Source organism: Rhodococcus sp. NPDC006774 (assembly GCF_040636045.1).
Classification (GTDB): Bacteria; Actinomycetota; Actinomycetes; order Mycobacteriales; family Mycobacteriaceae; genus Rhodococcoides.
The window spans coordinates 1-115,343 of the sequence record NZ_JBEYIW010000011.1 but is presented as its reverse complement, the minus strand read 5'-3'; the positions used below and the strand labels follow the sequence as shown (position 1 = coordinate 115,343).

89 protein-coding genes, 1 pseudogene and 1 riboswitch (1 of these 91 running past the window's edge) are annotated in these 115,343 nt (G+C 65.4%); of the genes and pseudogenes, 43 read left to right on the top strand and 47 right to left on the bottom strand.

Features of this window, described 5'->3' with window-relative positions; all coding sequences use genetic code 11:
- The 7 genes in view from ABZ677_RS17840 to ABZ677_RS17810 are tightly spaced (at most 50 nt apart) and all read right to left on the bottom strand, a layout consistent with a single transcriptional unit that may run on beyond the window.
- Positions 1 to 231 carry the start of a YoaK family protein gene (locus ABZ677_RS17840; protein ID WP_052047998.1) on the bottom strand. 495 nt of this gene lie to the left of the window's left edge, so the window shows 231 of its 726 coding nt (coding positions 1-231); the start codon lies at positions 229 to 231; the stop codon falls past the left edge of the window.
- Positions 232 to 281: 50 nt separating this feature from the next.
- The gene (locus ABZ677_RS17835; RefSeq protein WP_094632953.1) at positions 282 to 1,034 is read right to left on the bottom strand and encodes a TauD/TfdA family dioxygenase; all 753 of its coding nucleotides are present in this window, start codon (positions 1,032 to 1,034) and stop codon (positions 282 to 284) included.
- Positions 1,031 to 2,053 carry a D-alanine--D-alanine ligase gene (locus ABZ677_RS17830; protein ID WP_358371658.1) on the bottom strand — a complete coding sequence of 341 codons (1,023 nt, stop codon included), beginning with the start codon at positions 2,051 to 2,053 and terminating at the stop codon, positions 1,031 to 1,033. Before ABZ677_RS17830 ends, ABZ677_RS17835 begins: the two co-directional genes overlap by 4 nt.
- Positions 2,053 to 3,336: an ATP-grasp enzyme gene (locus tag ABZ677_RS17825; protein WP_358371655.1), complete on the bottom strand. Its 1,284-nt coding sequence runs from the start codon at positions 3,334 to 3,336 to the stop codon at positions 2,053 to 2,055. The genes ABZ677_RS17830 and ABZ677_RS17825 overlap by 1 nt, the downstream gene beginning before the upstream one ends.
- Complete coding sequence (locus tag ABZ677_RS17820; RefSeq protein WP_358371652.1) at positions 3,333 to 4,112, bottom strand: class I SAM-dependent methyltransferase; 780 nt, start codon at positions 4,110 to 4,112, stop codon at positions 3,333 to 3,335. The genes ABZ677_RS17825 and ABZ677_RS17820 overlap by 4 nt, the downstream gene beginning before the upstream one ends.
- A 17-nt stretch (positions 4,113 to 4,129) precedes the next feature.
- A complete protein-coding gene (locus ABZ677_RS17815; RefSeq protein WP_358371650.1) occupies positions 4,130 to 5,341 on the bottom strand; it encodes a sedoheptulose 7-phosphate cyclase in 1,212 nt (403 codons plus the stop codon).
- Positions 5,342 to 5,366: 25 nt separating this feature from the next.
- Positions 5,367 to 6,032, bottom strand: a complete 666-nt coding sequence (locus ABZ677_RS17810) for an HAD-IA family hydrolase (protein WP_037194457.1) — start codon at positions 6,030 to 6,032, stop codon at positions 5,367 to 5,369.
- Positions 6,033 to 6,419: 387 nt separating this feature from the next.
- Between ABZ677_RS17810 and ABZ677_RS17805 the strand changes: the two genes are divergently transcribed.
- The 4 genes from ABZ677_RS17805 (at position 6,420) to ABZ677_RS17790 (ending at position 11,523) form a co-directional block, all read left to right on the top strand.
- Positions 6,420 to 7,325 (top strand): diiron oxygenase, encoded by a 906-nt coding sequence (locus tag ABZ677_RS17805; protein ID WP_358371647.1) that lies wholly within the window; start codon positions 6,420 to 6,422, stop codon positions 7,323 to 7,325.
- A 37-nt stretch (positions 7,326 to 7,362) separates the two neighbouring features.
- Positions 7,363 to 8,859 carry an FAD-dependent oxidoreductase gene (locus tag ABZ677_RS17800; protein WP_037194459.1) on the top strand — a complete coding sequence of 499 codons (1,497 nt, stop codon included), beginning with the start codon at positions 7,363 to 7,365 and terminating at the stop codon, positions 8,857 to 8,859.
- A 99-nt stretch (positions 8,860 to 8,958) separates the two neighbouring features.
- A complete protein-coding gene (locus tag ABZ677_RS17795) occupies positions 8,959 to 10,056 on the top strand; it encodes a ferredoxin reductase (RefSeq protein ID WP_170945740.1) in 1,098 nt (365 codons plus the stop codon).
- A 24-nt stretch (positions 10,057 to 10,080) separates the two neighbouring features.
- Positions 10,081 to 11,523, top strand: a complete 1,443-nt coding sequence (locus tag ABZ677_RS17790; RefSeq protein ID WP_037194461.1) for an acyl-CoA desaturase — start codon at positions 10,081 to 10,083, stop codon at positions 11,521 to 11,523.
- A 90-nt stretch (positions 11,524 to 11,613) separates the two neighbouring features.
- Here the strand turns inward: ABZ677_RS17790 and ABZ677_RS17785 are convergent, their stop codons facing one another.
- Positions 11,614 to 12,966: an MFS transporter gene (locus ABZ677_RS17785; protein WP_094632957.1), complete on the bottom strand. Its 1,353-nt coding sequence runs from the start codon at positions 12,964 to 12,966 to the stop codon at positions 11,614 to 11,616.
- Positions 12,967 to 13,169: 203 nt separating this feature from the next.
- Between ABZ677_RS17785 and ABZ677_RS17780 the strand changes: the two genes are divergently transcribed.
- On the top strand, positions 13,170 to 13,991 hold the full coding sequence (locus tag ABZ677_RS17780; RefSeq protein ID WP_094633185.1) for a class I SAM-dependent methyltransferase: 822 nt from the start codon (positions 13,170 to 13,172) through the stop codon (positions 13,989 to 13,991).
- A gap of 4 nt (positions 13,992 to 13,995) precedes the next feature.
- On the opposite strand, the gene ABZ677_RS17775 is transcribed toward ABZ677_RS17780, so the two are convergent.
- Together ABZ677_RS17775 and ABZ677_RS17770 are read right to left on the bottom strand one after the other, a co-directional pair.
- Positions 13,996 to 14,436: an SRPBCC family protein gene (locus ABZ677_RS17775; RefSeq protein WP_094739892.1), complete on the bottom strand. Its 441-nt coding sequence runs from the start codon at positions 14,434 to 14,436 to the stop codon at positions 13,996 to 13,998.
- Positions 14,437 to 14,461: 25 nt separating this feature from the next.
- Positions 14,462 to 14,929, bottom strand: coding sequence for a polyketide cyclase (locus ABZ677_RS17770; RefSeq protein ID WP_358371642.1), 468 nt, complete (start codon positions 14,927 to 14,929; stop codon positions 14,462 to 14,464).
- 191 nt (positions 14,930 to 15,120) lie between these two features.
- Here ABZ677_RS17770 and ABZ677_RS17765 point away from each other — a divergent pair, with 191 nt between their 5' ends.
- Both ABZ677_RS17765 and ABZ677_RS17760 read left to right on the top strand, forming a co-directional pair.
- Positions 15,121 to 17,301, top strand: a complete 2,181-nt coding sequence (locus ABZ677_RS17765) for a glutamine synthetase III (protein ID WP_037194465.1) — start codon at positions 15,121 to 15,123, stop codon at positions 17,299 to 17,301.
- A 164-nt stretch (positions 17,302 to 17,465) separates the two neighbouring features.
- A pseudogene (locus tag ABZ677_RS17760) lies at positions 17,466 to 18,540 on the top strand (alkene reductase).
- Between the two features lie 68 nt (positions 18,541 to 18,608).
- Here the strand turns inward: ABZ677_RS17760 and ABZ677_RS17755 are convergent.
- From ABZ677_RS17755 to ABZ677_RS17745, 3 genes are read right to left on the bottom strand one after another with little or no spacing between them, the layout of a single operon-like run.
- The gene (locus tag ABZ677_RS17755; RefSeq protein ID WP_358371639.1) at positions 18,609 to 20,114 is read right to left on the bottom strand and encodes a tripartite tricarboxylate transporter permease; all 1,506 of its coding nucleotides are present in this window, start codon (positions 20,112 to 20,114) and stop codon (positions 18,609 to 18,611) included.
- A 16-nt stretch (positions 20,115 to 20,130) separates the two neighbouring features.
- Complete coding sequence (locus tag ABZ677_RS17750; RefSeq protein ID WP_358371636.1) at positions 20,131 to 20,667, bottom strand: tripartite tricarboxylate transporter TctB family protein; 537 nt, start codon at positions 20,665 to 20,667, stop codon at positions 20,131 to 20,133.
- Positions 20,664 to 21,653, bottom strand: a complete 990-nt coding sequence (locus ABZ677_RS17745) for a tripartite tricarboxylate transporter substrate-binding protein (protein ID WP_037194470.1) — start codon at positions 21,651 to 21,653, stop codon at positions 20,664 to 20,666. The genes ABZ677_RS17750 and ABZ677_RS17745 overlap by 4 nt, the downstream gene beginning before the upstream one ends.
- Positions 21,654 to 21,733: 80 nt before the next feature.
- Between ABZ677_RS17745 and ABZ677_RS17740 the strand changes: the two genes are divergently transcribed.
- The 3 genes from ABZ677_RS17740 to ABZ677_RS17730 all read left to right on the top strand — a co-directional run bounded on the left by ABZ677_RS17740 (position 21,734) and on the right by ABZ677_RS17730 (position 24,708).
- The gene (locus ABZ677_RS17740) at positions 21,734 to 22,168 is read left to right on the top strand and encodes a universal stress protein (RefSeq protein ID WP_230596414.1); all 435 of its coding nucleotides are present in this window, start codon (positions 21,734 to 21,736) and stop codon (positions 22,166 to 22,168) included.
- A gap of 120 nt (positions 22,169 to 22,288) precedes the next feature.
- Complete coding sequence (locus tag ABZ677_RS17735) at positions 22,289 to 23,692, top strand: hemolysin family protein (protein ID WP_358371633.1); 1,404 nt, start codon at positions 22,289 to 22,291, stop codon at positions 23,690 to 23,692.
- Entirely contained in the window at positions 23,689 to 24,708 is a 1,020-nt protein-coding gene (locus tag ABZ677_RS17730; RefSeq protein WP_037194473.1) for a hemolysin family protein, read from the top strand. The genes ABZ677_RS17735 and ABZ677_RS17730 overlap by 4 nt, the downstream gene beginning before the upstream one ends.
- A gap of 341 nt (positions 24,709 to 25,049) precedes the next feature.
- Here the strand turns inward: ABZ677_RS17730 and ABZ677_RS17725 are convergent, their stop codons facing one another.
- Positions 25,050 to 25,529 carry a DUF6764 family protein gene (locus ABZ677_RS17725; protein ID WP_037194474.1) on the bottom strand — a complete coding sequence of 160 codons (480 nt, stop codon included), beginning with the start codon at positions 25,527 to 25,529 and terminating at the stop codon, positions 25,050 to 25,052.
- Positions 25,530 to 25,738: 209 nt separating this feature from the next.
- Here ABZ677_RS17725 and ABZ677_RS17720 point away from each other — a divergent pair, with 209 nt between their 5' ends.
- Complete coding sequence (locus tag ABZ677_RS17720) at positions 25,739 to 26,089, top strand: VOC family protein (RefSeq protein WP_358371629.1); 351 nt, start codon at positions 25,739 to 25,741, stop codon at positions 26,087 to 26,089.
- A 10-nt stretch (positions 26,090 to 26,099) separates the two neighbouring features.
- On the opposite strand, the gene ABZ677_RS17715 is transcribed toward ABZ677_RS17720, so the two are convergent.
- Positions 26,100 to 26,474 (bottom strand): helix-turn-helix domain-containing protein, encoded by a 375-nt coding sequence (locus ABZ677_RS17715; protein ID WP_358371626.1) that lies wholly within the window; start codon positions 26,472 to 26,474, stop codon positions 26,100 to 26,102.
- 113 nt (positions 26,475 to 26,587) lie between these two features.
- Between ABZ677_RS17715 and ABZ677_RS17710 the strand changes: the two genes are divergently transcribed.
- A complete protein-coding gene (locus ABZ677_RS17710; protein WP_037194477.1) occupies positions 26,588 to 27,442 on the top strand; it encodes an SDR family oxidoreductase in 855 nt (284 codons plus the stop codon).
- A 26-nt stretch (positions 27,443 to 27,468) separates the two neighbouring features.
- Positions 27,469 to 28,086 carry an FKBP-type peptidyl-prolyl cis-trans isomerase gene (locus ABZ677_RS17705; protein ID WP_358371623.1) on the top strand — a complete coding sequence of 206 codons (618 nt, stop codon included), beginning with the start codon at positions 27,469 to 27,471 and terminating at the stop codon, positions 28,084 to 28,086.
- Positions 28,087 to 28,158: 72 nt separating this feature from the next.
- Here ABZ677_RS17705 and ABZ677_RS17700 read toward each other — a convergent pair whose 3' ends face one another.
- Both ABZ677_RS17700 and ABZ677_RS17695 read right to left on the bottom strand, forming a co-directional pair.
- A complete protein-coding gene (locus ABZ677_RS17700; RefSeq protein ID WP_358371620.1) occupies positions 28,159 to 28,788 on the bottom strand; it encodes a lipocalin family protein in 630 nt (209 codons plus the stop codon).
- Positions 28,785 to 30,785, bottom strand: coding sequence for an MMPL family transporter (locus tag ABZ677_RS17695; protein ID WP_358371868.1), 2,001 nt, complete (start codon positions 30,783 to 30,785; stop codon positions 28,785 to 28,787). Before ABZ677_RS17695 ends, ABZ677_RS17700 begins: the two co-directional genes overlap by 4 nt.
- A 207-nt stretch (positions 30,786 to 30,992) precedes the next feature.
- Here ABZ677_RS17695 and ABZ677_RS17690 point away from each other — a divergent pair, with 207 nt between their 5' ends.
- Positions 30,993 to 31,472 carry a MarR family winged helix-turn-helix transcriptional regulator gene (locus ABZ677_RS17690; RefSeq protein WP_037194479.1) on the top strand — a complete coding sequence of 160 codons (480 nt, stop codon included), beginning with the start codon at positions 30,993 to 30,995 and terminating at the stop codon, positions 31,470 to 31,472.
- Between the two features lie 279 nt (positions 31,473 to 31,751).
- Positions 31,752 to 32,090, top strand: a complete 339-nt coding sequence (locus ABZ677_RS17685; RefSeq protein WP_230596416.1) for an STAS domain-containing protein — start codon at positions 31,752 to 31,754, stop codon at positions 32,088 to 32,090.
- A 152-nt stretch (positions 32,091 to 32,242) separates the two neighbouring features.
- Here ABZ677_RS17685 and ABZ677_RS17680 read toward each other — a convergent pair whose 3' ends face one another.
- From ABZ677_RS17680 to pruA, 3 genes are all read right to left on the bottom strand, one after another.
- Positions 32,243 to 32,431, bottom strand: coding sequence for a hypothetical protein (locus ABZ677_RS17680; RefSeq protein ID WP_037194480.1), 189 nt, complete (start codon positions 32,429 to 32,431; stop codon positions 32,243 to 32,245).
- 105 nt (positions 32,432 to 32,536) lie between these two features.
- The gene (locus ABZ677_RS17675; protein WP_358371615.1) at positions 32,537 to 33,481 is read right to left on the bottom strand and encodes a proline dehydrogenase family protein; all 945 of its coding nucleotides are present in this window, start codon (positions 33,479 to 33,481) and stop codon (positions 32,537 to 32,539) included.
- A complete protein-coding gene (gene pruA / locus ABZ677_RS17670) occupies positions 33,478 to 35,127 on the bottom strand; it encodes an L-glutamate gamma-semialdehyde dehydrogenase (protein ID WP_358371612.1) in 1,650 nt (549 codons plus the stop codon). The genes ABZ677_RS17675 and pruA overlap by 4 nt, the downstream gene beginning before the upstream one ends.
- 99 nt (positions 35,128 to 35,226) lie before the next feature.
- Between pruA and ABZ677_RS17665 the strand changes: the two genes are divergently transcribed.
- Positions 35,227 to 36,798 (top strand): helix-turn-helix domain-containing protein, encoded by a 1,572-nt coding sequence (locus tag ABZ677_RS17665; protein ID WP_037194484.1) that lies wholly within the window; start codon positions 35,227 to 35,229, stop codon positions 36,796 to 36,798.
- Here ABZ677_RS17665 and ABZ677_RS17660 read toward each other — a convergent pair.
- The 8 genes from ABZ677_RS17660 to ABZ677_RS17625 all read right to left on the bottom strand — a co-directional run bounded on the left by ABZ677_RS17660 (position 36,783) and on the right by ABZ677_RS17625 (position 45,050).
- Positions 36,783 to 37,799 (bottom strand): LacI family DNA-binding transcriptional regulator, encoded by a 1,017-nt coding sequence (locus tag ABZ677_RS17660; protein WP_358371608.1) that lies wholly within the window; start codon positions 37,797 to 37,799, stop codon positions 36,783 to 36,785. The two genes, ABZ677_RS17665 and ABZ677_RS17660, sit on opposite strands and share 16 nt — an antisense overlap.
- A gap of 74 nt (positions 37,800 to 37,873) precedes the next feature.
- Entirely contained in the window at positions 37,874 to 39,205 is a 1,332-nt protein-coding gene (gene mmsB / locus ABZ677_RS17655) for a multiple monosaccharide ABC transporter permease (protein WP_094632972.1), read from the bottom strand.
- On the bottom strand, positions 39,202 to 40,740 hold the full coding sequence (mmsA, locus tag ABZ677_RS17650; RefSeq protein WP_358371604.1) for a multiple monosaccharide ABC transporter ATP-binding protein: 1,539 nt from the start codon (positions 40,738 to 40,740) through the stop codon (positions 39,202 to 39,204). The genes mmsB and mmsA overlap by 4 nt, the downstream gene beginning before the upstream one ends.
- A gap of 8 nt (positions 40,741 to 40,748) precedes the next feature.
- A complete protein-coding gene (chvE, locus tag ABZ677_RS17645; RefSeq protein ID WP_037194490.1) occupies positions 40,749 to 41,885 on the bottom strand; it encodes a multiple monosaccharide ABC transporter substrate-binding protein in 1,137 nt (378 codons plus the stop codon).
- A 209-nt stretch (positions 41,886 to 42,094) separates the two neighbouring features.
- Positions 42,095 to 42,898 carry an ABC transporter gene (locus ABZ677_RS17640; protein WP_094615630.1) on the bottom strand — a complete coding sequence of 268 codons (804 nt, stop codon included), beginning with the start codon at positions 42,896 to 42,898 and terminating at the stop codon, positions 42,095 to 42,097.
- 32 nt (positions 42,899 to 42,930) lie between these two features.
- The gene (locus ABZ677_RS17635) at positions 42,931 to 43,245 is read right to left on the bottom strand and encodes a multidrug efflux SMR transporter (protein WP_037194494.1); all 315 of its coding nucleotides are present in this window, start codon (positions 43,243 to 43,245) and stop codon (positions 42,931 to 42,933) included.
- A gap of 12 nt (positions 43,246 to 43,257) precedes the next feature.
- A riboswitch (guanidine-III (ykkC-III) riboswitch) is annotated at positions 43,258 to 43,320 on the bottom strand.
- 45 nt (positions 43,321 to 43,365) lie between these two features.
- Complete coding sequence (locus tag ABZ677_RS17630) at positions 43,366 to 44,103, bottom strand: TIGR03943 family protein (protein ID WP_358371599.1); 738 nt, start codon at positions 44,101 to 44,103, stop codon at positions 43,366 to 43,368.
- The gene (locus ABZ677_RS17625) at positions 44,100 to 45,050 is read right to left on the bottom strand and encodes a permease (RefSeq protein ID WP_358371597.1); all 951 of its coding nucleotides are present in this window, start codon (positions 45,048 to 45,050) and stop codon (positions 44,100 to 44,102) included. The genes ABZ677_RS17630 and ABZ677_RS17625 overlap by 4 nt, the downstream gene beginning before the upstream one ends.
- Positions 45,051 to 45,186: 136 nt before the next feature.
- Here ABZ677_RS17625 and ABZ677_RS17620 point away from each other — a divergent pair, with 136 nt between their 5' ends.
- Both ABZ677_RS17620 and ABZ677_RS17615 read left to right on the top strand, forming a co-directional pair.
- A complete protein-coding gene (locus ABZ677_RS17620; protein WP_037194723.1) occupies positions 45,187 to 45,894 on the top strand; it encodes a response regulator transcription factor in 708 nt (235 codons plus the stop codon).
- Between the two features lie 26 nt (positions 45,895 to 45,920).
- Positions 45,921 to 47,303, top strand: a complete 1,383-nt coding sequence (locus ABZ677_RS17615; RefSeq protein WP_094633188.1) for a HAMP domain-containing sensor histidine kinase — start codon at positions 45,921 to 45,923, stop codon at positions 47,301 to 47,303.
- On the opposite strand, the gene ABZ677_RS17610 is transcribed toward ABZ677_RS17615, so the two are convergent.
- Genes ABZ677_RS17610 through ABZ677_RS17600 form a run of 3 tightly spaced genes read right to left on the bottom strand, consistent with a single transcriptional unit; the run spans position 47,283 to position 50,230 of the window.
- Positions 47,283 to 48,404: an AbrB family transcriptional regulator gene (locus ABZ677_RS17610; protein ID WP_358371595.1), complete on the bottom strand. Its 1,122-nt coding sequence runs from the start codon at positions 48,402 to 48,404 to the stop codon at positions 47,283 to 47,285. The genes ABZ677_RS17615 and ABZ677_RS17610 overlap by 21 nt on opposite strands.
- Complete coding sequence (locus ABZ677_RS17605; RefSeq protein ID WP_037194499.1) at positions 48,401 to 48,811, bottom strand: universal stress protein; 411 nt, start codon at positions 48,809 to 48,811, stop codon at positions 48,401 to 48,403. The genes ABZ677_RS17610 and ABZ677_RS17605 overlap by 4 nt, the downstream gene beginning before the upstream one ends.
- 33 nt (positions 48,812 to 48,844) lie before the next feature.
- Positions 48,845 to 50,230, bottom strand: coding sequence for a CitMHS family transporter (locus ABZ677_RS17600; RefSeq protein ID WP_037194501.1), 1,386 nt, complete (start codon positions 50,228 to 50,230; stop codon positions 48,845 to 48,847).
- A gap of 168 nt (positions 50,231 to 50,398) precedes the next feature.
- Here ABZ677_RS17600 and ABZ677_RS17595 point away from each other — a divergent pair, with 168 nt between their 5' ends.
- A complete protein-coding gene (locus ABZ677_RS17595; RefSeq protein WP_094739877.1) occupies positions 50,399 to 52,063 on the top strand; it encodes a sensor histidine kinase in 1,665 nt (554 codons plus the stop codon).
- Entirely contained in the window at positions 52,060 to 52,716 is a 657-nt protein-coding gene (locus ABZ677_RS17590; protein WP_358371591.1) for a response regulator, read from the top strand. The genes ABZ677_RS17595 and ABZ677_RS17590 overlap by 4 nt, the downstream gene beginning before the upstream one ends.
- On the opposite strand, the gene ABZ677_RS17585 is transcribed toward ABZ677_RS17590, so the two are convergent.
- Positions 52,699 to 54,081 (bottom strand): MFS transporter, encoded by a 1,383-nt coding sequence (locus ABZ677_RS17585; RefSeq protein ID WP_358371588.1) that lies wholly within the window; start codon positions 54,079 to 54,081, stop codon positions 52,699 to 52,701. The genes ABZ677_RS17590 and ABZ677_RS17585 overlap by 18 nt on opposite strands.
- Positions 54,082 to 54,155: 74 nt before the next feature.
- On the opposite strand from ABZ677_RS17585, the gene ABZ677_RS17580 reads away from it, so the two are divergent.
- Positions 54,156 to 54,677 carry a helix-turn-helix domain-containing protein gene (locus tag ABZ677_RS17580; protein WP_037194510.1) on the top strand — a complete coding sequence of 174 codons (522 nt, stop codon included), beginning with the start codon at positions 54,156 to 54,158 and terminating at the stop codon, positions 54,675 to 54,677.
- Between the two features lie 10 nt (positions 54,678 to 54,687).
- Here ABZ677_RS17580 and ABZ677_RS17575 read toward each other — a convergent pair whose 3' ends face one another.
- Positions 54,688 to 55,113, bottom strand: coding sequence for an HIT family protein (locus tag ABZ677_RS17575; protein WP_094739873.1), 426 nt, complete (start codon positions 55,111 to 55,113; stop codon positions 54,688 to 54,690).
- 114 nt (positions 55,114 to 55,227) lie between these two features.
- On the opposite strand from ABZ677_RS17575, the gene ABZ677_RS17570 reads away from it, so the two are divergent.
- From ABZ677_RS17570 to ABZ677_RS17555, 4 genes are all read left to right on the top strand, one after another.
- Positions 55,228 to 56,484: a bifunctional glycosyltransferase family 2/GtrA family protein gene (locus ABZ677_RS17570; protein WP_094739872.1), complete on the top strand. Its 1,257-nt coding sequence runs from the start codon at positions 55,228 to 55,230 to the stop codon at positions 56,482 to 56,484.
- The gene (locus tag ABZ677_RS17565) at positions 56,481 to 58,532 is read left to right on the top strand and encodes a glycosyltransferase family 39 protein (protein ID WP_358371583.1); all 2,052 of its coding nucleotides are present in this window, start codon (positions 56,481 to 56,483) and stop codon (positions 58,530 to 58,532) included. Before ABZ677_RS17570 ends, ABZ677_RS17565 begins: the two co-directional genes overlap by 4 nt.
- Before the next feature lie 78 nt (positions 58,533 to 58,610).
- Positions 58,611 to 59,861: a phosphoribosylamine--glycine ligase gene (gene purD, locus ABZ677_RS17560; RefSeq protein ID WP_358371580.1), complete on the top strand. Its 1,251-nt coding sequence runs from the start codon at positions 58,611 to 58,613 to the stop codon at positions 59,859 to 59,861.
- Positions 59,862 to 60,039: 178 nt separating this feature from the next.
- Complete coding sequence (locus tag ABZ677_RS17555) at positions 60,040 to 61,188, top strand: pyridoxal phosphate-dependent aminotransferase (RefSeq protein ID WP_358371577.1); 1,149 nt, start codon at positions 60,040 to 60,042, stop codon at positions 61,186 to 61,188.
- Between the two features lie 51 nt (positions 61,189 to 61,239).
- Here ABZ677_RS17555 and ABZ677_RS17550 read toward each other — a convergent pair whose 3' ends face one another.
- On the bottom strand, positions 61,240 to 62,271 hold the full coding sequence (locus ABZ677_RS17550; RefSeq protein ID WP_358371574.1) for a GntG family PLP-dependent aldolase: 1,032 nt from the start codon (positions 62,269 to 62,271) through the stop codon (positions 61,240 to 61,242).
- Positions 62,272 to 62,320: 49 nt separating this feature from the next.
- Between ABZ677_RS17550 and ABZ677_RS17545 the strand changes: the two genes are divergently transcribed.
- On the top strand, positions 62,321 to 62,959 hold the full coding sequence (locus ABZ677_RS17545; protein ID WP_052048002.1) for a TetR family transcriptional regulator C-terminal domain-containing protein: 639 nt from the start codon (positions 62,321 to 62,323) through the stop codon (positions 62,957 to 62,959).
- A gap of 108 nt (positions 62,960 to 63,067) precedes the next feature.
- Here ABZ677_RS17545 and ABZ677_RS17540 read toward each other — a convergent pair whose 3' ends face one another.
- Positions 63,068 to 63,718 (bottom strand): DsbA family oxidoreductase, encoded by a 651-nt coding sequence (locus tag ABZ677_RS17540; RefSeq protein WP_037194731.1) that lies wholly within the window; start codon positions 63,716 to 63,718, stop codon positions 63,068 to 63,070.
- Positions 63,719 to 63,856: 138 nt separating this feature from the next.
- Here ABZ677_RS17540 and purB point away from each other — a divergent pair, with 138 nt between their 5' ends.
- The gene (purB, locus tag ABZ677_RS17535; RefSeq protein WP_037194525.1) at positions 63,857 to 65,275 is read left to right on the top strand and encodes an adenylosuccinate lyase; all 1,419 of its coding nucleotides are present in this window, start codon (positions 63,857 to 63,859) and stop codon (positions 65,273 to 65,275) included.
- On the opposite strand, the gene ABZ677_RS17530 is transcribed toward purB, so the two are convergent.
- On the bottom strand, positions 65,272 to 66,066 hold the full coding sequence (locus ABZ677_RS17530) for an HAD-IIA family hydrolase (RefSeq protein ID WP_358371570.1): 795 nt from the start codon (positions 66,064 to 66,066) through the stop codon (positions 65,272 to 65,274). The two genes, purB and ABZ677_RS17530, sit on opposite strands and share 4 nt — an antisense overlap.
- A gap of 68 nt (positions 66,067 to 66,134) precedes the next feature.
- Between ABZ677_RS17530 and ABZ677_RS17525 the strand changes: the two genes are divergently transcribed.
- Positions 66,135 to 66,551: an HIT domain-containing protein gene (locus ABZ677_RS17525; RefSeq protein ID WP_358371568.1), complete on the top strand. Its 417-nt coding sequence runs from the start codon at positions 66,135 to 66,137 to the stop codon at positions 66,549 to 66,551.
- A 72-nt stretch (positions 66,552 to 66,623) separates the two neighbouring features.
- Here the strand turns inward: ABZ677_RS17525 and ABZ677_RS17520 are convergent, their stop codons facing one another.
- From ABZ677_RS17520 to ABZ677_RS17495, 6 genes are read right to left on the bottom strand one after another with little or no spacing between them, the layout of a single operon-like run.
- On the bottom strand, positions 66,624 to 67,745 hold the full coding sequence (locus ABZ677_RS17520; protein WP_037194532.1) for an ABC transporter substrate-binding protein: 1,122 nt from the start codon (positions 67,743 to 67,745) through the stop codon (positions 66,624 to 66,626).
- 49 nt (positions 67,746 to 67,794) lie between these two features.
- Positions 67,795 to 77,253 carry an amino acid adenylation domain-containing protein gene (locus tag ABZ677_RS17515; RefSeq protein ID WP_358371565.1) on the bottom strand — a complete coding sequence of 3,153 codons (9,459 nt, stop codon included), beginning with the start codon at positions 77,251 to 77,253 and terminating at the stop codon, positions 67,795 to 67,797.
- Positions 77,246 to 86,839: an amino acid adenylation domain-containing protein gene (locus ABZ677_RS17510; protein ID WP_358371563.1), complete on the bottom strand. Its 9,594-nt coding sequence runs from the start codon at positions 86,837 to 86,839 to the stop codon at positions 77,246 to 77,248. Before ABZ677_RS17510 ends, ABZ677_RS17515 begins: the two co-directional genes overlap by 8 nt.
- 54 nt (positions 86,840 to 86,893) lie before the next feature.
- The gene (locus tag ABZ677_RS17505) at positions 86,894 to 88,681 is read right to left on the bottom strand and encodes an ABC transporter ATP-binding protein (protein WP_358371560.1); all 1,788 of its coding nucleotides are present in this window, start codon (positions 88,679 to 88,681) and stop codon (positions 86,894 to 86,896) included.
- Positions 88,678 to 90,408, bottom strand: a complete 1,731-nt coding sequence (locus ABZ677_RS17500) for an ABC transporter ATP-binding protein (protein WP_358371558.1) — start codon at positions 90,406 to 90,408, stop codon at positions 88,678 to 88,680. Before ABZ677_RS17500 ends, ABZ677_RS17505 begins: the two co-directional genes overlap by 4 nt.
- The gene (locus ABZ677_RS17495) at positions 90,405 to 91,349 is read right to left on the bottom strand and encodes a methionyl-tRNA formyltransferase (RefSeq protein WP_358371556.1); all 945 of its coding nucleotides are present in this window, start codon (positions 91,347 to 91,349) and stop codon (positions 90,405 to 90,407) included. Before ABZ677_RS17495 ends, ABZ677_RS17500 begins: the two co-directional genes overlap by 4 nt.
- 242 nt (positions 91,350 to 91,591) lie before the next feature.
- On the opposite strand from ABZ677_RS17495, the gene ABZ677_RS17490 reads away from it, so the two are divergent.
- The 7 genes from ABZ677_RS17490 to ABZ677_RS17460 all read left to right on the top strand — a co-directional run bounded on the left by ABZ677_RS17490 (position 91,592) and on the right by ABZ677_RS17460 (position 99,960).
- On the top strand, positions 91,592 to 92,665 hold the full coding sequence (locus tag ABZ677_RS17490) for an ABC transporter substrate-binding protein (RefSeq protein WP_358371553.1): 1,074 nt from the start codon (positions 91,592 to 91,594) through the stop codon (positions 92,663 to 92,665).
- 70 nt (positions 92,666 to 92,735) lie between these two features.
- A complete protein-coding gene (locus tag ABZ677_RS17485; protein ID WP_358371551.1) occupies positions 92,736 to 94,607 on the top strand; it encodes a siderophore-interacting protein in 1,872 nt (623 codons plus the stop codon).
- A 135-nt stretch (positions 94,608 to 94,742) separates the two neighbouring features.
- The gene (locus tag ABZ677_RS17480) at positions 94,743 to 96,047 is read left to right on the top strand and encodes a SidA/IucD/PvdA family monooxygenase (protein ID WP_358371548.1); all 1,305 of its coding nucleotides are present in this window, start codon (positions 94,743 to 94,745) and stop codon (positions 96,045 to 96,047) included.
- 5 nt (positions 96,048 to 96,052) lie between these two features.
- Positions 96,053 to 97,117 carry an iron chelate uptake ABC transporter family permease subunit gene (locus tag ABZ677_RS17475; protein WP_358371546.1) on the top strand — a complete coding sequence of 355 codons (1,065 nt, stop codon included), beginning with the start codon at positions 96,053 to 96,055 and terminating at the stop codon, positions 97,115 to 97,117.
- Positions 97,118 to 97,173: 56 nt separating this feature from the next.
- A complete protein-coding gene (locus ABZ677_RS17470) occupies positions 97,174 to 98,181 on the top strand; it encodes an iron chelate uptake ABC transporter family permease subunit (protein ID WP_358371865.1) in 1,008 nt (335 codons plus the stop codon).
- Entirely contained in the window at positions 98,178 to 98,984 is an 807-nt protein-coding gene (locus ABZ677_RS17465; protein WP_037194544.1) for an ABC transporter ATP-binding protein, read from the top strand. The genes ABZ677_RS17470 and ABZ677_RS17465 overlap by 4 nt, the downstream gene beginning before the upstream one ends.
- An 82-nt stretch (positions 98,985 to 99,066) precedes the next feature.
- Positions 99,067 to 99,960 carry a siderophore-interacting protein gene (locus tag ABZ677_RS17460; RefSeq protein WP_358371543.1) on the top strand — a complete coding sequence of 298 codons (894 nt, stop codon included), beginning with the start codon at positions 99,067 to 99,069 and terminating at the stop codon, positions 99,958 to 99,960.
- Here the strand turns inward: ABZ677_RS17460 and ABZ677_RS17455 are convergent.
- A complete protein-coding gene (locus ABZ677_RS17455; RefSeq protein WP_358371540.1) occupies positions 99,957 to 101,156 on the bottom strand; it encodes an FAD-dependent monooxygenase in 1,200 nt (399 codons plus the stop codon). The two genes, ABZ677_RS17460 and ABZ677_RS17455, sit on opposite strands and share 4 nt — an antisense overlap.
- Positions 101,157 to 101,273: 117 nt before the next feature.
- Between ABZ677_RS17455 and ABZ677_RS17450 the strand changes: the two genes are divergently transcribed.
- The 3 genes from ABZ677_RS17450 to ABZ677_RS17440 are packed head-to-tail and all read left to right on the top strand — an operon-like array spanning position 101,274 to position 104,941.
- A complete protein-coding gene (locus tag ABZ677_RS17450; protein ID WP_094739857.1) occupies positions 101,274 to 102,317 on the top strand; it encodes an iron ABC transporter substrate-binding protein in 1,044 nt (347 codons plus the stop codon).
- A gap of 9 nt (positions 102,318 to 102,326) precedes the next feature.
- Positions 102,327 to 103,889: an ABC transporter permease subunit gene (locus tag ABZ677_RS17445; protein ID WP_230596428.1), complete on the top strand. Its 1,563-nt coding sequence runs from the start codon at positions 102,327 to 102,329 to the stop codon at positions 103,887 to 103,889.
- Positions 103,886 to 104,941, top strand: a complete 1,056-nt coding sequence (locus ABZ677_RS17440) for an ABC transporter ATP-binding protein (RefSeq protein ID WP_358371537.1) — start codon at positions 103,886 to 103,888, stop codon at positions 104,939 to 104,941. Before ABZ677_RS17445 ends, ABZ677_RS17440 begins: the two co-directional genes overlap by 4 nt.
- On the opposite strand, the gene ABZ677_RS17435 is transcribed toward ABZ677_RS17440, so the two are convergent.
- Positions 104,938 to 105,504: a hypothetical protein gene (locus ABZ677_RS17435; RefSeq protein ID WP_358371535.1), complete on the bottom strand. Its 567-nt coding sequence runs from the start codon at positions 105,502 to 105,504 to the stop codon at positions 104,938 to 104,940. The two genes, ABZ677_RS17440 and ABZ677_RS17435, sit on opposite strands and share 4 nt — an antisense overlap.
- Before the next feature lie 24 nt (positions 105,505 to 105,528).
- Positions 105,529 to 106,941 (bottom strand): MDR family MFS transporter, encoded by a 1,413-nt coding sequence (locus tag ABZ677_RS17430; RefSeq protein WP_358371532.1) that lies wholly within the window; start codon positions 106,939 to 106,941, stop codon positions 105,529 to 105,531.
- Positions 106,942 to 107,003: 62 nt separating this feature from the next.
- Between ABZ677_RS17430 and ABZ677_RS17425 the strand changes: the two genes are divergently transcribed.
- Both ABZ677_RS17425 and ABZ677_RS17420 read left to right on the top strand, forming a co-directional pair.
- Positions 107,004 to 107,888: a phosphoribosylaminoimidazolesuccinocarboxamide synthase gene (locus tag ABZ677_RS17425; protein ID WP_358371529.1), complete on the top strand. Its 885-nt coding sequence runs from the start codon at positions 107,004 to 107,006 to the stop codon at positions 107,886 to 107,888.
- Positions 107,885 to 110,017, top strand: coding sequence for a S9 family peptidase (locus ABZ677_RS17420; RefSeq protein ID WP_358371527.1), 2,133 nt, complete (start codon positions 107,885 to 107,887; stop codon positions 110,015 to 110,017). Before ABZ677_RS17425 ends, ABZ677_RS17420 begins: the two co-directional genes overlap by 4 nt.
- On the opposite strand, the gene ABZ677_RS17415 is transcribed toward ABZ677_RS17420, so the two are convergent.
- On the bottom strand, positions 110,014 to 110,688 hold the full coding sequence (locus ABZ677_RS17415) for a response regulator (protein ID WP_358371525.1): 675 nt from the start codon (positions 110,686 to 110,688) through the stop codon (positions 110,014 to 110,016). The genes ABZ677_RS17420 and ABZ677_RS17415 overlap by 4 nt on opposite strands.
- A complete protein-coding gene (locus ABZ677_RS17410) occupies positions 110,685 to 112,178 on the bottom strand; it encodes a sensor histidine kinase (protein WP_230596436.1) in 1,494 nt (497 codons plus the stop codon). Before ABZ677_RS17410 ends, ABZ677_RS17415 begins: the two co-directional genes overlap by 4 nt.
- A gap of 234 nt (positions 112,179 to 112,412) precedes the next feature.
- On the opposite strand from ABZ677_RS17410, the gene ABZ677_RS17405 reads away from it, so the two are divergent.
- From ABZ677_RS17405 to ABZ677_RS17395, 3 genes are all read left to right on the top strand, one after another.
- Positions 112,413 to 113,810, top strand: coding sequence for a cation:dicarboxylase symporter family transporter (locus ABZ677_RS17405; protein ID WP_358371522.1), 1,398 nt, complete (start codon positions 112,413 to 112,415; stop codon positions 113,808 to 113,810).
- A 132-nt stretch (positions 113,811 to 113,942) separates the two neighbouring features.
- Positions 113,943 to 114,449 carry a glutathione peroxidase gene (locus ABZ677_RS17400; RefSeq protein WP_032405761.1) on the top strand — a complete coding sequence of 169 codons (507 nt, stop codon included), beginning with the start codon at positions 113,943 to 113,945 and terminating at the stop codon, positions 114,447 to 114,449.
- A gap of 55 nt (positions 114,450 to 114,504) precedes the next feature.
- Positions 114,505 to 115,206 carry a DUF2334 domain-containing protein gene (locus ABZ677_RS17395; RefSeq protein WP_358371519.1) on the top strand — a complete coding sequence of 234 codons (702 nt, stop codon included), beginning with the start codon at positions 114,505 to 114,507 and terminating at the stop codon, positions 115,204 to 115,206.
- Positions 115,207 to 115,343: the final 137 nt, after the last annotated feature.

The window sequence follows — 115,343 nt, the reverse complement described above, 5'->3', positions numbered from 1 at the left end:
CGAGAGAGCCGCGATCGGTGAGGCCCCCGGGGTGACCTCCTTGCCCTCGGGGTGCCCGAAGTGCCCGACCACAGCACGTTCGGTGTTGCCGGTCATGAAGGTCACGAAGTAGCCGGCGGAATGCAGGAAGGCGACTGCACCCACCATCCCCGCGAGTCCGGACAGAATCCAGGACAGACGAGCTTCGGCACCGACGGCTGTCTCCCGGCTGATCGTCAATGGGGAAGTCATGACTCGATTCTCCTGACATGAAGCGAACCGGCAAGACTTTGAGTTGTCGGTCACACAACCGACGCAGGTTCCCCATTCGCGACCATTCCACGGTGCATCACCCTGTTTCCCGACACTGCGCTGTGATCGGCTCGATGCATCACACATCGGTTGTCCCACATCACCACATCGTCCGGTGCCCACGAGTGCGTCAGCAGGTTCGTCTCGCGAGTGGAGTGCTCGAACAGGTATCGCACGGTCTCGTGCGCCTGCTCGGTGGACATTCCGCTGATCGCCACGCACCGGGCGGGTGCCGACAACGCCAATGCGGTGCGCCCGGACACGGGATGTACTGCGAACAAGGGATGTTCGGCACAGGAATCGGTGTCCGACGCCACCCCGGTGACTCGGTGCGTCACCGTTCTTCCGGCCAGGTCCGCTTTGCGGTCGGCAGGCAAGGTGTCGTACGCCGCGTACTGGTCGCTGAACAACGTGCTGCCACCCGACTCCGGTACTTCGACCGCGCGTAATGCGGTGTAGGCAGGCGGATTCGCCACGTACGTGGTGTCCACGTGGAAGGTCGATTTCGGCGGTGTGGTTCGGCCGACGTTACTGATGACGTTCAGATCGGGAAAGCCCGGCACGGGCGTCTCGCCCTCGGTGAACATCATGTCGCCGAACCGTCGGAGGAACGCCAGGAAGCGTGCGTCGTCCAGGGGCTGCTTCCGCAGAATCAGCACGCCGTGTTCGGCCAACAACGTTCGCAGTTCTTCGATCGCGGTGGAGCTCAGGTCCACTTCGTCGATCTCGATTCCCAGCGTCACGAGGACATCTCCTTCACCGACAGTTCGTCGAGCGATCGTGCGAACAGTTCGTCCACGGCGATGCCTGCCGCCGAGGCCATCACCGCCAGCACGCTCGACGGTGAGTACGAGCAGTACAGGCCGGCCTCGAGAAACCACGGTCTACCGTCGGGGTCGATCCGGAAGTCGAAGAGACCGTAGTGTCGGCAGCCGAGGGATCGATAGCACGATCGTGCTGCCGCCCAGACCTTCTCGGTGATCGGATCGGAGACGTCGACCATCCACGCCTTGGTCTGTTCCTTCGCGACGAGATACAGATCCCCGTCCGACGTGCGATTCAACTTGTCGGCGCTGGTACGAATCGACTCGACGGCATACTCCTCGAGCGGTAGGCAGATCAGCTCACCGCCGCGTTCGACAATGCCGCAGCGGACTTCGCGGCCCAACGGGACGTACGACTCCACCAGTGCCGCAGACGAGTACGTCAACGCCTCGCTCACTGCGGTTGCCAGACGGTCGGATTCGCGAACGAGCGTGACGCCCATCGAATTGTCCGAGTCCACGGGCTTGACGACCACCGGCAGATCGACGTCGATGTCGTCGCCGCAGCGCACCACGACACCGGCGGGAACGGCGACCCCGGCCGCCGCGACGACGGCTCGGGCACGGGCCTTGTCGGCCGTCATCGCCATCACGTCCGGACCGTTGCCCACGTACGGCACACCCAACAGATCGAACAGGCTGCGGTATGTCGTCATACCGGGTAGGCAGAACATCTGCGGCACCATGACGTCGAAATGCCACGACGAGATGACCTCCACCGCCTGCGCCAACGGCATCTGGTGCGCCGCAGCCACACTGGCGGTATCGATGCCACCGGGGAAGCTCCAGAGCCCACCGGGGGAGACGAACGCCACCTCGAACCGGTAGGCGGGATCACCACCGAGCGCCTCGAGGAATCCGCCCGCGTACACCCGGGACAGATCGCAATGGAACTCGTCCACCGACGATCCGACCAAAACCAGGACCGACAGGGCCATCAGTCGCCTCCGTTCTCCACGAGCTTGCCGATGTTGAAGTCGATGCGAGACCATCCGCGTCGTGCCAGCAGATTCCGCACGAGCAGCGACGGAATCTGGAGGTGGTGCACCAGCAGGTACGGCACTGGATCCCATCCCGTCAGAATGGCGTCCTTGCCGCGGAAGATGCTGCCCAGGCGCGCCTTTCGGTTGCCCTCGGTGAGCAGTCGCCACACCTCGTGGTAGATCCAGTAGGTTGGGCGGGCCGAGGAGAGCGGCACGATCTCGGGGTGTCCGTCCTCGAGGTACGCCGCAGCGACGTCGGGGTGGTCGTAGAACATGGTGATCGCCGAATGGGTGCGCGGATTGCACTCGATCGCATGGACGGCACCGTCCGCATCCTCGATGAAGTCGAACGACAGCTGGCCGGTGACTCCGAGGTCGGCGACGAACGTCTCGACCCAGGTACGTATCTCGGGCTTGTCGACCATCTCGTAGTTCACCTGGAACGCCGACGATTCGCAGCAGCCGTACACCTGCAACCGTCCTCCGCGGACGGTGCCGTGGGTGCAGTACTCCTGGCCGGCGATGAATTCCTGCAGAATCCACGGATCGTCCTCGGAGATCCCGAGACCGCGTGCGAACCGTACGTTGTCGGCAGGCGTGTCGCGGGTCAACCGCGTCAGGTCCATTCGGCCGACCGGGTTGTAGGAGATGCGTTTGAGGATGTACTCGCGGCCCGGTGGGAAGTCGAACTCCTCGATCTGTTTCACATCGGTGATGCGCCGCCAATCGGGAACGCGCAGGCCGAGCGCTGCAGCGCGTTCGGAGAATCGGGACTTGTCGTCGAGCATGCGAACCGTGTCGCCGTCACCGTGAACCACCTCGCAGTGTGGATCGAGGAGTGCCCGTGCGTCGGCATCGTGACTGCTTGCAGCGGGACTTGCTACGGGGACGAAGACGTCGACGCCCTCGCGGAGCACCACATCCAGAAGTGCTCGGGCGTAACCGGGTTCGGTCGGCTCGGGTACGCAGTGAAATCGGTCGACCGCCCGGGAGAACCGATGCCCGGTGAAGCGGTACTTGGCCGATTCCACCAGGACGACGCGATGCCCGGCGAGGTGGAAAGACCGCGCGAGCTGCAGGGCCTTGGTCATCTTCCCGCCGCTGATCAGGACAGTCTTGGGTGAATCGGATCGGCGCGTGGCGGGCCGTTCGCCGCGAACGACAGCCACCCCGGCCGCCGCGAGATCGGCGGGAAGGGTGACTGCGAGGCCGAACAGCGCGGCAACCGTACGAATCATGTTCGACGGATCAGCGTCACGCCGTCGCGCAGAGGAAGCAGTACCTGCTCCACGCGGGGGTCGTTCGCCACGTAATCGTTGAATTCGGCGACGGCTCGGCCGTTCTCGGTGGGCTGTTCGCTGTACGGCTCGCCCTGCAGCAGGGTGTTGTCGACGGCGATCACGGCGTTCTCGGCCAGCAACTCGCTGCCGAGCAAGTGCTCCACGTACGCGCGGTATCCGGTCTTGTCGGCGTCGACGAAGACCAGATCGAACGTTCCGTCCAACCGGCGCAGGGTGTCCAGTGCCGGCCCCACCTCCACCGTGATGGACGAGCCCGCAGGTGATTCCGCGAAGCAGGACTGCGCGAACTCGGCCACGTACGGATCCACCTCGCACGCGACCACCTCGCCGCCCGCGGGCAGGGCCTCGGCCATCGCCAGAGCCGAGTAGCCGGTGAACATACCGATCTCGAGCACTCGCTTCGCTCGGGTCATGTGCACGAGAAACGCAAGGAAGCGTCCCTCCACGTGGCCGGAGAGCATTTCCATCTCCAGGGGCCCCGAGCCGGAGACGACGTCACGTGATCTCCAGTCCTCGGTGCGGGTCCGCGACGCCAGCGTCGCCAGTGCTGCGGATTGGGAGGTGGTGCAGGTGTCGAGGTACGGGTCGAGTCCCGCTGCGAGATCGCGGGCTCGATGAACACGGGTGGTGAGCTCGTGGGTGACCCCGACGCCGGCGGCGAGCAGATCGGCTATCTCGCTCAGCTCACGCGCCAGAATGGTCGTCGGGGTCACCGGTCGCGGGGCCTTCGTCACGGCGTCGGCGCGGTGAACATGTCGAGGCCTTCGCCTGCCCTCGGAAAGTCAAGGCAGATCTTCTTGTGCAGCGTCAGGACATCGGCCAGCTCGGCTGCGTCGAGGTCGTTGAGGAAGCGGCACGTACCGATCGGATCCGGCACCGCAGCCCGCAGAATACCGTCGCGAGTCTTGAGGATGGATGCCGTTGCCTCGGAGAGCAATTCGGGTGTCAGGTAGGGGCTGTCCAGTGCCAGGCCGATACTCGCCATCACGCCGAGTACGCGGTCGCGGTCGGCCGTGGACAGGTGCCCGCGCTGCTCGGCGACGGTCGTCGAGAGCGCCATGTCGATGTTGATCGCGTGGCCGTGGAAGAACGGTGCAGGCGGGGTCAGCTCGAGAGTCGGGCTCCAGGTGTGGCCGAAGGCGATGACACGATCGAGGTCGATCTCGTGGAGATTGGGGGCTTCGAGTTCGAGCATCGTCGCGATCGCCGAGTAGGTCAGTCTGTCTGCGACCGAACGCAATTCCGCTGTTCCGTCCAGATGACCGAATCGGGTTCGCAGCAATTCGGGACCGTACTGTTCGAGCATCTCGAAGATCTCCAGATTGCCGACGACGGAGATCTTGATCAGCTCGGCCATGCCGTTGCGCACCTGATCCTCGGGCAGCGTGCCGAGGAACGAGAAGTCCAAGAGCACCTTTTGCGACGCGTGGTAGGCGCCGAGGCGGTTCTTGTGCTTTCCGTAATTGACGGCCACCTTGATGGACACACTCGCGTCGATCAGGCCGATCAGCGTGGTGGGAATGCGAATGTACGGGGTGTTGCGACGGTAGCTGGCGCACGCGAAACCTGCTACGTCCGTGGTCAATCCGCCACCGACCACAAGCACCGGCTCGGTGCGGACCAGACCGAACGCATCGAACTCTCCCACGATGCGCTCGAACGTCTCCAGCGACTTCGCGGTCTCCGCGATGTGAACCGGAACCACCGTCAGGTCGATGTCGTAGTGGTCGAAGTACGCGCTGATCCGGTCACCGTAGATTTCGTGCACAGACTCGTCGACGACCATCAGCGCGCGACCGTACGGTCGGTAGCTGTCGGCCAGTTCGGTGTTCTCGATTGCGAACACGCCGTCGACGTAGATCAGGTCGTACTCGATGCGCTCGTATCCCTCGACGCGAAACGACCTGTCCCCGGCAACGACCTGGGCCTGAAGATTGCTCACAATTACTCCTGGGGTGGATGAAGGGTCAGGCTGCGATCAGAGCGCGTACGCGCTCGGGATCGAGTGCATCGACGGTGTCGGTGGCCGAGCCGAACTCGGTGCCTGCGGTGTTCTCGTTCGGGAATGCGACGCACGTGATGCCCGCGGCCGATGCCGCCGCAACGCCGCCGGCGTTGTCCTCGATGGCCACGCTGTCGGATGCGTTCTCGCCCAACGTCTTCAAAGCGAACTCGTAGGATGCGGGGTCGGGCTTGCCTGCGTCCACCGAGGATGCGTCGACGATGACGTCGAACGAATCGGCGGTGAGCTCGGGAGACAGGGCAGCAAGCAGTGCGTCGATGTTGTCCCGCGAGGTGGTCGTCACGAAGCCGACCTTCAGGCCGTTCGCCTTCGCGGAGTCGATCGTGTCGGCCACGCCCGGTCGCGTCTTCACGTCGGATTCGCCTATCAGACGCTGGAAGATCTCGGACTTCGTTGCATGCACGGCGGCGGCGTCCACCTCGGTGCCGGTATCGGACGCGTACTCGCTGATGCGGTCGGCACCACCGTTCGAGCCGAGCATCGCCCGGTAGTCGTCACGGGACCAGTTCCAGTTCAGATCGTGCGCTGCGAAGGCCTCGTTGAACGATCGGCGTTGCAGTTCGGACGTGTCGACGAGTGTGCTGATCGAGCCGAAAAGAATTGCGGGCATGGTTGCCTTTCGGAGCGAGAGACGTTGTACCAGTCAACGTCTCGCGCATGCGCGATGGGGTGAGTTGGTTCGGGGGGTATGCCCCATCGGCACCGAACGGGAAACCTTCGAATTTTTCGCCCGAGGTTCGGACGTCGGCGGGGACCCTCTCGCCCGTCTTTCAGAGCGAGTGCTCGCCCGGAGCGCCGAAGATCATCACTTCGGTCTTGCCCTCGAACTCGTTCACGACACCGCCGCCACGCTCTCCGTGTCCTGCACGCTCGAACTGTAGGGACGAGCGAAAAGAATCTGGAACTTTCTGCCGGAGTGACTACCTGTGTCGCTGAGTACCTGGTAATCTCCGTAACAGCTACCTACAGCTTTTCGACGATGGAAGGAACCACGGCGATGACCAGCACACTCTCCAGGAACGACGTTCTCGAGCCCGAGGACGTTTCCGCTCGTTTGCTCGATTCCGCCGCCCAGCTGTCGTACGACCCGTCCGAGGAGGTCGATTGGGAAGCCGATCTCGATCCCTCCCTCTACGGACTCAACCCGGAGTGGAGCACGCTCTACGGCACGAAGCTGTGGGACGAGATGACCGAGGAGCAGCGCATCACGCTCACTCGTCACGAGGTCTGCTCGATCATGAGCACCGGAATCTGGTTCGAGATGATCCTGCAGCAGATGGTTCTGCGTGATCAGTACTGCAAGGACTCGTCGAACTCGGACTTCCAGTTCGCTCTCACCGAGATCGCCGACGAGTGCCGTCACTCGATCATGTTCGCCCGCGCCTGCCAGAAGATGGGTATCAAGGCATACCTGCCGCGTCGATCGAGCATCGAACTCGGCCGTGGCTTCAAGGCTATCGCGTCCGCCGAGGTCGCCTACGGAGGCATCCTCGTCGCCGAAGAGGTGCTCGACGTCATGCAGCGCGACTGGATGCGCGGCGAGAACGTGCTGCCACTCGTGCGCACCACCAGCAAGATCCACGTCGTCGAAGAGTCGCGGCACATGACGTTCGCGCGCGCTCAGATGCGTGAGGAGATCGCCGAGAAGAGCCCGGCTCGCCGTAAGGCCAGCGCGCTCGTCGTCGCGATCGCCGCCCGCATGATCGTGTCCAACATGGTCAACAAGGAGGTCTACGCGGCAGCGGGCCTCGACGTCGACCGCGCAGTGAAGGAAGCGAAGAACAACGCCCATCACCACACGATGATGCGCACCTCGAGCGAGCACTTGATGGCATTTCTTCTCGACTGCGGTTTGGTCACCAAGCCGGCCGAGATGATCTACCGTCGTCTGCACATGCTCTGACCACTCTTTTCGAGGCCGTGAAGGACATCCGAGAACAATGCCGTTCGCGATCACGCAGAACTGTTGCAACGACGCATCCTGCCTGTCGGTGTGCCCCGTCAACTGCATACATCCGACGCCGGACGAGCCGGATTTCGGCAAGACCGAGTTGCTCTACATCGATCCGCGCTCGTGCATCGACTGCGGTGCCTGTGCCGACGCCTGTCCGGTGGACGCGATCACTCGCGTCTCGAGATTGACGCCCGATCAGCAGATCTACGCCGACATCAACGCCGACTACTACAAGGACAAGCCCGCCGTGGCGGAGTGGGGCGCGCCTCGGTTCCCGGTGGCGACGGTCAACGACCTACCGCCGATCGACATCGCCATCGTCGGCACCGGACCGGCTGCCTGCTACACCGCCCAGGCGCTGCTGCGCGTGCCCGGCACCAACGTGACGTTCTACGACCGGCTGCCCACCGCGGGCGGTCTCGCCCGCTACGGCGTCGCTCCCGATCACCTCGGTACCCGACGCATCAGCGAGCACTTCCGTGGGATCTTCGTGCATCCACGAGTGACGATGAAGCTCGGCGTCGAGGTCGGTAAGGACGTCGACCACGTCGAACTGGCCCGAAAGTTCGATTCGGTCGTCTATGCAGTCGGTGCCGACAAGGACCGAGCCCTCGAGATTCCCGGCATCGACCTCGATGGATCCGTCAGCGCGCGCACCCTGGTGGGCTGGTACACCGGCCACCCCGACGTTCCAGCCGATGCCATCGATCTCACCGGCGTCGACCGCGTCACCATCATCGGAAACGGCAACGTCGCACTCGACGCGGCTCGTATCCTCACGGCCGACCCGGACCGGCTCGTCGGGACCGAGATCGCACCGCATGCGCTGGCCGAGCTGCGTCGCCACCGCGTCACCGAGGTCGTCGTTCTCGCGCGCCGCGGCCCCGAGTTCGCGGCGTTCACCCGTTCCGAGTGCAAAGCCCTCGTCGACCGCCCGGATGTCGACGTCGTGGTGGCAGGACCGGACGGAATCGTCGACGCCATCGATCGCCTGCCGTTGTCCGCTCCCGCATCGGCTCTGGCCGGGGCGGCGCGAGTCGAACTGGGGTCGCAGGCACAAGACCGCCGCATCGTCTTCGCGTTCGGCCGAGCTCCGTCCGCTCTCCACGGCAGCGGCTCGGTGCAGTCCATCGAGGTCGGCGTCGGTGAGCATGCGGTCGAGTTACCCACGGAGTTGGTGCTGCTCGCCATCGGCTACCGCGGAACCCCGTCACCGGGAATTCCGTTCGACGACATCAGTGGCACCATTCGCAACGACGGTGGCCGCATCACCGCTGCCGACGGCACTCCGGTTCCGGGGTGTTACGTCGTCGGATGGGCCAAGCGAGGTGCCACGGGTGGCATCGGCGACAACAAGATCGACGCCGAGGAAACGGCCGAGGCGTTGCTCGCGGACGTGCCGACACGCGGGCCCGCGCGTCCGCTCGGGTGGTACGGAAAAGTCAGTGCCGCCCTGGGGGACCGCGTTTCCAGAGCGCGCTGACCGGCCGATATCGGCCGGTTCTGTTCACCTTGTGTAGCAGTCTCATTCGAGTCTGAGCGATTCGGATGTGTAGCACGGCGTACAGGGTTACCGTTGAGTATGGCTGAACGGGGGGCCAAGCCCCAGGTTTCTTTTGTGCGACGGACGATGCTGCGTGCAGTCCGATCGTTGTTCAATCCACTCCGGCCCGACGACTATCTGTCGATGATCAATCCGCTGTGGACCACGCGCGAACTTCGGGGGAAGGTCGAGCGGGTTGCTCCGGAGGGTTCGGAAGCCGTGTCGGTGTACATCCGTCCCGGTTTCGAGTGGCAGGGCCACACGCCCGGGCAGTACGTCCGGCTCGGAGTACTCATCGACGGTCGTTACCACTGGCGAGCGTATTCGCTGACGTCCGATCCCGATCCTGCCGACGGTCTCGTCAGCGTCAGCCCCAAGCTGGTGCCGTCGGGCACTGTCTCTCCGTATCTGGTGGGCAGCATCAGAACCGGCGACATCGTCCGCCTCAGCGAGGTGGAGGGTGAATTCACTCTGCCGAGCCCGATTCCGGACAAGATGGTGTTCATCAGCGCGGGCAGCGGAATCACGCCCATCATCAGCATGCTGCGGTCCCTCGATCATCACGATCAGGTTCGCGACGTCGTCGTGGTGCACTCGGTGCACAACCGTGAGCAGTTGATGTTCGCCGACACTCTCGACCAACTCGAAAGCAAGCACGACGGACTGACGGTGAAGCTCCGGATCACCAGCGACGAAGGTCGGATGAAGGCATCCGAACTGGACGAACTGGTCCCGGATTGGCGTGACCGAGAAGCATTCTGCTCCGGTCCTGGCGAACATCTGGACGATCTGCGCTCGTACTGGAAAGACCAGGGCGACTACGACAAATTTCATCACGAAAGTTTCCAGCCGGTCATCGGCGGTGGTGACGACGCAGGCGAGGGCGGCACCGTCACGTTCCTCAACAGCAAGAAGGACGTCGAATGCGACGGCGGCACAACGATTCTGGCTGCGGGTGAGGATGCCGGTCTGGATTTGACGTTCGGTTGTCGCATCGGCATCTGTCACACCTGTGTAGGTACCCTGAAGAAGGGGCGTTTACGTGACCTACGTAACGGGGATGTCTCAGAACCTACGGGGCAAGCGGTTCGGATCTGTGTCAATACTGCTGAGGGCGACATCGAAATCGAACTCTGATCTTCCATTCGAACAGGGGAATGTATGTCTATCGACGAAACCACGAGGCGCGTCACCGACACCGATGAGCCGGTGAACCCGCTGGCGCACCTGAGTGACGAGACGATCGCCGAACTCGCCAAGGAATTCGACGCCATCCACGACGAGGTGTACGCCAGCCTCGGTGACAAGGACCGCAAGTACATCACCTCGGTGATCGCTGCGCAGCGTCAGCTGCTGGTCGCTGGACGCGTGCTGTTGCTCGGTTCCACCAGCAAGCCCGCGTGGCTGGCCGGCACCGCATGCCTCGGGATCGCGAAGATCCTCGAGAACATGGAGATCGGGCACAACGTCATGCACGGCCAGTGGGACTGGATGAACGATCCGGAGATCCACTCGTCGGTGTGGGACTGGGACACCGCGTCCACCGCCAACTCGTGGAAGCACTCGCACAACTACGTGCACCACACGTACACGAACATCCGTGGCAAGGACAAAGACCTCGGCTACGAGATCATGCGCATCGACCCACGTCAGAAGTGGAGCCCGGTCTACCTGGCCCAGCCGTTCTACAACGTGCTGTTGATGGCGTTCTTCGAGTGGGGCGTGGCCCTGCACGATCTCGACATCGAGGCGATCCGCCGTGGCGAGAAGCCTGTGAAGGATCTGGTCGAGGATCTCAAGGGCATCGGAGTCAAGGCACGCAAGCAGTTCGTCAAGGACTACGTGGGCTGGCCGCTGATCAGTGCCGGAGCGTTCGCGTTGGCACAGCTGGCGTCGGGCGGTCGTGTGCCGGAGAGCAAAAGGTCTCGGCTTGCGTCCAAGCTGCGCGGGTCGGCTCGCTTCGGCAAGAATCGTAAGACGGCGGCGCTGCTGGACAGTCGGTTCAGTGGTGTCGAGAGCACGTTCCTGTCGACGGTGGCCGCGAACTTCACCGCCAACATCATTCGTAACGTCTGGTCGAACGCCATCATCTTCTGCGGTCACTTTCCGGACCAGGCCTACACCTTCAGTCAGGAAGAGGTGGAGAACGAGACCCGCGGCGGATGGTACGTCCGTCAGTTGGTCGGAGCCGCGAACATCGATGGCGGTCCATTGTTCCACCTGATGAGTGGCAACTTGAGCTACCAGGTGGAACACCACCTGTACCCGGATATGCCCAGCACTCGGTACTCGGACGTCGCGCCGAAGATCAAGGACATCTGCGAGCGCTACGAATTGCCGTACAACACCGGGCCGTTCTTTCAGCAGTGGGGCATGGTCCAGCGGACCATCGCGCGATTGGCCTTCCCGGGCGGCAAGGTTCGGCCGAAGCCGGGCCCCTACCGTCCCGAGGAGAGCTGGCGTCGCAAGTTCGCCGAGGGTGCGACCAAGGACAGCGAGGCCGCGAAGACGCGTGGCCGCGTACCTGCGAGTCATCCCGCGGCCGGACCGGAACACAACTCGGGCGGCGTAGATGTCGAACCGCCGCCCCGCGGCGACGACTAGAGATCGTTCGCTCCCAACCGACGAGCAACCGCGGCCACCCGATCATCGGGTGGCCGCGGTTCGTCGTTGTTGCGGTTCTTTCGCGGTGGATCAGGTCATGTCGACGTCCTTGGTCTCGATCAACCGCTTGGTACACACCAGACTGAGTACCGACAGCAGGGCCAGCATGACGCCGATGGAGATGCTGCCGAATGCAGCCGTGAGCGGCGCGGCGAGCATGGGCGGAATCGCTCCACCGAGAACTCCGGCGAGGTTGTAACCCAAACCTGCTCCGGTGTAACGGAATCGAGTCTGGAACAGCTCGGGAAGCAGGGCTCCGGTCGGTCCGTAGGCAACTCCGAAGATGGCGAGCGTGACGCACATGCCGATCACGAATGCTGCGGGTGATCCGGTGTCGAGGACGGGGAACAGTGCGATCGACCACGGTACCGCGATGATGCACGCCCCCATGATCACTCGGCGTCGGCCGACACGATCGGAGTAGGTTGCCGAGACTGCGATGGCGACGCCGAAGATGACTGCGGCACCGATTCCGGTGATCAACACGAAGGGGCGGTCGAACCCGAGTGTCTTGGTGCCATAGCTCGTCAGATACGCGGTACCCATGTAGAAGAAGGCGAACAGCGATGCCAATGCGCCTGCAGCAGTGATGATTTCGCGCTTCTGGATGCGCCAGGCGTCGAAGATCGGCAGTTTCGTCGGTGCCGCGTTCGCCGGTGCCTGCTCCTCGGCGAGCTTGTTGGCCCGAAAGACCGGGGTCTCCTCGATGGCCAACCGCATGTAGAGGCCGATGAGCACCAGGACGGCGCTGAGCAGGAACGGGATTCGCCAACCGTAGTTGAGGAACGTCTCGTTGGTATCGCCGAGCAGCAGACCGGTCGCGAGGAATGTCGCGCTGGAGAAGATGAAGGCAGCCGACGGTCCCAGCTGGGGGAACATCGCGTAGAAGCCGCGTTTGCCGGGCGGTGCGTATTCGGCCGTGAGCAGGGTTGCGCCCGCCCATTCGCCACCGACCGCGAACCCTTGACCGAACCTGAGCAGTACCAGGATGATCGGCGCGGCCACGCCGATCGTCTCCGCGCCGGGCAGCAGACCGATGGCGAACGTGGACACCCCCATCAGCAGCAGCGTCGAGATCAGGGTCTTCTTGCGACCGATGCGGTCACCGAAGTGTCCGAACAGGACTGCACCGACGGGCCTGGCGATGAACGCGACCGCGAACGTCGCGAACGAGGCCACAGTGCCCGCGGTGGAGCCGAGGGCCGGAAAGAAAATCGTCGGGAAGACCAGCGCGGCTGCGGTGCCGTAGATGAAGAAGTCGTAGAACTCGATCGTCGTGCCGATGCCACTGGCGACAGCGACCCGTCGAACACTGGTCTTGGTCTGCACCGCAGGTGGCGTCGGTGCGGACACACCCGGGTCGTCGGGTGAGACAGTGGTCATGGTTCCTCCGTTTTGTCGGGTATCGGGCGAATGTGCGATACCGAATGCGAGGAACGGTAGTGATCCGAGTCACCCCCCGAATACCCCCGGATGGGGGTGTGGTGGACGCACGGGACCTCAGGCGCACCTCAGGGTTCGCCGGTACCGTCTGGGCACAGGGGCGGGACGCTTGTGTCAGCGGTGTGGGAAGCGGAGGTGATCGCGTGTCCATAGACCACAATCGAGACGTGTTCGACAGCGCACGGGTGACCGCTGCGTATGTGGAGTATGCAGGTCCGACCGATGGGTTTCTCGACCGTGGGGAGGCGGCCGCCCTGGTCGCGGCTGCGTCGGTTGCTCGCGGAACGCCGGTACTGGACGTGGGGGTCGGCAGTGGCCGAACCACGGCGTTACTACGGCTGATCAGCGACCGCTACGTTGCCATCGACTACGCACCCACCATGGTCGACGCCTTTCGTCGGAATTTCCCCGACCTGCAGGCGCACGTGGCCGACGCGCGTGATCTGGCGGACTTCTCCGACGGCGAATTCGGTCTGATCGTGTTCAGCAACAACGGAATCGACACCGTGACCCACGACGAACGAGTTCGGGTACTGAAAGAGTTTCGCCGAGTTCTCGGTGAGTCCGGAATCCTGGTGTTCTCCACTCTCAACCGCAACGGACCGTCGTTCGGGGAGACGCCGTTTCAGTTGAGCAGACCGACCCAACGATTCACGTTCTCACCCCGACGCGTCGTGACGGCCATCGGTAGGCGACTGCTCGATCCCACCGGAGTCGTTCGCAGCGTTGCCAATTGGTGGTCTGCGCGTTCTCGAGTAGTCGATCGCGGAACGTGGGCGGTCGCTCCGCTCGCCGCGCACGACTTCGCTCCGTTCATGCACTTCACCACTGTGGCGGACGTGCGACGACTGGTGACCGATGCCGGGTTCACCATCTCCGAGATCTTCGCCGACGACGGTTCGATCGTGGCACCCGACGTCCAGGCGAGCTCGGCGGACAACTTCACCGTCGTCGCACGTACGTAGGGCGTCAGCTCAGTCGCTCGAGCGCCTCGGTCATCTTCTCCACGGTGTCCGGCGCGACTTTCGCCTCGAAGCCCGCCTTCAGGAACGGGCCGGCCACCTTGGCAGCTCCGTTGAATTCGATCTGCGCGTGGTAGTCGATCCGCGTCGATCGGTCACCTTCCGCCGTCAGCGTGATGTCGTCGACGCTGGTGGCCGTTTTGTTCTCGCCTTCGAACACGATGTGATCAGGCTCGTCCGTGACCAACGTGTAGGTCAACTCAGTGGTGATACCGAACAGCTTCGAGACGTTGTGCCACTGCGTTCCGACGGCGACCGGTCCGTCCGAAATCTGGGTGCAGCTCTGGGTTCCGGGATCCCACGACGGCGCATTGGAGAAGTCGCGAAGAAACGCGGCCGCCTTCTCCAGCGGAACAGCGGCGGTGAAGGTGCGGGTGACGTCGACCATGAGAGTTCTTTCCTGCCGTTGAGGTTCAGTCTTCGAGTGGAACGCCGAGATGGTCGGCGAGCCGGCGCATGGTGCCGACGATCTGGTCCTCGGTGACCCGCGGAAACCCGGCCATCTTGCGGAACTCCGGGTCGGTGACGCGCGACCAGTCGTACACCTGCGTGAGCGCTGTCCGGTCGTCGGCGACCTCTTCGAGCTCCCAGGACCACCGAGTGCCACGAGGTTCCATGCCCTGGCGATTGGGAATCCAACCGATGCGTCGGTCCTGCTCGAACACGAACAAGGTGTTCTCCATGACGTACTCGCCGATTTCCGGCTGGTACATATCCATCGCGAAGGTATCGCCCACCGCGCGCAACGGCGTCGGGTCGATCGCGCCACGCAGCATTTCCGAGCCGTCGACTGCCGCCTGGACCTCGGGATTGGCGAGGGCGGTGAACACGGAGGCGGGGGGAGCGTCGATCACGCGCCGAACGGTCAACTCGTCGGTCATGGAACACGCCTTTCAGTTGTTTATGCTGGCTATGGAGTTACCCCCGTCTGCGGGGAAAGAAACTCCGATTGCCGTTTTTGCCTCGCAGTGGACACAACGACGAAACACGACCGCCACGTCGCGTTCGTACAGTCGCCGGGTCGGACTCCGCAAAATCCAGCTGTGGAGCAGCACCTTGTCAAGGGGTAGCCATGAGTGGAAATACCGTACGCCTGCAGGCGATCAAAGACGTCGAGGCGTATGTGCCGCCTGCGGTCAGCTTCGTCGGAGACGAGAAGCCGGGCGAGATCTTCGGTGAGAACGTCTTCAGCAAGGTCGTCATGCAGAAGCGTCTGCCCAAATCGGTCTTCAAGTCCGTGATGGCGACGATCGACAAGGGCAAGAAGCTCGATCCCATGGTCGCCGACGCGGTCGCGTCCGCGATGAAGGACTGGGCTCTCGAGAAGGGTGCGACGCACTACGCGCACGTCTTCTACCCGCTCACCGGACTGACGGCCGAGAAGCACGACAGCTTCTTCGACCCCGTCGGTGACGGCAGCGCACTCGCCGAATTCGCAGGCAAGACGTTGATCCAGGGCGAGCCCGACGCCTCGAGCTTCCCCAACGGCGGCCTGCGCAACACGTTCGAGGCGCGCGGATACACCGGTTGGGACGTCACCAGCCCGGCGTACGTGCTCGAGAACCCGAACGGCAACACCCTGTGCATCCCGACGGTGTTCGTCTCGATGACCGGTGAGGCCCTCGACCACAAGACGCCGTTGTTGCGTTCGCAGCAGGCGATGGGCGGACATGCCGAGCGCATCCTGAAGTTGTTCGGGCACGAGAACATCGAGAACATCGTCTCGTTCTGTGGTCCGGAGCAGGAGTACTTCCTCGTCGACCGACACTTCTTCCTGGCCCGTCCCGACCTGCTCAACGCCGGTCGCACCCTGTTCGGCTCGAAGCCGCCCAAGGGTCAGGAATTCGACGACCACTACTTCGGAGCCATCCCCGAGCGTGTCCTCGGCTTCATGATGGACACCGAACGCGAGCTGTTCAAGCTCGGCATCCCGGCCAAGACCCGGCACAACGAGGTCGCACCAGGACAGTTCGAGATCGCCCCGATGTTCGAGCGCGGAAACATCGCAGCCGATCACCAGCAACTGTTGATGACGACGTTCAAGACCATCGCCAAGAAGCACGGCATGGAGTGCCTGTTCCACGAGAAGCCCTTCGAGGGTGTCAACGGCTCCGGCAAGCACGTCAACTTCTCCCTCGGTAACTCCGACCTGGGATCGCTGCTGGTTCCCGGCGACAACCCACACGACAACGCGCAGTTCCTCGTCTTCTGTGCCGCCGTCATCCGCGCGGTGCACAAGTACGGCGGTCTGCTGCGCGCCTCGGTGGCGTCGGCGACCAACGATCACCGCCTCGGTGCCAACGAAGCTCCGCCCGCGATCATCTCGATCTTCCTCGGCGATCAGCTCGCCGACGTGTTCGACCAGATCGCCAAGGGTGCGGCCACGTCGTCGAAGGGCAAGGGCACCATGATGATCGGCGCCGACACCCTGCCCGTGCTGCCGACCGACCCCGGCGACCGCAACCGAACCAGCCCGTTCGCCTTCACCGGCAACAGGTTCGAGTTCCGCGCCCCCGGTTCGATGCAGACGGTCAACGGCCCGATGGTCACGATCAACACGATCATGGCCGAGGCTCTCGACTACATGGCGACCAACCTCGAAGCGGCCGTCGCCGAGGGCACCGATTTCGACACGGCCGTGCAGAACCTGCTGACGGAGATCATCACCGAACACGGCGCGGTGGTGTTCAACGGCGACGGCTACTCCGACAACTGGCAGATCGAGGCCGAGGCACGCGGCCTACCGAACCTGCGTACGACGCTCGACGCATTGCCCGAGCTGATCTCGGATTCGGCTATGGAACTGTTCGAGAAGTACAAGGTCTTCAACCACCGAGAGATGCACTCGCGCTACGAGATCGGGCTCGAGCAGTACGCGCTGACCGTGTTCGTCGAGGCGCGTCTGACGCTGGAGATGGGTCAGACGTCCATCCTGCCCGCTGCGGTGCGCTACCAGACCGAGTTGGCGCAGAACGTCAGTGCGCTCAAGGGCGCAGGCGTCGACGACGTGGACATGACTGCGCTGCAGGCGGTGTCGGCTCCACTGTCGGAGCTGCGCGCAGCGTTGGCGACGTTGAAGGCCGCTCTCGAAGCCGACCCCGGCGGCGAGGCCCTCGCGGAGGCCACCCACGCCAAGGACGAGCTGCTGCCTGCGATGGCCGCCGTTCGTTCCGCAGCGGACACCCTGGAAGCAATGGTGGCGGACGATCTCTGGCCGCTGCCGACGTATCAGGAGATGCTCTACATCCTCTGAGTGCCTTCGGCAGTGGTGTGGTTGAGTGCCGACTGTGGCACTCAACCACACCACTGTTGTTTTCGGCGTGAGCAATATCTCGAGGCGGAATAGCTCGGTGGATCTTTCGGGTTCGGAGTGGACAGTGGCAAAGACTGTGCACGCACTCGTGAGGAGAGAGATCCATGAAGTTGTTTTCCCCGTTGGAGCTCGGTGACCTGAAGCTCGACAACCGTTTGGTGATGGCCCCGCTCACGCGGGTTCGGTCCGGTCAGGACGGCGTGCCGGGCCCACTGGTGGTCGAGCACTACAAGCAGCGCGCGTCCCTCGGCCTGATCGTCAGCGAGGGCACCTACCCGAGCCATGCAGGCCAGGGCTTCCCCGGTCAGCCCGGTCTGGTCACGGACGAGCAGATCGAGGGTTGGCGCAACGTCGCCGACGCGGTGCATGCCGACGGCGGACTGATCGTCGCGCAGGTCATGCACGCGGGTCGGGTCACGCACGAGGCGACGACGGGTGGCCGTGAGGTCGTCGGACCCAGTGCGATTGCCATCGACGGCGAGACCCACACGTACGAGGGCAAGAAGGCGTACCCCACCCCGCGCGCGTTGCGTGAGGACGAGTTGCCGTCGGTGATCGAGGACTTCGTGCAGGCGTCGAAGAACGCGATCGCGGCCGGCATGGACGGCGTCGAGATTCACGGTGCCAACGGATACCTGTTGCACGAGTTCCTCTCGCCGGCATCGAACCAGCGAGACGACAAGTACGGCGGCTCGCCCGAGAATCGTGCGCGCTTCGTCGCCGAGGTCGTCGAGGCAGTGGTCGCAGCCCTGGGCGCAGGCAAGGTGGGGCATTCGAATCTCACCGGCGCACAACATTCAGGATGCGCTCGAGACGGATTCCGACGACGTGCGTGCCACCTACCGCGCGTTGGTCGACCGAATCGCACCGTTGGGGCTGGCGTATCTGAGCGTGTTGCACAAGGATCCGGCCGGCGAGCTGGTTCAGGATCTGCGGCAGGCCTTCGGTGGTGCCGTACTGGTCAACAGTGGCTTCGGTGAGATCACCAACCGCGACGAGGCGCTGTCGCTGCTCGACAACGGCATCGGTGACGCAGTCGTCGTCGGCCGTCCGGCGATCGCCAACCCCGATCTTGCCTACCGCTGGCGCGAGGATCTGCCCCTGAACGAGCCGGATCCGAGCACTTTCTACACCGATGGTGCCAAGGGCTACACGGATTACCCGGCTCTGCAGCACTGAGAGTGCTTCACAGTGGTGTGGTCAAGTGCCCTCCGGGGTACTTGACCACACCACTGCGCGGAGCGCACTCAGAAGTCGGCGGTCTTGCGGGCGCGGACCTTGCTGACGATCGAGAACACCACGGCGATGATCATCAGTGCGTACAGCACGATGGTGATGCCGCTGCTGACGAGGATCGACGGGTCGCCCTCGCTGACGGCCAGTGCGCGTCGCAGTGACTCCTCGGCCAGCGGGCCGAGGATCACTGCGATCAACACCGGTGCCAACGGAATGTCGTAGCGGCGCATCATGAATCCGACGATGCCGAGCCCGAGCATGAAGATCAGATCCACGATCGAGGCGCTCGACGCGTACACGCCGAGGGCGGCGAACACCGAGATGCCGGCGTAGAGGTAGTTCTTCGGGATCTTCAGCAGCTGCGCCCACAACGGTGCGAACGGCAGGTTGAGGATCAGCAGCACGAGCATCGCGACGAACAGACTGGCCAGCAGGGCCCAGACGATGTCGCCGCTGCGCTCGAACAACAGTGGTCCGGGCTGCATGCCGTATTGCTGGAAGGCGGCCAACATGATGGCCGCTGTCGCCGACGTCGGCAGACCCAGAGCCAGTAGCGCTCCCATTGCCGTTCCGGCCGTTGAGTTTCCGGCGGCCTCGGGACCCGCGACGCCTCGAATGGCACCCTTGCCGAACATCGGCTTCTCGCGCTTGCGATCGAGCCTGCGCTCGGTGCCGTAAGCGAGGAAGCTGGGTACCTCGGCGCCGCCCGCAGGGATCACACCGAACGGCACACCGAATGCCGTGCCGCGCAACCAGGCCGGCATGGCATCGCGGAACTCGGCCTTGCTCAGCCAGGGTCGTCCCTGTGACTTGATCAGACTGCGATCCTCGGGCCGACCGATCTTCGATGCGATGTGGATGACCTCACCGAGCGCGAGCATCGCCACGGTGATGACGACGATGTGAATGCCGTCGAACAGGGCCGGCACCTCGAAGGTGAATCGTGAAGCGCCCGAGGGGCCGTCGATGCCGATCACGGCCAGGGTGAGGCCGATGAGCAGTGCGGTCAGGCCCTTGAGCGCCGAGTCCGAGACCACGGCCGAGGTGGCGATGAACGCGAACACCGCGAGGGCGAGATACTCGGCGGGACCGAAGTTGGTCGCCAACGCCGCCAGCGTGGGAGCGAAGAACACCACCAGCGTCGTGGCGACGATGCCGCCGATGAACGCTCCGATGGCCGAGGTGGCCAAAGCCTGTGGGGCCCGGCCGTTCTTGGCCATCCGGTGACCCTCGAACGTCCCGGCGATCGCGGTGCTGTTGCCGGGGGTGTTCATCAGGATGCCGGAGATCGAATCGCCGAACAGGCCACCGAAATACACTCCGGCGAACATGATCAGCGCCGCGGTGGGGTCGAGGGTGAAGGTGACGGGCAGCAGCAGGGCCACCGCCATGGCAGAGCCGAGACCGGGCAGGACGCCGACGGCAGTACCGAGCAGCGCGCCGACGAACACCCAGACCAGGTTCATCGGTGTCAGCGCGGTGCCGAACCCGTCGATCAGATTGCTCAATGAATCCATCGTGAAGTCAGCTCCGTCAGAAGATCTGGGCGAGAACGCCGCCGGGCAGGGTCAGGCCGAGGCCCGCGGAGAATGCAATCTGAACCGCGCTCGAGACCAGCAGCGCGACGGCTGCGTCGAACACGTAACGGCGGCCGCCCAATCCGACCGAGACACCCCAGAACAGCAGCGCTCCGGCGAGTACCCAGCCGAGCGGGTCGAGGAGCGCGATGAACAGGGCCACCGATCCGACGGTGATCGACAGTGTCCGCCAGTTGCTGACGGTGCCGGTGTGCGGCACGCCGTCGGCGTCGACACCGCGGTCGACGGCGTCGGGCTTGATCAACAGTTGAATGGTGACCAGTAGGGCGACGATGAAGCAGCCGCCTGCAACGATGGCCGGAAAGACCTGCGGGCCAGGTGATGTGGCGGTGGGTGGAACCTGCATCGTGACGGTTCCGTAGACCAGGAAGGCTCCGAGTGCGACGAGCAGCGCCGGAACGATCAATCCGCTACGGCCCGTCCAGAACGATCGGGACGTACCGGTGTCCGTGTCGGTGGTCGTTGTTGTCATACCAGCCCCAACTCCTCGAGAATTCCGGTGATGCGTGTCTGCTCGACGTCGAGGAATTCTCCGAATTCGTCTCCGGTCAGAACCGATTCCTTCCAGCGGTTGCGCTCGACGGCCGTCGCCCATTGCTCGGTCTCGACCATCTCGGTGACGATGTCGACGAGCGTCTGTCGGTCCTCGTCCGAGATCCCCGGGGGCGCAACGATTCCGCGCCAGTTGACGAGGTCGACGTTGTAACCCTGTTCGATGAACGTGTCCACGTCGAATCCCTCGAGCGGCTCGGGCGCGGCCACTGCGAGTGCACGCACGTTGCCCGCCTCGATCTGGTCGCGGAAGTCGTTGAACCCACTGACCGCGACGCCGACGGTGTTCGACAGCAGCGACGTCAGTACCTCGCCGCCGCCGGAGTAGGCGATGTAATTGATTGCGGCCGGGTCGATGTCGGCTTCCTGTGCCAACTGGCCGGCCACGATGTGGTCGATGCCGCCGAGTGAACCGCCGCCGATCGGGAGGCCTCCGGGGTTGGCGCGCCAGGCCTCGATCATGTCCTCGAGGTTCTGGATCGGCGAGTCCTTCGGGACGACGAACACTTCGAAGTCCTCGGCGAGTTTGGCGATCGGGACGGTGTCGGCAAGGGTGGTCTCGGAGTTGTTGATCGCGATACCGCCGAGCATGACGGTGCCGGTGATCATGACGGTGGTGGGCTGCCCGCTGAGGTTCTCGAGTTGGCTCAGGCCGATGGTGCCGCCTGCACCGGGAACGTTGACGACCTGGGCGTTGTTGACGATGCCGTCGCTGCGCAGCGCCTGCTGCGATTCACGGGCGACGAGATCCCAGCCGCCGCCCGCAGCAGCAGGTGCGATCAGTGTCAGTTTGGCTCGGGCGTCGGAGCCGCTGGCACTGCGAGCGGCATCGATTCCGGCGACGGTGACTGCTCCCACCACCACCAGGGCTCCGGCCGTTCGTAGCAGTGTGGGCGATATCGCCATCAGAGACCTTTCGTGTGGTGTGTCACAGCGTCAGGTTAGATACAGTTTGTCCGATTAGTCCAGTTCACAACTCTCCGAGGGTGATCCTCGGTGGATACGAGCAACGAGCAACGGGAGAGAACGTGTCGGTAGCGAGCGCAGTGGCAGTAGCGATGAGCAACACACCGGAGGGTCAGGAAGCGTTGCGCCGCGGTGCCGCCGAGGCCGAGCTGCGTCAGGCTCCGTTGATCGTGTTGTCCGTGGTGGACCGAGATTCGGTGTCCGCGGACGATCGCAATTCGGCGCAGGCAGAGGTCGAGCGAACACTGCCGGGGATCGCGACCACCGTGCGCGTCGAACCCGACGGCGGCGACCCGGCGGGCGCGTTGGTGGATCTCGTCGCAGACGTCGGTGCGGGAATGGTCGTCATCGGGTCCAAGCGTCGATCCGCAGTGGGCAAGTTCCTGATGGGCAGCACCGTGCAGCGAGTGCTGCTCGACTGCCCGGTCCCCGTCCTGGTCGTCAAAGCACCGTGACCCGGTAGTATCGGACAAAGTTCACATCACACAACTCAGAGGAATCATGGACAGCGATAAACCCGGGCCGGACACGGCTCCCCGCACTACGACTACTACGTGCGAGGCGGTGTCCGGCGAATGAGCGTTGTGCTCACTCTCTTGCTCGGCCTGCTCGTCGTCTTTCTCATCACCGTCGCGACCGGCTACTTCGTAGCCCAGGAATTCGCGTACATGACCGTCGACCGGTCCCGGCTCAAGGCTCGCGCCGAGGCCGGTGACGCCGTCGCGGCTCGCACGTTGACCGTCACCAAACGCACCTCGTTCATGCTCTCCGGTGCACAGCTGGGCATCACGGTCACCGGTCTGTTGGTCGGCTACGTCGCCGAACCGCTGATCGGTCAGTCGTTCGGCGCGATCTTGGGCGGCGTCGGAGTTCCGACGGCCGTCGGCGTCGGCCTGGGTGCCGTTCTGGCAATCACGTTCGCGACGTTCGTGCAGATGCTCTTCGGTGAACTGTTCCCGAAGAACTTCGCCATCGCGCGGCCCGAGCCGGTGGCTCGCTGGCTGTCGCTCTCGACCACCATCTACCTCAAGCTCTTCGGCTGGTTGATCACGATTTTCGACCAGTCTTCGAACCTGTTGCTCAAGGCACTCAAGATCGAGCCGGTGCACGACGTGGAGCATTCGGCCAGCCTGCGCGACCTCGAGCACATCGTCTCTGACTCACGCGAGACAGGCGATCTGCCCGACGAGCTGTCGACGCTGCTCGACCGCATCCTCGACTTCCCTACTCGCACAGTCGAACACGCGATGATTCCGCGATCGCGTTCGGCCACTGTTCGAGACACCGACACCCTCGCCGAGGTCGCGGCCCTGATGGGTCAGGAGCATTCTCGGTACCCGGTGCTCGACGAGGACGACGGCATCGTCGGCGTCGTGCATCTCGCGGACGTCCTGTCCGCGACGGTGCCGGCTTCCACGCCGATCTCCGAGCTCACGCGTGACGCGCTGATCCTTCCGGAGATCCAGAGCCTGCCCGACGCGATGCGCGAGTTGCGTTCGACGAAGAACCAATTGGCTTGTGTCATCGACGAATACGGCGGTCTGACCGGCGTCATCACGATCGAGGACCTGGCCGAGGAGCTGGTCGGCGAGATCACCGACGAGCACGACGACGACCTGTCCGACCCGAGCCCGGTCAGTGCCGACGACGGCAGCTGGACCATGGCCGGTGAGGTGCACGTCGACGAGGTCGAACGCGCTCTCGGTATCGATCTGCCCGAGGGCGATTACGAGACCATCGCCGGTTTTGCCATCGCGCACAACGGATCTCTCCCCGACATCGGGGAACGGATCGAAGTGGACCTACCACCGGACAACGCCGATCTGGCGAACGACGAGGAGAGTCCCGTTCGCTTCGTGATCCTCGAGATCGAGGAGATCGACAGCCACGTCCCGTCCCTGCTGACTCTGACGCTCGGCGAGCGTGACCCCGAGCACGACGACGAGTCGGCCGAGACGAAGGAAAGTGTGCACCGATGAGCAACATCTGGGTCTTCCTGGCCGTCACGATCGGCCTCATCGCTGCCAGTGCGTTCTTCGTGGCCGTCGAGTTCGCGCTGTTGGCCGCCAAGCGGCATCGGCTCGAAGACGCGGCTCCCAATTCGCGCTCTGCGCGTGCCGCGCTGCGCAGTTCGTCCGAGCTGACCGTCCTGCTCGCCGGCTCGCAACTGGGCATCACGGTCTGCACCCTCGGCCTCGGCGCAACGACGAAGCCGGCCGTGCACTACTGGCTCACTCCGCTGTTCGAGAGCGGCGGCCTGCCGTACTGGTTCGCCGACGTTCTCGGCTTCGTGCTCGCGCTGATCGTCGTCACCTTCCTGCACCTGGTGGTCGGTGAGATGGCTCCGAAGTCCTGGGCCATCGCCCATCCGGAGAAGTCGGCGACGATGCTCGCAATCCCGATGCGCGGGTTCATGTTTCTCACCCGTCCGGTTCTGACGGCACTGAACAACATGGCGAACTGGTGCCTGCGGCGGGTCGGCGTCGAGCCGGCCGACACCGTGGGTACCGGCCAGAACGCCGACGATCTACGTCAGCTGGTGGAGCATTCGGTGAACGTCGGTGCTCTCGACGCCAGCTACCAGGCGCAGATCTCGAGTGCGCTCGAACTGCAGGAACTGACCGTCGGCGACCTGGTGCGCCAGTTCGGCAAGCCCACGTCGGTACCGTCGACGGCCACCATCGACGACGTGCGCGAAGCCTCGCGTCGCTCGGGGCATCTGCGGATCCTGGTCAGCGACGCGGACGTGGTCAAGGGAGTGGTGCACGTGCGCGATACGTTGACCGCTCCGCAGACTCTTGCCGAGATCACGCGTCCGGCATACACGCTCGAGGCGACGACGCCGGTATACGTTGCCCTGCAGTCGATGCGCGAGACCCGGCATCATCTGGCCCTGGTGGTCGACGGTTCGGCGGCGGCGGACGATCCGGCGCGCAGCGTCGGCGTCGTGACTCTCTCCGATGTGCTGACCCGACTGTTGCCCCAACCGGTCTGATTCGATTCCGGTTTCGAACGAGGCATCCCCGCCCGGCCTGCGTGGCCGAGCGGGGATGCCTTTGTCGTGTCCGGCCTCAGAACTCAGACCGGGGCGACAACCAGCAGGTGCGCCCAGTACGACGCGACGTCGTGGCCGAGTTGGGGGAGCAGAACGTCGTAGAGCAGGTAGGACATCATTGCCGTCGAACTCCTTGTTCAGCGGGTCGTTGCCGGCCCGCGTTCCGAGACTGTGGGTGACCGAGACTGTAGGTCATTGAGACTGTAGATCACGCGGCCTTCGGTGACATCCATATCGCCCACTCGGCTCACTCCGTTGCGCGGAGCCCCCCGTAGCGCGCGTCAGCCGATGCAGCCCTGCAGGGTGGTGAAGCTGCCGGCAATTCCGGCACCGTCGCACACCGCGCCGGTCGGGGTGAGGGTGATGGTGGAGCCCGGTGCTGCCACCGCGATGGAGAGTCCGAGGCCGGCTGCGGTGTTCTGCGCGACGGCACCGGGGCCGAAGGCGATCGCTGCAGGCGCACCACCGAAACTGCCGTTGCTGACTGCGGTTCCACCGTTCAGTCCGAGGGCCAGGGCGGCTGCGTTGTTCATCGCCTCGGCCGAACCCCACCCCTCGAGGCCGAGGCCGGCCGCAGCACTTGCGACGTCCGCGGAGCTGTCGCACTGCGATCCTCCGACGAGCGCAGCGACGTCGGCCCCTCCTGGTGCGGTGGTACAAGCGACCGGTGCTGCGGATGCGGTGCCGGGTACCAGTGCTGCGAACGCGCAGGCGAATCCGAATGCTGCCGCTCCGCCGACAATCCTCTTGGTGTGGAACATGGTGAATGCCTCCCCAGATCAGTGCGTCGGCACCGGTGTGCCGAGCGTGTCGGTCGCCGGGCCGAGGTTGCGGACGGCCCGCACGTCCTGGCTTCGAGTCTCGACCTGCTCGGGCGCGGCGCGGGTTCGTCGGGATCTCGAAAGAGTCTCGGTAAAGTAACGCTGCGATAACGCAACCGGGTGATGTTCTCGGTCCCTACGATGAGGCCATGATCGGACGCATCGACGAGGTCGTTTTCGACTGCCGAGAGCCGGCGTTGCTGGCGCAATTCTGGGCCGGGGTGCTCGGCGGAGAGCCGAGGGTGCGCGACGAGTCGTGGCATTTCGTCGACGTCCCCGGGTTCACTCGGTTGGCGTTTCAGCGAGTCCCGGAGGGCAAGGCCGGCAAGAACCGGCTCCATCTCGACGTCGATGTATCGGATATCGACCGTGCCGTCGGGCAGGCTGTGGCACTGGGCGCCAGGGTGCTCGGCGACCGACACTCCGACGCGGCGGGAACCTTTCAGGTGCTCCTCGACCCCGAAGGCAACGAGTGGTGCCTGGTGACGCCTCCCGCGTGAGCCCGGCCGATCAGCGGGCGTCGTGTTCGGCGCGTGATTCGAGAACGGCAGGCATGTTGCCCTCGATGAGTTCGATGAGACCGCTCAATCGGGTGCCGACGTCGCGGCCCAGCAGAGTGAGGCTGTACTCCACCTTCGGTGGGATGGTTCCCTGCACGGTGCGCACCACGAGGCCGTCCCGCTCGAGGGTCTGCAGGGTCTGCGAGAGCATGCGCTCGCTGACGCCGTCGACCCGTCGGCGCAACGCATTGAATCGGTAGTCGCCCTCGGTGAGGGCGGCGAGCGCGAGCGCACCCCACCTGCTGGTGGCGTTCTGCAATGTCTGCCTCGACGCACAGTCACGCGCGAAGACGGATGCTTCGAGTGATTCCGTGGGCTCTGGCATACCGCCATGTTAGCGCATGCGAAAGGGTGAGTGATGACGTTAGGGGTTGCACTGCACGAAAAGTAAGTGCATAGTGAGTGCGTACTTGAAACCTCAACCTCAGGAGTTCGATCATGACCACAGCGGTAACCGGAGCAACGGGCAACCTCGGCGGACTCGTCGTCGACGCACTCATCGAGCGTGGCGTCGCACCCGCCGACATCGTGGCGGTCGTCCGAAACGCAGACAAGGCCTCGTCGCTGGCCGAACGGGGCGTCGTGGTTAGGGTCGCCGACTACTCCGATTCCGCCGCGATGACGGCGGCTCTCGCAGGCGTCGACAAGCTGCTGCTCGTCTCGGGCTCGGAGGTAGGCCAGCGAATTGCGCAGCACATCAACGTGATCGAGGCAGCGGAGGCCGCCGGAGTGGGCCTCATCGCCTACACCAGCCTGCTCGCCGCCGACACGTCGGGAGTGAGCCTCGCGCCCGAGCACAAGGCCACCGAGGAACGCCTCGCCGCGTCCGACATTCCGGCGGTATTTCTCCGCAACGGCTGGTACTGGGAGAACTACCTCGGCTCGCTCGCACAGACCATCGAGGGCGGGGTGCTCCTCGGCGCGGCAGGCAACGGCAAGCTCGCCGCCGCGTCTCGCGTCGACTTCGCCGCCGCGGCCGCAGCCGTACTGACACTCGACGATCAAGGCGGAAAGATCTACGAACTCGGCGGCGACGAACGCCTCACCTACGCCGAGCTTGCGGCCGTCATCGGCGAGCTCTCCGGCAAGTCGATCGTCTACAAGGACGTCACCGAGTCCGAGTACGCCGCAATTCTTCAGGGCGCAGGACTGCCCGACTTCGTGGCAACCATGTTGGCCAGCGCGGACGCAGGAATCGCTCGTGGCGAGCTGGATACCGATTCCGGAGACCTGCAGACCCTGATCGGTCGTGCATCCACCCCGGTCGCAGACGTACTCCGCGCCGCTGTGTGACGGGCACCGGGGGCGGTACTTGTAGCGTGGGCGCGGTGAATCACTCCTACACCCGCACCGTGTTCCTGGCCGCCTCCGTCTCGCTCGCCCTGCTGACGGGTGCGTGCAGCTCGGACTCCGACACCTCGTCCGCGGCGACCTCCACGTCCTCGGCGTCGTCCGGCGCCGGTGCCGCGGCCGCCTCGAGCACCTGCCCCACGGCGACACCCGACGCCGCAGCCACCCCCGGATGGACGCTGGCCGGGGACTCCGGCAGCATCGCCGTCGTCGGGTCGACCGACACGGCCGCGCCCGCGGTCACCGTCGAGACACCGTTCACCGTCGCCGAGACTCAGGTCGAAACTCTGACGGCGGGGGACGGGCCGGTCGTCGCAGCCGACGCCGAGGTGTCCGTCTGCTACGTGGGCGTCAACGGACGCACCGGCGAAACGTTCGACAGCAGCTTCGAGCGGGGCGCGCCGGTCGAATTCCCACTCGACGGAGTCGTCGCCGGCTTCCAGAAGGCCATCGCCGGACAGACCGTCGGCTCGACCGTCGCCGTGGCGGTCACCTCGGCCGACGGCTATGCGAGCGGCAATCCGGCAGCTGGAATCGAGCCGGGCGACAGCTTGATCTTCGCGATCTCGATCCTGTCCGCGAGCTGAGTGAGGTCCGCGCAGTGGCGCGGTTGAGTCCCCCCTGGGGCATTCAACCGCGCCACTGCGGCTCCGCCGCAGTTACACCGTCGAGAGCTGCTGAATCGTCGTCGCGCCGCCCGGGGTGGGCGTCGTGGTGATGAAGTTCGAGTCGTAACCCAGCGATTCGACGACGCTGCGGATCTCACGGAACTGCTCGACGCTGACGTCGGGCGTGCGCTTGAGCACAAATCCGGACGTGCGGGTGGGGCTTCCGACGAACGCCCACGAGTAGTCGTCGGCGATGTAGGCCACGATGTAGTTGGTCGGCCCCTCCTGGCTCTCCTGTGTGGGGACGCCCGGGAAGCTCACGTGCAGTTGGGCATTGGTGACGGTGTCGTTGACTCGTGCGTTGCCGACGATGCGGTTCTCCTGGCCCGTCCAGGTGGTGCAGGTGTTCTCGACGCGAATGTTGGACGCGTCGATCATCTGGTAGTTCGCCTGGGTGTCTCGGGCGCAGATCAGGTTGAACGGCTGCGGTACCGCGGCAACCTGGTTCCAGGTGCCCAGGTAACGCTCGACATCGAGCGACGGGATCGGAGCCAGTGGCTCGAGGCCGACCGATCCCAGCGGTCCGACCGGCTGTGCCTGAGCCGGGGCCGCGGTCAGCAGTGCACCCGCGGCGAGGGTACCGACGAGTGCGGTGCGGCCGAATGCGTTGCGGATCTTCATGTGTTCGCTCCTTGAGTTGCGGTTGTGGTCGTGCTCGAGTCGATCCTGTTCGGCCACCAGATCCCCGGGCCGATGAGGGTGAACAGGGCGGGAATCACCACGGTGCGTACCACGAAGGTATCGAGCAGAATGCCGAGTCCGACGATGATGCCGAGTTGGGTCAGGGTGATCAGCGGTAGGACGCCGAGCACGCAGAAGACCGCTGCCAGAACGATTCCCGCGCTCGTGATGACGCCTCCGGTAGCCGAGACCGCCCGCACGATGGCAGATCTGGTGCCGTGCCGAGGCGTCTCCTCGCGGGTGCGAGTGACCAGGAAGATGGTGTAGTCCACGCCGAGCGCGACCAGGAACAGGAACGCGAACAGCGGAGTGTTGTCGTCGAGGGCGGGGAATCCGAAGACGTGCAGGCTCACCCAGCTGCCGACTCCGATGGCGGCCACGGCGCTCAATACCGTTGTGGCAACCAGGATCAGTGGTGCAACGAGGGCGCGCAGCAGTACCAGGAGCACGGCGAGCACGACCGCGAGGATCGCGGGAATGACCACGAGGCGATCGCGGGCCGCTGCGTCGCTGGTGTCGAGTGCCTTGGCGTCGCTGCCGCCCACCAGTGCACTGTCCACACCGGTGAGTGCGGCGCGGAGATCCTCGACGACGGCGAACGACTGGTCGGATGCGGGGGCCGCATCGGTGACGACCGAGAGCCGGGTGAGTCCGGTGTCGGAATCCGCGACGCGATCGACCGAGACGACGCCGTCGATGCCCTCGGCGGTGCTGATGACTCCGTCGATGTCTGCGGTGGGAGCGAGGACCGTCATCGGATCGGCTGATCCGGCCGGGAAGTGCTGGGAGAGAGTGTCGAAGCCTTCGACGGATTCGGCGGTGACGCGGAACTGCTCGGTTTGCGAGAGTCCGATCTGAGTCCCGAACAGTGCGCCGCAGCAGGCCAGTAGCGCAACGATCGTGACCGAGGCGGTGGCGACGGGGCGTCGGGCAACGCCTGCGGCGATCGAGTGCCAGACGCCTTCCGTGGTGGTGTCCCGGTCCGATTCCTTGGGAACGAAGGGCCAGAACAGCTTCGGACCGCACAGTTTCAGCAGGGGCGGCAGTACGAACAGCACGAACACTGCTGCGACGACGAGGCCGGCCGCGGCCAGCGCCCCCAGGCTGCGGGTGCTCGGCAGCATCGCGAGGAGCAAGGTCAGCAGTGCCAGCACGACGGTTGCGTTGCTGGCGAGGATGGCGGGCCCGGCCTGGCGAACAGCGCGGTGCAGGGCGAGGCGATGATCGGGCTTGCGACGCAGCTCCTCGCGGTATCGAGAGATGAGCAGCAGTGCGTAGTTCGTGCCTGCGCCGAACACCAGCACACTGGTGATTCCGGAAGTCGAACCGTCGAAGGAGAGGCCGGTGGCCTGGGCGAGCACGGTGCCGACGGTGGTGGCGAATCGGTCGGCGAAACCGATGACGGCCAACGGCACCAGCCACAGGATGGGCGATCGATAGGTGACGATGAGGAGGACGGCCACCACGAGTGCGGTGACGGCGAGAAGTGTGAAGTTGGCACCGGAGAACGAGTTCGCGATGTCGGCACCGAAGGCGGGTCCGCCGGTGACCTGAGCATCGAGATCGGGTGACAGGCCGTCGCTCGCAGCGGACCGCAGTTCGGTGATCAGTTCGTTGAGCGTGAAGCCCGACAACTCGGAATCGACCTGGACCAGCGCAATCGCAGCTTTGCCGTCGGGTGCGACGATCGGGGGCGGGCCGGGCTCGTCCGGCACCGAGCGATCGACGGCGAGGAGCCTGCTCTGCGCGGCAGCTGCGCTCTCGATGTCGGTCGGTGTCAGGTCGCCGCCATCGGCGCGGCTCAGAACCAGGATCACGGGTGCGGTGTCGGAGTCCGGGAACTGGGAGAGCAGCTCGTCCACCTGGTAGGACTCGGCCGACGTCGGCAACGAGTTCGGCGATTGGTCGGCGGAATCGTTGCTGCCGACCAATCCCATCACGGCGACCGCGAGGATGACGATCGCTGCCGCCAAGGCACCGGATCTACGCCCGGTGGCTGCGTCCGCGACACGGTCCCAGACGGTCTTGTTCTCGGTTCGAGTGCTGTCCACGGTCAAACAATCTCATTTACTTAGATATTAAGCAACTGAATCTCTTGCGGGCAGTAGTCTGACGATGACCGCAGCGAAGGAGTTACCACCGACATGGCCGACCGAAACCACCTCGAATCCGCGATTTCCGCGGATCTACGAGCGCTGTCGTCGGTCTCCGAACAGATCGGCCAAGTGTTCGGTGCTCTACACAGCCTGCGGCCCAACGACTTTCGTGCGCTTCTTCACGTCATGGTCGCCGACGTCGAGGGTGCGCCGCTGACGGCGGGGGAACTGGGCACGATGTTGGGGCTGTCGTCGGCGGCGATGACCTACCTCGTCGAGCGGATGATCACCTCCGGTCACATCCGCCGCGAATCCGACGCATCCGATCGACGCAAAGTCATTCTGCGATACGACGAGCACGGGATGGAGGTCGCTCGCGGGTTCTTCGGCCCCCTCGGCAAGCGCACGAGCACCGCGTTGGCAGACCTGCCCGATGATGATCTCGCCGCCGCGCATCGGGTGTTCGAAGCGCTCATCGGAGCCATGCGAGAACACCATGCCGACCTGGGAAACAGCGGTCGCGCGTAAGGTGTCTGCGCGGCGCGGTGTTCGAACCGCTGGTGGGCGGCCTGTGCAGAACCGATGCTGGACGCTGAGGCTGCCTGTGACGTAGGGTTGGCCCTGGTTGAGCTAACAGCCGGTCACGGGGAAACGCAGCGAAGTCGGCGTCCGGGTCAGGCAACATTCTGCTCCCGCTGCGTCAATCGGTTTCCCCCTCAGTTCGACCGATCGATGGGATCTGCCATGAGTGTTGAATCTTCAGGCAACAAAGTTCGAACCACCCCGGTGACAGTCGCGGAGAAGTCCGTGTCCGTCGCAGCAACCGGAGCAATCTTCACTGCGCACGACGGCCCCGACGGCTCACTCGTCGTCGCCGTCCACGGCGACATCGACATGCGCAGCGCGCCGATGTTCTCCGATTTCGTCTGCAGCCGCGTGTCCAGCAAACGGCATGTCACCCTCGATCTGCACAATGTCGAATTCTTCGGCATCGCAGGTCTCACAGTCTTCGATGCAGTCCGTGACTACACGGCCGGCATCGGCGCATCATGGTCGATCGTCGCCGGACGCTCTGTTTCGCGTCTGCTCCAGGTCGCCGATCTCGAGTCCACGATTCCGACGGCTCGTCCTACGAACGACCAGTAGTACCCCGGCGTTCATCGCCGCGACAAGAGGTGGGCAGCTCCAGTACCGGGGCTGCCCACTGTTCGTTCGAACCCCGATTCCACAACGGACGACCCTGCTCGACGGCATGGCCGTGGCTCAGGATCGTCCGAAAGTGTTTCGGCTCAGGCGAACTAGTCCTTGGTTCCTTCGGAGTCGCTGAAGAACGCCCACTCGCCGTCGTGCTCGACCTCGAGTCGCCACCCCAACTCCTCGTTGTCGGCGCGGCTGTCCTTGAACCAGGCATGCGCGTCCTCGGAACTGGAGATGTCCTTGGTCTCGACAACGGTTCCGTGCGGATCGATAACTCTGTAATTTGCCATGCAGCCAGGGTGCCCCGATGTCGCAGAACCTAATCCACGCCAGAACGCCGAGAGGAAGCGGCGGCCGACTCCTGGGTGCGGGAATCGAGTACTTCGGTGAACCCGCTACGTACGCGAGAGCACCGATCGTGCGAAGAACATCAGATTCGCCGGACGCTCGGCCAATCTGCGCATGAAGTAGCCGTACCACTGCGATCCGTACGGGACGTACACGCGTACGTTGCGCCCGGCGTCCACGAGTCGCCGCTGCTCGGGATCACGGATTCCGTAGAGCATCTGGAACTCGAACTCCTCGGACGACCGTCCTGCGGCCGCCGCAAACCTGTCCGCCGCCTCGATCATCTCCGGGTCGTGCGAGGCCACCATGGGGTAGCCGCGGCCGTTCATCAGCACCTGCAGGCACCGGAGGTAGGAGTCGGAGACCTCCCGTGCACCCTGAAACGCCACCGACGACGGTTCGTTGTACGCACCTTTGCACAGTCGGATTCGAGATCGCGGCCCGGACAGGTCCTGGCAGTCCGCTTCGGTGCGCCGCAGGTATGCCTGCAGCACCGTGCCCAGATCCGGAAAGTCCACGCGCAGTTCGCGGACGATCGACAGGGTCGAATCGGTGGTGGTGTGGTCCTCGGCATCCACCGTCACCCACACCCCGGCCGCAGTGGCAGCGGTGCAGATCGTTCGTGCGTTCTCCAGCGCCAGGGTTCGGTCGATTCCTTGGCCGAGCGCAGACAGCTTGAGCGAGATCTCCAGTGCTGTCGCATCGGCCCGGCGAGTCGAAAAGCGTTGTATCAGGGAGAGATACGCGTCCACGGTTGCTCTCGCCTGGCCTCGGTCGGTGGTGTCCTCACCGAGGTAGTCCACCGAGACGAACCTGCCCGACGCCAGCAGGGCGTCCACTGCAGTGACGGCCGCAGGCTCGGATTCGCCTGCCACGAAACGGTCGACGAGGGATCGGGTGGCGCGTAGCCGCGTCACCGTCGCCTGCAGTTTCGGTGAACGTGCCGCCGCCAGCAGGGCAGGCCGCAGCGGATTGCTCAGTAGCGTGGTCATCGCGTGCCCTCGCCTTCCTGGTGTGGGTAGCCGTGGGTGGTCGGCGGAACGAACGTTTCCTTCACGGTGCGGGCCGAGGTCCACCGCAGCAGGTTTTGCGGCGAGCCGGCCTTGTCGTTGGTTCCCGACGCGCGGGCTCCGCCGAACGGCTGCTGTCCCACCACTGCGCCGGTGGGTTTGTCGTTGACGTAGAAGTTGCCTGCGGCGAATCGCAGTGCCGCATGGGCCTGTTCGACGGCGGTGCGGTCGGTGGCGATGACGGCTCCGGTCAGCGCGTACTTCGATCCGGAGTCGACGGCGCGCAGCGTCTCGGCATAGGCGTCGGGCCTGGCGTCGTCGTAGACGTGCACGGCGAGGATCGGGCCGAAGTACTCGGTGGTGAAGGCCTCGTCGGTGGGGTCGTCGCCGAGAAGCACCGTGGGGGAGACGAAGTACCCCTCCGTGTCGTCGCAGCTACCGCCGGCAGCGATGGTCAGGCTCGACACGGACTTGGCTCGGTCGAGAGCAGCTGCGTTGCGGTCGAACGCCTTTCGGTCGATGACGGCTCCGCCGTAGTTGGACAGGTCGGTCACGTCACCGTACTTCAACGCCGAGACCTGCTCGATGAACGTATCGCCCATCGAGGCCCACAGAGATTTCGGTACGAACGCCCGGGACGCTGCCGAGCACTTCTGTCCCTGGAAGTCGAACGCACCGCGAATCATGGCGGTGGTCAGCACCTCCGGATCGGCCGAGCTGTGCGCGACGATGAAGTCCTTGCCGCCGGTCTCGCCGACGAGCCGTGGATACGAGTGGTAGTTCGAGATGTTGTTGCCCACCTCGCGCCAGAGCGTCTGGAACGTCGCGGTGGACCCGGTGAAATGGATTCCGGCCAGACGCGGATCGGCGAGGGCCACGTCGGACACCATCGGCCCGTCGCCGAGGACGAGGTTGATGACCCCCGGTGGCAGACCTGCGGCTTCGAGCAACTGGAGCGTCAGATACGCGGCTACTGCCTGGGTGGGCGAGGGCTTCCACAGCACGGTGTTGCCCATCAACGCGGGCGCGGTGGGTAGGTTGCCTGCGATGGCGGTGAAGTTGAACGGGGTGATGGCGTAGACGAAGCCCTCGAGTGGACGGTATTCGACGCGATTCCACACTCCCGGTGCCGATACGGGCTGCTCGGCGAGAATCTGCCGGGCGAACGTGACGTTGAACCGCCAGAAGTCGATCAGCTCGCAGGGTGCGTCTATCTCTGCCTGGTAGGCCGACTTGGACTGACCGAGCATCGTTGCAGCAGCAATTCTTTCGCGCCACGGACCGGACAGCAGATCTGCGGCCCGCAGGAACACCGCGGCGCGCTCGTCGAAGGGGAGATCGCGCCATGCGGGGGCTGCTGTCGTCGCGGCGTCGATGGCGTCGCGCACATCCTGGTGGGTGGCCCCGGTGAAGCTGCCGATGATCGACGAGTGCTTGTGCGGTTCGACGACGTTCTCGACCGGGCCGTCGGCCCGGCGGTGAACCCCGCCGATGACCTGACGGATCTCCACGGGGGAGGAACGGAGTTCGCTCAGGCGGCTGTGCAAGCGGGCCCGTTCCGGGCTACCCGGGGCGTAGGTGTTGACCGGCTCGTTGGTGGGGGTCGGTACGGATGTGACGGCGTCCATGGCTGCTCCTCGTCTTCGGCGTGTGCTGCTCATTGAAGTCCGATCCGCTCGTCGTTCAATCAGCCCGTCGGCCAAAGAATTCGTGATCTACTTGTCCGTATGGCCAATACGGTGTCGCTGCGTTCGATGCTGACCTCTCTGCACAGCGCCGTCGTCGAACTCGTCCTCGCGCCCGCGGGAACGGACATGGCCGTCGAGTCCGTCGCGCTGCTCGATGCCGACGACCTGCGGCTGCCTCCGGGAACTGCGTCCGACCTGACGCTGCTGGTCGGCGTGACCGAGGCCGATGTGGTGCGGTGGTTCGACGATCTCGCGTTGCGCCCCGTCGCAGACCGACCGCTCGCGGTGCTGACCAAAGTCGCCACCTCGACGGCGCTGTCCCACGGTGCGCGGGAGACGGGTATCGCATTGGTCGCGGTGCACCAGCAGACACGGTGGGAGCTCCTGCTGTCGATGATGCGCGGAGTCCTGGACCAGGTGCGCGCCCAGAGCCCCGACGACGGATTGTTCGGAGCCGACACCGACCTCTACGAACTCGCGCAGACGGTGGCGTCACTGACGAAGGGCATGGTGAGCATCGAGGACGAGCGCTCACATGTGTTGGCCTACTCGGCATCCGACGACGCGGCCGACGAACTGCGGACCCTGTCTATCCTCGGACGTGAAGGTCCGGCCGACTACCTGCGCAGACTGCACGAGCGAGGGGTGTTCGATCGACTCCGCCGCACCGACGACGTGATCGACGTACCGGCCGATGCCGAACTGGGCATTCGTAGACGGCTCGCCGTCGGTATACGCCGAAGCTCAGGCAGCGCAACGACTCTCGGGACGATCTGGATACAGGAGGGCTCCGCCCCACTCGCCGCCGACGCCGACGCGGTACTGCGCGGTGCCTCGGCCGTCGCCGCCCGACTGATCACCCGCATCGCGAACGCCCCGACCAACGAGGCCCTGCAGATTCAGCGCCTGCTCGGGGCCAGGGGCGGCGGTGTCGACGTCCCGTCGCTGGCGTCGGCGCTGTCGATACCCACCTCGGGATCCGCGGCGGTCGTCGGATTCGCTGCCTGCGGAGAATTCGAGATCAGCGCCCTGGCACCGTCCATTCGACTGCATGCCAGCGCTTTTCGGCGAGACTCTCTGGTCACCATCATCGGTGAGAGAATCTACGCACTGTTTCCCGGGGTGGCGTCGGGCACGGGGATCGCGGCGTGGACCGCCGATGCCGTCGGGCGGATCGAGGCGCGTACCTCGCTCGCGCTGCGTGCCGCGGTCGCTGCGCCGATCGCAGATCTCGACGGGGTGGCCGTGGCCAGATTCGAGGTGGACCGAGTGCTCGACGGCACCACCGGCGAGGTGCGCGTCACGACGCTGGAAGAGTCGAGAACCTCGGTGTTGCTGGGCGAAATCCTGGAACTGATCACCAATCACGACCAGCTGCGAGACCCGCGCATCACCGCCCTCGACCGGTACGACGCCACCAACGACTCCAGAATGCGCGAGAGTCTCGAGTTCTATCTGGCGTGCTTCGGCGACGTTCGGGCTGCCGCCGAGCGACTGCACATTCACCCGAACACCCTGCGCTACCGCATTCGACGCGTCGAGCAGATTCTCGATCTCGATCTCACCGATTCCGACGCACGTCTCCTCGTCGAGATTCAGCTGCGTATGTGAGCGCCGCCGGTGCTCGCTCGAATCACCAGGGTCGGTTCGATGCTCGAACGCCTCGTGCTTCGGTTTCCGGTGTCGATCTGGTCGAGCAGAATTTCGACGCTTCGCACGCCGACGTCGGTGAACTCCTGGCGGATGGTGGTCAGGGGCGGCGAGAAGAATTCCGCGTCGGGAACATCGTCGAAGCCGACCACGCTGACGTCCTCCGGCACTCGCTTTCCGTGCACGTTCAGTGCGCGTAGCACCCCGAGCGCCATGGAGTCGTTGCCTGCGAACACTGCGGTGACGTCGGCGTTCCGGGCCAGTTCGCTGCCGGCCAGAAAGCCCGATTTTGCGGTCCAGTCGCCGCTGAGGGTCGCCGGTGGTTCCACGCCGGCATCCTCGTGGGCCATCCGCCATCCGGTGACGCGGTCGGCTGCCTCGTACCACCCCAGCGGGCCGGCAACGTGCCACACGGCGCTGTGTCCGAGCGAGAGCAGATGTTCGGTTGCGGCTCTGGCTCCGGCGATCTGGTCGACCGAGACGACGGCCAGATCACCGGCAGGCGAGCCCTCGACGGCGACCAGCGGGAGTTCCCCGGCCAGATCGGCTATGTCACCGCCGTCGGTTCGCAGAGGCGCGATGACGACGACGCCGTCGACACCCTGCTTCTGCAACCGGCGCACGCAGGTGATGATCGCCGACTCGTCGAGCGAGGTGGGCACGCCGACCACCACGGAGTAGCCGGCGTGACGGGCGGCGTACTCGACGCTGTAGAGCGTCGACACCGGACCGTAGAGAGCGTTTCCGGTCCCCACGATTCCGATGGTCTTGCTGCGGCCGGTGACCAGAGCGCGTGCAGCAGTGTTCGGTCGGTACCCGAGCTCCGAGATCGCCTGAGCGACCTTGTTTCTCGTCGCTTCGGTCACGTTGGGGTGACCGTTGATGACGCGGGAGACTGTTTGATGAGACACGCCTGCGAGCCGGGCGACGTCGGTCATGGCGGGTCCGCGAGTCGGTGTCATCTTTGCCGAGTCTCCCTTCCTGGTCGAAGACAATCACAGCATGCCCGGTCCTGCGGTGCCCGCGACCGTATCGATTACGTGGGTGTGGTCACCGCAGAACCGGTCGTGGTGGGCGCAGGCTTACCGGGCTCGGCACCGGAGAACATCTCGGCAGGCACGGGCACCCCCAGATAGCTGCTCGGAGGCGCAGCTTTGTCACCCTTGTTGCCCTTGCCGCTCGCTGCTCGGCGCTTGGTCCAGATGTCGAACGCCACCGCGGCGAGGAGTACCAGGCCCTTGACCAGCTGAACGCGCTCGCTGGGCGAACCGATGAGGGACATTCCGCTGTTGATCACGGCGATGATGAGTCCACCGGTGAGCGCGCCGACGATGCGGCCGACGCCGCCCTGTACTGCTGCACCGCCGATGAATGCCGCCGCGATCGCGTCGAGCTCGAAGCCGTTGCCTGCGGTAGGGCCCGCCTGATTGAGGCGGCCGGCGAAGATGATTCCGGCGAGGGCGGACAGCACGCCCATGTTCACGAAGATCCAGAAGGTGACCGGCTTGACCTTGATGCCGGACAGCGATGCGGCGTGGATGTTTCCGCCGATGGCGTACACGTGCCGACCGAACACCGTCCGGCCTGCCAGCGTCGAATAGCCCATCACCAGTACGGCGAGAAGGATCAGCACGTACGGCAGGTTCTTGAAGCGCGCCAGCTGTACGGCGATGGCGAGAACCAGGCCGCCGGCCAGAATCATCTTGGTCAGAAACAGTGGCATCGCGTCGACGGTCTGCCCGTACTTCTGCCGACCCGTCCGAGAACGCCACTGAGTGAACACGATTCCGGCAACGGCGAGGATCGCGACGAGCAGGGTGAAGATGTCCGCGCCGCCGAGCGGTCCGAGGCCCACGTTGCCCATGAAGCCCGGGAGGAAGCCGTTGGAGAGAGTACGTACGGGCCCGGGGAACGGTCCGATGCCCTGGTTACCGAGAACGATGAGGGTGACGGCGCGGAAGATGAGCATGCCTGCCAGGGTCACGATGAACGCCGGAATGCCGAAGTACGCAACCCAATAGCCCTGCCACGCTCCGATCAGACCGCCGATGATCAGCGTGATGAGCACCGCGAGCGGCCACGGCACGTTCTGCTGGACCATCAGCACGCCGGAGATCGCTCCTGTTGCCGCGACGACCGATCCGACGGACAGGTCGATGTGGCCCGCGATGATGATCACGACCATGCCGATGGCCAGGATGAGGATGTACGAGTTCTGGACCACCATGTTGCTGATGTTCTGCGGGACCAACAGTTGGCCGCCGGTCAGAACGGTGAACAGCAGGATGATCAACGCGAACGCGATGAATATCCCGCTCTGGCGGAGGTTTCGCGTGAGCAGCCCCCGGACGGTCGACAGCTGATTCATCGAAGTACTCCTGTTCCACGGGTCATGAGGTGCATGAGGGATTCCTGTGTCGCGTCCTCGCGAGTGACCTCGCCGGTGATCCGGCCTGCGGACAGCGCGTAGATCCGGTCGCACAGCCCGAGCAGTTCCGGTAGCTCGGAGGAGATCACCAGAACTGCCTTGCCCGCGTCGGCGAGACCGTTGATGATCGAATAGATTTCGAACTTCGCACCGACGTCGATACCGCGCGTCGGTTCGTCGAGAATGAGCACATCGGGATCACTGAAGATCCACTTGCTCAGCACGACTTTCTGCTGATTGCCGCCGGAGAGCTTGCCGACCACGGCGGAGACGTTCGGTGCCTTGATGTTCATGCTCTTCCGGAAGCCCTCGGCAACCTTGTATTCCTGGTTGTCGTCGACGAAACCGCCGGTCACCAGTTTGTCGAGGGCCGCAGTGGAGATGTTGCGCTTGATGTCGTCGATCAGGTTGAGGCCGTACCGCTTTCGGTCCTCGGTCGCATACGCGATCCCGTGATGGATGGCATCGCTGACGGACTTGACGTGAATTTCCTTGCCGTACTTGTACAGACGCCCCGAGATATCGATGCCGTAACTGCGTCCGAAGACACTCATGGCCAACTCGGTGCGTCCGGCACCCATCAGGCCCGCCAGGCCGACGATCTCACCACGGCGCAGCGTCAGATTCGCCCCGTCCACGACGGTCCGGCCGTGCTGGGTCGGGCTGTGTACGGTCCAGTCCTCGATGCGTAGAACTTCCTCTCCCACAGTGGATTCGTGGGGCGGGAACCTGTGCTCGAGATCGCGGCCGACCATCAGTGAGATGATGCGATCCTCGGTGACCTCCGGGTTGCGCATGTCCAACGTCTCGATGGTTCGGCCGTCGCGAATGATCGTCGTCCGGTCTGCGATGGCCGCGATCTCGTTGAGCTTGTGCGAGATGATCACGCACGTGATTCCCTCGTCTCGAAGACCGCGTAGCAGGTCGAGAAGATGAGACGAGTCCGAATCGTTCAGTGCCGCAGTCGGTTCGTCGAGGATCAGTAGCGTCACGTCTTTCGACAGTGCCTTCGCGATCTCGACGAGTTGCTGCTTGCCGACGCCGAGATCGCCCACGACGGAGACGGGGTTCTCCCGCAGCCCTACCCGGTTCAGTAGGGCTGCGGCCTCGGAGTTGGTGCGGTTCCAGTCGATGAACCCGCGTCTGGACCGCTCGTTGCCGAGGAAGATGTTCTCGGCGATGGACAGATGCGGACTCAGCGCGAGTTCCTGGTGAATGATGACGATGCCCTTGGATTCGCTGCTCCTGATATCGGAGAACGCGCACGGCTGACCGTCGAACACGATCTCTCCGTCGAAAGTTCCGTCCGGATACACACCCGACAGCACCTTCATGAGAGTCGACTTTCCAGCGCCGTTCTCACCGCAGATCGCGTGGATCTCGCCGCGCTCCACCGTGAGCGTGACGTCCTGGAGCGCCTTCACTCCGGGAAACGTCTTGGTGATGCCGTGCATCTCCAGAATCTGGCTCGTCATCGCAGAACTCACTTCAATTGATCGTCGGTGTAGTAGCCGCCTTCGACCAGCAGCTGCTCGTAGTTGCCCTTGTTGACGATCTCCGGCTGCAGCAGGTACGCGGGAACGACCTTCTCGCCGTTGTCGTAGTCCGTCGTGTTGTTCGTCTCCGGCGTCTGACCGTCGAGCATGGACTGAGCCATCGAGATCGTGACTGCGGCCAGCTCACGGGTGTCCTTGTAGATCGTGGAGTACTGCTCGTCGGCGATGATGGACTTCACCGACGGAACCTCGGCGTCCTGGCCGGTGACGATCGGGTAAGGCTGACCGGCCGTTCCGTAGCCGTTGCTCTTGAGCGCGGAGAGGATTCCGATCGACAGGCCGTCGTACGGCGAGAGCACGCCCTGCACCTTCTGGCCCGAGGAGTACGTCTTGGTGAGCAGATCCTCCATGCGCTTCTGGGCGGTAGCCGGATCCCAGCGCAGTGTTGCAGCCGTCTCGAAATCGGACTCGCCACTGCCGATCTTCAGAGTTCCCTTGTCCAGGTACGGCTTCAGGGTTTCCATGGCACCGTCGAAGAAGAAGGTGGCGTTGTTGTCGTCCGGCGAACCGGCGAAGACCTCGATGTTCAGCGGGCCCGCGGGGGCGTCGGCCTTGTCGGTGCCGTCCTCGTTCTTCAGGCCGAGACCGACCAGAAGCGACGTGGCCTGGTCGACGCCGACCTTGTAGTTGTCGAACGTCGCGTAGTAGTCGACGTTGGGCGAGTTACGGATGAGGCGGTCGTACGCGATGACGCCGATGCCGTTGTCCTTGGCTTCCTGCAACTGCGTGGTGATGGCCGTGCCGTCCACCGAGGCCACGATGAGTAGCTTTGCGCCCTGGGTGATCTGGTTCTCGATCTGGTTGACCTGAGTGGGGATGTCGTTCTCTGCGTACTGCAGATCGACCTTGTAACCCTGGCCCTCGAGCGCGCTCTTGAGGTTGTCGCCGTCGGCGATCCATCGAGCCGAGGACTTCGTCGGCATCGTCACGCCGATCAGCGCGCCCGCCGTGCTCCCTCCGTCTGCCGGCTCGACGTCTGCAGTCTTGGTGCTCGATCCGCATGCGGTGACCGTGATGGCCAGTGCCACCGCGGCCGCGGCCATGGGTAGATGTCGAAACTTCATCGTTTCTCCCTGCTCGGTGAAATCAGATCTCGAAAGTGGTGGAGAGAGACCTCGTCTGTGCCTCACATCACATCAAGACGAAAGTGTGAGCGATAACATCGGCAATGTCAAAGATTATTTTCCGCAACCCCGCTCACCAGTGTGAGCGCTAACAATGCGTCGCCGCCACGAGCCCGAGAGGGCGCGATCTCAGAGGCCCGGCGGGGACGTCAGTGCAGTTCGTGAACCGACTGCTTACCGCTCTTGAGCCAACGACTCGGAAGCCGTCCGACCAACTCTCCCAGCGGGTGAACCGCAGCCGAGAGGATCTCGACGGAATCCTGCAGTATGTCGATCGAGATGCTCATCCGCTCGATGTTCGGTGCCACCGACGTCAGCGTTTCCGACAGCTTGACCAACTGATCGAGCGGACCGCCCTTGGCCGTCAGTCGCTCGACGGCACCGTCCTCGGCGAGAAGTGTTTCGAGGATGCCCTCCTCGGCGATGGCCCGCTCGATGAGTCCGTCCTGACGCGTGAGCACCTCGAGCGGACCGTCCTTGGCCGTCAGTCGTTCGAGCGGTCCGTTGGTGGCGGTGATGCGGTCCAGCAGACCACCTTCGGCGAGCAGTCGTTCGAGCGGGCCGTCCTCGGCGAGCAGTCGGTCCAACGGCCCGCCGGGAGCCAGGATGCGCTCGACCGGCCCGCCGGGGGACAGCAGTCGCTCGAGAGTGCCGTCCTCGGACGTGAGGCGATCGACGACGCCTCCCTGGGCGAGCAGGCGATCGAGCGGACCGCCTTCCTTGAGTGCGTTGCCCAGGGCGCGGTCGTCGGAGGTGAGCTGGCCGAGCTGGGCGAGCAGTTGCATCGTGCCGCCGCGCGGGTTGGCGAGCGAGGCGACACCTGCGGTGCCGGACGCACCGGTGGCCAACGCCATCCTGGTGGTCGCCAACGCGACCTCCGCGACGCCGATCGCCTGCTCGGCGATGGCAATTCCGGCGCGCGCAGGCAGTGTGATCGCTGACACCCAGTTCATCGTTTTACTGTAACTGCTCGTAGCTCGGAAAATCAGTGAAGAACCTTCAGTCCGACGACGCATCCGACGATGCCGACCAGAAGCGCAACCTTGAGCAGCGAGGCGGATTCGGCCCCGGTGATCATGGCGTACGTGACGGTGAGGGTGGCACCGATTCCCACCCAGACGGCGTAGGCGGTGCCGGTGGGCAGCGATCGCATCGCGATCGCGAGTCCGATCATGCTGAGCACCACCGTGACTCCGAAGACGACGGACGGTCCGAGTTTGGTGAAGCCCTCGGACTTACCGAGCGCTGTCGCCCAGACCGCTTCGAGGACGCCGGAGACGACGAGAATGAGCCAAGCCATGAGAGATCACTCCTTGCACCGTCTTGTCGCTGTTCGGGTACGGTGCGCTCGTCCGATTGTCGGAAGTGACTTGTACGATCGTACCAATTTGGGCCGGCGGTGGCCACGGGTTTCGGGTTGTCAGTAGGCGTACGTGTTCGCCGGTGCCTCGATTCGCTCGACCGTCGACACGGTCATCGTGGGTGTGAATGCGGTGTCCTCGGTCGCCGTGGCAGCGTCGACGGTTCCCGAGATCTGCAGCCACGTGCCGTCCGGAATGTCGTCGAGAACTGCGCTACCTGCGTCGAGATGGATTCGGACGGACCTGGCGTCGGCCGCGCAACAGATGATCAGAATGCGGGCGAGGTCGAGGCCGTCTCTCGTGCCGTCGGCCCGCGGCGAGCCTCCGTTCGCGGTGGCGACCGCGAATCCGGTGACGCGAATCTCCCGTCCGTCGAGGCTGCCTTCGGTGTCCCTGACCGCGCGTTGTACGACATCGAGCAGTGGAACCTCGGGCACGCGCTCGTCCGGTAGGGGTGGAAACGCTGTCCTCTGACGATCGGCCGCCGACGTGACGGAACGATCGCCCACTGCTGAGACCCCCAGGGCGGGCGGTGCGACGAACAGGATGACCGCGAGCGGGACCAAGAGCAGCCAGTACGGACGCGAATCGTGATCATGACCGTCGTCGCCGGGCCCACCGCGGCGGATGTCGGCAACGATCGACGCGATCGCCAGGGCGACGATCAGCACCCCGGCGGTCAGTAGATACGGATGCAGCGACGGTTTGACGTATCGCACAAAGCTGCCGTCCCACGAGATCTTGACCATGGCTCCGCCGAGGAGGAGCAGCAGCAGATTCTGCACCTCGCGCTTCATCGCGGACCCAGGAACACGTAGCCGCTCACCGAGGCGCACACGATCGCGACGACGAAGGTCAGCGGGGCGAAGCGTGCGACGAACCCGCGTCCGAAACTGCCCGCCTGCATCGCCATCAGCTTCACGTCGACGGCGGGTCCGACCACCAGGAAGACCAACCGCGGCAGCAGCGGCAGCATCGACATGCTCGCCGCGACGAATGCGTCGGCCTCCGAGCACAGCGCCAGGATCACCGCGAGGACGGCCATCACCAGGATCGACAGCAGCAACTGCCCGGCGAGATGGGCGAACACCCAGTCGGGAACCACGAGGTGCAGCAGCGCGGCGGCCGCGGCACCGAACACGAGGAAGGCACCGGCCTGGAGCAGGTCCGCACGCGCCGATTCGCGGAACGTCACCCACTTCGAGCGTCCATGGTCGTGTCCGCGATCGACGAGTCGAGCGGTGATCCACTCGGCCTTGCCGAACCTGGTCCACAGCCAGCCCATCACCAGGGCGGTGGCGAGCGAGCCGATGAACCGTGCGAGAACCATCGCCGGTTCACCGGGAAAGGCCACAGCGGTGGACACCAGGACGACGGGGTTGATCGCCGGTGCAGACAACAGAAACGCCAGAGCTGCCGACGTCGGAACACCCTGATCCATCAGCCGCCGCGAGACGGGAACGGCACCGCACTCACAACCGGGCAGCGCCATTCCCGCGAGACCGCTCACTCCGACAGCAGCGGTGGCGTTCTTCGGCACCAACTTCCGCAGCACACCGGGCGAGACGAACGCGGCGATACTTCCGCTGACGAGCACACCGAGCACCAGGAACGGTGTGGCCTGCACGAAGATCCCGGTGAACACCGTCGCTCCGGTCTGCAGGGCGGGGGACGAGTCGACCCACCGGGCGACGTCGGCGCCGAAGACGATGCCCAACACGAGCAGAGTTGCGAATACGTGCATGGATGACACCGGAGGCCGAGTCCTGATTCGGCCGTCCGTCTTCGCATCGAGCATCTCTGCCATCATGCCCCCTCATCGGTGGCTCACAGCAACCTCACAGCGAGAGTGCAGCGATCGAGCAGCCTTTCGCGCGATGATGGACACCGTGAGCGAGACACCCGAGGCCCGAGTCCTGATCGTCGACGACGAACCGACCATCGTCGAGCTGTTGTCGGTCAGCCTGAGGTACCAGGGATTCGAGGTGGCGACGGCGTCGTCCGGTCCCGAGGCACTCGACAAGGCGCGCAACTTCAGGCCCGAGGCTCTCATCCTCGACGTGATGATGCCCGGCATGGACGGCTTCGGTCTGCTTCGCCGGCTGCGGGCGGACGGAATCGATGCGCCCGCCCTGTTCCTGACCGCGCGAGACTCGGTGGAGGACAAGGTGACCGGACTGACCCTCGGTGCGGACGACTACGTCACCAAGCCGTTCTCGCTCGAAGAGGTGGTGGCCCGGCTCCGGGTCATCCTGCGTCGATCGGGCAAGAGCGAGGACATGCAGCCGTCACGAGTTGCGTTCGCGGACATCGAACTCGACGACGACACTCACGAGGTGTGGAAGGCGGGCGAGCCGGTCTCGCTCTCGCCCACCGAATTCACGTTGCTGCGGTACTTCATGGTCAATGCGGGCACCGTGCTGAGCAAGCCGCGCATTCTCGATCACGTGTGGCACTACGACTTCGGCGGTGAAGTGGGAGTGGTGGAGTCGTACGTGTCGTATCTGCGTCGCAAGGTCGACACGGGCGACACCCGGTTGATCCACACGCTGCGGGGAGTCGGCTACGTGATGCGCCAGCCGCGGTGACGGCCATTCGAGGTCGGATTCGAAGTCTGCCGCTGCGTTTCACCTTGGTGGCAGCGTTGCTGCTCCTGGTCGGGCTGGGTCTGCTGGCGTCGGGAGTGGCGGTGACGTCGTCGCTGGAGACGTCACTGATGCGTCGCCTGGACAGTCAACTGATCGAGGCGTCCCGTGGTTGGGCGCAACCCGATGCCCGCCCGCTCCCACCCGTGGACGAGCCGAACCCCGGTCGTCCGCCGTCCAACTTCTTCGTTCGCTCGGTGGCCAACGACGGTACCGTCCGCGGCCCGATCAACGATGTGGCCGAGGATGTTCCGGATCTGTCGGGTACTCCGTCGGCAGTCCCGACGACCGTCGGTTCCGAGGGTGACCCGGCGAAGGAGTGGCGGGTGATCACGGTGACCAACAACGAGGGCTCCACCACCGTGGGAATGTCGCTCAACGCCAACCAGCAGACCGTCAGCAGGCTCGTGGTACTTCAGTTCTACATCGGCGCGGCGGTCTTGCTCGCCCTGGCCGTGATCGCCTACTTCGTGGTGCGGCGCAGTCTGCGACCGTTGCGGGAGGTGGAGACGACTGCTGCGGCCATCGCTGCCGGGGATCTGCATCGCCGAGTGCCCGAATGGAGCGAGAAGACCGAGGTGGGCCGGCTGTCGGCGGCCCTGAACGGCATGCTCTCGCAGATCCAGCGGGCCTTCGCCGCAACCGCGGCCTCGGAGGAGGCGGCACGTGCGTCCGAGGATCGGATGCGCCGCTTCGTCGCCGACGCCAGTCACGAACTACGGACGCCGCTGACGACCATCCGCGGGTTCGCCGAGCTGTACCGACAGGGTGCGATGAGCGACATCGCCTTGCTGATGAACCGAATCGAGGGCGAGTCGGCGCGCATGGGACTGCTCGTCGAAGACCTGCTGATGCTCGCGCGCCTCGACGCCCAACGACCCCTCGAGGTCCGCCGAGTCGATCTGCTCACCATCGCCGCCGATGCCGTGCACGACGCGAAGGCGGTCTCACCCCAGCGAGACATCTCGTTGAAAGTGTTGGCGGGACCGGGGATTCCCGAGGTCGACGGTGACGATGCCCGGCTGCGGCAGGTACTCGCGAACCTCGTCGGAAACGCAGTTCGGCACACGCCCGAATCCGCGTCGATCACCGTGTGTGTCGGGACCACCCAGTCTTCGGTGCTGCTCGAGGTGCAGGACACCGGACCGGGTCTGCGAGAGGAGGAGGCTGCGCACGTCTTCGAGCGCTTCTATCGAGCCGATTCCTCGCGGACCAGGGAGAGCGGCGGCAGCGGACTCGGCCTGTCGATCGTCGCGGCGCTGGTCGCTGCGCACCGCGGCACCGTGCGCGTGCAGAGCGTCCCCGGGCAGGGCGCGACCTTCCGGGTCGAATTACCCCGCTCCGACGGTTGATTCACTGGTCGTCCTGGCCTTCTTGCGTTCGGCCAGCTTCGTGTACGCGGCTGCCGCGAGTGGCGCGGCGACGAGCATCGACACCAGCCGAATCACCTGAACGCAGGCCACGAAAGTGACGTCCGATCCGGTCGTCGCAGACACCGCGAGCACGGCGGCCAACCCGCCGGGTGTGGTGGCCAGGTAACCGGTCAGCATGCTCACGCCGGTGATGGCGGAGAGCGCCCAACCGAACAGTGCGCACACCAGGCCGATCGAGAGAACCAACAGCGCCGCCCACGGGAAGATACGACCGATCGCCCGCAGGCTCGCGGTCGTGAAGGCAAGTCCCGCTTGCCATCCGATGACGATGAACGCCACCGGCAGCAGGACCGTGGGCACCGAGATGTCCACGGGCCACCCGAGCAGTTCGCATGCGCCCGCCACGATCAGCGGTCCGAGTGTCGCCGGTGCCGGGAGTCTGATCAGACGCGCGAGCACGATTCCGACGACAACGGCTCCGAGCAGAAACGCCGTACCGAGATACCACGGCGTCGTGGACTGCTCCGTCGAGCCGGTCGCACTGCCGGTGTCGGTGTGGAAGGCGAACGTGACGATCAGGGGCATCGTGACCACCACGAGTGCAACGCGCAGGTATTGGACCACTGCGACGATCCGCTCGTCGCCGCCGAGTTCACGGGCGATGGAGACCAGACCCGTTGCGCCACCGGCGATCAGGGACAAGGCGCCGGTGACCGGGTCGACATCGCGATGCAGAGCGAGCAGAGCGCCACAGCCGGCGCTGACGACCAGCGTCCCGGCGCCGACGAGAACGGCGGGAATCCAGTTCTCGCCCAACGCACCGAGTGTCTCGGTGTCGAGCATCAGACCGATCGTCACCGCCAGGGTCCCCTGCGCAGCCATCGACAACGGACGGGGGACGGCCGCGGGTCCGAGGCCGGTGAGCGCGAAGATCACGGCGACGACGAGAGCCGCGAACAGTGACGGTGCCGTGAGTCCCAGCGACGCGAAAAGGGCCCAGCCCCCGACGGATACGGCCGCGAGGCCGATCCATCGGAGGCTGTGCCGCAACACTGTCGTAGCCCGGTCGGAGACGCTCACGCTCCGGACTTGACGAGCAGAACCGGGACCGGGATCTCGAGCAGCAGACGCTGAATCGTCTGTCCCATCAGGAACTTGCCGACGGCCGAACGGTGGCGCGACCCGACGACGAGGATCTCGGACTTCTGCTCCTCGACCAGTGTCAGCAGGGTGTTGACTGCATCGGGATCGGGCCTGCCCACTGCCACGGTCCAGGTGACGGTGTCGGCGTGGTCGATGTCGGCCAGAGCGGTCTCCACCGACGTGGACACTGCCTGCGTCTCGGCCGCCTCGGCGGACGGTTCGGCCGATCCCGACAGCGCGTGCAGGACGACGAGGTCCGTCTCACGAATGCGTGCTTCTCGAACGGCGGCCGCCAGTGCTGCGCGGCCCTCGGGTGAATTGTTGTGCAGTACGCCAACAGTCATGACGGTTTCTCCTACGCGAAGTGGGGTGGGGGATCAGCCGAACGGGATCTGGCCGAGGACGATGCCGACGGCCAGCATCGCGAGGGAGACGACCACCGCTCGCCACAGGACCTTCTTGTGGTGATCGGCCAGCGACACTCCGGCGAGGGTGACGAGCAGCAGGATGGCCGGAACCAGCGGGCTCTGCAGGTGGACGGGCTGACCGGTGATCGATGCACGGGCCATCTCGACCGGGTCGATGCCGTACTTGCTCGCCGTCTCGGTCAACACCGGGAGGATGCCGAAGTAGAAGGCGTCGTTGGTCATGAAGAACGTCAGCGGGATGCTCAGGATGCCGGTGATGACGGCCAGGTACGGGCCCATGCCGGACGGGATGACGTTGAGCAACCACTCGGCCATGGCCTCGACCATGCCGGTGCCCTGGAACACACCCGTCAGAATTGCCGCGGCGAGCACCATGGCGACCACCGAGACGATGGAGGACGAGTGCCGGGCGATCGCGTCGCCCTGCTCCTTGACCTTGGGGAAGTTGACCGTCAGCGCAATGGAGGCGGCGATCATGAACAGCACCGGGATGGGCAGGATGTCCATGACGAGGATGACGAGCAGGATGACCGTCAGAGCAGCGTTGAACCACAGCAACTTCGGACGCAGGGTGTCGCGATTGGGGTCGAGGCCGTCGAAGAACTGACCCGATTCGCCGGAGTCGTTCGATCCGCCGGTGCCGGAGCCACTGCCGCCCTTGCCGCCCTTACGGATACTGCCGCCGCCACCGGAGGCCACCAGTTCTGGTTCGTAGATCAGCTTGCCGATGCGACGGCGCTCCATGATGCCCAGGTGAACGGCGAAGAGCAGCACGATGATCAGGCCGACGATCATCGAGGGGACCATGGGAACGAAGACGTCGGAGGGGGAGATGCCGAGAGCGGAAGCAGCGCGAACCGTCGGACCGCCCCACGGAATGATGTTCATCGTGCCGTTGGCGAGACCGGCGACGACCGTCAGGATCACCGGGCTGACACCGAGTTTGAGATAGAGCGGCAGCAGGGCGGACGTCACGATGATGAACGTCGTGGAGCCGTCGCCGTCCAGCGAGACGACCATGGCCAGAATGGCGGTTCCGACAACGAGTTTCATCGGGTCGTTGCGTACCAGGCGCAGAATGCCGCGCACCAGTGGGTCGAACAGTCCGACGTCGATCATGATTCCGAAGAAGATGATGGCGAAGAACAGCAACGCCGCGGTGGGGGCCAGGGACTTGATGCCGTCGGTGATCATGTCACCGATGCCGAGCCCAGCGCCTGCCAGTAGGCCGAAGATGACGGGTACGAGGGTGAGTGCGACGACGGGCGTGGCTCTCTTGGTCAAGATCAAGAACATGAAGGCGGCTACCATGAGGAAGCCGAGTATCACCAACATCGTGCACTCCTTCTCGAATGTGTGAGGTGGGTCCGGTTGGACTGCGTGTGTGACTGAAGTTACGTAACCGGCATCACAGGGTCGCCGTTGTGCGCACTACCCGCGCAAGCAACGTAAAGAGCCTTTTGCGCATTGTGCTCGAGCCCGCCCGACGCATAGCCTGGGTGGGTGCGATTGAGGACCCAGGTGCTGTTGTTGCAGGCAGCGCTGGTGGCGGTGGCCCTGGCAGTGGCGTTCGGGGTGTTCGCGATCAGCAGTGGCAGGCAGGCGAGCGAGGAGTACGGCGAACGTGCGCTCGCGGTCGCCCGGACGGTGGCGTCGGACCCGGAGGTGCGCTCGCTCGTCGAGCAGTTCTCGGCGGTCGACACCGCGGGCACCGATGCCGCGCCCGCGGGAGTGTTGGCGGGCGGGGCGTTGCAGCGCGCGGCCGAGGGGGCCCGAAATCGCACCGACGCTCTGTTCGTCGTCATCACCGATGATCGGGGTCTGCGGTTGGCGCACCCCGATCCGACGGTGCTCGGTCAGCGGGTGAGCACCGATCCGTCGGGGGCGTTGGCCGGCAACGAGGTGGTCGAGCAGGAGCGCGGCACTCTGGGTGACTCCGTACGCGCGAAAGTGCCTGTGCTGGCGCTCGGTTCGACCGACCTGGTGATCGGCGAAGTGAGTGTCGGTATCTCGACCACGGCCGTGCGCACCGAGCTGGTGAAGGATCTGATCAACGGCGCGTTGGTGACCGGTGCCGTGCTGCTGCTCGGGTTGATCGGTTCGACTCTGCTTGCGCGCAGGTGGAAGCGGCTGACGCTGGGGCTCGAGCCGGAGGAGCTCGCCGAACTGGTCCGTGAACAAGAAGCCGTGCTGCACGGCATCGGCGAGGGTGTGGTCGCCATCGACCCCGATGGAGTCGTCACGGTCGTCAACGACGAGGCGCGCACCCTGCTCTCGATCGATGGTAAGCCGGGGATGCGCATCGAGGACATCGGCCTGACCCCGAGGCTGCTCGAAGTCATCGAATCCCCGACGTCCGAGCCGGTACTCGCCGCCGTGGACGAGGTGGTCGTCATCGCCTCCGCCCGAAAAGTGCTGCGTGACAATCGTAATCTGGGTACGGTGCTGACCGTGCGTGACCGGACCGACGTGGAGACACTGACGCGTCAGCTCGACGCGGTGCAGTCCATGTCGGCAGTGCTGCGGGCCCAACGCCACGAGTTCGCGAACCGGATGCATCTGGTCAGCGGACTGCTGCACGAAGGTCACCCGGACCGTGCGTCGCAGTACATCGACGAGATTCTCGGGGTGGGGCCGAGATCGGAAACCGTCGAGGGTATCGATGCCGTGGCCGACGCCTATCTGCGGTCGTTCCTGACGGCCAAAGCCGCGCACGCCCGCGAGAGCGGAGTCCGAATGGTGTTGGGCGAGAACACCTGGGTCGGGGGAGAGGTGGCCGTTCCGGTCGACGTGACGACTGTGCTGGGCAATCTCGTCGACAACGCGATCGACGCTGCCAGGCTGGGAGTCAGGCGGCCGGCCGAGGTGGAAGTGGAACTGGTGCAGGACGGTTCGACCCTGCACATCGTGGTCGTCGATTCCGGCGACGGGGTGAATCTGGAGCTCGATCAGGTGTTCGTGGAGGGAGTCTCGACCAAGTCGACGGCCGACTCGCCCGGCGGTCGAGGAGTGGGACTGGCGCTGAGTCGGCAGATCGCGCGCACCCGCGGCGGCGACGTGACGCTGGCCGATGTCGGTGGGCAGATCACCGAGGAGAACGAACGAGGAGGCGCAGTGTTCATCGCGTCGATCCCGGATGCACTACTGACCGACGAGGTGTCGCAATGAGAGTACTGGTCGTGGACGACGATTTCCGGGTCGCGGATCTGCATGCCGCACTGGTGAATTCGTTGGACAACTACGAGGTGGCCGCGGTGGCGACGAGTATCGCCCAGGCTCGGGAGCTGGCATCGGCGCAGTCGTTCGATCTGGCGCTGGTCGATGTCTATCTGCCCGACGGATCGGGAATCGACCTGGTGCGCGAACTCGAGTGCGACGCAGTGGTGCTCTCCGCTGCGGCGGATCAGCAGACGGTTCGCTCGGCGATGACCGCGGGTGCCTGGACGTATCTGATCAAACCGTTTCCGCGCTCGGCATTGGTCGATCGCCTCACCGGATACCTGACATACCGCGGCGCACTCGACCGTTCGGACGAGCTGAGCCAGGCCGACATCGACAGCGGACTCGACGCGCTCCGGCCGCGCGCTGCGGCACCGCTGCCGTCCTCGCAGTCCGTCACCCGTGATCTGGTGCTCGACGCGGTGCGCACGACGGCCGAGCCGATGTCCGCGGGTGAAGTTGCTGCGGCCATCGGCATTTCACGCGCGACGGCCCAGCGCTATCTGGCAACCCTGGTGTCCAAGGGGCGACTGCGCATGCAGCTGCGCTACGGATCGACCGGGAGGCCGGAGCAGGAGTACTCGCTACCGCCGGGAGCGTGAGGCCGCCACGACCACGGCCCCGAGAACCGAGATCGCGGCAGTGACCAGAGCAGCCGTGTTCCAGCCTTCGGTCAGAGCAGTCGCGCTGTGGTCGCCGGCCGGAACGGCAACCACCGCAACGACGGTGACCCCGATTGCGGAACCGACGTAGCGTGCGGTGTTGTTGGCTCCGCTGCCCATTCCGCCGCGCCCGGCGGGAACACTGGCCACGGCCTCGCGCCCGAGTGCGGCGTTGAGTACTCCGCTCGCGATGCCTGCCACGAGCAGTCCGGGGAGCAGCCGCGACCAGGTTGCGTTCTCGGACAACCCCGTCAGCATCACCATGCCGATCGCGACGCCGACCAGACCGACGGCGAGTTGTGTCCGACCGCTCAGCGACGCCGGCAGCCTGCGGGCAAGCAAAGCGGTGACGACGGACGTGGCAGACCAGCCGAACAGCAGCAGAGCGGCACCGAGCGCATCGATTCCCAGTACGGTTCCGAGGAATCCGGGCATGTACGACATCAGAGCGATGATTCCGCCGCCGGTGGCCAGCGCGGCGACCGTCGCGGCCAGAAACGGGGGGTGTCGGAAGAGGGCGAGATCCAGCATCGCTGTGGCGCTGCGTAATTCGAGGACCACAAAAGCGGCCAGCAACAGAGCCGCGAGGACGAACAGAACGATCGGGGTGACGGCTGTCCAGCCCTGCCTGCCCTCGACCAGCGCGGCCAGCAACGCGGCGATGCCCGTCGCCAACAGCAGCGCGCCGATCGGATCGAGGCCACGCGGGGCGTCGGACCTGGATTCTTCGACGAGCAGGTGTGCGGCGACGGCCAGCGCGAGCGTGGCGATCGTGAGCACCACGTAGGCCTCACGCCAACTTGCCCAGCGATCCAATACTGCGGCGAGCAAGGGCCCGAGAGCGATTCCGGCACCCACGCTCGCGCCCCACACGCCGCTGGCCTTCGCGCGCACCGGACCGGCCGGGTGGGTGTGGGCGATGATGCCGAGACTCGACGCGATGACGGCCGCGCCGCCGAGGCCTTGCACGATGCGCGCCACGACGAAGATCAGCGTGTTCGGCGAGAGCGCGCAGGCGATCGCGCCGACGGCGAGGACGGCTGCACCGACTGCGAACGTGCGTCGACGGCCGAAGTCGTCGGCAACGGTGCCGGTGGTGAGCAGGGCCGCGGCGAGGCCGATGCTCATGGAGCTGAGAATCCAGGTGCGTCCTGCGGCGTCGGACATCAGGTCTGCCGCGGTGCTGTTGATGGTCGCGAGCGGTGCCGTGAACGCCATCAGGGTCAGCAGGGTGCCGAGCGCTGCGATGGTGAGTGCGCGGGTGCTGTTCGCAGTGCCGGCGGGCGAGGGGGCAGTATCGGTCATCGTTGTCCTTGTGGTCTGGTGATCGAACTGTAAACGCCCGACTTGGTTCGGTCAACAGACTGTACTATCGCGGCATGGCACTCGGAATCGACTACGCCCGCCAGGACTGCTCCCTGGCCCGTGCCCTCGAACTCGTCGGCGAGCGATGGACCATGCTCATCGTTCGCGACTGCTTCTTCGGCGTTCGACGCTTCGGTGATTTCCAGGTCCACCTCGACATCTCCAAGGCCGTCCTCGCTCAGCGACTCGGCGCATTGGTCGACGCCGGGTTGCTCGAACGACTTCGTGTATCGGAGGGCGGACGCGAGAACTACGTGCCAACAGCCGCCCTCGAAGGACTGTGGCCCGCCGTCTTCGCCCTGAGCTACTGGGGTGAGGAACAGACCGCGAAACCCGCAGGGAAGCGTCGTCGATTCATCCACGCGCCCTGCGGAACCGACCTCGGACCACTGGGGATGTGCCCCGAATGCGGGCTCGCGCCGGGACCGCACGACATCGACACCGACATCGGCCCTGGTTACGACCCCGACACCCGATCGGACGACGTGTCCATGCAGCTCAGGACGCGTCGACGGCTGTTGGTGCCGCTGCGGTGAGCGAGATGTCTCAGTTCGGGACGTGAGCCTCGTGCCCGAGGTGGCGTAACGCTGCTCGGAGCTTGGCCGCGGCCTCGTCCTGCGACTCCGCCGACGGATTCGGATCGGCACCCGAAATGTCGAAGTTCCCCATGTCGTACGCCGGGAACACGTGCAGGTGCAGGTGCGGAACCTCCAGCCCGGCGATCAGCAGACCGGCGCGCGGTGCGTCGAACGCGGTCCGGACGGCCTGGCCGATGATCTGCGCGACGGCGGTGATCTTGGCGAACGCGGCACCGTCGACGTCCTGCCACTGGTCGATCTCCTCACGCGGAACCACCAGCGTGTGCCCCTGCGTGACCGGCGCGATCGTCAGAAACGCAACCACGTCGTCGTCCTGCCAGACGAAACGTCCGGGAATCTCACCGGCGATGATCTTGCTGAAAATGGAAGCCATGGGAACAGGATGCCCTACCCGACTCGACCGGGGCCCTACCAGTGGTCGTGGCTCCCAGGTAATTGCCAGGTCGGTCGCAGGGCGATTCAAGGTCCGGGCCCGATCGTTGTCGTCATGACAACGAATTCCCTCGCACGAGCAGCAGGCCAGCGGCCCGGCTCGAACGCCACGGCCACTCTCGAGGTGGTCATTCCGGTATACAACGAAGAGGCGGATCTCGAACAGTGCATTCGTCGTCTGCACGAGCATCTGGAAGAGCGGATCCCGTTCCGGTCGCGAATCACCATCGCCGACAACGCCAGTACCGACAGCACCCTCGCGGTGGCACATCGGCTCGCCGACGAGATCGAGGGAGTTCAGGTCCATCACCTGGACGAGAAGGGTCGCGGACGAGCACTCAAGGCCGTCTGGCTGGCATCGGACGCCGATGTCGTGGCCTACATGGACGTCGACCTCTCCACCGACCTCAACGCTCTGATGCCGCTGATCGCGCCGCTGATGTCCGGTCACTCGGACCTCGCCATCGGATCTCGGCTCAACCGATCGTCCCGGGTGGTCCGCGGTGCGAAGCGTGAATTCATCTCGCGCAGTTACAATCTCATTCTGCGTACCTCGCTGCGAGCACGATTCTCCGATGCGCAGTGTGGTTTCAAGGCCATGCGCACCGATGTGGCCCGGCAACTGCTGCCGCTCGTCGAAGACACCGGATGGTTCTTCGACACCGAACTGCTCGTCATCGCCGAGAAAGTCGGCCTGCGTATCCACGAGGTCCCCGTCGACTGGGTCGACGACCCGAACAGCAGCGTCAACATCGTCGATACCGCCGTCAAGGACCTGCAGGGATGCTGGCGCGTCGGCCGCGCCCTGGCCACCGGAGTGTTGCCCGTCGCCGAACTGCGTCGAAGCCTGGGACGGGAGCCGCTCGTGCCCGGAGTACCGCACGGAATGATCAGTCAGATGGTGCGATTCGGCATCATCGGCGTCGCCAGCACCATCGCCTACGCGCTGCTGTATCTCGTGCTGCACTCGTTGATCGGCGCGCAGGCCGCGAACTTCTTCGGACTGCTGATCACCGCGGTGCTCAACACCGCGGCCAACCGCGCCTTCACCTTCGGCGTCCGTGGATCGGATGGTGCAGGCAAGCACCAACTGCAGGGACTGGCCATCTTCGGCTTCGCCCTGCTCGTCACCAGTGGATCGCTCGCGGTACTGCATGCCTGGGTGCCCGATGTGTCCCGGCACGTCGAACTCGCCGTCCTGATCGTCGCCAATCTCGTTGCCACGGTGTGCCGATTCGTCGCCCTGCGGTGGGTCTTCCGTAGTTCCTCCGACGCAGGCTCGGAGTCCGCGAGTTCGGAGAAGAGCCTGTGACGACGACGATCGAGCGGCCCTCCGCGGCTGCCGATTCCACACCGGTGACGTCCCCACGTTGGGAACTGATCGGGCTGGTGGCTCTGCTCTTCGGAACCGGCGTTGCCTACATCTGGGGACTCGGCGCGTCGGGCTGGGCCAACTCCTTCTATTCCGCTGCGATACAGGCGGGTTCGGTGTCGTGGAAGGCCTTCTTCTTCGGCTCCTCCGACGCGGCCAATTCGATCACCGTCGACAAGCCCCCGATGTCGCTGTGGTTGATGTCGTTGTCGGTGCGCATCTTCGGACTCAACACCTGGGCGATGCTGGTCCCGCAGGCCCTCCTCGGCGTCGCCTCCGTGGCACTGCTGCGAGCGACCGTCAAGCGGCGCTTCGGCGGATCGGCGGGTCTGCTCGCCGGCCTGGTACTGGCCGTGACTCCGGTTGCCGCACTGATGTTCCGGTTCAACAATCCCGACGCGTTGCTGGTGCTGCTGATGATCGCCTCGGTCTGGGCGTTGCTGCGAGGCGTCGAGACCGGAAAGACCAAGTGGCTGTTGATCACCGGCATGTTCGTCGGATTCGGCTTCCTCACCAAGCAACTCCAGGTGATGCTCGTCGTACCGCCGCTGGCTCTGACCTACCTGATCGCCGGGCCGCCCAAGTTCCTCACCCGGCTGTGGCAGCTCTTCGGCGCGCTGGGCGCGATGCTCGTCTCGGCGGGATGGTGGATTCTGATCGTGGAATTCTGGCCGGCGTCCTCCCGGCCATGGGTCGGTGGCTCGCAGAACAATTCGATTCTGGAACTCACGCTCGGGTACAACGGATTCGGTCGCCTCAGTGGCGACGAGACCGGAAGTGTCACTCCCGGGCGCGGCGGTATGGGCGCGGACATGCCCGGCGGAATGGCGGGTGGGATGCCCGGTGGGATCTGGGGAGAAACCGGAATCTTCCGTATGTTCGACTCCTCCCAGGGTGGCCAGATCGCCTGGCTGATCCCGGCGGCGCTGATCCTGCTCGTCGTCGGACTCGTGTTGCGCGGCAGGTCACCTCGAACCGACGGGCAACGCGCGTCGCTGATCGTCTGGGGATCCTGGCTTCTCGTCACCGGTCTGACGTTCAGCTTCATGGCCGGAATCTTCCACGCGTACTACACCGTTGCGCTCGCACCCGCCGTCGCCGCGCTGATCGGCATCGGCAGTGTGGTGCTGTGGCGTCGACGCGACACGTACTGGGTACGCATCGCGATGGCCGTCGCGGTGGCATCGACCGTCGTGACGGCGTGGGTGTTGCTCGGTCGCAGTGAGAGTTTCGTGCCATGGCTGAAGTGGGCGATCGTCGTCGTCGGAGTTGTGGCAGCGGTAGCACTGCTCGTTCCTGCGCTGACCCGCGGCAGGCTGGCGGCGGCGTCGATCCTGGCGGTGATGTTCGCCGGACTCGCCGGGCCGACGGCCTACGCGGTCGACACGATCGATACTCCGCACACCGGTGCCATCGTCTCGGCCGGTCCGAACACCGGTATCCGCGGATTCGGCGGTATGGGCGAAGGTCGGGGCGGCCCGGGCGGAATGCCCGGCGGTATGCAGTTGCCTGCCGGGGTTCAGTTGCCTGCCGGAATGCAACCGCCTGCGGGTTTCCCGGGTCAGGCGGGGGCTGCCGGCGGCGACGGCGGGGCCGAGATGGGCGGAACGGCTCGGGGTATGGGCGGCGGTATGGGTGGTCTGCTCGAAGGCAGTGCACCGACTGCGGCCATCACCGAGATGCTCGAGCAGGACGCCGACTCCTACACCTGGGTGGCAGCGGCCATCGGAGCCAACACCGCGGCGGGCTACCAACTGGCCACCGAGGATCCCGTCATGCCGATCGGTGGATTCAACGGCACCGACCCCTCGCCGACCCTCGCCCAATTCCAGCAGTACGTCGCCGACGGAGAGATCCACTACTTCATCGGAGGCGGCGGCATGCCGGGCATGGAGTCGGGTACCTCGGCGGAAATTTCCGCCTGGGTCACCGAGAACTTCACCGCGACCACGGTCGACAACGTGACGTTCTACGACCTCACCCAGTAACACCGGACCACCACGAAAGAGCCCCGCGCCGTGACAGGTGCGGGGCGCTTTCGCGTCGAGCAGATAGTCTGATGCACTGTGCGCGTACTAGTCATAGGTTCCGGTGCTCGTGAGCACGCCCTCCTTCTTGCGTTGAAGGCCGATCCGTCGGTCGAGAAGCTCTTCGTGGCTCCCGGCAACGCAGGTACCGCGAAGCTCGCCGAGCAGCACGCGGTCGATGTCGCCTCCGGTGAGGCGGTGACCGCGTTGGCGAAGAAGATCGAAGCCGATCTCGTCGTCATCGGACCGGAGGTTCCGCTGGTCCTCGGCGTGGCCGACGCTCTCCGTCAGGCCGGCATCGCCGTGTTCGGTCCCTCCGCCGAGGCCGCCCGCATCGAAGGGTCCAAGGCCTTCGCCAAGGACGTCATGGCAGCGGCGGGTGTGCGGACCGCGCACAGTGAAATCGTCGACTCGCCTGCCCTGCTCGACGCAGCCCTCGACCGTTTCGGCCCCAACTGGGTGGTCAAGGACGACGGCCTGGCCGCAGGCAAGGGTGTCGTCGTCACCACCGATCGCCTCATCGCTCGCGATCACGCGGCGGAGCTCCTCGAGAACGGCCACCCGGTTCTGCTCGAGTCGTTCCTCGACGGCCCCGAGGTGTCCCTGTTCTGCCTCGTCGACGGCGAGTCCGTGGTGCCGCTGTTGCCCGCGCAGGACCACAAACGCGTCGGCGACGGGGACACCGGACCCAACACCGGTGGCATGGGTGCGTACACCCCGCTGCCGTGGTTGCCCGAGGGTGCCGTCGAGGAAATCGTCCGCGATGTCGTGAAGCCCGTTGCCGTCGAGATGGTGCAGCGCGGCGTGCCGTTCTCCGGTCTGCTGTACGCCGGTCTGGCGATGGGTGCCGACGGCCCGGCGGTCGTCGAATTCAACTGCCGCTTCGGCGATCCCGAGACCCAGGCGGTGCTCGCGCTGCTCGAATCGCCCATCGGTGAGGTGTTGATTGCGACCGCAACCGGCACGCTTGCGTCACTTCCGCCGCTGCGTTGGAAGGACGGTGCTGCCGTCACCGTCGTCATCGCCGCCGAGAACTATCCCGGTCGACCGCGCACCGGTGACGAAATCCTGGGCTCCGAGGGCGCAGGCGTCCTGCATGCCGGCACCGCGGTGAAGGACGGCGCGGTCGTCTCTGCGGGCGGACGCGTGCTGAGCGTGGTCGGCACCGGATTCGACCTCACCGCCGCCCGAGACGATGCCTACTCCCGTATCGCGGGAATCCGATTGCCGGGCAGCCACTTTCGCACGGACATCGGCCTGGCTGCGGTGGAGGGTCGAATCGCGCTGTAGGTGCGCTGCGTCGGCCGGGTTTGTCGAGGCCGGTCGTCGGGGGCAAACGCGCGCGCATTCGTCGGATGCGCGCAGAATCGCCTCCGAAACGACGCGGTTTTGCGCGCACATGGCAAATGCGCGCGCGTTTGCTACGGCTCGAGGTACCGAGCGAATCGACGTCGGTAGGGTCGAAACAATGCACAGTGAATCGCAGCGATCGAAGGTCGAGCCGTTCCATGTGATGGATGTCTTCGCCGCAGCGGCCGAGCGGGCGCGCACTCACGGCGACGTGCTCTCGCTTGCTGCAGGTCAACCCTCCACCCGGGCACCCGAGCCGGTCTTGCGCGCTACCCGCGAGGCCCTGGATGCGCACCTGCTCGGGTATACCGAGACGCTCGGAATTCTGCCGCTGCGTCGTGCGATCGCCGAGTACCACAGCGCGCGGTACGGCATCACCGTCGACGCCGCGGACGTGGTGATCACCACCGGGTCGTCGGGCGCGTTCACGTTGCTGTTCCTCGCTGCGTTCGACGCCGGCGACACCGTCGTCATGGCGAGGCCTGGCTATCCGGCATATCGAAACACGTTGGCCGCGTTGGGCTGCCGCGTCGTCGAACTGGACTGCGTGGAAGAGACGCGGTTCCAACCGACCGTCGCCATGCTCGACGAACTGCCCGAGCCGCCCGCGGGTCTGATCATCGCGAGCCCCGCCAACCCCACCGGCACGATCATCGACCCCGACGAGCTGGCTGCGATCGCGCGCTGGTGCGACGAGCACGGAACCCTGTTGATCTCCGACGAGATCTACCACGGCATCGCCTACGGGGACGCGCGCACGTCGAGCGCCTGGGAGACCTCCACGGAATCCGTCGCCATCGGATCGGTGTCGAAGTACTTCTCGATGACCGGATGGCGGCTGGGGTGGATGCTGCTGCCGACCCGATTGCGCAGGGCCGTCGAACGATTGGCGTCGAACATGACGGTCTGCCCACCGGCGATCTCTCAGGTTGCCGCCATCGCCGCGTTCACCGAAGAATCACGCCGAGAGCTGGATTCACACGTCGAGCGCTATGCAGTCAACCGCCGAATTCTGCTCGACGGTCTGCCGGCCATGGGCATCACCGATCTCGCACCGGCCGATGGTGCCTTCTACGTCTACGCCGACATCGCGCACCTCACCGACGACTCGCGTGGTTGGTGCGCCCGAGTGCTGGCGGAGACCGGTGTCGCGTTGGCACCCGGGGTCGACTTCGACACCGTCCGCGGGAACCACACGGTGCGATTCTCGTTCGCGGGCACCACGTCCGACGTCGAGGAGGCGTTGGAGCGACTTCGTCGCATGTGAGTGAGGTGCCTTGGGGTCGTTCCGCTGCGGAACGACAGGAAGGCACGGCGTTCACGTGCGGCGCAGCCGCTCCAGTACCTCGGAGATATCGGAGGCGTCGACGTCGCGGTGGGTCACGAAGCGCACCTTGCCCGCGACGGTCACCGCGGCGATGCCCAGCTCGGCCAGCTCGGTGACCGTCGTCGCCGGGTCGGGAACCGTTGCGAGGACGATGTTCGTCTCCGGTTCCGCCACCTCCCAGCCTCGCTCGCGCAGCCCGGACGCGAGTGCGGACGCGTTGGCGTGATCCTCGGCCAGGTCACCGATGCGACCCAATGCGACGAGCCCGGCGGCGGCCAACACGCCACCCTGACGGACGCCGCCGCCCAACATCTTTCGGACACGTCGCGCCTCGTGGATACGTGCGGAGTCCGAGACCAACATCGAGCCGACGGGTGCACCGAGGCCCTTGCTCAGGCAGACCTGCACCGTGTCGGCGCCTGCAGTGAGCGACGCGATCGGAACATCCAGGGCCACAGCGGCATTCCACAGTCGCGCGCCGTCCAGGTGAATCTTCAGACCCGAGTCACGTGCGACGGCAACGAGTTCGGACCATTCGTCCGGGCCGAACACGGCACCACCGGCGAAGTTGTGGGTGTTCTCGAGCGACAGCAGCGTGGTCCGCAGCGAGAAGTACGGCCCTGCGCCGCCGGCCTTGGCGCGCACCGTCGACGCGAGGGGGCGTCCGGGGCCGCCGTCGTGGGGGAGGGCGTCGGGCATCCCGCCTGCCAGCCATGCGGCGGTGCCGAGCTCGGAACCCAGCACGTGCGCATGCTCGGGTGCCAGGAAGCGATCGCCGCGTTGCAGATGCAGCATCAGCGCGATGATGTTGCCCATCGAGCCCGACGGCACCCACAGTGCCGACTCGAGCCCGAGCAACCCTGCCACTGCTTCTTCCAGCGCCGCCATCGTCGGATCGTGATCGAGGACGTCGTCGCCCACTTCGGCGTCGGCCATGGCTTTTCGCATGACCGAATCGGGTCGGGTGATGGTGTCGGAGCGAAGGTCGATCGTTCGATGTGCCACGAGTGACGACAATTCCATAGCGCGAAAGCAGTCCGACGAATGGCCTCGAGCTGGCACGATGACTTGAATGTCCGCAGGTCCGACCGAGTCGCAGCACAAGGTGTCGGGTGCGACTCCGAAGGGGGTGCGCCGCCGCCAGGCATTGGCGTCGGCCGCTGCGGACCTTCTCGTCGAGGGCGGATTCGACGCGGTGCGGCACCGATCGGTGGCCGCACGAGCGGGGTTGCCGCTGGCGTCGACCACCTACTATTTCGAGTCCCTCGGAGACCTGGTAGCCGCGGCGGTCGACGTCGTCGGGACGCGCGAGATCGACGTGATGCGCGGTCGCATCGACGACGAGGGCAAGTGCTCGAACGAGATGGAGTCGACGGTCGACCTCATCGTCGACCTGCTCATCGGGCCCCAGGACGGCCATGAGCAGCTGATCGCGAGATACGAACGCTTCATCGCCTCGGCCCGGCATCCCGAACTGCGAGAGGTGCAACTGCGGCTGCGCGCCCAGATCGACGACCTGCTCACCGATGTGCTTCGCAGATCGGGCCGAACCGTGCAGGAAGAGCAACTGAGACGACTCGTGGCAGTGGTCGACGGGGCCGTCGTCGGAGCGCTCAGCGAAGTGGACCCCGACCCGCGCCACATGGCCCGAAGCATGCTCTTGGCCGTCATCGACATCGTGGCACCGGCGGAACAGGTGCCGGCCGATTGAACTGCTAGTCGGTCTCGCCGGAGTCTGCGTCTCGGATCGGCGGCACCTCGCACACACCGTCTTCGCAGACGGGGCCGTGGTCGTCGCCGACCATCTCCAAAGGACCGCTCATGAGTCGGCAGCGGCCTTCTGCAGGACGTCGGCGAATACCGACGGGGCCTGCGCGCCCGACACACCGAGCCGTCCGTCGATCACGAAGAACGGCACACCGCTGATCCCGTAGGCGATGGCCTGTTCCTTGTCCGCGCGCACTGCCGGCAGGAACTGCTCGGACTTCAGTGCCTCGACCACCTCGTCACGGTCGAGGCCGACCTCCGCGGCAAGGTCGGCGAGGTCATCGGTGCGGCCGACGTGGCGGCCCTCCTCGAAATAGGCCGCCAGGAGCCGTTCCTTCATCTCGACCTGCTTGCCCTTCGACTTGGCGAAGTGCAGGAGCTCGTGCGCCTTGACGGTGTTGGTGTGCTGCAAGGCGTCGAAGTCGTATGCGAGCCCCTCGCCTGCGGCCAGCTCGGTCATCTGCCCCAACATCTGCGTGACCTGGGCGGCCGGCATTCCTTTGTGAGAGACGAGGAAGTCGACCTCGCTGCCGTCGAAGTCGACAGGTGTGTCGGGTGCCAGCTCGAACGAGTGGAACTCCACCTCCAGAGTTCCGCCCCCGGCGGTGAACTCCGCAGCGCCTGCCTCGAAACGACGCTTGCCGACGAAGCACCACGGGCACGCGATATCGGACCAGATGTCGACCTTCACTGTTCGGCTCACGGCGGCTGCAACATCGGAATGCGCCGCGGTTATTCCACGCGGCGGGCCGGCACGCGGGAGGTCGGTGGTGCAGTCCACTGTCGAAACAGAGCAGTCGTCTTCCGAGACCGACAACGGCGCCCCGTAAGCTGGACGCTCGTGAGCATCCCGAATGTCCTGGCCACCCGTTACGCAAGCCCCGAACTGGTGGAGCTGTGGTCTCCGGAGCACAAGATCGCCCTCGAACGTCAACTGTGGATCGCCGTGCTGCGTGCGCAGTCCTCCCTCGGAGTCGACGTCCCCAACGCGGCCATCGCGGACTACGAAGCCGTCGTCGACCAGGTCGATCTCGCGTCGATCGCCGAGCGTGAGCGCGTCACCCGCCACGACGTCAAGGCCCGCATCGAGGAGTTCAACGCTCTCGCCGGCCACGAGCACATCCACAAGGGACTCACCAGCCGCGACCTCACCGAGAACGTCGAGCAGCTGCAGATCCTGCGCTCGCTCGAACACGTCCACGCGCACGGCGTCGCCGTCGCGAAGCGGTTGGCCGAGCGCGCCGCCGAGTACTCCTCGCTGGTCATGGCCGGTCGCAGCCACAACGTCGCAGCTCAGGCCACCACACTGGGCAAGCGTTTCGCCTCTGCCGCAGACGAGCTGCTGTTGGCGCTGTCGAGGGTGCAGGAACTGATCGCGCGCTACCCGTTGCGCGGAATCAAGGGCCCGATGGGCACCTCGCAGGACATGCTCGACCTGTTCGGCGGCGACTCCGCCAAGCTCGTCGCGCTCGAGCGCATCGTGGCCGATCACCTCGGTTTTCGGCACACACTCACCAGCGTCGGCCAGGTGTATCCCCGTTCGCTCGATCACGAGGTCGTCTCCGCGCTGGTCCAGATCGGTGCCGGACCGTCCTCGTTCGCGCACACCGTCCGCCTGATGGCCGGCCACGAACTCGTCACCGAGGGCTTCCAGGCGGGCCAGGTCGGCTCGTCGGCGATGCCGCACAAGATGAACACCCGCTCGTGCGAACGCGTCAACGGCCTGCAGGTGGTGCTGCGCGGCTACGGCTCGATGGCCGCCGAGCTCGCCGGAGCGCAGTGGAACGAGGGCGACGTCTTCTGTTCCGTCGTGCGTCGCGTCGCGCTGCCCGACGCCTTCTTCGCCATCGACGGACTCATCGAGACCTTCCTGACCGTGCTCGACGAATTCGGTGCCTACCCGGCCGTCATCGCCAAGGAACTCGACCGCTACCTGCCGTTCCTCGCGACCACCAAGGTGCTGATGGCCGCCGTGCGCGCAGGCGTCGGACGCGAGACGGCGCACGAGGCGATCAAGGAACACGCCGTCGCCGTCGCGCTCGCGATGCGTGAGCAAGGCCTCGAACCGGACCTGCTCGACCGCCTGGCCGCCGACGATCGCCTTCCCCTCGATCGCGCCGCCCTCGACGCCGCGCTGGCGGACAAGACGGCCTTCGTCGGTGCCGCCGACGCTCAGGTCGCTGCGGTCGTCTCGGCAGTGGAGCGTCTGATCGCGAAATTCCCGGCCGGGGCGTCGTACACGCCGTCGCCGATTCTCTAGTCGCCGAGGACGTCGGGCAGGTCGGCGACCGAGTCGATCACGTGGTCGGGTTCCATCGCGAACTCGTCGGTGCTGCGTCGATCGAGCACGTCCTGACGGAACTTCCCGGTGCGGACGAGCACTCCCGTCATCCCGACGACCTGGGCGGCGAGGACGTCGTTGTCGAGATCGTCGCCGACCATGACGACGTCGTCCGGGTCGACACCCATCCGCTCGGACGCGGTCCGGAATCCCAGCGGAGCCGGCTTGCCGATGGCCTTCGCGGTGTGTCCCGACGCCTGCTCCATGCCGCCGAGGTACATGCCCGTGTCGATGCGCAGTCCGGCTCCGGTGCTCCACATCAGCGATCGATGCATCGCGACGACGGGTATGCCCCGGCACAGCCAGTCGTAGACGCGGCTGAGTCGCTCGTGGGTGAACTCCGGGCCTGCTCCGCCGACGACCACGACATCGGGATCCTCGGACGTCTCGTCGACGAACTCGATTCCCGGCATGTCGCCTGCGATCTCACCGTTGTTGATCAGGACCACTCGCGCATCGGGATAGTTCTCCCGGAGATGATCCGCGGTGAGTGACGCGGCCGTGACGATCTCGTCCGAATGCACGTCCAGCCCCACGTCGCGCAGTGCCGTAGCGATCTGCCCACGGGTCTTGGACGTCGTATTGGTCAGGAATGCGCGAGCAATATCCTTGCTGTCCAGGTACTTCAGAGTGTCCGCTGCCCCTGGCACCGCCTGCCACGACGACACCAGGACGCCGTCGATGTCGAAGAGAACCCCGCCGATGCTCATCGGCAAACAGTAGTCTCCGGGTCCGTGCCCCGCAGCGTCAGAGCATCCAGCGCCTACGCTCGGTGGCTGTGAACCCCTACACGATTTTCGCCGAGATCATTGCCGGGACGGCCGAGGCTTCTCGCGTCCACGAGGACGAGACAGCGATTGCGTTCATGGACATCAGGCCGCTCACCAGCGGACATGTGTTGGTGGTGCCCAAGGAGCAGTATCGGACGCTGGCGGAGTTGCCGCCGGAGATCGGCGCGCACCTGTTCGTGGTGGGGCAGAAGGTGGCCGCCGCTGTGCGAGCCAGCAATCCGCGTGTCGCCGGCGTCAACTTCTTTCTGGCCGACGGTACGGTGGCCGGTCAGGAAATCTTCCACGTGCATCTGCACGTCATCCCACGGATGATCGGCGACGGCTTCGGCCTCCGTGCTCGGCCGTCGTCTCCGCAACGAGCCGAACTGGACCGGCAGGCCGCAGAGATCGCAGCCGCGCTGTAGGCGCCGCCTCGACGAACTACGGGGCCACCGGCAGATGTCTGCCGGTGACCCCGTAGCTCACGGTCCGCCGAATTACTCGGGCGTGACCTTCTGCGCCTTGGACAGCGCGTCGGCATAGATGTCGATGGTCTTGGTGTAGCGGCTGTAGCTCTTGTTGGCGCCGTAGTCCCACAACACCATCTGCTGCTTGTCGACGGCGGCGATCGTGTCGAAGGCCGGGTAGCGACTCGGAATATCGGCGAGCTTCACGTCGGCGGCGTTGGCGACGTCGTGATAGACGAACGCGACGTCGGCATCGACACTCGACACGTTCTCCCACGACACCTTCTTCCAGTACCCGTCATCGGTACCGTCCGGCGTGTACATCTTCAGTCCCCAGCGCTGGTAATCGCTGAAGTCCGGATCCGCAGACGGATCGAGGACGTACGCGACGTCGAGTGGCCACACTCCGACGCCGGTGAGGTCCTGGCGCTCGGAGGCAACCTTCTCGAAATTCGCGACGGCGGCGTCGTAGTCGGCCTTGATGTCTGCCAGTTGCGGAGTGTCGAGGTCGACTCCGAGTGACGAGGCAAGCCCCGCGTAGTTCTCGATGGTCTTGGCCGTCGACGTCGTGTCCAAGGTGACCCCGAGGGTGGGAGCGAGCTGATCGATCGTGTCGGCCTTGGACGAATCGGCGGTGGTGGTCAGCTTGCCGAACTGTCCGAATCGAGGGTTGAACTCGCCGATGACAAGATCCGGGTCGAGACTCGCAGCCTTCTCGAAATCGAATGTCCCCCAGCTGTCGCCGACGGATTCGATGCCGGACAGGTCGGAGCAACTCAGAATCGGGCTTGTCCCCATCGGCGTGGTGGACCATATGGCGATCGGCTTGATTCCGTACGACATCAGCGCTGCGGCCGATTCCTCGTCGGCGATGATTCTGCTCGGTTGTGAATCGAGGGAGATGGTCCGTCCGCGGCCGTCGGTGTACGTGAACGGTCCTGACGCGCGGTCGACCGTGTCGACGCGGTCGTTCTCGCTGCACGCGGCCGGGTTCGCGTTCAGGTCGACGACCTGGGTGCCGGCATCGTCGGTGTCGGCGGTGCCACTGCTGCACGCTGCGGCAGCGGCGAGCACGAGAACCGCGATACCTCCTGTGAGGGCGCGGGGTGCGGATCGGAATCTGCTCGAAGTGTGGGCTCGGGAGTCGATCATGTGTCTGCTTTCGTAGTCGATCGTGGATGGTGGAACGTGTCGAAGGGGGTCATCTACTCCTCTCGAGGATGTACTGGGCGACGGCAGGGCCGATGGCATTCCATCCGCGTGCCTGCCCGAGTGCGAGGTGCGGCAGATCATAGGGATCCACCCGAAGTTCACCGCGGATTCGCTCCCGCCACAACGTCTCTCGTTGCGCACCGAAGTCGGGATCGAGCCCTTCGGTGGCGGACACGAGGAGGGCGTCGCCGTCGAACGGTGCGGGGTCTGCCGAGGCCGTCAACCGGAGGTGGCGTACGTGAGCCGACACGAGTCGCTCTCTGGTGGTGTCGTCGAGCGCACCGAGGAGCGAGTCGCTGCCTACGTAGGCCGCGATGTCCTCGCGCTGGGACTCCAGCTGCTCCTGCGCCGGTGCGTCGGACGGAACGATGAACGAATCCAGCAGCACGAGCGACGCAACGGTCTCACCCGCAGCGTCGAGCCGTGCTGCCACCTCGTGGGCGATCTGGCCGCCGAACGACCACCCGAGCAGATGATAGGGGCCGGAGGGCGACACCTCGCGCATTCGGCGGTACTGGTCGTCGACCAGGGCGTCGAACGTGTCGAGTTCGATCTCGCCATCGGACAGGTACGGATCCTGCAGTGCCACTACCGAAGTGGGAGCGGGAAGGAAACGCACCAGGCCCATGTACGACCACGCCAGGCCACCTGCGGGCTGGAAGCAGAACACCGTGTTCGGCCCTGCGTCGCGCAGCCGCAACACCGGATCGAGCATCGTTCCGGATTCCGATCCCGACGCGGCGGTGTCGGCGAGTGCGGCAGGCGTCGGCCGGGCGTAGACGTCTCGAACTCCGACGGATCGGCCGAGCACGGACTCGAGTCGACGCGTCAGCCGGACGACGAGCAACGAGTGCCCGCCGAGCGCGAAGAAGTCGTCGTCACGGCCTACCCGCGTGGTTCCGAGAATCTCGACGAAGATGTCGGCGATCGCTTGTTCGAGTGCGTTCTCCGCGTCGGCCGAATCTGCCGCCGCGGCATCCCACTCCGGTGCAGGCAGTGCACGGGTATCCAACTTGCCGTTGACGGTCAGTGGTACATCGTCGACCACCGTGATGGCGGACGGAACCATGTACGCGGGAAGCTGCTGACGCAGAGCGGCTTTGACGATCGCAACGTCGATCGCGGCACCCTTCTCGGGGACGATGTACGCGGCCAGTGCGCGATCTCCGGCCGATCCGGTCACGGTGACGACCGCAGCGCGAGCGACACGATCCTGCGCGGTCAAGACGTTCGCGATCTCGGCCGGCTCGATGCGATGACCGCGAATCTTGACCTGGTCGTCGGCTCGACCGAGGTAGTCGAGTGTGCCGTCGGGGCGACGCCTCGTCAGGTCACCTGTCCGGTACATCCGTGCACCAGGTGCACCGAACGGGCAGGCGACGAAACGGTCCGAGGTCATGGCCGGCATCGCGAAGTATCCTCGTGCCAATCCCGCTCCGGCCAAATACAATTCGCCGACCGCACCGATGGGTGCCGGTGACAGTGTGGAATCGAGTACGTACGCCGCGGTGTTCGCGATCGGTCGCCCGAGGCTCGGCCGCTCGGTGTCGGCGACATCGGCACCGAGTGCGTTGATCGTGTACTCGGTCGGCCCGTAGAGGTTGTAGCCGTCCACACCGGGGGCGGAGCGCAACGCATCCCACAGCCCGTCTCCGACGGCCTCCCCGCCGAGCGAGACGAACACCACGCCCGTCGCTCCGGAATCGACCGACCCGGATGCCGAACTCCGGCAACGCTCGCGGTCCAGCAGTCCTTGATCGACGAGATGTTCTCCGTACGTGGGCGTCACGTCGAATGCATCGATCCGGTGCTCGTCGTAGTACTCGAGCAGTTGTTCCGGGTCGCGTCGCAGATCCTCGTCGATCACGTGCACCTCGTGGCCCGCGAGCAGCCACAGCAGCTGCTCCCAGGAGGCGTCGAACGAGAACGACGTGGTGTGCGCAATCCTGATCCGTCGGCCGCCCTGACGGAGAAGAACCGGCTCGAAGATGGCGGCCTCGTGGTTGTAGAACATGTTCGTCAGACCTCGGTACGGCACGGCCACACCCTTGGGGCGCCCGGTGGAACCGGACGTGAAGATGACGTACGCGAGTTGGTCGAGATCGGTGTGTGCGCCGCGATCGTCGTCGGTCACGGCCGCGCCGGATGCGTCGTCGATCGCCTCACGCGACAGATCCAGCAGCACCGTGCTCGGCGCAGTCCGAAGATGCTCGGGAAGCCGATCGACGAGAGACGAATCCGTCAGGATCACCGCGGGTTCGGACACCGCGAGCATGTGACCGATCCGGTCCTGCGGGTGTTCGGGGTCGATCGGCACGTACGCACTGTGTGCCGCGAACACCGCGAACAACGCGACCACCATGTCCTCGGATCGGGGGAGCAACAACGCGACCCGACGGTCCGGCCCCGCTCCGAGCGACAGCAGGACACGGGCGGTTCGGTTCGCTCGCTCGACCAGCTCTGCATAGGTCAGGACGGTGTCGCCTGCACGAACCGCGGGAAACGATGCAGAACTCTCGGCCTGGCGCAGCAGAAGGTCGTAGACGGACAACTCCGGGACAGCACGCGCCGTGTCGTTGAAACGGTGCACCAGCAGGTCGCGTTGCGCGTCGGTGAGTGGGTCGCAGCGTGCGACGAGACCGTCGACGTTCTTCGTGATCGCGTCGAGCGTCCGGGTGAAGGTGTCGATCCACTCGCGTACCGTCACTTCGTCGACGACGTCCTCCTGGAACATCACCCGCAACCCGGCAGTCGGGGCCGAGGTGGACCCGGCGTCCGGGTCGACGACTATCGACAGCGGGTAGTGCGTCGCGTCGCGCAGCGTCACGTTCTCGACGCGCACCCGGCTGCCCGGCGGACCGAACGGTGTTTCCGGTGAGATCACCGGGGTGTTCTGGAAGACGAACAGTGTGTCGAACAGTGCGCGGTGTCCCGACATCTGCAGCAGCGCCGACAGGGTGACGTACGGGTGCGTCAGATGAAGCAGCTTGTCCTGCTGGGCTTTCTGCAGCATCTCGGTCACCGTGTGCGACGGGTTCGAGGTGAATCGTGTCGGAAGAGTGTTGAACAGCAACCCGATCGTGGTGTCGATTCCGTCGATCTCGGGTGGGCGCCCCGACACCACCGATCCGAAGAGCACGTCGTCGGTGCCCAGAATGCGACGCAGTGTCATTCCCCACGCCGCCTCGAACACCGTCGAGAGGGTGACGCCCGCGGTGGCAGCGACCTCGAGCAGACCCTGGGACACCACGGGATCCACGGTCACGCGTAGGTCCCGAGAGTTCGACGACGACGTCGCACCGAGCGATCGGCGGCGCGGAGCGACGAGGGTGGGCTCGTCTATCCCTCCGAGATATCTCTGCCATTCTCTCTCGGCGGCGGGCAGGTCCTGTCGAGAAAGCCATGCCAGGTAAGTGCCGAAAGATGCTGTGGATCTGCTCCGTTCGGCGTCTTCGTCGGTGTAGCTGTCGAGGACGGACATCAGGAATCGCCAGATCGACCACCCGTCGAGCAGAATGTGCTCCGCCGTGAAGACGAGATGATGATGGGTCGGTCCGTCGGACAGAAGACCGAAGCGAAGGAGCGGCGGGTTCGAGGCGTCGAACGGTATCGACGCCTGTTCGCGGGCGAACCCGTCGACATCGCTGCCGGTGCGGTACGTCCACGGCACATCGAACGTCTCCGGAACCACCTGCACCGCGCGATCACCGATCTCGGCGAAACCCACTGCAACGTTGGGGAATTTGTCGATCGATGCCCTCGCTGCCGCGTCGAGGCGGTCTCGATCGATGTGTCCCGACAGCTCGACCACGGTCTGCGAGACGTAGACGTCCGCCTCGCCCTCGCTCCCGGCGAGCAGGTGAAACAACAGGCCGGTCTGGAGGGGCGAGAGCGGCCACACGTGCCGCACCGGTCCGAAACTCCGCCGCAACCGAGCTGCATCCACGTCCGACAGCAGGGGAACGAGGTCCGCCGAATCCCCGTTGCGCCGCGCATCGGTGAGCGCGGTCCGCAAGTGTCGGGCCCAGGTTCGAGCGGCGTCCGCTACCGGTAGGCCGCCGAGAGCCCGGTCTGCCGCCGTCACACGAGCGCGGATCGACGAGTTCGTCGTCAACGCGAACGTCGGTGCAGAGCTGCGCATCTCCGTGAACTGTGAAGATCGGCCGATGACGAGAGCGACGGTTGCTCGTGGCATCTCCTCGAACACACCGACCGTGTGTTCGCTCGTGTATGCGGCCACGTCGTAGGTCGACGGGTCCGGATCGTCCCTGTGCGCATTCAGGAATTCGTCGATGCTCCTCTGGGCATCCGCCGAACTCAGAGAGAACGGATACCGTCTGCGCAGATGCCCGATCGTACGAGCGTGTCCATCCCGGTCGGGTTCGTCGATCTCGACCAGCCACGCCTCGCCGGCACCGAGGTCGGTGAGAGTGCGCGCCAGGGCGATCAGTGCGGCAGCGCGGGTGCGGTCGGTATCGAGCGCATCCGCGGTGTCCGGCGCATCCGCGGTGTCCCACACACCTGCATCGGCCGTTCCAGGTTCTCCGGCCGGGAACTCGGTGACGGTGGCTTCCAGCACGTCGTCGCCGAAGTCCAGCCAGGCTTCTGCATGCTCGACGATCCCGAGATCCGTCGCACGAGAATCCAACTCGCGCAGGTAGTCCGCGAAGTCGAGAGTGGAGTCCACCGCGACGGGTGGCCACGATTCGGCATCGACGAACAACGGATGGGCGCGTAGTACGGTGCCGGACTCGCATTCGGTTGCGGTGACCGGTCTCGAGCCGACGTCGATGGTCCCATCGAGCGGGCGTGCGATGGCATCGTCCACCGAGGCGATCGCGATGTGCCGCCCACCGTCGCCGTCGCGAACGAGGGTCATCCGCAGAGCGTCGAATTCCGCCATCAGTCGGTAGGCGGTGGCAGGCGACCCGCCCGGCACCGTCCATTCGACACAGGCGTCGTCCGAGATTCCGGCATCGAGCATCCTCAGTTGCGCCGGTGCGAGCCGGGCGGTGCCGGACGATCCCGGGGTGGTCGGTACAGCGATCTCGGCCACCACGAGTCGCGGATGACGAGTGCCCTGCACGAGGACGGCGTGGACCCCGGAGAGCAGCGTCCGCGCGGTCGTCTCGGTGAAGAGGTCGCGGTCGTACACGAGGGTGAGCGAGCGTTGGCCTTCGGCGGTGAACCCGATTCCGAACGTCAGGTCGAACTTCGCCGCCAGCGATCCGCCCCCGAAAGCCGAACGGGTGCCGACGTGTCCGAAGTTCGGACGGATCGGGCGATCGTCGACGTCCGCGATCATGACTTGGAACAACGGGTTGACACCCGGTGTCCGCGGCGGGTCGAGGGTCGCGACGACTGCTTCGAACGGCACGTCGCGGTGGTCGTACGCCTCCAGATCGCTCGAGCGCACTCGATCGACCAACTCGGTGAACGTCAGCGCGTCGTCGACCGATGCCGAAAGCACGACAGTATTGACGAAAAAGCCCACCGTGCTTGCCAACTGCGCATCATTGCGACTGTCCACCGCGGTGCCGATCGGGACGATGTCACCGGAACCTCTGGCTCGCAACACCATTGCGACGGCAGTGTGCAGCAGTACGAGTGGGGTGACCGCATTTTCGCTCGTGGATCGATCGATGGCGTCCGACAGTTCGTCGGACAACGGAACGGTCACCAGTTCTCCGGTGCCGCCGGCGTCGGCCCTGCGCTCGAAGTCGTGCGGGAGCGCAGTGACCGGCGGAACGTGGCCGAGTCGCTCGACCCAGAAGTCGAGGTCGGACCGATCGGTTGCAGTCTCACGCTGCCACCGCGCGAACTGCGCGTACGTCGCGGCGGTGTGCGTCGTCGACGGCAGTGGGTCTGCGGCGTTGCCGAGAGAGCGCCCGTACGCCGCGGCGAGCTCGTCGACCAGAATCTTCACCGACTCCTGATCGCACGCGATGTGGTGCAGCGTGATGCGTAATCGGGTCGCGTCGCAGGACAGCCGAATCGGCAGCTCGGACTGCAGATCGATGGGCGTCGGCACCGTGACTGTCGGTTCGACGCGGAACTTGTCGGCTGCCTCGTCGACCGACAGAACGTGTTGGGTCCAGTCGCCCGAACCGGCCGGATACACGGTGCGCAGAATGGGATGTCGCGCAACGAGTTCCACGCCTGCTCGGTGCAGGGCGACGGGGTCGAGAGGCTCGTCCGGTTCGAGATCGAGCGTGAGCAGATACGCCGTGGACGGGCCGGACAGGCTCTCCAGGAACAGTAGTTGTTCCTGCCCGAACGACACGGGTGCCCCGTCGGCGTCCGAATGGTCACCCGGCCTGCCGACCTGAGCACCTGCAGTGAAATCGATTGCTGCGCCGAGTGAGGCGACCGTCCGATGATCGAACAACACGGGCAAACCGACGCGGACACCGAACTCGGCGTGCAGTGCAACCGCCAGTCGTAGCGCCATCAGCGAATGACCGCCGAGAGAGAAGAAGTCGTCGGAAACACCGATGTTCGGCACGGACAGCACCGCCGCGAAGACCCGGCACAGACGCTTCTCGATCTCGGTGCGAGGAGCACCGCGACCCGCGGGGTTCGCTGTCGGTTCCGGGAGCGCTCTGCGGTCGAGCTTGCCGTTCGCGGTGACGGGGACGTCGTCGAGGATGGTCATGTACGTGGGGACCATGTACTCGGGGAGCTTGCTCTGCAACCACGACGTCAGGACCGTCTGCAGCTGTTCGCGATCGATGCCGTCGCGATCCGTGGGGATCGCGTACGCACTCAGCACGTCTCCCGACTCTCGGTGCAGGACGGTGACCGCGGCGTAGCGCACCGAGGGGTGGTCGGACAGTGCCGATTCGATGTCTTCCAATTCCAACCGCATGCCGCGAATCTTGACCTGGTTGTCGGCCCGACCGAGGAAGTCGAGTGAGCCGTCCGACCGCCACCGCGCGAGGTCGCCGGTCCGGTACATCGCCGAGCCGTCGGCTGCGAACGGATTGCCCACGAATCGTGCCGCGGTCAGCGCCGACGCGTTGCGGTATCCGCGTCCGAGCAGCGACCCTGCTGCGTAGAGTTCGCCGCCGCATCCGATCGGGACCGGGCGAAGTCGTGAATCGAGAACGTAGAGTTGCGTGTTGGGGTTCGGCCGACCGATGGATGTGGCGATTCGGTCGTCCGCGTCGTGGTAGATCACATGGGAGACACCGATGGTCGCCTCGGCCGGCCCGTACCCGTGGTAGAGGGTCGTGTCCAGTCGATCCCGAAAGCGGGAGAACAGGTCAGGGGTGAGAACCTCTCCGCCGCACCAGACGTGCCGCAACCCGGACAGGGCGTTGTCGGTGTCGAGGTGCAGCAGTGACTCGAGCATCGACGACACCAGGTAGACGAACGTCACGCGTTCGCGGGCGATGGTGTCGAGGAGATAGAACGGGTCCCGCTCGCCGCCGTCCTTCGCGACGACGACGCGGCCACCGCACACCAGCGGCAGCAGGATCTCGTTGATCGAGATGTCGAATGCCAACGGTGCCTTGAACAGTGCGGCGTCGTCCGCGCCGAAACCGAGGATGTCCGTCCGCTGCCAGTTCAGGCGCTCGGAGATCGCACCGTGTCGAATCATGGCACCCTTGGGTCGGCCGGTGGATCCCGACGTGAAGATGACGTAGGCCAGCCGATCGGCCGAGAGAGCCTCGAACTCGCAACGGACCGCCGGGTGATCGAACTGCCAGTCGTCGAGGTTCACGACCGTCTCGTCCGGCACGACGGAGGAATCGTCGAGGTGCGCCGAATCAGGATGCGAGAGAACGACTCGCGTGCCGGAATCGGTGAGTACGCGTTCTCGTCGGTCCCGTGGCCAGGACGGGTCCAACGGTACGAACGCGCCGCCTGCCCGCAGGACGGCCAGCAGAGAGATCACCATTTCCGCCGAGCGCGGCATGCTCAGGGCAACGACGTCCTCGGCGCGAAGGCCGTTCGCGACGAGCGTGGACGCCAGCTGCTCGACCATCGCGGCGGCACGCTCGTAGGTGATGTGGCGCGTACCGTCGACGATGGCGATGCTGCCGGGACGATCACGCGCGCGCTCGGCGAACATGTCGGGTACCGGGGTGCGGTCGATCACGGAGTCGGTGTCGTTGAAGGCGTGGACGATCCGTGATCCGGTCGGTTCGTCGACCAACGTCAGTTCGCTGATCGGCCGATCGGGTGCGGCACCGATCGCGGCCAGCAGAACGGCCAGTGCGTCGAAGCGCGTGTCGATATCGGAGGCACTGGCGCGGTCCCCTCGCATCTGAACCGTGACGGGCGCGGACGGCCCGATGCAGGTCAGGACGAACTCGAGATCGTTGAACGGCCCTACGCTCAGTGCCTGTCCCGACCAGCCGATTCCGTGCGAATCGACCTCCCCGACAATGATGTTCGCACCAGGACCGAACGAGCGTCCGGCCGCGCTCGGCTGTCCGAGCGCGCGATCGCGGATCATGTCCTCGCCGCGGTAGCGGCGGTGGGGATGCGATTCGGCCAGCGAACTCCTGATCTTTCGTGCGACGTCGGCGACGCGGTCGAGCGGCTCGATACGCACCATCAACGGATGAGTCGTCGAGACGGTGCACGGTTCGGAGCGCAACAGGTCCGTGGTCCGTGCAGCGGTGGGCAACGTCAGGGTCACGTCTCGTTCTCCCGACCAGCGGTGCACGAACGCCGCGTAGACGGCGAGATAGACGTGCGCCGGCCGTACCCGAGCCGATTCGGCGAGGCTACCCAGCGCACCGACCAGATGGGCGGGCAGGTCCGTCCTTCTCTCGTACACCGACCCGGTGGGGCATGCAGGCATCGGTAGCAACGTGATCGGAGGTGCGGCCGCTGCGAGCCGCGTGCGCCAGAACTCGCGGTCGCGCAGGAACTGCTGGGACTCCCGGTACGAAACATCCTCGGCCACCGCACTGTCGGCGAGCCAGGGGCTGCGGTCGGTGCCGCCGTGGACGTACGTGTCGGTGACAGCGGTCGCGAGCAGCACCGCACCCGCAGCGTCGAGAACGATGTGGTGTGCGCGGAAATACCACACGTGACCGTTGTCGCTCGAGACCAGTACCGAGCTCATCAGCTGATCGAATTCGAGATCGAGCGGGGTGCTCAGATCTTTCGCGGCGAGGACCGCCGTCGTCGCTACTGCATCCTGTCCACGTCCGTCGACCAGCGTGGTGACGATTCGAGCGTCGGACGAGATGCGGACGGGCCTGCCGTCGTGATCGGTGGTGAAGCGGGACCGTCCGCCTCGGTATCGGTCGAGGACCGAATCGATGGACGTGAGCAGTCTGTCGACGTCGAGGTCCGAGGGAAAGGAGATCTCGAAGCCGATGTTGAATGCGGCGCTGGTCGGGTCGGCCTGGTGCGCAATCCACATGTCCGTTTGTGCCGCGGACAGTGTCGTGCCGACCGAACGAGCTGCGTAGGTGGTGTCATGCACGGAGTTGAGCTCCTTCGTCGGAGGTCGGGCGGTGATGCGAGCGGATGTCCTCGGGCGACCGGCCGGCGGCAACAGCCGCCACGGCCGCGGCGAGGTCGCGCGCTGTGGTGTCGTCGCCGATCAGTGCGTGGACCGTCACCTCGACGTGTGGGCCGTCGGACGAGGCCACCGACTCGATGCGGTATCCCCGTCCCGAGGACGTGTCGAGAGGTTCGGCCGATGGTCCGTCCGGCGGCACGATACGGGCGCGCCACAACGTCTTTCGACGTGTGTCGATCGCCAACCGCAGCCCTTCGTTGCGTTCCCGAAGCGACCGTTCGATCTCGACGAGGTCGTCGGCGGACAGCGGGCGGGCAACGGGCGTGCTGACGGTGTGCACGTGTTCGACGATCCCGGCGTTCTTCGCTGCGCGTACCCCGGTGGGCAGTGGCACCGGGGTACCCGGCGCTGCCGTCGTTGTGCGTGCGGGGGAGCGGTACTGCGCGGATGCAGCGCTGCGCCGGGCGATGTCGGCCAACGTGCGGAGCTCGAACACATCGCGGACGGTGAACGTCAGACCCGTTCGAGTTGCTTTGGCGGCGAGCAGAACCGCGCTGATGCTGTCTCCGCCCGATCGGAAGAAGTCGTCGTCGAGGCCGATACGCAGGCCCAGATCGTTCTCGGCAATGTGCAGCAGTGCTCGTTCGGCATCGGTATCGGGTGCGCGATGATCACGAGCTTCGACGGCCGGCTCCGGAAGCGCGCGGCGGTCGAGCTTGCCGTTGACGGTGACGGGTATCGCATCGAGCGGGACGATCGCTGCCGGAACCATGTGCTCGGGCAGACGCTGCCGGAGTCGATCGTCGATATCGACAGGCAGAGAGCCGGATACGCGAGCCACCACGTACGCGACGATCGAACCGTCGCGCACCACGGCTACGGCGGACTCGATGTCGGGGCATTCGTCGGTGATGGCGGCGGCAACCTCGCCGAGCTCCACCCGCTGGCCGCGAATCTTGATCTGGTCGTCGGCTCGCCCGAGAAATTCGATGTCCCCGTTGCGCCGCCACCGGGCGATGTCACCCGTGCGGTAGAGACGAACACCCGGGGACCCGTGTGGATCGGCGACGAATCGCGATGCGGTGAGGGACGGGCGACGGTGATATCCCTGCGCGAGTTGTATCCCCGCGATGTACAGATCTCCCGCCACTCCGAGAGGAACCGGCCGAAGGTGAGAGTCCAGAATGCGAATACCTGTGTTGTGCACCGGTGTTCCGATCGGGACCGAGGACCGGGGGTCCACGTCGGCGACGGTGTACGCGGTCACGTCGATCGCGGCCTCCGTCGGGCCGTACAGATTGTCCAGTCGTATGCCGGGAAGAGCTTCCCGAGCGCGACGCGCCAGATCCGGGAGCAATGCTTCTCCGCTGCAGATGATCCGACGAAGCGAGGTGCACGCGGACGCATCGGTGGCAGAGAGAAACGCGTCGAGCATGGGCGGGACGAAGTGGATGGTGGTCACCGCTTCTTCTCGGATCACCCGGCCGATGTACTGCGGATCACGATGCCCATCGGGCTCGGCCACCACGGTCGATGCACCGACGGTCGCAGCGAGGAAGAATTCCCACACCGACACGTCGAAGCCCGCGGGAGTCTTCTGCAGAACCACGTCGTCGTGGCCGAGCCGGTACTCGTCCTGCATCCATCGAAGGTGTCCGACGATGGCCCGATGTGTGTTGACAACGCCTTTCGGGCGCCCGGTCGACCCCGAGGTGTAGATGACGTAGGCGGCATCGTCGGGTGCCGGGCGAACAAGCGTCGTCGACGGCATCGCGGTCGAGGAATCGAGCGGATCCACCACCGGTGTTGTGCCGTCTGCGAACCCGACGTCGCCGGGTCGGCCCACGATCGCTATCGGCCGAGCATCCTCGACGGTGAAGCGAAGCCGGTCCTCGGGGTAGCTCGTGTCCAGAGGCAGATACGCCGCCCCGGAACGGATCACGGCCATGATCGAGACCACCAGTTCGAGCGATCGGGGAACGGCAACGGCGACCACCGAGCCGGGCCGCGCTCCGAACTCGGACAGTCGACGCGCGAGAGCCTCACTGCGATCGGTCAGTTCACGGAATGTCAGGTCGCGCCCGGCGAACCGAACTGCCACCGCGTCCGGCCGGTGTGCTGCACCGGCGTCGAGCAGATCGATCAGGGTGGCGTCGTCGGTCGGGAACGAGGTGTCGTTCCAGTGCGCGACGGCGTCTGCTTCGGCGGCCGAGGGACCGCCCAACTCGGCGATCGAGACCGCCGGATCGGTTGCCAGAGCGGTGGCGTTGTTCACCAGCCGTTCCAGCAGAGCGAGGGCAGTGTCGTCGTCGAACACGTCGGTGGCGTAGTCGATCGTCACGGCAAGGCCGTCGACGCTCTCGCCGAACTCCACGAGCACGTCGAATTTGGCGGTGTGCGTCGACACGGCCTCCGGTTCCAGTACCGAATCCCCCAGCGTCAGTTCGGAAGACCTCCGCGGTGGCACCTGGTGCACCACCATCACGTCGAACAGTGACTCGGAGCCGGATGCGGCGACCACGCGCTCGAACGGCACATGAGCGAGGTCGTATGCGTTCAGCGTTGCGCCGCGCACACGGTCGACGACGGTCCGAAGGCTCGGTGATCCGGACAGGTCGACGCGGAGGACGACGGTGTTGAGGAAGTAGCCGATGGTGTCCGCAGCGCCGGCGCGGGTGGATACCGGCAGACCTATGCAGACGTCGTCACCTGCCCCACTGCCGGCGAGGGTCACTGCAACCACGGCTGAGGTGAGCATCGGCATCGTCGTACCGGTCCGTACCGCAACGGACTTCAGGCCCGCAACTGCGCCCCGAGGCAGGTTCCGCTGCACGCTGCCCGCCGTTCGGGTGTCGGTTCGGCGGGCTCGTCTGGGCCGATCGAGGGGCAGTTCGGTCGATTCGGGTGCCCCGTTCAGTACCTGCATCCACGAGTCGAGTCCGGAATCGATGTCGACGGGTTCTTCGACGTCTGCGTACTGGGCGGCGTCGGAGTGCCACAAGGGACGGTGTCCCGCCGAGCGCGCCGAGTACGCGAAGGTCAGGTCGTCGAGCAGCACATCACGTGACCACTCGTCGAATGCGATGTGGTGCACCACGATCACGAAGTGCTCAGCGGTGGTGAATGCGCGGATCGGGATGTCGGTACCGAGGTCGAACGCCGTCCGCACGACATCGGTGACGCTCTCCTCGGTGGAGACCATGATGGTCTCGGGTACCGGCACGATCCTCGCAGTGGGCTCTCCGGCCGGACTCGGATACACCGTCCTGAGAATCTCGTGCCGCGCGACCACGTCTCGCAGCGCCGCACCGAGCGCCTCGGTGTCGACCGACTCGGATCTGCGCCACACGAGTGGAACGTTGTAGGTCGCTCCGGTGCCACGGACGTTCCAGTCCATCCACATGCGGAATTGGCCCGGTGTGAGCGCCGATCGATCACGCCGGGCGACGTTCTCGGTCGTCCGGATGTCGCACGGCGACGAGGACTCACACAACCGGGCCACGGCGTGCACGGTCGGCTCGGACATGAACCCGCCCAGAGGAATCCGAACACCCAGTTCTCGGCGGATACGGCCCAGCACGGCGATGGCACCCATCGAGTGGCCGCCTGCAGCCAGGAAGTCGGTGGTGCGACCGACGCTGTGGATGCCCAGCGCGTCGGCGAACGCCGCCGCCACCGCCCTCTCGGTCTCGGTTCGGGCAGGCTCGTCGGCGGCCTCGACCCGAACCGGGTCGGGTAACGCACGCCGGTCGAGCTTTCCGTTCGACGTCGTCGGAAGCGAATCGAGACGCACACAGGTGGCTGGAATCATGTGTCGCGGAAGCGTGGTGGACAACGATCGGACGACGTCGCCGTCGGAGAGATCGGCACCCGCACTCGTGACCACGTACGCGATCAGCGCGCCGTCACGGACCAGCACGGCAGCATTGTCGATCCCGGGCACGGTCACCAACGCGTCCACGATCTCGCCGAGTTCGACCCGCACGCCGTTCAACTTGACCTGGTCGTCGTCACGTCCGAGGTACACCAATTCACCTGTGGCCGACCAGAGGGCGCGGTCGCCTGTGCGATACAGCCTGCGCCCGTCTTCGGAGTGCGGGTCGGCGACGAATCGCCCGGCGGTCAGGGCAGGCGCACCGGTGTAGCCACGTGCCAGCTGAACGCCACCGAGGTAGAGATCGCCGGGTGCGCCGGGTGGAACCGGTCGCAGCGCGTGATCGAGGACGTACGTGCCGGTGTTTCTCACCGGCGCTCCGATCGGAACCGACGCGGCCTCGTCGTCACGGCGTACCCGGTGCGCCGTGACGTCGACAGCAGCTTCGGTGGGGCCGTAGAGGTTGTCCAACCTGACGTGCGGCAGTGCGTCGAGAGCCCGTCGGGCAGTGCTGCGCGGCAGAGCTTCTCCGCTGCACACGAGCAGGCGAAGTGTGGGGTTGGGCGCGCTGTCGAGGGGAGTACCGGCGAGATACTCGGTGAGCATCGACGGAACGAAATGGGCGATGGTGACCCCGGCATCGTCGATGAGGCGATGAAGATACTCGGGATCGGTGTGACCGTCGGGATCGGCGACGACCAGGGTCGCGCCGGTGATCAAGGGCAGGAAGAACTCCCACACCGACACGTCGAAACCGGCAGGCGTCTTCTGCAGAATGCGGTCGTCGATTCCGACGTCGTATCGATCGCGCATCCACTCCAGTCTGTTCACCGCCGCGCGATGAGACACCGCGGTGCCCTTCGGTTTGCCGGTGGAACCGGAGGTGTAGATGACGTAGGCCGTGTTGTCCGGTCGCAGCGGTGCAGGTACCGGCCCGGTGCCGGTGCCGGTGCCGGTGGCGCATGCGTTCGACGGGTCGAGGACGGCGACGTCGGTGAATGGAAGCGAAAGTTCGGTACTGAGGACGACGCGCGGATCTGCATCCGCAGCAATGTATCTCAGCCGTTCCTCGGGTAAACCCGAGTCGAGCGGAAGATATGCAGCACCCGCGCGGTGCACGGCCACCAGTGACAGCACCAGCTCGTACGAGCGCGGCACATGAACCCCCACCACGTCCTCCGGTCCGACACCTGCGTCGAGGAGCGCGCCTGCGAGTGCATCGGCATCGCGGTCGAGTTGCGCGAAATCGACCGTGCGATCACGGTGCACCACCGCAACGCGATCGGGGTGGGTGCGGATGGTGTCGGAAACGAGCTGGGGCAGAACGGATTCAGCCATCGGTGCGGGTTCGCCGTGTGCCCAGGTGTCCGCCACGAGACCGGTGACGGAGGGGTCGGTGAGGGTGCGTCTCGACACCGGGACCGACAGATCGTCCGCAAGTGTGCGAAGAGCGTGGGAGAAGCTGCGCGCGTACTGTTCTGCGAGGTCTGCGTCCAGTACGGCGGTTGCATATTCGACCGAGTACGCCATCCACGATCCGCGATCGTCGACGGTGAACGTGATCGGGAACTTGGCGGTCGCGGTGCTCGGTGCCTCCCGGCGACCGGCCTGTGTGCCCAGCTGCAGGCGGGTGTCCTCGCCGGTGTCGGAGAGGAGGACCGTCATGACCGACGGAACCGTGGTGTCCGAGAGTCCGCACTGCGAGACGACGTCCTCGTACGCGAGTGCCTGGTGATCGAAGGCAGAGAGATCCGCGGATCGGACGCCGTGCAGGAATCGATCGAGAGTCTCGTCTCCGACCATCCGGGTTCGCAATATCAGCGTGTTGAGGAAACATCCGATCGAGGCGTCGAGCGCGGAATCGGTGCGTAGCGACACGGGAGCAGCCACCAGGATGTCCGTGGCACCGGTCATGGCGGACACCGCAAGTGCGGTGGCCGCGTGGCACATCATGAACAGGCTCACTCCTGCGTCGGCTGCAGCCCGGCGGAGAGCATCCGCGTCTGCGGACGAGAGTGCGAAGTGAAGCGTCTCGCCGGCGTCACCCACCGCGCCGGTTCGTGCCAGCGGCGACACCGGGGGTTCGGCCAGGGTCCGCTTCCAGTGAGCGAGCATGCGCGACGCCGTGGACGTGGGGTCGTCGGACGTTCCGAGCACGTCGCGCGACCAGGACGCGAAGTCGTCGTATTGCACTGCGAGAGGGGGTAGCTCGGGCTCGACACCGTTCACTCTCGCGGCGTATGCGGCAGCGAGATCGGAGCGGAAGACGGATTCGGATCGGTCGTCGGTGGCGATGTGATGGAACGCGACGGTGAGGCGGTTGTTCGTCCGGTTCCACCAGGCTCGGACGGGTGGCTCCTCGGTCACGTCGAACACGATCGACTCGGGTGCCGGGGACACCTCGGTGACGTCGAGCACGGGATCGACCGTGTCGAGTACGACCGGCCGTTCGTGATCGGGGTAGACGGTTCTGAGTATCGCGTGTCGATTCACCACGTCGAGCAGAGCCGCACCGAGTGCCGTGCTGTCGATCGGGCCGTCGAACTGCCACTCGACAGGAACCGTGTACGACGCGCTGTGCGGTGCCCACTGATGCAGGGCCAGCATTCTGCGTTGTGCGTCCGACAGAACCGGTTCGGACACAGCGTCTCTCGGCATGAGCGGCACAGTCGCCGGTGCCGCGTCGACGAGCCATCGAGCCAGCGCTGACGGGGTCCGGTGATCGAACACGGCACTGATGGGGACGCTCTGACCGGCGCGTCGTGCCAGCGACTGGCCGAGGCGCACCGCGAGGAGCGAGTCGCCGCCGTGGGAGAAGAAGTCGTCGTCGGCTCCCACCCGATCTCGACCGAGCACATCGGCGAACGCACTGCACACCGTCGCCTCACGCGGGGTGGACGGAGCGCGGTAGTCCTCGCTCCCGACGAGTTCCGGTTCCCCGAGCGCACGACGATCGAGCTTTCCGTTCGCAGTCAGCGGGAACGACTCCAGAACGAGAACTCCACTCGGAACCATGTATTCGGGCAGATTGTCCGCGGCCCAGGATCGAATTCGCTGCGCGTCGGTTTCGGCTCCGGCGACGGGGACCACATATGCAGCAAGATAGGCCGAACCCGCGGGCGTGGTGCGCACCGTGACCGCACAGTGGCGCACGTCCGGATGACCGGCGAGAACCGACTCGACGTCCTCCAGCTCGAGTCTCATCCCACGGATCTTGACCTGGTTGTCGACGCGGCCCGCGAACTCGAGAGTGCCCTCCGGCGTCCAGCGTGCCCTGTCGCCGGTGCGGTAGAGACGGCTGCCGTTGTCGCAGAACGGGTTCGCGACGAAGCGGGACGCGGTCGACGCTGGGGCGTGAACGTAGCCGCGGCCCAGAAGGTAACCCGCTGCGTACAATTCGCCGTCGGTTCCGATCGGAAGCGGGCGAAGGTCCTCGCCCAGCACGTACAGCGCAGTGTTGGGGTTCGGTGCACCGATGGATGTCGCGATCCGGTCGGCGGTGTCGGAATACACGACGTGCGAGACGCCGATCGTCGCTTCTGCGGGCCCATAACCGTGGTACAGGGTGGTGTCCAGTTGCTGTCTGAAGCGCGCGAACAGTGAGGGCGTGAGGACCTCACCGCCGCACCAGACGTGCCGCAGTCCTGTCAGCCGCCCCGCACGGTCTCCGGTGGCGGAGGCGTCGATGTCGAGCAGGACGTCGAGCATCGACGACACGAGGTACACGAACGTCACGCGCTCGTTCGCGATCAGGTCGAGCAATCTGTCTGGATCGCGTTCGTCACCTGGGCCTGCGATGACCACCCGTCCACCGCTGACGAGCGGAAGCAAGAATTCGTTGACCGAGATGTCGAAGGACAGTGGTGCTTTGAACAGGGCAGCGTCGTCGCTCCGGAAGTTCAGCAGTCGATTCATCTGCCACTCCATCCGAGCGCAGATTGCGTCGTGACGGATCATCGCGCCCTTGGGTTTTCCAGTCGATCCCGACGTGAACATGACGTACGCCAACGAAGATCCGTGGATGTCCGCCTCGGGCATCGTGTGTGCGTGGTGCGCGTGCACCCAGTTCTCGAGATCGACGGGCACCGATACGACGGAGTCGAGCGCATCGCTGTCGAACCGGATGCACAGGAGGCCGATTCGGGCCTGCGCGGCCACATCCTCGCGCCTGGCCAGGGGCCACGACGGATCCACCGGTACGAAGGCTCCGCCCGCTGCCATCACCGCGAGGGCCGCCACGACGGTCTCGGCGGAGCGGGCGATGCCGATACCGACCGTCTGTTCCGATGTCAGTCCACGGGCCGACAATTCGGTCGCCAGCTCGTCGACCCGTCGTTGCAGTTCGGCGTAGGTGATGCGGCGGGTGCCGTCCACCACCGCGACCGACTCGGAGTGCAGACGCGCGGATTCGCGAAACACGGCGGGCACCGTACGCTCCTGCGTCGGCTCGGCCGTGTCGTTGAACGAGTGCACGACAGACTCGTATTCGCTGTCGGACAGAATGTTCGGTGCCGACACGGGAGTGTCGGAACGAAAGGCGCGCAGGAACGCCCGGAGCCGATCACGGTGTACTCGCGCCGAGGCTCGCGGACCCCGTACGTCGATCACGGTGCCGAGACCCGGCTCGCTCTCGACGGCGAAGTCGATGTCGTCCACCGGACCCAGGCGGACTCCACGCATCCGAATCTGCTGATCTCCGAACGAGATCGGACTCTTCCAGACCATCATGTTGATGCTCGCGCAGTGGGTGGGCGAGCCTGCCGCTCGACCATGAGCGCGTAACGCGTCGAGTTCGGGGATGAGCCCTGCTTCGACGTCGGACAGCCGGTCGGACGGCTCGATCGTCACGCGCATCGGATGGGTTCGGGAGAGCATTCCCAGCTGCTCTCGCCGGACCGAGTTGGACCGTGTGTGCAGAGCCGTCGACACAGTGACGGTTCTGCGGCCCGACACTCGGTACACGTACATCAGGACCGCCGCGGTCAGTGTGCGCGCGTCGGCGGGTAGATCGATGTCCGACTGTGCGAAATCCAAGGTGGAACACCCTGTTTCCGTCGGATCTGCCTTGTCCGCCAGGGCCACGGCGTTCTCGACGCGATCGGCTCGACGTGCGATCTCCTCGGAATCGATGCGCGCGTGGTCGCTACCGCGGTACTCCAGTTCCTCGTCCAGGAGCATCCTCGGCGACCACGTCGGAGTCTTACCGCCGTTCCATACGTCCGCGACCGCGCGCGTGAGTGCGCGCACCGCATACGCGTCGACGACGATGTGGTGGTAGCCCTGATACCAGCGCAGGTGGCCGTCGCCCAGATCGAACACCGTGTGCGTGGACAATGGGCCGTCGAGCGATCTGACCGTGTCGAGGTCGGATCGGATCGCCTCGTCGGCGGCAGCCGGATCACAGTCGACGCGTTGGACATTCACCGTCGGCGGTGTGGAAATCCGACGAACCTGCGACCCGTCGTCGGTGAACAGCACGTGCAGGTTGTCGGCCGCGCGGAGCACCGTGTCGATACTGTGCACCAATCGCGCCGCATCGGCGTCGGACATCTCCATCAGGTCCACGACCCAACCGATGTTGAACTCCGCGCTGTCCGGGCGCAGCTGCTGGGCCGTCCACACGTCCAGCTGCGACGGCGTCAGGTCCAGCGATTCTCCACGGGCGCTGTGCATTCGGTGTGCTCCTCGACTTTGTAGATCCGGTGGACTGTTGATCTCGGGAGTCGGTCAGCCCGGGTTCTGCACCCCGACCGCGTCCGAGCCCTTCCACGCACGCCAGAGTTGTGCGTACGGCCCACCTGCGTTCACCAGGTCTTCATGGGTGCCGTGTTCCACCACCCGCCCCGCGTCGAGGACGGCAATGGCATCGGCTGCGGAGGCTTGAGTGAGCCGGTGGGCGACGACGAGTGTCGTTCGGCCGCGCGTTGCGGCGTGCGCGGCTCGTTCGAGTGCGCGCGCTCCCGAACTGCCTGCTTCTGCCGTGGCCTCGTCGAGGACGGCGACCGGGGTATCGACCAACACGAGTCGGGCGAGGGCCAACTGTTGCTTGCGATGAGCGGTGAGCGAATACCCGTCGTCGCCGACGACGGTGTCGATGCCGTCCGGCAGCTCGCGCACCCATGACGCCGCACCGACGACGTCGAGTGCCTTCCAGATCTTGTCGTCGTCGCGGACGTCACCGAGCGCGAGACGGAGGTCGTCGATCAACGGTCCGGCGGTGACGTGGACGTCCTGGCTCAGGATCGACACGTAGCGGCGCAGTTCCGCTGTTCCGAGATCGTGCAGCGGCACCCCGCCGATGGTCACCGTTCCCGAGTCGGGCTCGATGGATCCCGCTGCGACGAGTGCAGCGGTGGTCTTGCCGGCTCCGGTGGAACCGACCAGTGCCAGCGAGGTCCCGGCAGGCACCGTGAGGTGGATGCCGTGCAGAATTTCGTCGCCGGAGACGTACGAATACCGAACCCCGTCGAGGCTGAGCGTGTACTCCGATGGGGCGGCAATCTGTGGGCGGTCGGGTAGAGCGATGTCGACGACTCCGACGAGTCGATTCAGACTTGCACCGGCGGATTGGATTTCGTCGAACAGGAACAGGATGGTGCCGAGGGGGTTGAACAACCGGTGGAAGAGCAGCACCGCAGTGGTGACGGCACCGATCGTCACTTCGTCACGTGAGAACAGGAAGTATCCGACGACGAGCAGGATCGACAGGCCGAAGAACTCGGCTCGGTTCTCTCGGCCGACGAACCGCGTGAACAGTCGGAAGACCGAAATGGCCAGTGTGCGTGCCTGGTTCGATGCCGATTCGATCTCGGCGAGCCGCATGTTCTCGGTTCCGTATGCCCGCACCGTGCGAAGTCCGTGAATGCTGCTGGTGAGTGCTTCCGATCGGTCGCCCATCGCCGCCCTCTCGGCGGCGTACAGAGGGCCGCTCCGCGGCAGGTACCAGCGAAGCGCGAGCAGATACAGCGGCAGTGCGAGCATTCCGGCGAGACCGAGGCGGTAGTCGAGACCGAACATGGCCACCACCGATACCGCGACGAGCAGAGCGGCCGAGATCATCGACGGGACAACGTCTCCAGCAGCACGGGTGATCCGCGCAACGTCGTCTCCGATCCGGGACAGGAGGTCGCCGCGCCCGGTTGATTCGACCGTGACGGGGGGAAGGTTCAGAACACGTTCCAGAGCCGATTCACGAAGTCCCGCAACGATGGTCTCGCCGAGGCGGGAGACGGCATAGCTCGTCCCACCGGAAAACGTTCCTGCCAGTACCGCAGCCACCGCGAGGATGGCCACGATAGGGAGGATGGACCGAGGCGTACCGCCGTCGGTCACTTCGTCCACCAGTCGACCGAGAACGAAGAACGGCACCAGAGCGGCCAGCGAGGACACGATCCCGGTCACGAGTGCACCGACGAGAGCACCGGGATGCCGACGAATCCGTGCGCCGAGCCACCGCCGGGACCGACGGGCCTCCGCGATCGGCAAGCGGTGTCGATCCTGTACGTTCGCGTTCATCGTAGAACCGCCTCTGCGTACTCGGCGTTGGTTGCAGTCAGATCGGCGTGTGTCCCGGTGTCGCTCACGTGCCCGTCGCGCAATACGACGACGACGTCTGCTGTTGCCAGCAGCGCCGGGGACGACGTGACGACGACAGTGACGTCGTCACGATCTGCCGAATGTCGCACTCCTCGAATGCCGTCGGCGATGGCCTGTTCGGTCACGGCGTCCACTGCGGTGGTCGGCTCGTGCAGCACGAGCACGGGTGGACGCGCATACAGCGCTCGGGCGAGTGCCAGGCGTTGGCGCTGCCCACCGGACAGATTCTGTCCCCGGTCGTTCACTCGGTGCTCGAGTCCGTCCCGGTGCACGGTGGCAACCTGGTCGGCAGCCGAAGCCGACAGCACCGCGTCGAGGTGCCCTCGATCCGTGTCGGTTTCGAATCCCACGATGTTCTCGATCAGCGAGCCGGCGAAGAGATCGGTGGTGTGCGGCTCGGCCAGCACTCTCGTCCGGAACGACTCGCGCGAGACCTCGCGCATGGACACACCGGCGAACATCACGTCCCCCGAGTACTCGTCGGAGGCGACTTGGCCGCCGAGAACGGTGGCAAGAGCGTCTCCATCCGAGGGATCGAGCGCGATCACCGCGACGAATTCGCCTGGACGGGCGTCGATGTCGATGCCGGCAAGAGATCGAAAGGTCACGTTCCGCACCGACAAACCCGTCGGCACCGGTACCGATTCGGGTCCGTCGGACAGAAGGGAAGGGGCCGAGAGCACGGTCGACACGCGTTCTGCGGAACCGCGCGCACGCGCAACCACTGCGGGCGCGGAGGTCAGCAGGGTGAGCGGCTCGATGAGGAACTGGGCGAGACCGACCACCGCGATCAGCTCCCCGATGGAGATCCGCCCGTCGAGTGCGAACCATCCGGCCAACGATGCGACGCAGGCAGCGATCAGCGCACTCACGGTCGTCGTGACACCTCGCTGGAGCGCGAGTGACCGGACGGTGGCGAGGGCTGCGTTCAGTGCTGTTGTGCTCGCCGCGCGGTAACGAGCAGACGCGGCATGTTGGGCACCGATTCCCTGGAGAGACCGCAGGCCGACGACCAGATCACCGGCCATCGCGGTTGCCTTGGCCACGCGAGATTGCTGCTGCACCGTGCGTGCGGTGATCAGCGGCGTCGCGAGTCGGAGCAGTGCCATGAACAGGGGTGTGCCCAGCAGTACCGCGAGGCCGAGTGGGACGTCGATGACGAACAGGGCGACGGCTGTCGCGAGAACCGCAGTTGCTGCTGCTGCCATGCGCGGAAAGAGATCGAGGAACCACGCTGCCTGTTCGGCGTCGCTGCTCGACACGGTGAGCATCTCGCCGTCGGACAACGGAGTGCGCACCCCGCAGGTGGACAGGACGCGACCGGACACCTCCATGCGCACCAGGTGTGCTTCGCGCTGGAGGGCCAGGTTCAGCTGGCGCATCCCGACCTGGAACGCCGTCGTGAGTGCGACGAAGAGCACGGCCAAGGCGGCGATGGACCAGATCAATTCCACCGGACCTCCGTCTGCGATCCCGCGATCGATGATCACGCCGAGGGCCAACGGCACTGCCGTCTCCGCGATCTGGTGCGCGCACAGCAGGACAGTTCCGACTGCGAGTCGTCCTCTGTTGCGGGTCAGTGTGCGACGAACGATGCGGCGCGCGGTCAACGGTGCCGGGTTCGCCTGCGCGGTACGAGCGGTCACGGGACCGCGGTCAGGTAGCCGCCGCCACTCGGAAAGTACTCCAGAGCTTTGTGGTCGGTACCGTCATCGGTTCGCACCCGGTCGATGACCAGTGCGTGGTTTGCGCCGCGGTGGGCATTCGGGCCGGCGACGATCGCCATGCCGTCGCCTTCACGAATGAACACTCGGCCTGGAGTGCCTCCGTAGATCCCCTGTGACACATGAGCTTCCACGACGGAAATGCGTTCGCCGCGATAATGCGTGAATGCGTTCGGGTACGGGTCGGACATCGCTCGAATCAACCGGTCGATGTCGGTGGCGTCCCAGGACCAGTCGATGAGACTGTCCGTCTCGTGCCTCTTGTGAAAGAACGTGCGCTCCGATAGGTCTTGCGGACGCCACCCGGCTGTGCCCGATTCAATGCTGTCGAGGGATTCGAGGAGGACTCGAGGAATGAGATCGATGGTGGCCAGTACCAACTCCGTCGCGGTATCCCTCGGGCCGATCGGAACCGCTGCCTGAGTGAGGACGTCGCCGGTGTCGAGCTCGCCGTCCATCCGGTGGGCAGTCAGGCCGACCTCGGGTGCGCCGCTGATCAGCGCCCACGCGATGGGTGAGAACCCGGTGAATTTCGGAAGGAGGGAGTCGTGAAGATTGAGCGTTCCGTGCGGCGGGTGATCGAAGATTTCCGGCGGGAGCCACGTGCGCCAGTTGTTGGCCACGATGATGTCGGGGGCCCACTGGTGAATCCGGTCGATCAGGGCGTCGTCGGGCCGTCGCGCGAGATGCACGGGCACGTTGTGACCGCGTGCCAGGTCCTCGACCGAGTCGGCCCAAATGCTTTCGTACGCTTGATCACTGGTGGGATGAGTTACCACACCCACCACGTCGTGCCGCGACTCGATCAGCGCCTGGAGCGTTTTGTGGCCCCAGGTCTGATAGCCGAACATCACCACTCGCATGACGAGCCTTTCCTCGGAACGGTTACATCGAACGTCGGTCACCGGAGTCGGCACGGCCGTCGCGCAACCGACGGACCCGACGCCTCAGCGAGGGTAGCCTAGCCTAGCTTTATTGTGTGCGGCACGGTCGCGCATCGAATGAGGTGAGGCTTGCCTCAATAGTGCTACCTTCTCAGTCGCCTCGCCCGGTCGGGTGCGGCAACCGGTCAATGCGTGGTCGAGTCGAGAGGTTCCGAGGAACGATGAAGGTTCGTACGAAATGGACGAGGAGCGTCGCGTCGGTCGCGCTCGCAGGCGGGCTGACCTTAGCCCTCGCTGCCGGATGCAGCAGTGATACCGCGGAGACGCCTGCCACCGACTCGACGACTTCTGCGCAGGAGTCCGCCTTCCCGGTCACGATCGACTCGGCCCTGGGCTCCGCGACGATCCCCGAGGCACCCAAGCGGATCGCCACCTGGGGCTGGTCGAACCAGGACGCGATTCTCGCCCTCGGTGTCGTGCCCGTCGCCATGCCGACCTTCGACGGTGACCAGTACGGTGCGGACGAGCGCGGCATTCTGCAGTGGGACGCGAAAGCGCTCGCCGACCTGGGTGGCGAGACTCCCACGCTGCTCTCCGGTGACGGCACCGGAGCGGTCCCCGTCGAGCAGTTCGCTGCTGCTGCACCGGATCTGATCTTCGCGCCGTATTCGGGACTGAGCCAGGAGGAATTCGACCAGCTCTCCGATATTGCACCGGTCGTCGCGTACCCCGACAAGCAGTGGACGACGTCGTGGGAAGACCAGCTCACCATCGCAGGTAAGGCCCTCGGTAAGGAGAAGGAGGCCGCTGACCTGGTCTCCGGCGTCGAGAATTCCATCGCCGACACCGCTGCGAAATACCCGGCGCTGCAGGGTAAGACCGTCACCATCGCGTTGCCCAACGCTCCCGGCACGTTTGCCGTCAGCAAGGACAACGACGTACGTGTCGAGTTTCTGGAACAGCTCGGACTCGTCGACGAACCCACCATCCAGCAGGCAGACCCGGCCGAGGACCCCGATGCCGTGTACTTCGAGCTCAGCCTCGAGCAGGCATCGCTGTTGAAGTCCGACGTGCTGTTCGTCGTGGCGTACGACAAGGAATCGCTGGCTGGGTTCCTCGCCGAACCCGCAGTCGCGTCGCAGCCCGTGCTGGCGCAGGGCCGGACCGCCTCCACCCAAGCACTCAGCGCCGACAAGAACTTCGCGTTCGGTGGACTGACGGTGCTGACCATCCCGTACATCCTCGACGACGTGGCCTCGGCGCTGAACACTGCAGCCGAGAACGTTCAGGGCTGATCTTCGCCGGGCGACCCCACCCGACGCGTGCACAGGCGCAATCACTTTCGACACCAGGAGCGTGTTCACCGTGGCAAGGTCCCATCGACTTCAGGTCGTCTTTCCCGAAGTCCTGCGTACGGCCACGGTGATCGAGACACGCCAACTGAGTCCGGGTATGCGCAGAATCGTGTTGGGTGGGCCGCAGCTGCGGGAGTTCTCCCGCGACGGCTACCGGTTTCCGGCGCTGCGCAGCGAAGGATTCGACGACTTCGTCCGTCTGTTCTTCCCGCTCGACGACAACGGCACGATGGCGTTGCCCGTGCAGCACGAGCGCACGGTGGAGTGGCGGCGGGACCCTCGGCCGGTGACTCGCAACTACACGGTGCGCAGCGTCGACACCGGAAATGCAGAACTGACCCTCGATTTCGTCACCCACGACACCGGAATCGCGTCGACGTGGGGGCGTCGGTGCTCCGTGGGTGATTCCATCCCGCTGCTCGGTCCGGTGCGGTCGGGTCGTGCACCCGCCGACGTGGACTGGGTGTTGCTCGTCGGCGACGAAACGGCGTTGCCTGCCATCGCCCGCTGTCTCGAAGAGGCGTTGCCGGAACAACGTATTCGGGTGTTCGTCGAGGTAGCCGACGTCGAGCGAGAGCTACCGCTCCCGACGGCCGCCGACGCGAAGATCACCTGGGTGCACGGTGACGGCGCAGTCGCAGGCACCGGAGGCCGGCTGGAATCGGCCGTGCGTGATGCGCCCTGGTGGGAAGGAACGGTATTCGCCTGGGTAGCAGGCGAATCCACAGCTCTCAAGGGCATCAGGCGATACCTGCGCGAGGATCGGGCCCTGCCGCCGGAGATGGTCGACATCACAGGCTACTGGCGACGGGCAGAGGTTCCGACCCGCGCGGACGATCCGGAGGTCCCCGATCTGAGCGTCGCCGATGCCGAGCCGTTCGACAAGCTCGCCGAACTGGCGGAGATTTTCTCCCCGTTCGCGATCAGGGCCGCAAATACACTGCGAATCCCTCTGCATGTCTCGCGCGGAGTGTGCACCGTCGATTCACTTGCGTCGGTGACCGGTACCGACAGGCGCGCCTTGGCGAAATTCGTTCGGTATCTGCGTGCCGTCGACGTCCTTGTCGAGGATGCCGATGGCGGGTTGACACTTGCCGACGTCGGCGAAGCGATGCTCGGTGACGACTGGATTTCGCATTGGTTGGACTTGGACGGTATCGAGGCACGGGTGGAGCTGTCGATCACCGGTCTCGTCGACAGCTTGCGCACCGGCACCGCCAGTGCGAGCCTGCTGACCGGCAGGACTCTGAGCGATGACCTCGCCGGGTCGCCCCGTCTCACCGAACTGCATCACAACCACATCGCCGACGAAGCTGCGTTCCTCGGTCCTGCTCTGGCGCAGGATTATTCGTTCGACGGCGTGTCGACCGTGTTGGTGACGGGCGCGGCATCCGGGGTGGTGCTCGGTTCCGTTCTCGCGCGCTACGACGGTATGTCGGCCGGTGTGCTCGGGTTGCCCAGTGAGCTGGAATCGATTCGACGCGACCTCGAGACGTGGCCCGAACTTCAAGAGCGAGTGGAAAATCACCCGCAGAGTGTCATGTCCGAGCCGCGTGCGAACCGCGCGAGCGGATACGACGCGTATCTGTTGCTCGAGGTCACCGGGCACTATCGCGACGAGGACCTCGCACTGTTGTTGCGCAATGCGGCAACGGGATTGGCCGACAACGGAAAACTGGTCGTCGTCGAGCGGCTGTCGAACGACGGTTCGTTCGACGAGGACCAGGCCGAATTCGATCTACTGATGCTCTGCATGCACGGTAGCGGTGTCCGAACGAGATCCGAATTCGCCTCCGTGGCAGCCGATGCCGGCCTCGCGGTTACGGCGTCGACCCTGGTCGGCTGGGGTATCACGGTGCTGGATCTGCACCGTGTTCCCTGACACCGTCGAAGCCGTTGTGATAGTGCGCTAGTTAGGTTAGCGTTGCCTACTGAAGGCGTGCGCGGATGCTCAGGCACTTTCGTTGCGCGCAGAAACGCGGTCATGGACCCATTCACTGTCAGGAGCGCTTGCACGATGACTGTCGACGACAACTCGCGAGAATACGACCTCACCGAAGACTGCGAGTACGACATCGTCGGTGTCGGATTCGGGCCCTCCAATCTGGGACTGGCCATCGCGATCGAGGAGCACAATCGAACCTGCACTCCAACAGAACGATTGACGGCCTGCTTCGTCGAGTCCAAGGGCGAGTTCGCCTGGCACCCCGGCATGCTGTTGCCGGGGACGTCGATGCAGATCTCGTTCCTCAAGGACCTGGCGACCCAGCGCAATGCCAGCAGTGAGTACACCTTTCTGGCGTATCTGTCGGAGCAGGGCCGGCTCAATCACTTCATCAACCTGCAGACGTTCTTCCCGAGCAGGCTCGAGTTCCACGACTACCTGGCGTGGGCCGCCGGCAAGGTCGACGCGATGGTGCACTTCGGCACCCGGGCGGTGGACGTCGTCGACACCGGCGACGGGTACGGCGTCCGAACCGAAGGCCGACGAACCGGGACCGTGCGGGGGCGCAACATCGTGCTCGCCGGAGGGCTGACCGCCACCCTGCCCGACGGAGTCACGGCGTCGGCGCGGCAGTTCCACAACCACGATCTCCTCGGCCATCTCGATCGGTTGCCGTCGCGGTCGCATCGCACGTTCGTCGTCGTCGGTGCCGGGCAGAGCGCCGCCGAGGTGGTGGACTACCTGCACTCGACGTACAGCGATGCGTCGGTGCACGCGGTGCTGCGCAAGTACGGGTACAGCCCGGCCGACGACAGCCCCTACGCCAATCGCATCTTCGATCCGACGGCCGTGGACGACTTCTATTCGTCGTCGCACACTCTGCGTGAGCAGCTGTTGCAGTATCACCGCGGAACCAACTACTCCGCCGTCGACCTGCCTCTGATCGAGGAGCTGTACGCCCGCGAGTACGCCGAGCGGGTCAGCGGGCAGCGACGGTTGTTCGTGCACGGAGCAACCCGGTTGATCGGAGCCACCGAAGAGCCGACGGGCGTGCGTGCCTCCGTCGAGCACGGCCCGACGGGTCTTGCCGAGGACATACTGTGCGACGCTGTCGTCTATGCCACCGGCTTCACGTCCCTCGATCTGCCCGAGATCCTCGGTCCGCTGTTCGACGCCGTCGAATACGACTCTCGCGGTCCTCGCGTGACGCGTGACTACCGACTCGTGACGCGTGAACCGAGCGCGGGTTCGATCTACCTGCAGGGCGGCACGGAACACACGCACGGCCTGACCTCGTCGTTGCTGTCGAACATCGCTGTTCGCAGCGGTGAGATCGTGAAGTCCGCTGTGAGCGCGAGGGTGCGATCGGTGGTGTGAATCGGGTGAGCACGAGGACGGGCGACGAGCCGGAACAGCGAGATGTTCCGGCCGAAGTCGGTGGTCTCGCTCGCACCGATGCGCGTCGGGCCGCGGGGTTGTTCGTCGTCCTCGGTGTTCTGGCAGCGCTGTGCCTGGTGAACATCTCGGTGGGCACCGAGTACATCCCGATCGGTGAGGTGTGGCACGGGCTGTTCGTCGCCGACGGATCCACCGAATCTGTGATCGTCCGCGAACTACGGCTTCCGCGTACCGTTCTGGGGTTGCTCGTCGGAATCGCCCTCGGTGTTGCCGGTGTACTGATTCAGGCGATGACGCGGAACCCGCTGGCCGACCCTGGAATTCTCGGCGTCAATGCCGGGGCGGCATTCTTCGTCGCGATCGCCGTCGGCGTGCTGGGTTTCACCGACATTCGGTCCTACATCTGGTTCGCGTTCGCCGGGGCGGTGGTCGCCACGATCGTGGTGTACGCGCTGGGGTCGTTGGGGCGAGCGGGAGCCACTCCGATTCGGTTGACACTGTCCGGAATTGCGCTCGGTGCGGTACTGGGCGGCGTCACCTCGGGCATGCTGTTGCTCGATCCGGATGCCTTCGACAGGATGAGGTTCTGGGGAGCGGGGTCGTTGGCCGGTCGAGGTCTGGACATCGCATCCGAAGTCGCCCCGTTCATCGCGCTCGGAGTCTTCCTGGCGGCCCTGATCGCTCGTCCCCTCAATGCGATCGCACTCGGCGACGATCTGGCCCAGTCGTTGGGGGCGAACGTGATTCGTACGCGAATCGTCGGCGTCGTTGCTGTGACTCTGCTCGCCGGTGCTGCGACGGCGGCGGCCGGGCCCATCGGATTCGTCGGACTGATGATTCCGCACATGGTGCGGTGGTTCGTCGGACCGGACCAGCGTTGGATTCTGATCTACACGGTGTTCGCGGCACCGGGCCTGCTGCTGCTCTCGGACGTGGTCGGACGCATCGTGATCAGGCCGGGGGAGCTGCAGGTCGGCATCGTCACCGCGTTCGTCGGTGCGCCGGTGCTGATCGTGCTGGTTCGCCGCAAGAAGGCGAGCGGACTGTGACCCGTGGACAACGCGGCGGCGACATCGATTTCGGCCGAAAGCTGTGGGTCGTGCGCATGCGGGATCGGGTGGACGGCCGCATCGACATCCGAACGGTGGGCGTCTGCGGGGCGTTGCTCCTCGTGACGGTGGTGGTCTCCGTCGTCGCGGTCGGTACCGGCGACTACTACATTCCGCCGAACGAGGTGCTCGCCGCGGTATTCGGCGACGCGCCACGCCTGACCGAGATCGTGGTGATGGAGTGGCGGTTTCCCCGAGTGGCACTGGCCTTCCTGTTCGGAGCCGCCCTCGGGGTATCGGGCGCGGTCTTTCAATCCTTGACGCGAAATCCCTTGGGCAGCCCGGACATCATCGGATTCGGCACCGGTGCCTACACCGGCGCGCTCGTCGTCATACTCACTCTCGGTGGTGGCTACTACCGGACCGGAGCGGGCGCGCTCGTCGGCGGTCTCGCGACGGCTGCTGTGGTCTACCTGCTCGCGTACCGGCGCGGGGTGCAGGGCTTTCGGTTGATCATCGTCGGGATCGCCGTCAGCGCCGTTCTGGCCTCCGTCAACACCTGGCTCGTGATCAGAGCCGACCTGGACGACGCGATCGCGGCCGCCGTGTGGGGTGCGGGCACCCTCAACGGCCTGGGGTGGTCGCAGGTGGGACCCGTGCTGGCCGTGTCGGTCGTCATCGCGTCGTGCTCGGCGGTGCTCTCGCGTCGGCTGCCGATGTTGGAGATGGGGGACGATGCGGCGAGGGCGCTCGGTGTGCGCGCCGAGCCGACCCGGCTGATGCTGGTGTTCCTGGGGGTTGCGCTGATCGCAATGGTCACCGCGGCTGCAGGGCCCATCTCCTTCATCGCGCTGGCCGCGCCGCAGTTGGCGCGCCGCCTCACCGGCACGTCGGGAGTGGCGATGGTGCCTGCCGCGTGCATGGGGGCGCTGCTGTTGGTCGTGAGCGACGTTGCTGCGCAGCGCGTCTTCGCACCCACACAGCTGCCGGTGGGTGTGGTGACCGTATCGGTCGGCGGCGCATACTTCGTGTGGTTGTTGGCGCGGGAAGGCAGGAAGCAGTGACGAAGCCTCGATTGCACACCGACGACATCACAGTCGGATACGACAGGAGCGTCGTCAGTGAGAACCTGACCGTCGAGATTCCCGACGGCAAGTTCACCGTCATCGTCGGACCGAATGCCTGTGGCAAATCGACTCTGCTGCGGGCACTCTCGCGGCTGCTGAAGCCTTCTCGCGGAACCGTTCTGCTGGACGGGAAGGCGATCTCCTCGTACCCGGCGAAGGAAGTTGCCCGACGCCTCGGCCTGCTCCCGCAGACCTCCATCGCGCCCGACGGTATCTCGGTGGCCGATCTCGTTGCGCGGGGCCGTTATCCGCATCAGAAGCTGATCCGGCAGTGGTCGACGACGGACGAGGCTGCGGTGATCGAGGCCATGAACGCCACCGGAGTGACGTCGCTGTCCGCCCGTCCGGTGGACGAACTGTCCGGCGGTCAGCAGCAACGCGTCTGGGTGGCAATGGTTCTCGCGCAGCAGACGCCGCTGTTGCTGCTGGACGAGCCGACGACCTTCCTCGACATCGCCCACCAGATCGAGCTTCTCGACCTGCTGGCCACGCTGAACCGCGAGAACGGCCGTACTCTCGTCGCCGTGTTGCACGACCTCAATCACGCCTGCCGGTACGCCGATCACATCATCGCGATGAAGGACGGCGCAGTGGTCACCGAGGGCGCGCCCGCCGACGTCGTCACCGCCGAGTTGGTCGAGGCGGTCTTCGGGCTGCCGTGCCGCATCATCGACGATCCGGAATCGCACACGCCGTTGGTGATCCCCAAGGTGGTCGGTCGCAGGCTAGGCAAGCCTTAGTTTAGAATCGGGGGAGAGTGGCCGCCCAGGCGGCCTGAACGTTCTCGCAAGAGTTACGACGAGATATGCATCGAGGATCGAGATGAACGAACAACCGCGTGGTTACTACTACGCCGATGTCGTTGCGGTGGAACGACTCACGGTGCACATGGTGCGTGTGACCTTCGGCGGCGAGCACGTCGCCTGCTACCGCACGCTCGGGGTGCCCGACGAATGCGTCGGAGTCTATTTCCCCAGGGCAGGCGAGGTGATCCCGCCGCCGATGACCGAGGTCGACGGGTTCTGGTGGTTCCACGGTCTCGACGATGCCCCCGAAGGCCGCAACTACACCGTTCGTCGTCTCGACCCGGAGCGCGGTGAGCTGACCATCGACTTCTTCGCGCACGAAGGCGGTGTCGCATCCACCTGGGCTCAACAGGCCGTCCCGGGGCAGACGGTGCTGTTCACCCGTCCACGATCCTGGTATTCACCGCCCGCCGACGTGGAATGGCTGCTGTTGATCGCGGACATGACCGGGTTGCCCGCGCTCGGCCGACTCGTCGAACAGTTGCCGGCGGGGGCCAAGGCCCACGCGATCGTCGAGGTTCTCGAACGCGGCGACATCCAATCCTTCGAGACCCAGGCCGACGTCACGTTCGACTGGCGCATCGGATCCGGAAACGGCGACAGCGCAAGCGTTCTCGACGATGCAGCATTGGCGTATCCGTTACCGGAGGGACGCGGGTACGTGTGGTTCGCCGGCGAGGCGTCGTCCTCACGTCGGGTGCGCAAGTACTTCCGCAAGGAATTGGGCTACGACATCGCGTACTTCGACATCATCGGATACTGGCGCGCCGACTCCGAGAAGTGGCTCGAGAAATACAAGCAGTACCAGGAGGAGGCGCTGGCGGTGTACAACGGCGTCATCGAATCCGGCCGCTCCGAGCAGGAAGCCAGCGAGGCATTCGATGCGCTGCTCGAGCGGGTAGGGCTCTAGCCGGCGTTGTCGAACTCGTAGTCCGGCAGCTCCAGTGTCGCTGCGTCGGGGCCGAGGAATTTGCTGGTCACGGCTTGTACGGGCTTCGATCCGGCCAGGCGAAGTACGGTGCGGAACGCCGCCACTCCCGCCGAGGTCTTCGGATGCGCGACGCGAGGCACACCGGGTGGGAGTTTCTGAGCCTGCTCGACGAACGGACGCATACGCGCCTCGAAGGCCTCGAACCCGGCGCGATGATCACTCGCTCGCGCGAGCTCGCCGGCGAGAACGTACGCGCCGGTGACCGACAGCGTGGTGCCCATGCCGCTCAACGGCGTTGCGCACCAGGCGGCATCGCCGAGCATGCCGATTCTGCCGTCGGACCAGCGCGGGGCCTTCACCTGCGCCAGATAGTCGACGTACAGTTCCGAGTCCGGTCCCAGCGAGTCCAGGATCCGGGGCACTTCCCAACCGACGTCGGCGAACGTCGAACGCATGGCGGCGACGACGCGTTCGGTGGACGCGCCCTCGTAGCCGCTGTCGTCGGAGACCCAGGACAGGCTGAATCGCGTCGTGCCGAGGTTGTCCGGTCGTAGATTCGCCACGCGAGATCCGGGGGCGTTGAACCAACGCCACCACCCGTCGTCGCTCGGTCCCTTCGGCAGCACGCCGTAGGCGGTGTACAGGCCGACGGGTGTGGTCTCGGCCTCCCCGGCGAAGACCAGTTCCCTGCTGCTGGAGCGGATTCCGTCGGCGAAGAGAACCAGATCGAACCGCTCGGACGGTCCCGACGCGAACGTCACATCGACTCCGTCGTCATCCTGGGCCACGCCGACGACGCGATCGCCGTAGCGGTATTCGGTTCGTGGTCCGGCGGATTCGACGAGGATCCGCGCGAACTCACCGCGCAGAATCTCCAACTCCGCCGTCGGTCCGTCGTGGGTTCCGTCGCCGGCCGGGAAGGCCGCGATGGTGGCGTCGGCGTCGTCGACGAATCGGGTGCCCTTCTCGGTGGTGCCGTTCGCGAGGAGGGTCGCGTCCAGACCCATGCGACGCAGCACCTCGCGGCCGGAGCCGCGAACGTCGATGTTCTGGCCGCCGAGTCGCAGTTGCGGTGAGCGTTCGAGGACGGTGACCTCGAAGCCGGCTCGGTCCAACCAGAACGCCGCGGTGGGACCGGCGATGCTCGCACCGGTGACGAGTACACGAGAAGTCATGGAGTGGGAGTGCCCGAGCGTCCGGCCGTTCAATCCCGGAGGGAAAGTAGCTGAGCCTCACCTTTGTGGTGTACTTTCATCGAATTGTCCGAATGACCCGTTTTCGTCAGGAGAACCGTGTTCACCGTTCGCCGTCTGGCGCTGCTCTCGTTCAGCGCAACCCTCGCCCTCGGTCTCGTCTCATGCAGCTCGGACGGCTCGTCCGACGAAGGCACGTCCACTTCCGAGTCCGCCACCTCGGAGTCCGCACTCGTGGTGTACTCCGGCCGCGGTGAAGAGCTCGTCGACCCGCTGATCGAGCGAATCGGTGGCGATATCGAGGTCGACTACTCGGGCAACACCAACGCACAGGCCGCAAAGATCCTCGAAGAGGGCGACGCGACCCCGGCCGACGTCTTCTACGGTCAGGACGCAGGCGCACTCGGTGCCCTGGACGAAGCGGGCGCTCTCGCACCGCTGCCCGAGGACATCCTCTCCCTCGTTCCCGAGCAGTACCGCGGGACCGACGGCACCTGGGTCGCCACCTCCGCGCGGGCCCGCGTGTTGGCCTACAACTCCGATTCGGTGCAGGCAGCAGACCTGCCCACCGGTATCGACGGACTGCTCGACCCGCGCTGGCGCGGACAGATCGGCTACGCACCGACCAACGCGTCGTTCCAGGCCTTCGTCACCGCTCTGCGGGTGCAGCGCGGCGAGGACGGTGCTCGCACCTGGCTCGAAGGATTCGTCGCCAACGAGCCGGTCGCCTTCGAGGGCAACGGTCCGCTGCTGACCGCCGTCAACGACGGACAGGTCGCCACCGGCCTGCTCAACCACTACTACTGGTACCCCTTCAAGGACGAGAACGGTGCCGATGCCCCGGTCGAGCTGCACTACTTCGAGCCCGGCGACCCCGGCGCGCTGATCAACGTCGCCGGTGCCGGTGTGCTCGCTGCCTCGGACAACCAGGAAGCGGCATTCGATTTCGTGCGCGAGTTGCTCTCGACCGAATCGCAGACCTACTTCGCGAACGAGACAGCCGAATACCCCGTCATCGATGGAGTCACCTCCGACTACGACCTGCCGCCGCTGTCCGAGCTGGGCTCGACCGATCTCGATCTGGGCCGGCTCTCGTCTCTCGAGGCCACCCAGACCCTCCTCACCGACGTCGGAATCATCTAGTCGGTGCTCGTGTCTGCACTCCAGCCGCTTCGGCGGCGCCACTTCGGCGGTCGTCCCGTTCTCGGGACGACCGCGTTGTGCGTGGGAGCGCTGACGCTGACACCCTTGGTGTACCTGTTCGTTCGAGCGTTCGACGGAGGGACCGAGAAGGTTCTGCGTCTGCTCCTGCGGCAACGCACACTCGATCTCGCCGTCCGTACGGCAACACTGACTCTCACCGTGCTCGTCGCGTCGGTGGTGGTCGGGACGCTGCTGGCGTGGTTGACCGTCCGTACCGATCTACCGGGGCGACGCTTCTTCGCGATGGTCCTCGCAGCCCCACTCGCCATCCCGTCCTACGTCTCCGGGTACCTGTGGATCGCCGAATTCCCCTCGCTGGCCGGCTTTTCCGGTGCAGCGCTGGTGCTCACGTTGTCCTGCTTCCCGCTGGTGATGCTGCCGGTGTCGGCGGCGTTCGCCACCGCGGACCCTTCGTTGGCCGAGGTCTCGCGAACCCTCGGTCGAGGCGCTGTACGCACGGCGCTGACCGTCGAGTGCCGTCGCGTCGTTCCGGCCGCGGCGGCGGGCGCACTTCTGGTCGCGCTGTACACCATCAGTGACTTCGGGGCGGTTGCTCTGATGCGATACGACGCCTTCACGCTCGGCATCTACAGCGCGTACCGCGGGGGACTCGATCGCACCGCGGCCGCAGTCCTCGGGCTGGTGCTCGTGGTGGGCGCGTTGGTGCTCACCCTCCTCGAACGGCGTGCCCGACGCGGTGCCACGGCGAGGGTGGGATCGGGAACCGACCGGATGGCCGAGCCTGTGGTTCTGGGCCGGTGGCGTGTGCCTGCTCTGGCCGTTGTCGTTGCTGCTCTCGGTGTTTCGGTGCTGGTACCGATTCTGGCCCTGGCGCGGTGGCTGAGTCGATCGTTGCGCTTCACCGTCGACTGGGCGGACGTACTGGCCGTCACGGCCAAGACCGTCCAGTACTCCGCGACGGCCGCTCTTGTGGTGGCCTTGCTCGCGTTGCCGGTCGCGCTGTTCGCGGCCCGATCCACGTCGAGGGCCGCCCGCGGTGCCGAGTTGTCCACCTACATCGCGCACGGACTACCGGGTATCACCGTCGGGCTCGCCACGGTCTTTCTCGGTATCAGGTTTCTGCCGTCGTTCTATCAGACGGCGGTTCTGCTGGTGCTGGCGTACGTGGTGCTGTTCCTGCCGTTGGCCGTCGGCAGTACGAGGGCGGTCGTCGACGCCACTCCCGTTGTCCTCGAGGATGTCTCACGGACCCTGGGCGCGGGCCGGTTGCGCACCGACCTCCGAGTGACCATTCCGATCGCCGTACCCGGCATCGCCGCCGGGGCCGCGCTGGTCTTCCTGACCGTCGCCAAGGAACTACCTGCGACGTTGATGCTGCGCCCTCGGGGAGTCGACACGCTCGCGACCACGCTGTGGTCCACGACCGAGGCGTTCCGATACGGCGAGGCGGCTCCCTACGCCCTGGCCCTGATCCTGATCTCGGTGGTCCCGACGGTCGTTCTGACACGAGCGTTGGGGCGCACGACGCGGAAGCGAGTAGCACTGCCATGAGCATGGTGATTTCCGGTCTCGTTGCCTCGTACGGCAGTACGGCGGTGCTGCACGGGATCGATCTCGACCTCGGTGACGGCGAGATGCTTGCCGTCCTCGGCCCCTCCGGTTGCGGCAAGACGACCCTGTTGCGATCCATTGCGGGACTGCACCGCATCGACGCGGGCCGCATCACCTCCGACGGGCGGGACATCTCGGTTGCCGGGCAGATTCAGGTGCCGCCGGAGAAGCGAGGGATAGGGCTGATGCCGCAGGAAGGTGGATTGTTTCCACACCTGACGGTACGCAGGAACATCGAATTCGGTTTGCGTACAGGGTTTCTGCGGCCCTACCTGTCCGGGCACGCAGAGCGCACCCGACGCGTCGACGAGATGCTCGAGCTGGTCGGACTACCGGATGCAGGCGGGGTGAAGCCCAGCGAACTCTCGGGCGGTCAGCAGCAGCGCATCGCGTTGGCACGTGCGCTCGCACCGGCTCCGTCGGTGGTGTTGATGGACGAGCCGTTCGCCGCCCTCGACGCGGGGCTGCGTACCTCGATCCGGCAGGACGTGCGAGAGTTGTTGCAGTCCAGCAAGACCGCGTCGATCCTCGTCACCCACGACCGAGCCGAGGCGCTCGGAACAGCCGATCGGGTCGCCGTGTTGCTGGGTGGTCGCTGTGCCCAGATCGACACTCCGCGTGAGGTGTACGAGCGACCCGCCACACCAGCCGTCGCGCGGTTCGTCGGCGACGCCTACTTCATAGACGCTGTAGCACAGGGCGGCCACGTCGACACCGTCCTCGGGCGTCTCGAATCCACCACCCGGGCGACGGGAAACGGGCAGGCGTTGCTTCGTCCCGAGCAGCTTTCGGTCTCGGAGCGCGAGGACGGCGCATTCGTCGTCGAGCACGAGTTCTTCACCGGCCCCGAATCCTCGGTGACCCTGCGGCACAGTGGTACCGGGCTGCGGCTTCGAGCCATCGCCCGAACCGCGGACCGATTCGCCCCCGGAACCGCCGTCGACGTTTCCGTGACGTCTCCGGTGCATTGGTTCGCGGGTTCGGTGGACTAGTTTCGCAACTCCACCAGCACGATCGGCTCGTCCTGACCCTGCCAGGTACCCAGAAGATGTGGGAGCTCGGTCGGCACGGAATCGATCACGCGGCGGACATGTAGTCGAGGTGACGTCGACGCCCGCCCGCCGGTACCCCACACCTGGGTGGTGGATTCGCGCACCGATCGAGAACCGTCGGCCGACTGCACCACCAGCTCGGCCTGATGAGCGCCCTCGACGATGGCCGCGATGGTGACCGCCACGAACACCGGATCGCCGACGCCGTCGTACACCCAGCGCTTCCCCAGGACCGAATGTTCCATCGTGGCAACGAGATATGCGTCTGCCCCGGGCAGCGGTGCACTGCGGTAGGTGAGTGGCACCTGTAACACGGTGCCCGACGACGAACGCAGGAGATGTGTCTCGATACCGACCTCGCCGTCGGGGTCGTCGAATCGATACGCAGCCACAGCGTCCAGTTCTTCGGCCTCCGATCCATCCCACCAGGGTTGCGTCGGAATCCACGCCGCGATGGCGTCCAGTTTCGATGGAACGAGCGTCGCGCGATGAATGAGGGCCATGCAGAAAAACTACCGAAGGGAACGCTATCGGGTCGGTTCCGCGGCACGCTTGGGCATGAACAGTGCCGCGACGGCCATCACCGCCGCTGCCGCCAGGACACCCAGAAAGACCGGGTGGATGGCGTCGGACAGTTGTTCGGGACTCGGGTCGTCGGAGATGCGTGAGTTGACGATCGCACCGAACACCGCGACCCCGACTGCGCTGCCGATGGAGCGGGCGAACATGTTGGTCGAGGTGGCGACGCCGCGCTCGGACCATTCGACGCTCGACTGGGCTGCGATGAGGGTGGGGCTCGCGATCAGGCCCATACCGAGGCCGATCACGAAGCACACCGCCCCCACCTGCCATACCTGGGAACCGGAACCGAGGCCAGCGGCGAATGCCGCTCCGACGACCGCGATGGAGGCACCGATCAGCGCGGTGGTGCGGAAACCGAACCGGAGGTACACCCGCCCGGAGAGGGAGGCCGCGATGGGCCAGCCGAGTGTGAGGGTGGACAGTGCGAAGCCTGCGACGATCGCGCCGGTGCCGAGCACGCCCTGCACGAACGTCGGAACGTAGGACGTCAGGCCGAGGATCAACGCACCGACGAGCAGCGAGATGAAACTGCTGACCACCAGGACTCGACGCGTGAACACCCACAACGGCAGGATCGGCTCTTCGACTCTGGTCTGAACCACTGCGAAAGCGGCGAGCAGCGAGAGTCCGGCGACGAAGATGGCGATGCTGACGGGGGAGTTCCACGCCCAGGACTGTCCGCCCTCGAGCAGCCCGAGCAGCACCATCGCCGCGCCCACCGTCAGCAGACCGGCACCGAGGTAGTCGATCTTGGGCTTGGTGCGTTCCACGGCTCCCTCGTCGAACTTGCGCCACAGCATCACCGCGGCCAGCGCGCACAGCGGAATGTTGACGAAGAAGATCCAACGCCACGTCAGGAACTCGGAGAAGATACCGCCGAGGGCCGGGCCGAGTACCGAGGACATCGCCCACACGCTGGCGAGGTAGCCCTGCACCTTGGCGCGCTCGGCCAGGGTGTAGATATCGCCGGCGATGGTGATGGCCATCGGCTGCACGGCACCGGCACCGAGACCCTGGACTGCCCGGAAGGCGATCAGGGCGGGCATGCTCCAGGCCAGGCCGCAGAGTATCGAGCCGAGCAGAAACACCGCGATGCCGAACAGCATGATCTTCTTGCGGCCGAACAGGTCGGCCAGTTTTCCGTACAGCGGCACCGATACTGCCTGCGCCAGAAGATAGATGGAGAACAGCCACGGAAACTGCGTGAACCCGCCCAGGTCGTCGACGATGGACAGCACCGCGGTCGCGATGATGGTCGCGTCGAGGGCGACCAGAGACGTGCTGAGCATCAACGCAATCAGTATCGGCCCGCGTTCGGAGCGGAATCCGACAGCCGACGTCGTGTTGTTCGTTGCCACGGCTACCAGTCTGATGCCTGCCGGCACCCCCGCCGCCACCGGCCCAGATAGTGTTGAACACCGTGCGACCATCACTGAGTAGCTACGAGCATCTGGCCGGCGGCAAGGTCCGCGATCTCTACACGATCGACGACGCGCATCTGTTGCTCGTCGCGAGCGACCGAATCTCGGCCTACGACCACATCCTCGACACCCCGATCCCGGACAAGGGACGCGTGTTGACGGCCATGAGCGTGTTCTTCTTCGAGGAGCTCGGCGGCGTCAACCACCTGGCCGGTGATCCGCTCGACGAACGCATTCCCGCCGAACTGCTCGGCCGCGCCCTCGTGGTGAAGAAGCTGAACATGGTGCCGATCGAATGCGTCGCACGCGGCTACCTCACCGGTTCGGGTCTGTCGGATTACAACGCGACCGGAAAGGTGTGCGGCGTCGAACTCCCGCCGGGGCTGATCGAATCCAGCAAGCTCGGCCAGGCGATCTTCACGCCCGCGTCCAAGGCCGAGCTCGGCGACCACGACGAGAACATCACCTTCGATCAGGTCGTCGAGAAGATCGGTGCCGAACTCGCCTTCAAGCTGCGCGAGGACACCATCGAGATCTACACACGCGCTGCCAACTTCGCTCTGGAACGCGGAATCATCCTCGCCGACACGAAGTTCGAGTTCGGTACCGACGCAGACGGCAACCTCGTGCTCGCCGACGAGGTGCTCACCCCTGATTCCTCGCGCTACTGGCCTGCCGATTCCTATGAGGAAGGTCGCGTCCAGCCCAGCTTCGACAAGCAGTTCGTCCGCGACTGGCTGACGGGCGAATCCGGCTGGGACCGCAACTCCGACACCCCGCCACCACCGTTGCCCGACGACATCGTCGCAGCCACACGCAGCCGCTACATCGAGGCCTACGAGCGCATCTCGGGCCTGAACTTCGACGATTGGGTCACGCCATGACGATCACCCCACCCGTTGCCAAGAAGGTGCCACTCGAGCGCACCCATCACGGCGACACCTTCATCGACAACTACGAGTGGTTGCGCGCCAAGGAAGATCCCGAGGTGATCGCCTACCTCGAAGCCGAGAACGCCTACACCGAGCAGCAGACCGCAGGCCTGGAGTCGTTGCGCGGCAAGATCTTCGACGAGATCAAGTCGCGAACCCAGGAGACCGACCTGTCCGTGCCGACGCGCATGGGGCAGTGGTGGTACTACTCGCGCACCGTCGAGGGCAAGTCGTACGGTCTCCAATGCCGTTGCCCCGTCGACTCTCCCGACGACTGGACTCCGCCGACGCTGTCGTCCGACGTGGATGTCCCCGGTGAGCAGATCCTGCTCGACGCCAACGAAGAAGCGAAGGGACACGACTTCTTCTCCCTCGGCGCGTTCTCCATCAGCCTCGACGGCACGCTGCTGGCCTATTCCACCGACACCGAGGGCGACGAGCGCTACACACTGCGCTTCAAGAACCTCGAGACCGGCGAGATGCTCGCCGACACCATCGAGAACGTCGCGCCCGGGGCCACCTGGACGGCCGACGCCACCCACGTGTTCTACCTGACGGTCGACGAATCCTGGCGTCCCGACACCGTCTGGCGGCACACGCTCGGCAAGTCCGGGGACGTCAAGGTCTTCCACGAACCCGACGAGAGCTACTGGGTCGGCTTCGGTTCCACCCGCAGCGAGAAGTACCTGATGATCTGGGTCGGCTCGAAGATCACCTCCGAATGCCTCGTTCTGGAATCCACCGATCCCGAGGGTGAGTTCCGCGTCGTGCTCCCGCGCACGGACGGCGTCGAATACAGCATCGAACATGCCGTCGTGGCCGGTGAGGATCGATTCCTCATCACCCACAACGGCTCGGTGAACGGGTGGGGCACCGAGGGGGACAAGGCCGAGAACTTCCTGCTCGCCGAGGCACCGGTCTCGGACCCACTCGATCAGCGCACTCTGGTTCCGCATCGCGACGACGTCCGCGTCGAGGACATCGACGCCTTCGCCGGCCACCTGATCTTCACGTACCGACGAGAAGCGTTGACCCGCATGGCGATCTGGCCGCTGACCGACGAGGGATACGGCGAATACCGCGAGCTCGAGTTCGACGAGGAGCTCTATTCGGTAGGAGCCGGCTCGAACCCCGAGTGGGATCAGCCGTTGCTGCGGATGGTGTACACCTCGTTCATCACTCCCGGCCAGGTCTACGACCTCGACATCGCCAGTGGCGAACTGCTGCTCCGCAAATCACAGCCGGTTCTGGGCAAGTTCGATGCCGGTGACTATGTGCAGCATCGCGAATGGGCCACCGCGCCGGACGGCACGCAGATTCCGCTGTCGGTCATCGCGCGCAAGGACGTGCCCGACGGCCCTGCGCCGACGCTGCTGTACGGCTACGGATCCTACGAGGCGTCGATGGACCCGTCGTTCTCGGTGGCGCGGCTCTCGCTCCTCGATCGTGGCATCGTCTTCGTCGTCGCACATGTTCGCGGCGGCGGCGAAATGGGTCGGCACTGGTACGACAACGGCAAGACGCTGAAGAAGAAGAACACCTTCACCGACTTCATCGCTGCCGCACAGCATCTCATCGACACCGGACGCACCTCGCCGAAGCACCTCGTCGCCGACGGCGGCAGCGCGGGCGGACTGCTGATGGGCGCGGTGGCCAACCTCGCTCCGGAGCTGTTCAACGGCATCCTCGCCAACGTTCCGTTCGTCGATCCGCTCACCTCCATCCTCGATCCGTCACTGCCGTTGACGGTCATCGAATGGGACGAATGGGGAAACCCGTTGGCCGACAAGGAGGTGTACGACTACATGAAGTCGTACAGCCCCTACGAGAACGTCGAAGCCAAGGACTACCCGTCGATCCTGGCGATCACGTCCATCAACGACACTCGCGTACTCTACGTCGAGCCCGCGAAATGGGTTGCTGCACTGCGGGCAACGAAGACCGGTGACTCGGACCTGTTGCTCAAGACCGAAATGAGCGCCGGACACGGGGGAGTGAGCGGACGCTACGAGAAGTGGAAGGAAGCGGCCTTCGAGTACGCGTGGATCGTCGAGAAGACCGGTGCGGCGGCGCCGCTCTAACGCCACATGTAACGGACCTGCGGTCGCCCGGCTTTGCCGTATTCGGTGTGCCGGGTGACCAGGCCGTCGTCGGCCAGTCGCTCGAGGTAGCGCCAGGCCGTCACTCGGGAGACCCCGACGACCTTGGCGGCCTCGGACGCGTTGAGTCCGTCGGTCGCTTCCTTGATGCTCGCGGTGATGCCGTCCATCGTCTGCGGGGCAATACCCTTGGGTGTCGAGACGCGTTCGTCGGCCGTCCGTAGATGCGCCATGGCGCGGTCGATGTCGCGTTGACTCGACGCGTTCTCCCCGGCCGGCAACGCAGCGTGGAATTCGCGATAGCGCTCGAGCTTGTCGCGGAACGCGGCGAACGTGAAGGGCTTGAGCAGATACAGCACGATGCCGTGCGCCACTGCCGAACGCACCACCGACAGATCCCGCTCGGAGGTGATGGCGATGACGTCGGGACTCGGCCGTAGACCGCCGAGAGCTGCTGCCACGTCGATGCCGCTCGCGTCGGGCAGACCGATGTCGAGCAACACCAGATCGACGGCTTCGGTGCTGGCGAAACGCATGGCCGACGCTCCGGTGTGCGCCACCCCGGCCACCTCGAAGCCCGGGGTGCGCTCGACGTACGTCTTGTGTGCCTCGGCGATCAGTGGTTCGTCGTCGACGATCAGGACGCGGATCATGACGCCGATCCAGGGATGGTGGCAACCATGACCGACCCGTACGTCACTTCCGAGGTCAAGGTGCCGCGATGGCGACCGATCACCTGTGTCACCAGGGCGAGGCCGAGGCCGCGTGAGCCGGACTTGGTCGAGTAGCCTCGCCGCAGAGCGGCTTTGAGCGTCTCCGGCGGCATTCCGGGACCACTGTCGGCGACCCTGACGACGAGTTCACCATCGGCGTCGCGGACCGTCACTTCGACCCACGGCTGGTCGGATTCTTTCGAGGCATCGATGGCATTGTCTATCAGATTGCCTACCAGCGTGACCAATTCACGCGCAGTGAGCACACCCTCGTGCTCCATCGCTGTGTCGTCGGTGATCGTCAGCTCCACGCCCTGCTCGGCGGCCTGACTGACCTTGCCCAGCAGCAGCGCAGCGAGTGCCGGTTCGCTGACCGCGTTCATCAGACGGTCGATGAGCGCCTGCGAGAGTTCCAGATCGGCCGTCGCGAACTCGACGGCCTCCTCGGGTCGGCCGAGCTCGACCATCGTGATGACGGTGTGCAGCCTGTTCGCCGACTCGTGAGCCTGCGAACGCAGCGACTCCGCGAAACTGCGCACCGAGTCCAGTTCACCCATCAACGAACGCAATTCGGTCTGATCACGAATCGTCAGCACATTGCCCAGGCGTCGGCCCTCCCACATCACCGGATCCTGATTGACGACGAGTACGCGATCCTTCGTCAGATGCAATTCGCCACGCACGATGCCGGTGTCCATCTGCTGCATCGACTCCGGCAACGACTCGAAGGAGACCGGGCCCTCCGGTAGATCGAGGAGGCGTCGGGCCTCGTCGTTGACCAACTCCGCCTCGTCCCCGCGGCCGAACACCAACAGTCCCTCGCCGATCGAGTGCAGGACGGCGTCGTGATGCTCGTACATGGTGCGCAGTTCCGCCGGTGCCATTCCCAGTGTCTGACGCCGGAGCCGACGGCTGAGCAACGTCGATCCCGCTGCGGCGACGACGAAGGCGGCGAGCACGACCGCGATGATGAGCGGCAGGCCTTGGAAGAACTGATCACTGATCTTCTGGCGAGTGACGCCCGCCGAGACGAGGCCGACGATCTCGCCCGAGGAATCGGTGACCGGCGTGACCGACCGGATCGACGGGCCGAGAGAACCCACGTACGTCTCGGTGAACGTCTCGCCCAGCAAGGCGCGGTCGATATTGCCGCTGAACGGCTTACCGATCAGGTCGACGGTGGTGTGCGTGAATCGGGTGCGATCCGGTGCCATGACGACGATGAAATCGACACCCGTGACCTGACGAATCTTCTCCGTTTCCGGCTGCAGACGTGACGTCGGGTCGTCGGACTCGATCGCAATGGGCGTCGACGGTTCGTTGGCGATGCTCACCGCGATCGCCGTGACTTCGCGGCGGGTGGCGTCGTCGCTGTTGGACCGTTCGTTGAGCACCGTCAGGATGCCGCCGGCGAACACGACGACCGCCATGACGACGAGCTGCAGCACCAACACCTGGCCGGCGACGCTCAGTGGGCGCTTCGAGGACAACGCAATCCCTTCGTGCAATACATCGGACGTGAACGAAATGAACGTATAGGTGACTCCTGTCACCCGGTGCAGCAACATCATCTCTCAGCAGGGGTGATCCACCTCACTCCACTCCCAGTAGTCACGAAGTCCGCAGTTCGACTCGCGCTTCACCGGAACCCAGAAGGAACATTCATGACAACCATCGATGCGGAGCGGTTCGACAATCCGCCCACCGAGCCCAAGAAGAAGCGCGACAAGACCCACTGGCTCTACATCGCCGTGATCATCGCCGTCGTCGCCGGCGTCATCGTAGGACTGGCCGCTCCGGGTGTCGGCAAGGAACTCGCGGTGCTCGGCACGCTGTTCATCAGCCTGATCAAGATGATGATCAGCCCGGTCATCTTCTGCACGATCGTCCTCGGCATCGGTGCGGTGCGAGCTGCGGCCAGTGTCGGCAAGGTCGGTGGCCTTGCTCTCGGCTACTTCATCGCGATGTCGACCATCGCTCTGGGTATCGGCATGGTTGTCGGCAACCTGATTCAACCGGGTACGGGGCTGAACATCCCAAGCTCCGGCGCAGTCGACAAGTACGTGGACCAGGCCGAGGGTGCAGGCGGGACCATGGACTTCATTGCAGGAATCATCCCTGAGACCTTGGTGTCCGCGTTGACGGCAGGTTCGGTGCTCCAGACGCTGTTCGTCGCCATCCTTGTCGGTTTCGCGCTGCAGGCCATGGGCAAGAGCGGCGAGGGCATCATCAAGGGCATCGGCGCTGTACAGAAGCTCGTTTTCCGCGTTCTGACCATGATCCTGTGGGTCGCTCCGATCGGTGCCTTCGGTGCCATCGCCGGCGTTGTTGGCGCAACCGGCTGGAATGCCGTCGTGCAGCTCGGCACCCTGATGCTGGCCTTCTACATCACCTGTTTCATCTTCGTCTTTTTCTTCCTGGGCCTGATCCTCAAGTTCGTTTCCGGGTTCTCGATCTTCAAACTGGTCAAGTACTTGGCCCGTGAATACCTGCTCATCGTCGCCACCAGCTCCTCCGAGTCGGCCCTGCCGCGTCTGATCGCCAAGATGGAGCACGTCGGCGTCGAGCGCACCACCGTCGGCATCGTCGTCCCCACCGGATACTCGTTCAACCTCGACGGCACCGCGATCTACCTGACGATGGCCTCGATCTTCATCGCCGACGCGATGAACCTGCCGCTCTCGCTCCCCGAGCAGTTCTCGCTGTTGCTGTTCATGATCATCGCCTCGAAGGGCGCAGCCGGAGTCTCCGGAGCCGGCCTGGCCACGCTGGCCGGTGGCTTGCAGAGCCATCGTCCCGAGCTGCTCGACGGAGTCGGCCTGATCATCGGCATCGACCGCTTCATGTCCGAGGCCCGCGCAGTGACCAACTTCTCGGGTAACGCCGTCGCCACCCTGCTGGTCGGCACCTGGACCAAGACGATCGACAAGGACCGGGTCAACACCGTCCTCGACGGAAACCTGCCGTTCGACGAGGAGACCATGGTCGACGACCACCTCCCCGAGGACGACCGGCCTGCAGACAAGCAGGTCATCATCGAAAAGCACGCCGCCAAGGCGTAGTGCCTGCCGGGCGCCGCGCATCCCCCCGTCGCCCGGTTCGGAAAACGCAAGTACGACCCCGCCACCAGCGGGGTCGTACTTGCTTTTGTACGTCGGTTCCATTCTGTCGGTACTCACAGGTAAGTTCGGGTGATGACTGAAGTTCAGAACATCGGCATCAACACCCTGGGTGGTGCGCCCACCTCGCTCGACGAGTACGCCGGAAGAGCCATCCTCGTGGTCAATGTCGCCTCCAAGTGTGGACTGACCCCGCAGTACGAAAAGCTCGAGAAGCTCGCCAACGAGTACGCGGCCAGTGGCCTGTCGGTCGTCGGCGTGCCGTGCAACCAGTTCGGTGGCCAGGAGCCCGGCACCGCCGAAGAAATCGAAACGTTCTGCTCCACCACGTACGGCGTCACGTTCGCGATGACCGAGAAGGTCGACGTCAACGGTGACAACCGGCACCCGCTGTACGCCGAATTGACCAAGACCGAGGACGCCGACGGCAAGGCCGGCGACGTCCAGTGGAACTTCGAGAAGTTCCTGATCTCGCCCGACGGCGTCGTCACCGATCGCTTCCGTCCGCGCACCGAGCCGGACGCACCCGAGGTGCTCGCCGCTATCGACAAAATCCTGCCGAAGGAAACGATGGCCGTTTAGCTTCTGTCTGCATCGACTTCGAGCCTCGTTCACGCTGGTGTGCGAGGCTCGAGTCATGTCTGGACGCCTGGTCGTGTCGGTGAGCGGAATCAAGAACGACACCTACGAGCATGCCGCCGAGTTCGCGCGCATCCTCGACGGACGCGGCGTCCCGCTGTCGCTGCTCGTCGCACCTCGGTTGAAGGACAAATACCGACTCGCAGCGGACGTGCCGACCCAGGAATGGCTGCGGGCGCGGCGCGACGGCGGCGACGCGATCGTTCTGCACGGCTACGACCAGGCCGCGACGAAGCGTCGACGCTCCGAGTTCTCCGCACTGCCGCGTCACGAAGCCCGACTGCGACTGATGGCAGCGGACCGCGTCATGGAACAGACCGGCCTGCGCACCCGAATCTTCGCCGCTCCGCGCTGGATCGCCTCACCCGGTGCCGTCGAAGCCCTCCCCGACGCGGGCTTCCGAATGCTGGCTGCACTCAACGGCATTCACGACCTCGACCGGGACGGCGTCGTCCGCGCCCGAGTGTGGGGAATCGGCGAAGGATTCAAAGCCGAGCCCTGGTGGTTCAAGGCACTGGTACTCGGCGCAGGCCGCACCGCCCGACGCGATGGAGTGGTGCGCCTGGCCATCAGTGCCAAGCAACTGGGACGACCCGGACCGCGACAGGCAATCCTCGACGCCATAGACCTCTCCCTCCACCACGGAGCCGAGGCGGGCGTGTACGAATGGATCCCGCGCACCAAATCCCGCGTGGCCTAGCTCCTCGCTGCACCCCCACCCGCCCCGCGTCAATGGACCATTGCACTGCACTGGACCCCGTAGGTTGGACCGTTAATTGAAATCCTAGGCCGCGGGGGCCTGGGCTCGGTATCGCACCGGGCTCAGGCCGTCGAGAC

Excerpts from the sequence above, each read along its gene's own strand:
- ABZ677_RS17830 (WP_358371658.1), bottom strand. The coding sequence starts at position 2,053 with ATGGCCCTGTCGGTCCTGGTTTTGGTCGGATCGTCGGTGGACGAGTTC.
- ABZ677_RS17825 (WP_358371655.1), bottom strand. The coding sequence starts at position 3,336 with ATGATTCGTACGGTTGCCGCGCTGTTCGGCCTCGCAGTCACCCTTCCC.
- ABZ677_RS17810 (WP_037194457.1), bottom strand. The coding sequence starts at position 6,032 with ATGCCCGCAATTCTTTTCGGCTCGATCAGCACACTCGTCGACACGTCC.
- ABZ677_RS17805 (WP_358371647.1), top strand. The coding sequence starts at position 6,420 with ATGACCAGCACACTCTCCAGGAACGACGTTCTCGAGCCCGAGGACGTT.
- ABZ677_RS17800 (WP_037194459.1), top strand. The coding sequence starts at position 7,363 with ATGCCGTTCGCGATCACGCAGAACTGTTGCAACGACGCATCCTGCCTG.
- ABZ677_RS17795 (WP_170945740.1), top strand. The coding sequence starts at position 8,959 with ATGGCTGAACGGGGGGCCAAGCCCCAGGTTTCTTTTGTGCGACGGACG.
- ABZ677_RS17790 (WP_037194461.1), top strand. The coding sequence starts at position 10,081 with ATGTCTATCGACGAAACCACGAGGCGCGTCACCGACACCGATGAGCCG.
- ABZ677_RS17785 (WP_094632957.1), bottom strand. The coding sequence starts at position 12,966 with ATGACCACTGTCTCACCCGACGACCCGGGTGTGTCCGCACCGACGCCA.
- ABZ677_RS17775 (WP_094739892.1), bottom strand. The coding sequence starts at position 14,436 with ATGGTCGACGTCACCCGCACCTTCACCGCCGCTGTTCCGCTGGAGAAG.
- ABZ677_RS17770 (WP_358371642.1), bottom strand. The coding sequence starts at position 14,929 with ATGACCGACGAGTTGACCGTTCGGCGCGTGATCGACGCTCCCCCCGCC.
- ABZ677_RS17765 (WP_037194465.1), top strand. The coding sequence starts at position 15,121 with ATGAGTGGAAATACCGTACGCCTGCAGGCGATCAAAGACGTCGAGGCG.
- ABZ677_RS17755 (WP_358371639.1), bottom strand. The coding sequence starts at position 20,114 with ATGGATTCATTGAGCAATCTGATCGACGGGTTCGGCACCGCGCTGACA.
- ABZ677_RS17750 (WP_358371636.1), bottom strand. The coding sequence starts at position 20,667 with ATGACAACAACGACCACCGACACGGACACCGGTACGTCCCGATCGTTC.
- ABZ677_RS17745 (WP_037194470.1), bottom strand. The coding sequence starts at position 21,653 with ATGGCGATATCGCCCACACTGCTACGAACGGCCGGAGCCCTGGTGGTG.
- ABZ677_RS17735 (WP_358371633.1), top strand. The coding sequence starts at position 22,289 with ATGAGCGTTGTGCTCACTCTCTTGCTCGGCCTGCTCGTCGTCTTTCTC.
- ABZ677_RS17730 (WP_037194473.1), top strand. The coding sequence starts at position 23,689 with ATGAGCAACATCTGGGTCTTCCTGGCCGTCACGATCGGCCTCATCGCT.
- ABZ677_RS17725 (WP_037194474.1), bottom strand. The coding sequence starts at position 25,529 with ATGTTCCACACCAAGAGGATTGTCGGCGGAGCGGCAGCATTCGGATTC.
- ABZ677_RS17720 (WP_358371629.1), top strand. The coding sequence starts at position 25,739 with ATGATCGGACGCATCGACGAGGTCGTTTTCGACTGCCGAGAGCCGGCG.
- ABZ677_RS17715 (WP_358371626.1), bottom strand. The coding sequence starts at position 26,474 with ATGCCAGAGCCCACGGAATCACTCGAAGCATCCGTCTTCGCGCGTGAC.
- ABZ677_RS17710 (WP_037194477.1), top strand. The coding sequence starts at position 26,588 with ATGACCACAGCGGTAACCGGAGCAACGGGCAACCTCGGCGGACTCGTC.
- ABZ677_RS17700 (WP_358371620.1), bottom strand. The coding sequence starts at position 28,788 with ATGAAGATCCGCAACGCATTCGGCCGCACCGCACTCGTCGGTACCCTC.
- ABZ677_RS17695 (WP_358371868.1), bottom strand. The coding sequence starts at position 30,785 with ATGGGATTGGTCGGCAGCAACGATTCCGCCGACCAATCGCCGAACTCG.
- ABZ677_RS17690 (WP_037194479.1), top strand. The coding sequence starts at position 30,993 with ATGGCCGACCGAAACCACCTCGAATCCGCGATTTCCGCGGATCTACGA.
- ABZ677_RS17680 (WP_037194480.1), bottom strand. The coding sequence starts at position 32,431 with ATGGCAAATTACAGAGTTATCGATCCGCACGGAACCGTTGTCGAGACC.
- ABZ677_RS17675 (WP_358371615.1), bottom strand. The coding sequence starts at position 33,481 with ATGACCACGCTACTGAGCAATCCGCTGCGGCCTGCCCTGCTGGCGGCG.
- pruA (WP_358371612.1), bottom strand. The coding sequence starts at position 35,127 with ATGGACGCCGTCACATCCGTACCGACCCCCACCAACGAGCCGGTCAAC.
- ABZ677_RS17665 (WP_037194484.1), top strand. The coding sequence starts at position 35,227 with ATGGCCAATACGGTGTCGCTGCGTTCGATGCTGACCTCTCTGCACAGC.
- ABZ677_RS17660 (WP_358371608.1), bottom strand. The coding sequence starts at position 37,799 with ATGACACCGACTCGCGGACCCGCCATGACCGACGTCGCCCGGCTCGCA.
- mmsB (WP_094632972.1), bottom strand. The coding sequence starts at position 39,205 with ATGAATCAGCTGTCGACCGTCCGGGGGCTGCTCACGCGAAACCTCCGC.
- mmsA (WP_358371604.1), bottom strand. The coding sequence starts at position 40,740 with ATGACGAGCCAGATTCTGGAGATGCACGGCATCACCAAGACGTTTCCC.
- chvE (WP_037194490.1), bottom strand. The coding sequence starts at position 41,885 with ATGAAGTTTCGACATCTACCCATGGCCGCGGCCGCGGTGGCACTGGCC.
- ABZ677_RS17640 (WP_094615630.1), bottom strand. The coding sequence starts at position 42,898 with ATGAACTGGGTGTCAGCGATCACACTGCCTGCGCGCGCCGGAATTGCC.
- ABZ677_RS17635 (WP_037194494.1), bottom strand. The coding sequence starts at position 43,245 with ATGGCTTGGCTCATTCTCGTCGTCTCCGGCGTCCTCGAAGCGGTCTGG.
- ABZ677_RS17630 (WP_358371599.1), bottom strand. The coding sequence starts at position 44,103 with ATGAAGCGCGAGGTGCAGAATCTGCTGCTGCTCCTCCTCGGCGGAGCC.
- ABZ677_RS17625 (WP_358371597.1), bottom strand. The coding sequence starts at position 45,050 with ATGCACGTATTCGCAACTCTGCTCGTGTTGGGCATCGTCTTCGGCGCC.
- ABZ677_RS17620 (WP_037194723.1), top strand. The coding sequence starts at position 45,187 with ATGGACACCGTGAGCGAGACACCCGAGGCCCGAGTCCTGATCGTCGAC.
- ABZ677_RS17605 (WP_037194499.1), bottom strand. The coding sequence starts at position 48,811 with ATGACTGTTGGCGTACTGCACAACAATTCACCCGAGGGCCGCGCAGCA.
- ABZ677_RS17600 (WP_037194501.1), bottom strand. The coding sequence starts at position 50,230 with ATGTTGGTGATACTCGGCTTCCTCATGGTAGCCGCCTTCATGTTCTTG.
- ABZ677_RS17590 (WP_358371591.1), top strand. The coding sequence starts at position 52,060 with ATGAGAGTACTGGTCGTGGACGACGATTTCCGGGTCGCGGATCTGCAT.
- ABZ677_RS17585 (WP_358371588.1), bottom strand. The coding sequence starts at position 54,081 with ATGACCGATACTGCCCCCTCGCCCGCCGGCACTGCGAACAGCACCCGC.
- ABZ677_RS17580 (WP_037194510.1), top strand. The coding sequence starts at position 54,156 with ATGGCACTCGGAATCGACTACGCCCGCCAGGACTGCTCCCTGGCCCGT.
- ABZ677_RS17575 (WP_094739873.1), bottom strand. The coding sequence starts at position 55,113 with ATGGCTTCCATTTTCAGCAAGATCATCGCCGGTGAGATTCCCGGACGT.
- ABZ677_RS17570 (WP_094739872.1), top strand. The coding sequence starts at position 55,228 with ATGACAACGAATTCCCTCGCACGAGCAGCAGGCCAGCGGCCCGGCTCG.
- ABZ677_RS17555 (WP_358371577.1), top strand. The coding sequence starts at position 60,040 with ATGCACAGTGAATCGCAGCGATCGAAGGTCGAGCCGTTCCATGTGATG.
- ABZ677_RS17550 (WP_358371574.1), bottom strand. The coding sequence starts at position 62,271 with ATGGAATTGTCGTCACTCGTGGCACATCGAACGATCGACCTTCGCTCC.
- ABZ677_RS17545 (WP_052048002.1), top strand. The coding sequence starts at position 62,321 with ATGTCCGCAGGTCCGACCGAGTCGCAGCACAAGGTGTCGGGTGCGACT.
- ABZ677_RS17530 (WP_358371570.1), bottom strand. The coding sequence starts at position 66,066 with ATGAGCATCGGCGGGGTTCTCTTCGACATCGACGGCGTCCTGGTGTCG.
- ABZ677_RS17520 (WP_037194532.1), bottom strand. The coding sequence starts at position 67,745 with ATGATCGACTCCCGAGCCCACACTTCGAGCAGATTCCGATCCGCACCC.
- ABZ677_RS17510 (WP_358371563.1), bottom strand. The coding sequence starts at position 86,839 with ATGCACAGCGCCCGTGGAGAATCGCTGGACCTGACGCCGTCGCAGCTG.
- ABZ677_RS17505 (WP_358371560.1), bottom strand. The coding sequence starts at position 88,681 with ATGAACGCGAACGTACAGGATCGACACCGCTTGCCGATCGCGGAGGCC.
- ABZ677_RS17495 (WP_358371556.1), bottom strand. The coding sequence starts at position 91,349 with ATGCGAGTGGTGATGTTCGGCTATCAGACCTGGGGCCACAAAACGCTC.
- ABZ677_RS17490 (WP_358371553.1), top strand. The coding sequence starts at position 91,592 with ATGAAGGTTCGTACGAAATGGACGAGGAGCGTCGCGTCGGTCGCGCTC.
- ABZ677_RS17480 (WP_358371548.1), top strand. The coding sequence starts at position 94,743 with ATGACTGTCGACGACAACTCGCGAGAATACGACCTCACCGAAGACTGC.
- ABZ677_RS17470 (WP_358371865.1), top strand. The coding sequence starts at position 97,174 with ATGCGGGATCGGGTGGACGGCCGCATCGACATCCGAACGGTGGGCGTC.
- ABZ677_RS17460 (WP_358371543.1), top strand. The coding sequence starts at position 99,067 with ATGAACGAACAACCGCGTGGTTACTACTACGCCGATGTCGTTGCGGTG.
- ABZ677_RS17455 (WP_358371540.1), bottom strand. The coding sequence starts at position 101,156 with ATGACTTCTCGTGTACTCGTCACCGGTGCGAGCATCGCCGGTCCCACC.
- ABZ677_RS17440 (WP_358371537.1), top strand. The coding sequence starts at position 103,886 with ATGAGCATGGTGATTTCCGGTCTCGTTGCCTCGTACGGCAGTACGGCG.
- ABZ677_RS17435 (WP_358371535.1), bottom strand. The coding sequence starts at position 105,504 with ATGGCCCTCATTCATCGCGCGACGCTCGTTCCATCGAAACTGGACGCC.
- ABZ677_RS17420 (WP_358371527.1), top strand. The coding sequence starts at position 107,885 with ATGACGATCACCCCACCCGTTGCCAAGAAGGTGCCACTCGAGCGCACC.
- ABZ677_RS17415 (WP_358371525.1), bottom strand. The coding sequence starts at position 110,688 with ATGATCCGCGTCCTGATCGTCGACGACGAACCACTGATCGCCGAGGCA.
- ABZ677_RS17410 (WP_230596436.1), bottom strand. The coding sequence starts at position 112,178 with ATGGCGGTCGTCGTGTTCGCCGGCGGCATCCTGACGGTGCTCAACGAA.
- ABZ677_RS17405 (WP_358371522.1), top strand. The coding sequence starts at position 112,413 with ATGACAACCATCGATGCGGAGCGGTTCGACAATCCGCCCACCGAGCCC.
- ABZ677_RS17400 (WP_032405761.1), top strand. The coding sequence starts at position 113,943 with ATGACTGAAGTTCAGAACATCGGCATCAACACCCTGGGTGGTGCGCCC.
- ABZ677_RS17395 (WP_358371519.1), top strand. The coding sequence starts at position 114,505 with ATGTCTGGACGCCTGGTCGTGTCGGTGAGCGGAATCAAGAACGACACC.